Genomic DNA, 113,118 nt, shown 5'->3' with positions numbered 1-113,118 from the left:
CGCTCGCCGAGGTGGAACTCGCGCAGCCGTGCGTCGTACGACGCCCACGACGGCTCGCGGCCCAGCTCGCGCAGCACCGGCGCGACGGTGGCCCGGGCACGGGCCAGGTCGGAGCACCACACGACGTCCGGGCGCAGCGCGGCCACGACGGGCGCGGTGCGCGCCGCCTGCTCGCGGCCGGTGTCGTCGAGGTCGACGTCGAGCTGGCCCTGGATCCGCCGCTCGCGGTTGGAGGCGGTCTGGCCGTGCCGGAGCAGGACCAGGGTGCGGCTCACGCCGGGTCGCGGGGAGCGCTGGGACCCGTGGCGTCGGCCGGCAGCTCGATGACCGGGCAGTCGCGCCACAGCCGCTCGAGGGCGTAGAACTCGCGCTCCTCCTCGTGCTGGACGTGCACCACGATCTCGCCGTAGTCGATGAGGACCCAGCGCCCGTCGCGCTCGCCCTCCCGGCGGATCGGCTTGGCGCCGATCTCGCGCAGCTTGTCCTCGACCTCGTCGACGATCGCCTTGACCTGGCGGTCGTTGGAGGCGGAGACGAGGAGGAAGGCGTCGGTGATGGCCAGCTGCTCGCTGACGTCGTAGGCGAGGAGGTCCTGGCCGAGCTTGTCGCCGGCGGCGCGCGCCGCGGCGTGCACGAGCTCGATCGCGTGGTCGGTGGCGGTCATGAGTCTCCGAGGTGGGTCGTGGCGGCGCCGGGGGCGCCTGGGTAGAGGTCGTGCTTGGCGATGTACTGGACGACGCCGTCGGGCACGAGGTACCACACCGGCTCGCCACGCTGCGTGCGCGCACGGCAGTCCGTGGACGAGATGGCCAGTGCGGGGATCTCCACCATCGTGACACGGTCGGCCGGGATCGACCGCAACGTCTCCTCGTCCATCTCGTAGCCGGGCCGGGTGCAGCCCACGAACTGGGCGAGCTCGAAGAGCTCGTCGGCGTCGCGCCAGGTGAAGATCTCGGCCAGCGCGTCGGCGCCGGTGATGAAGTAGAGGTCGGCGTCGGGCAGCCGCTCACGCAGGTCGCGCAGGGTGTCGATGGTGTACGTCCGCCCGCTGCGGTCGATGTCGACGCGGCTGACGTTGAAGCGCGGGTTGGCCGCGGTCGCGATCACCGTCATCAGGTAGCGGTGCTCGGCCTCGGTGACCTGCCGGTCGGCCTTCTGCCAGGGGTCGCCGGTGGGGACGAAGACGACCTCGTCGAGGTCGAACCACGCCTGGACCTCCGAGGCCGCCACGAGGTGCCCGTGGTGGATGGGGTCGAAGGTGCCGCCCATGACGCCGACCCGGCGTCGACGCGTCACGAGCCGAGGCTCAGCTGTGCTCGCGGCCGTTGCCGAACCCGAGCAGCGCGGCGAGCAGGCCCAGCATGATCACCAGGACCAGCAGCCCGACGCCGTAGGACACCAGGTGGTCGACCTCGTGCTCGGCCTCGGAGGCGAGGACGACGGTGCTCTGCAGGATCTGGGCCGCGGTCATGGCCACAGACTACCGCCCGGGCCGCCCCCGCCCGGCACCGCCTCAGCGCACGTGCCCCTCGCCCGTGACGACGTACTTGGTCGAGGTCATCTCGGGCAGCCCCATCGGGCCGCGGGCGTGCAGCTTCTGGGTGCTGATCCCGATCTCGGCACCGAAGCCCAGCTCTCCCCCGTCGGTGAAGCGGGTGCTGGCGTTGACCAGCACCGCCGCCGAGTCGACCGAGGCCACGAAGCGGCGCGCGGCCGACTGGTCCTCGGTGAGGATGGCCTCGCTGTGGGCGCTCGAGTGGCGGCGCACGTGGGCGATCGCGGCGTCGATCGAGTCGACGACGGCCACGGCCAGGTCCAGGGAGAGGTACTCGGTGTCCCAGTCGTCGTCGGTGGCCGGGACGACGCCGGGCAGCGCCGCGGTCGCGGCGTCGCCGTGCACGGTCACCCCGGCCTCCTGCAGCGCGGAGACGACGCGGGGCAGGAAGGTCTCGGCGAGGTCGGCGTGCACGAGCAGCGTCTCGGCGGCGTTGCAGACGCTGGGGCGGTGGGTCTTGGCGTTGAGCACCACCGCCAGCGCCTTGTCGAGATCGGCGGCGCGGTCGACGTACACGTGGCAGTTGCCGACCCCGGTCTCGATGACCGGCACCGTCGAGCCCTCCACCACGCTGCGGATCAGCCCCGCTCCCCCGCGCGGGATCAGCACGTCGACGCGCCCGCGGGCGCGCATCAGGGTGGTGACGCTCTCGCGGGAGTCGGCGGGCACCAGCTGCACGACATCGGGCTCGAGGCCGGCCCCGGCCGCCGCTCCGCGCAGCACCTCGACGATCGCGGCGTTGCTGGCCGCGGCGCTCGAGGAGCCGCGCAGCAGGACCGCGTTGCCCGACTTCACGCAGATCCCGGCGGCGTCGGCCGTCACGTTGGGCCGGGCCTCGTAGATCATCGCGACCACGCCGAAGGGCACCCGCACCTGGCGCATCTCGAGGCCGTTGGCCAGGGTGCTGCCGCGCACCACCTCCCCCACCGGGTCGGGCAGGCCCGCGACGTCGCGCAGCCCCTGGGCCATCGCCTCGACCCGCTCGTGGGTCAGGCGCAGCCGGTCGACGATGCCCGCGGGCGTGCCCGCCTCCTCCGCCCGGCGCACGTCGTCGGCGTTGGCGCCCAGCACCGTGCCGGCGGCCGCGACGAGCGCGTCGGCCATCGCGTGCAGCGCCGCGTCCTTGGTGGCGCGCGTGGCCTGGGCGAGGCCGTGGCTGGCCTCGCGGGCACGGTCGGCCAGGACGAGCACGGGGTCGGTGGGGGCGTCGCTCATGACGCGATCGTAGAGGCCGCGCCGGGTCCGGCCCCGAGGCCTCCTAGGCTGCGGACATGCGCATCGTGCTGCTCGGCGACAGCCACCTCGACCGGGTCCGCCGCGACCTGCACCGGCTGGCCCCCGAGCCCGGGGTCGAGGTCGTCAACGCCGCCGTGGGCGGCTCGTTCGCCTTCGAGCTGCGCGGGCAGGCCGACGGGGTGCACCTGCGCCCCGAGGACGCCGTGGTCGTCTCGGTCGGCACCAACGACGCCGCCCCCTGGAAGGCGGTGCCGCCCTACGACTTCGAGACCAACCTGCGCGAGCTGCTCGACCACCTGGCCGACCTCGGCACCACCCGCCTGGGCCGCCTGGTCTACGTCACCCCGCCCGGGGTCGACGAGGCCCGGCTCGGCGGCCCCGGCGACCGCACCAGCGCCGTCGTGGCGTCGTACGCCGCCATCGGCGCCCGGCTCACCACCGAGGCCGGCGGCCGCGTCGTCGACGCCCTGGCCCTGCTCGCCCCGCTCGGCGCGGCGGCGTACCTCGACGACGGCGTGCACCTCACCGGTGCCGCCTACGACCTCCTGCTGCCCGCCGTCGCCGACGCCCTGCGCTGAGACCGGGTCGTGGCCTGGGTCGTGGGCCGGGTCGTGGCCTGGGTCGTGGCCTGGGTCGTGGCTCGGGTCGTGGCCTGTGGCCGCGCCATGGCGCGTCCTCGACCACACGACCGGGACCACGACCCGGACCACGACCCGGACGCGGACGCCGAAGGGCCCCGACCACGTCGTGGTCGGGGCCCTCGGTGAGGTGAGCCGGGGGCTCAGCCCTTGCGCTGGTTGATCTTCTCGGTGGCGGCCGGGAGCACGTTGTGCAGGTCGCCGACGACGCCGAAGTCCACGAGCTCGAAGATCGGGGCCTCCTCGTCCTTGTTGACCGCGACGATCGTCTTCGAGGTCTGCATGCCGGCGCGGTGCTGGATCGCACCGGAGATGCCGTTGGCCACGTAGAGCTGCGGCGAGACGACCTTGCCGGTCTGGCCGACCTGGAAGCTGTGCGGCATCCAGCCGGAGTCGACGGCGGCACGCGAGGCACCGACCGCGGCGCCGAGCGCGTCGGCCAGGCCCTCGATCGGGGCGAAGTCGCCACCGGTGCCACGACCGCCCGAGACCACGATCGCGGCCTCGGTCAGCTCGGGGCGGCCCGAGGCCTTGCGCGGCTGGGCGGCCACGATCTGGGCCTTCTTGGCCGAGTCGGAGATCGTCGCGGCGAACTGCTCGACGGTGCCGGCACCGGCGGTCTCCTCGGGCGCGGCCGAGTTGGGCTTGACCGTGATGATCGGGGTGCCGTGGGTGACCTTCGCCTTGACGGTGTAGCTGCCGGCGAAGACCGACTGGGTGGTCACGCCGCCCTCCTCGACGTCGACGGCGTCGGTGATCAGGCCCGAGCCGGTCTTGATCGCCAGGCGGGCCGCCACCTCCTTGCCCTCGTAGCCGGAGACCAGGAGCACCGCGGCGGGGCTGGTCTTCTCGACCAGCTGCTGCAGGGCCTCGGCCTTGGGGGCCACCAGGTAGCCCTTGATCTCCGCGTCGTCGACGACGTAGATCTTCTCGGCCCCGAAGGCCGTGAGCTTCTCGGCCGCGGCCGAGGCCGCCTCCGAGCCGCCGAAGACGACGGCGCTGGGCTCGCCGAGGCGCTTGGCCAGGGCGAGGAGCTCGAACGTGGGCTTCTTGACTGCGCCGTCGACGTGGTCGACGACAACCAGGACTTCAGACATCTCGGACGCTCCTCAGATGAACTTCTTGGAGGCGAGGAAGCCGGTGAGCGCCTCGGCGCCCGACCCGTCCTCGTCGGTGACGATCTCGCCGGCGGTGCGCGGCGGGCGGGCGGCGGTCTCCTCGACCTGCGACCACGCCACGGACAGACCGACCTGGTCGGCCTCGACGCCGATGTCGGCCAGCGACCAGGTCTCCATCGGCTTCTTCTTGGCCGCCATGATCCCCTTGAAGGAGGGGTAGCGGGCCTCGCCGGTCTGGTCGGTGACCGAGAGCACCAGCGGCATCGTCGCGCCGATGACCTCGGTGGCGGTGTCGCCGTCGCGCTTGATCCGCACCTGGTCGCCCTGGGCCTCGATGACCGAGGCGAAGGTGACCTGGGGCAGGTCGAGACGCTCGGCCAGCATGGCCGGGACGACCGAGCCGGAGGCGTCGGTCGAGGCCATGCCGCACAAGACGAGGTCGACGGGCTTCTCGGCGCCGGCCTTCTCGACGGCCTTGGCCAGCACCAGCGACGTGGCGATGTAGTCGGAGCCGGCGATGGCCTCGTCGGAGACGTGGATGCCCTTGTCGGCACCCATCTGCAGTGCCTTGCGCACGGCGTCGACGGCCTTCTCGGGGCCCACGCACAGCGCGGTCACCTCGGTGTCGTCGCCGGCCTTCTCCTTGAGCTGCAGCGCCTGCTCGACGGCGTACTCGTCGAGCTCGGACAGCAGGCCGTCGACGCCCACGCGGTCGACGGTGTTGTCCGACTCGAACTGGCGGTCGGCGGTGGCATCGGGCACGTACTTCACACAGACAACAATGTTCATGGGATCTGGCCCGGTCAGGGCCCCTCCTGTGCACTCGGTGGTCTCGGCGAGGTTACCCGCGAGTCGGGGTCCGCGGTACAGCGTCCGCGGTTGGGTATCTCACATGTGTGACAGCGGCGCTGTCACGGTCGGGCCGGCTGCTGGGCCGGTGGGTCAGGGCTTGACGACGCGCTCCACGAGGCGGCCGACGACCAGGTAGGCCACCGCCCCGAGGCCCCAGTTGAACAGCGCGTTCTTGGTCTCGGCGTTGGAGCCGTCGAACTCGCGGATGCCGTTCTCGCGGGAGAAGACGCCCAGGTCGACGCCGTCGGCGAGGTCGAGCACGAAGGAGACCAGGCCGTTGTCGCGGTTGGCGTCGATCGCGATCAGCAGTGCCCCCACGGCCAGCACCATCGCGAGCAGCACGAAGACCGCCCACAGGGCGGTGGCCACCTTGGCGCGCACCACCGCGGTGCTCGTGCCCCCGCGTCCGCGCTTGGCGGGCGCGGCCGCCGCGGTCGTGGTGTCCTGCTCGGCCACCTCGACGCTCTTCTTCGATCTCTTCAGTGCCACGCGGCGCTCCTTGGAGGTCCGACCCTGACGCTCAGCTCCCGGTGAACTGAGCCTTGCCCGGTCCGTTCTCGACGAAGGATGACATACCGACGGTCCGGTCCCGGGTGGCGAACAGCGACGCGAACTGCATCCGCTCGATCTCGAGGCCCGTCTCGAGGTCGACCTCGAGGCCGCGGTCGATGCACTCCTTGGCCGCGCGCACGGCGTACGACGCCGCGCCGGCGAACTGGCGCGCCCAGGCGGTCGCCTCCTCCAGGACGCTCTCGTCGGGCACCACCTTGTCGACCAGGCCGATGGCCAGCGCCTCGTCGGCCTTCACGAAGCGGCCGGTGAAGATGATGTCCTTGGCCTTGCTGGGCCCGACCAGGCGCGAGAGCCGCTGGGTGCCGCCGGCGCCGGGGATGATGCCGAGCAGCACCTCGGGCTGGCCCATCACGGTGCGCTCCCCCGCGACCCGGACGTCGGCGGCCAGCGCGAGCTCGCAGCCGCCGCCGAGGGCGTAGCCGTTGACGGCCGCGACGACCGGCTTGGGGATGCGCGCCACCGCGGTGACCGCGGCCTGCAGCGGCCCGGAGCGCTTGACCATGTCGGTGTGCGACATGCCGGCCATCTCCTTGACGTCGTTGCCGGCCGCGAAGACCCGCTCGCCGCCGGTCAGCACGACGGCCTTGACGTCGTCGCGCTCGACGACCTCGGCCACCACCGCGGTGAGCTCCTGCTGCACCTGGATGGAGATGGCGTTCATCTTCGGGCGGTCCAGGCGGATGGTGGCGACACCGTCGGCCACCTCGAGACGCACGAACTCGGCTTGATCGGCCACGGGCACAACCTCTCTGGTCGGTGAGGATCGATGCTGTGCGCGGTGCGCACCCGGGCATCGTGCCACTGGCGCGACCGGTGCTGGGAGACTGGTGCGTGTGACTCCTTCGACGTGGACCCACCTCGGCCAGACATCCCAGGTCTGGCCCGGGCGCAACTGGCCCCTGGGGGCGACCTGGTCGGCGGAGTCGACCAACTTCGCGGTCTACGCACCGGCGGCCACCGAGGTGTGGCTGTGCGTCTTCGAGGAGGCGCCCGACGGCGGCGAGGTCGAGGTCCGCCACCAGCTGACCGAGCAGTCCCTGGGCATCTGGCACGGCGCGCTGCCCGGGGTCCGCCCCGGCACGGCGTACGGCTACCGCGTCGACGGGCCGTGGAAGCCGGCCGAGGGCCTGCGCTTCAACCCCGCCAAGCTGCTGCTCGACCCCTACGCGCAGGCCACGACCGGTGACCTGGTGCCCGAGCAGCCCGCCTTCGCCTACGTGCTGGGCAGCCCCGAGGTGCGCGACGACCACGACTCGGCCGGCCACGTGCCGCGCGGCGTGGTCGTCGACCCGTCCTTCGACTGGCAGGGCGACGTCCCGATGCGTCGCCGCTGGCGCGACACCGTGATCTACGAGGCGCACGTCAAGGGGCTCACCGCCCTGCACGACCGGGTGCCCGAGCACCTGCGCGGCACGTACGCCGGGCTGGCGCAGCCGGCCGTGACCGACTACCTGCGCGACCTCGGGGTGACGGCCGTCGAGCTGCTGCCGGTCCACCAGTTCGTCTCGGAGCCGTCGCTGACCGAGCGCGGCGCCACCAACTACTGGGGCTACAACTCCATCGGCTACTTCGCCCCGCACGCGGCGTACTCCTCCTCCGGCGAGCGCGGTGAGCAGGTCACCGAGTTCAAGGAGATGGTGCGCGCGCTGCACCGCGCCGGCATCGAGGTGATCCTCGACGTGGTCTACAACCACACCGCCGAGGCCGGCCCGCTGGGCCCGACGCTGAGCTTCCGCGGCCTCGACGACCGCGGCTTCTACAAGCGGGTGGCCCCGGTGCCCGACCCCAAGACCGGCGCGGTGACCTTCGACGACACCTACTGGGACGTCACCGGCTGCGGCAACACCGTCGACTCCAACAACCCGCTGGCGCTGCGGATGATCCTCGACTCGCTGCGCTACTGGGTCACCGAGATGCACGTCGACGGCTTCCGCTTCGACCTGATGTCGGCGCTGACGCGCACCGGCTACGACATCGACATGAACTCCGACCTGCTCGTCGCGATCGGCCAGGACCCGGTGCTGCGCCACGTCAAGCTCATCGCCGAGCCGTGGGACGCCTCCATGGACGGCTACCTGGTCGGCGGCATGCCGCCGCCGTGGGTGGAGTGGAACGACCAGTACCGCGACGCGATCCGGGACTTCTGGCGCAACCACAACCACGGCACCCACGCGGTCGCGACCCGGCTGGCCGGCTCCTCCGACCTCTACGCCGACGACGGGCGCTCGGCGTACGCCTCGATCAACTTCGTCACCGCCCACGACGGGTTCACGGTGCGCGACCTGGTCAGCTACGAGCACAAGCACAACGAGGCCAACGGCGAGGACAACCGCGACGGCACCGACAACAACCGCTCGTGGAACCACGGCGTCGAGGGCGAGACCGACGACCCGGCGCTGCTCGCGGTGCGCCGACGCCAGGCCGCCAACATCATGGCCACGCTGTGCCTGTCGAACGGCGTCCCGATGATCACCGCCGGCGACGAGCGCGGGCGCACCCAGCGCGGCAACAACAACGCCTACTGCCAGGACAACGAGCTGTCGTACGTCGACTGGCGCCCCGACGACGCCTGGCTCGACGTCTACGAGGTGACCCGGGCCGCGCTCCGGCTGCGCCGCGAGCACCCGGCGCTGCGCCAGCGGCACTGGTTCGAGGGCCGGCCCACGATCCGCGGCGGCCCGAAGGACCTGGCCTGGCTGCACCCGAGCGGGCGCGAGATGACCCCCGACGACTGGCACGACCCCGAGCTGCGCACCGTGGGGATGTTCGTCTCGGGCTCGCCGCTGCGCGCGCCCGGCCCGCGCGGCGAGCAGCAGGTCGACGCCTCGTTCATGGTGTGGTTCGGCTCCGGCTGGCTGCCCCAGCGGGTCTCGCTGCCCGAGAACGACTGGGTGCAGCGCGGCGAGGTGGTGCTCTCCACCGACGCGCGGCTGGCCGTGGGCACCGTGGTCGAGGCCGGCGGCGAGCTGACCGTCGGGCGGCGCAGCGTCGTGGTGCTGCGCAGCACCGCCCCCTGACGGCGGGTCGTGCCCCCGGGCGTGGTCCGGCGACCACGCCCGGGGGCACGACTCGTCAGAGCGGCAGCGCGACGACGCCGAGCTCGGCGTCGGAGGCCAGCAGCGGGTGCTGCGGCAGCACCCGCACGGTGTAGCCGAACGCCCCGGCGTGGGCCAGCGACACGTCGCCGTCGAAGCGGAAGCGCCCGCCGCCGTAGGTCTCGGCGAGCGCGAGCTCCTCGCGCTCGGCGTCGAGGATCGCGTCCTCGGCGTCGGCGCGGCCGTGCACCAGCTGCACGGTGACGTCGTCCGGGTCCAGCTCGCCCAGCGAGACGAAGGCCCGCGCCGAGAGCACCGAGCCGACCTCGGGCGAGTCGCCCACCCCGCTGCTCTCGACGTGCTCGACGCGCACCGAGGGCCAGGCGGCCAGCACCCGGCGCTTCCAGGCCGCCAGCTCGACGGCACCCGCGTAGTCGCTGTTGAGCGCGCGGGCGTGACCGGTCGCGGGCGCGTAGAGCTCGCGCACGTAGTCGCGCACCATCCGGGTCGCGAGCACCTTGGGGCCCAGCGACCTCAGCGTGTGGCGCAGCATCTCGACCCAGCCGGTCGGCACGCCCGCCTCGTCGACGTCGTAGAAGCGCGGTGCGACCTGGTTCTCCAGCAGGTCGTAGAGCGCCGAGGCCTCGAGGTCGTCGCGGCGGTCGGCGTCGTCGAGCCCGTCGGCCGACGGGATCGCCCAGCCGTTGCCGCCGTCGTACCACTCGTCCCACCAGCCGTCGAGGATGGAGAGGTTGAGGCCGCCGTTGAGCGCGGCCTTCATTCCCGAGGTGCCGCAGGCCTCGTAGGGCCGCAGCGGGTTGTTGAGCCACACGTCGCAGCCGGGGTAGAGCGGCTGGGCCATCGCGATGTCGTAGTTGGGCAGGAAGACGATGCGGTGACGCACCTCGGGGTCGTCTGCGAAGCGCACCATCTCCTGGATCAGCCGCTTGCCGCCGTCGTCGGCGGGGTGCGACTTGCCGGCGATGACCAGCTGCACCGGCCGCTCGGGGTCGAGCAGCAGCCGCTTGAGGCGCGCGGGGTCGCGCAGCATCAGCGTGAGGCGCTTGTACGACGGCACCCGGCGCGCGAAGCCGATGGTCAGCACGTCGGGGTCGAGCGCGGAGTCGATCCAGCCGAGCTCGGCCGGGGCCGCGCCCCGCTCGACCCACGAGCGGGCCAGGCGGGCCCGGGCGTCCTGCACCAGGCGCAGGCGCAGCTCGCGCTTGACCGCCCACATGCGCCCGGCGTCGACGGTGTCGGCGGCGGCGAAGAACGCACCGGTGTCGTCGGAGTCGGGGTCGGCCCCGTCGGCCAGCCCGAAGACCTCGCGCGCCACCCAGGTCGGGGCGTGCACCCCGTTGGTGATCGAGGTGATCGGCACCTCGGCCTCGTCGAAGGCCGGCCACAGGCCCTGGAACATGCCGCGCGAGACCTGCCCGTGCAGCAGCGAGACGCCGTTGGCCCGCTGGGCCAGCCGGAAGCCCATCACGGCCATGTTGAAGACGCCGCTGTCGCCGCCGGCGTAGTCCTCGGCGCCCAGCGCCAGGATCCGCTCGAGCGGGACGCCCGGGGTGGCGCCGGCCTCGCTGAAGTACTGCTCGACCAGGGTGCGGTCGAAGCGGTCGATGCCGGCGGGCACCGGGGTGTGGGTGGTGAAGACGGTGGAGGCCCGGCCGACCTCGAGGGCGGTGTCGAAGTCGAGCCCGGGCCCGTCGGCCGCAGCGGTCAGCTCGCGGATCCGCTCCAGGCCCAGGAAGCCCGCGTGGCCCTCGTTGGTGTGGAAGACCTCCGGCTCGGGGTGCCCGGTCAGCCGCGAGAAGACCCGCAGCGCACGCACGCCGCCGACGCCGAGCAGCAGCTCCTGGCGCAGGCGGTGCTCGGAGGTGCCGCCGTACAGGCGGTCGGTGACGTCGACGTAGTGCTCGGGGTTGCCCTCGACGTCGGTGTCGAGCATCAGCAGCGGCACCCGGCCCACCGAGGCGACCCAGATGCGCGCGACGAGGTCGGGCCCGCCGGGCATCGCGATCGAGATGGTGGCCGCGGCGCCGTTCTCCTCGCGCAGCAGCGAGATCGGCAGCTCGTCGGGGTCCAGGACGGGGTAGGTCTCCTGCTGCCAGCCCTCGCGCGAGAGCGACTGGCGGAAGTAGCCGTGGCGGTAGAGCAGCCCGACACCGATGATCGGCACGCCCAGGTCGCTGGCGGCCTTGAGGTGGTCGCCGGCCAGGATGCCGAGGCCGCCGGAGTACTGCGGCAGCACCGCGGTGATGCCGAACTCCGGGGAGAAGTAGCCGATCGCGCGGGGCGCGGCCCCGCCGGTGGGCCCGGTCAGGGTGCCGGCGGCGACGCGCTTCTGGTACCACCGCTCCCCCTCGACGTACGCCGCCAGGTCGGCACGCGCCGCCTCGAGCCGCGCCACGAACGACGCGTCGGCGGCCAGCTCGTCGAGCCGCTCGGCGCCGACCGAGGCCAGCAGGCGCACCGGGTCGTGCCCGGTCGACTCCCACAGCTCGGCGTCGACGGCGGCGAAGACGTCCTGGGTCGGCGGGTGCCAGGACCAGCGCAGGTTGCCGGCCAGCTCGCTGAGGGCGCCCAGGCGGGCGGGGAGGACGGGGTGGACGGTGAATCGTCGGATCGCGCGCACCCGCTGACGCTAGCGCCTCGTGGAACGATCCAAAAAGTCTCTGCGCCGTATTTCTTCCCGGTCACGAACCTGTCACGGCGTCAGGTTCGTGGGCCACCACGCATAACCGCCGGCACGCGGTGGCGTTGAGAGGGCCATGACCACGAACCCCGTGCGCAGACGCCGCCGCAGGACGGCGGCGTTGGCCCTGGCGACCGCCACCTTGGTGCCCGGCCTCGCGCAGCTCCCCGCCCTCGCCACCAGCGGCCCTGCCGCCCCGAGCACCTTCTCCCTCGACGACGTCGTGACCATCGGCGACTCCGTGCCCGGTCTCTCCGACCTCGACGCGCGCGGCACCGCCCTGCCCACCCTGGCCCAGCGCCGGGTCGCCGACGCCCTGGGCGCCGTCAGCGTGCGGTGGAACGACTTCGGGACGCCCGCCTCGATCCTGCCCGCCGACGGTGTGCTGGCCCGCGCTGCCTTCCCGGGCGCCGGCGCTGCGAACGCCGAGAAGTCGGCGCGCGCCTGGCTCGAGGCCAACGCCGCCGTCTTCGGGATGGACGCCACCCAGATGCGCGGCCTCGAGCTGGTCAACGCCCAGGAGCTCGCCGTCTACGACGACGCCCCGCACCCCGGGTACGCCGTGCTGCTGCGCCAGCGCTTCGGGGACCTCACCCCCGCCCTCGGCTCGATGGTGACCGTCGGGGTCGCGCGCGGCGAGATCGCCTACGTCTCCTCCTCGCTGGTGCGCTCCGGCACCGAGCTCGACGCCTCCGCGACGAAGCTCAGCCCCCAGCAGGGCTGGCTGGCCGCCGCCCGCAACGTGGGCCGCGACCTGACCGCCTCGGCCGTGGCCGACATCGTCCGCGACGTCACCGAGGACTGGACCGTGCTGACGGTGCCCGGCTTCGCCCAGCCGCAGCAGGTCCGCCTGCGCGCCCTGGCCAAGGCCGACGGCACCGTGCGCCCGGTGCTGGAGGCCAACGTCGTCGACAGCGACGCGGGCGACGCGTTCGCCTACACGCTGATGGTCGACGCCGTGACCGGCGAGGTGCTGCACCGCGAGAACAAGGTCGAGCACGACCAGGTCAACGACGTCTTCACCGGCGCCTTCACCGGCGACCAGTGCGGCCCCGTGCACGACTTCGAGCTGGCCGACGACAAGACCCGCACCATCAACGCGCTCGGCCTGAGCACCCCCGCCGACGACATCACCGTCAAGATCTTCGGCCCCGGCAAGGAGCTGCTCTTCACCCAGGACCTGCTCACCAGCCCCGAGCTGGCGACGTACTCCTCGGACAAGCTGAAGGCCGGCATCTACGGCGTGCAGGTCTGCCCCTTCGACTCCGCCTCCGCGGTGAGCGGCACCTACTCGCTGCTGCTCTCCACCAGCGACCAGAGCGCCCCGTCGACCGGCGGTCAGCTCTTCTCGCCGGCGTGGCGCTACTTCGCCGCCAACCCGGCGATGAGCTCGGTCAACAACGACTCGACGCCCACGAACTCGGTCATCGGCTGCTGGATCGCCGGTCCCGAGTGCACGCTGCCCAGCGGCCCCTTCAAGAACGTGGCCGCCACCTACCCGTGGGACGCGCTGGACGCCACCGGCACGACGACCGCGACCACCGTCGGCAACAACGCCAACACCCACGAGGCGTGGGCCAGCCCGCTGACCCCCGGCGGCCTGCTGCAGGCCCCGGTCTCCCCCACGCGCCAGTACACCGGCGAGTTCACCGACGCCTGGAACAACTCCGGGTGCAGCCCCAGCGAGCTGGTGCCCGGCGGCAACGACATCGAGTTCTCGACGCAGAACCTCTTCGTCTCCCACAACCGGATGCACGACTACAGCTACTACCTGGGCTTCACCGAGGCCAACTACAACCTGCAGCTCGAGAACTTCGGGCGCGGCGGTGTCGAGGGCGACCAGGAGATCGGCAACGTGCAGGCCGGCGCCCTCAGCGGCGGCCAGCCGACGTACCTGGGCCGTGACAACGCCAACCAGATCACCCTGCAGGACGGCGTGCCCGGCATCACCAACCAGTACCTCTTCCAGCCGATCGCGGGTGCGTTCTACGCCCCCTGCACCGACGGCGGGCTCGACATGGGCATCGTGGGCCACGAGTACACCCACGCCATCTCCAACCGCATGGTCGCCGGGCCCGACGAGGGCCTGACCTCCGCGCAGGGTGGCGCGATGGGCGAGTCGTGGGGCGACCTGGTCGCCGCGGAGTACCACTTCAGCCACGGCTACAAGAACGGCGGCAACGTCTGGGCCGTCGGCGTCTACGCCACCGGCAACAAGCGCACCGCGATCCGCGACTACGCCATCAACAAGAACCCGCTGAACTACAGCAACGTCGGCTTCGACACCACCGGCCAGCAGGTCCACGCCGACGGCGAGATCTGGAGCGGCACCCAGTGGTCGGTGCGCCAGGCCCTGGTGAAGAAGCACAACCGGCAGTTCCCCTACAAGGACAAGGCGCTGCAGCTGCGGTGCGCCCAGGCCACCGAGGACGCCAGCCCGCTGGCGCCCCAGTTCTGCCCCGGCAACCGCCGCTGGGTGCAGCTGATGTTCGACGCCTTCCTGCTCCAGCAGGGCGCCACCTCGATGCTCGACGCACGTGACGCGATGCTGGCCGCCGACCGGATGCGCTTCGGCGGCGAGGACACCAAGGTGATGTGGAAGGCCTTCGCGCAGCGCGGCATGGGCAAGGACGCCTCGACGCCCGACGCCGACTCCGAGCACGTCAAGGGCGGCTTCGCCTCCCCGAAGCAGCGCAACGGCACGGTCACCTTCAAGGCCTCGCGCGGCGCCGGCAAGATCTACGTGGGCGACTACCAGGCCCGGGTCACCCCCGTCGCCGACACCTCGCCGAAGTCGAAGCTCGACGCCACCGTCTCGATGGTGCCCGGCACCTACCGGATGCTCTACACCTCCGGCAAGGGCGGCTTCAAGCGGTTCACGCTGCGGGTCAAGGCCGGCGAGCGCAAGACCGTGCGGCTGACCAAGCAGAAGAACCTGGCCGCGGCCGCGAACGGCGCGAAGGTCATCGACGCGACCCCCGGCTCGCTCAACACCGCCCACCTGATCGACGGCAAGGAGTCGACCAACTGGGGTGCGGTCACCGAGACCAACGTCGACGAGTCGAAGCCCTTCGTCTCCGTCGACCTGGCCAAGGGCACGCACACGATCCGTCGCGTGCAGGTCAGCGCCCTGCTGACCCCCGCGCCGGCCTCGGGCGACACGATCCCGCTGGCCACCGACGAGGACCCGGCCTCCGGCTCGCGCTTCACCGCGCTGCGCCGCTTCGCCATCGAGGTCTGCACCAGCGGTTGCGACTCGGACAAGGCCACCTGGAAGCGCGTCTTCACCTCGAAGGCCGACGCCTTCCCGGCCGGGCGCCCCCGCCCGGTCGCGCCCGACCAGACGATGCGCTCGTTCAAGATCGGGAAGACCCGGGCCGCCGCGGTGCGCCTGGTGACCCTGGAGAACCAGTGCACCGGCACCCCGGGCTACTCCGGTGAGCAGGACAACGACCCGCTCAACGACACCGACTGCGCCACGGCCTCCGACCGCGGCACGATCGTGCACGCCTCGGAGCTGCAGGTCTTCTCCCGCTGACCCGACGCTCCACCGCACCACCGCCGAGCCGGCTCGTTCGAACGAGCCGGCTCGGCGCATTTCGTACGTCGAGCAGCAAGGACCCCACCGTCGGTCGAGCAGCGAGGGCACCGCCGTTGGTCGAGCAGCGAGGGCCGGAGGCTCGAGCGTCGCCGAGACCCCTTGAGTCACGGCACGTCCTCAGCCAGGGGACGCCGACACCGGCCCCGCGCGAGCGCGGGCAGGTCGTCGTACCGTCCGTCGATCAGGGCGATCCGCTTCGCCCGGCTCCATCCCTGGATCCGCTTCTCATAGGCGTAGGCCTCGTCCCTCCGCTGGAACTGAACCGCCCAGACCAGCCGCACCGGACGACGTCGACTGGGTGTGGTGTACTCAGCTCCCTCTCCGCGGTCGTGCTGGCTGATGCGGCGCTCGAGGTCGGTGGTGCTGCCGACGTAGAACGAGCCGTCGGCGCACTCGAGGATGTAGGTCCAGGCCATGGCATGGACGCTGTCCTGATCCACGGCTGGGCGCTCCAGGTGGCGGCGAGGCTCAGGACAGCGCTGCGGCTCAGCGGGGCTGTGCAGGACAGGTGGGCCGGTCACCGGGTCTCGGCGACGCTCCTCGCTGACGCTCCTGTCCGTCGGTCGAGCAGCGAGGGCCGAAGGCTCGAGCGTCGCCGAGACCCCCTCAGCCCCATGGCGTACGACGAGTGGGCACGTCACCGGGTCTCGGCGACGTTCGTCGCTGGCGCTCCTCACTGCTCGACCAACGGCGGGAGTCCTCGTCGTACGACGAGCGGGCACGTCACCGGGCCTCGACGGGCACGCGTCGCTCGCGCTCCCCCCGTAGGTCGAGCAGCGAGGGCCGAAGGCTCGAGCGTCGCCGAGACCCCCGCCACCACACGGCGTACGGCGGGCGCGCCACTCACCGGGTCTCGGCGACGCTCCTCGCTGGCGCTCCTCACTGCTCGACCAACGCAGTCTTCGTCGTCGGTCGAGCAGCGAGGGCCGAAGGCTCGAGCGTCGCCGAGACCCCGCAACCACACGGCGTACGGCGGGTGCGCCACTCACCGGGTCTCGACGACGTTCGTCGCTGGCGCTCCTCACTGCTCGACCAACGACATCGGTACGGCCCGCGGGCACGTGACCGGGTCTCGGCGACGTTCGTCGCCGGCGCTCCTCACTGCTCGACCAACGGTGGCACTGCCGGGGCTCGGGGGTGCTGCCGGGTGGTGCTCGTCACTGCTGGATGCGTGGGTCGTGGGTCTCTCACCCTGGTGGCGGCTTGCAGGTGGGGGCGTGGGCCGGAAGGGTGGAGGCATGGTCGGACGCATCCCTGTCATGGACGTCACGCCGCTGGTCGACCTCGGTCGACAGCCGGCGAAGGCGACCGTCGGTGAACCCTTTCCCGTCGCCGCCACCGTGTTCCGCGAGGGGCACGACAAGCTGTCGGCGGAGGTGGTGCTGACCGGGCCCGACGGGCGCCGCGCCGCACCGGTGCGGATGCGCAAGCTGGCCGATCCGCCCGACCGCTACCTCGCCTGGGTGACCCCCGACGCGGAGGGCGCCTGGACCTTCGAGGTGCAGGCCTGGTCGGACCCGCTGGCCACCTGGCAGCACGCGGCGGGCCTCAAGATCCCTGCCGGCGTCGACGTGGAGCTGATGTTCACCGAGGGCCGCCTGCTGCTCGAGAAGGTGCTGGCCGAACTGCCGAGGGTCGACCCCGCCCGCGAGGTGCTGGGCGCCGCGGTCGCAGCCGCCCAGGACACCTCGCGGCCCGCCGAGGCCCGGCTCGCCGCGCTCCAGGACCCCGCCCTGCTGGCGGTGCTCGAGGAGCACCCCATCCGCGAGCTGATCAGCGTCGAGGGCCCCTTCCCGGCGTACGCCGACCGCGAGCGCGCGCTCTTCGGCTCCTGGTACGAGTTCTTCCCGCGCTCCGAGGGCGCCACCCGCGACGAGAAGACCGGCAAGGTCACCAGCGGCACGCTGCGCACCGCGGCGAAGCGGCTCGACGCGGTCGCCGAGATGGGCTTCGACGTCATCTACCTGCCGCCGATCCACCCGATCGGCGAGGTCAACCGCAAGGGCCCCAACAACACCCTGACCCCGGGCCCCGACGACACCGGCTCGCCGTGGGCGATCGGGTCGAAGGACGGCGGGCACGACGCGATCCACCCCGACCTGGGCGACTTCGACGACTTCGACGCCTTCGTGGCGCGGGCTCGTGGGCTCGGCCTCGAGGTCGCGCTCGACCTCGCGCTCCAGGCCGCGCCCGACCACCCGTGGGTCACCGAGCACCCCGAGTTCTTCACCACCCGCGCCGACGGCTCCATCGCCTACGCCGAGAACCCGCCGAAGAAGTACCAGGACATCTACCCGGTCAACTTCGACAACGACCCGGAGGGCATCCGCCGCGAGGTGCTGCGGATCGTGAAGCTGTGGATGTCGCACGGCGTGCGGATCTTCCGCGTCGACAACCCGCACACCAAGCCGGTGGCCTTCTGGGAGTGGCTGCTGGAGGAGGTGCGCCGCACCGACCCCGACGTGATCTTCCTGGCCGAGGCCTTCACCCGCCCGGCGATGATGCGCGGGCTCGGCGCGGTGGGCTTCCAGCAGAGCTACACCTACTTCACCTGGCGCACCGCGAAGTGGGAGATCGAGGAGTACCTCACCGAGCTCGCCACCGAGACCGACCACCTGATGCGGCCCAACTTCTTCGTCAACACCCCCGACATCCTGCACGCGTTCCTGCAGTACGGCGGCCCGGCGGCGTTCAAGATCCGCGCGGTCCTGGCCGCCACCGGCTCCCCGACCTGGGGCGTGTACGCCGGCTACGAGCTGTACGAGCACGTGGCCGTCAAGCCCGGCAGCGAGGAGTACCTGGACTCGGAGAAGTACCAGATCCGCATCCGCGACTGGGAGGGCGCCGAGGCCGAGGGCCGCACCCTCGCGCCGTACCTGACCCGGCTCAACCAGCTGCGCCGCCAGCACCGGGCGCTGCAGCTGCTGCGCACCGTGGTCGTCCACGGCAGCGACGACGAGAACGTGCTGGTGTTCAGCAAGCAGGCCGTGGCCGGCGACCCCACCAGCGACACCGTGATCGTGGTGGTCAACCTCGACCCGCACGCCACCCGCGAGACCACGGTGCACATCGACCTGCCGAGCCTGGGCATGGACTGGGGCGACTCCTACGTCGTCCACGACGAGATCACCGGCGAGGCCTGGAGCTGGAGCCAGCACAACTACGTGCGCCTCGACCCCCACCACGAACCCGCTCACGTGCTGAGCGTCAGGAGGACCGCGTGAACGACCCCCACCCCACCTCGCAGGACCACGGGGCGCAGGTCACCCACGCCGACGGGCCGCCGCTGGGCGACGACCCGGTCGTCGACGGCCACACCGACTCCGGTGTCGACGTCGGCCACGCCGCGCACGCGACGCCCGACTGGTTCAAGTCGGCGGTCTTCTACGAGGTCCTGGTCCGCTCCTTCCGCGACTCCAACGGCGACGGCACCGGCGACTTCCGCGGCCTGGTGGAGAAGCTCGACTACCTGGAGTGGCTCGGCGTCGACTGCCTGTGGGTGCCGCCGTTCTTCCCCAGCCCGCTGCGCGACGGCGGGTACGACGTGGCCGACTACACCGGGGTGCTCCCGGCGATCGGCACGATGGAGGACTTCCACTACTTCCTCGACGCCGCCCACGAGCGCGGCATCCGCGTGATCATCGACTTCGTCATGAACCACACCAGCGACCAGCACCCGTGGTTCCAGGCCAGCCGCTCGGACCCCGACGGGCCGTACGGCGACTTCTACGTCTGGTCCGACACCGACGAGCTCTACCAGGACGCGCGGATCATCTTCGTCGACACCGAGCCGTCGAACTGGACCTGGGACCCGGTGCGCCAGCAGTACTACTGGCACCGGTTCTTCCACCACCAGCCCGACCTGAACTTCGACAACCCCGCCGTGCACGACGCGATGATCGAGGCGATGAAGGTCTGGCTCGACATGGGCCTGGACGGGTTCCGCCTCGACGCGGTGCCCTACCTCTACGAGCGCCCCGGCACCGACGGGGAGAACCTGCCCGAGACCCACGAGTTCCTCAAGAAGGTGCGCCGCATCGTCGACGAGGAGTACCCCGGCCGGGTGCTGCTGTGCGAGGCCAACCAGTGGCCCCAGGACGTCGTGGAGTACTTCGGCGACTTCGAGTCCGGCGGCGACGAGTGCCACATGGCCTTCCACTTCCCGGTGATGCCGCGCATCTTCATGGCGGTGCGCCGGGAGTCGCGCTACCCGATCTCGGAGATCCTCGAGCAGACCCCCGCGATCCCGCACAACTGCCAGTGGGGCATCTTCCTGCGCAACCACGACGAGCTGACCCTCGAGATGGTCACCGACGAGGACCGCGACTACATGTGGTCGGAGTACGCCAAGGACCCGCGGATGAAGGCCAACATCGGCATCCGCCGGCGCCTGGCCCCGCTGCTCGACAACGACACCAACCAGATCGAGCTGTTCAACGCGCTGCTGCTGAGCCTGCCCGGCTCCCCCGTCCTCTACTACGGCGACGAGATCGGGATGGGCGACAACATCTGGCTCGGCGACCGCGACGGCGTGCGCACCCCGATGCAGTGGACCTCCGACCGCAACGCCGGCTTCTCCTCGGCCAACCCCGGCCGCCTGGACCTGCCGGTGGTCCAGGACGCCATCTACGGCTACGAGTCGGTCAACGTCGAGGCGCAGATGGAGAACCCCTCCTCGCTGCTGCACTGGACCCGCCGGATGCTCCAGGCCCGCCGCCACCACCCGGCGTTCGGCCTCGGCGAGTTCCACGACCTCGGCGGCTCGAACTCCACCGTGCTGTCCTACGTGCGCGAGCACACCGACGAGGACGGCCACGAGGACGTGATCCTCTGCGTCAACAACCTCTCGCGCTTCCCCCAGCCGGTCGAGCTCGACCTGCGCCGCTTCGAGGGCCGCCGCCCGATCGAGATCATCGGCGGCGTGCCGTTCCCCGAGATCGGCGAGCTGCCCTACCTGCTCACGCTCGCCGGCTACGGCTTCTACTGGTTCCGGCTCACCACGCCGGAGCACCACGAGGAGGGTCAGCTGCTGTGAGCGACCAGACGAGCACCCCCACGAGCGGCGACGGCCTGCCCGCCGCCCCCGACCCGCAGGTCTTCGTCGAGTACCTGGCCCGCACCCGCTGGTTCGGCGGCAAGGGCCGCCCGCTGGCCGTCACCGGCGTACGCCGCGTGGGCACGGTGCCCGGGGCGGTGCCGGGCGGGCCGCTGGTCCTGCTGTGCCTGGCCGAGGTGACCTACGACGACGTGGGGCCCGAGGCCCCCGACAAGGTGGAGCACTACCAGGTGCCGATCGCCCTGTACGGCGAGGCGCAGGAGCGGCTCGAGCACGCCCACATCGCCACCTGGGAGGACCCCGCGCGCGGCCGGCTGCACGGCTACGACGCCCTGCACGACCGCGAGGCGATGGCCTGCTGGCTGCGCTCCTTCGACCGGGCCGCGACCGAGCCCGGCGGCAACCTGGTCGACGACGACAGCTCGTTGGCCTTCCACCGGCTGCCCGGCCACGACCTCGACCTCGAGACCCACTCGACGCTCTTCTCCGGTGAGCAGTCGAACTCCTCGGTGGCCTTCGGCGAGGACGCGCTGATGAAGGTCTTCCGCAAGGTCACGCCGGGGGTCAACCCCGACGTGCAGGTGCACGAGGTGCTGAGCCGGGTCGGCTCCCCCGACGTCGCCGCCCTCTACGGCTGGCTCGACTGGGTCGACCCCGAGCAGCGCGGCGGCGACGACCACACCGACGACCCCGGCTCGGGCGGGGTGATGCAGCTGGCGATGCTCCAGCAGTTCCTGCGCACCGCCTCCGACGGCTGGGACCTGGCGCTCTCGAGCGTGCGCGACCTCTTCCGCCAGCCCGAGCTGCACGCCTCCGAGGCCGGCGGCGACTTCGCCGGCGAGGCCACCCGGCTGGGCCGCACGCTGCGCGAGGTGCACGCCCTGATGGCCGAGCACTTCCCGACCTCGACGGTGCCCGGCGCCGACGTGGCGGCGACCATGGCCGGCCGGCTGCCGCCGGCGCTGGCCGCGGCCCCCGGACTCGAGCAGCACCGCGCCGGGCTGGAGGCGCTCTTCGCCCGGGTCGGCGACCTGGGCGAGGTCCCGGTGCACCGGGTGCACGGCGACCTGCACCTGGGCCAGACCCTGCGCACCGCGCTGGGCTGGAAGATCGTCGACTTCGAGGGCGAGCCGGCCAAGCCGCTGCACGAGCGGCTGCTGCCCGACTCCCCCTGGCGCGACGTCGCCGGGATGCTGCGCTCCTTCGACTACGCCCCGCGCGTGGTCGAGCGCACCTGGGCCGAGGACGACCCCGAGGGCTCGGAGGTGCGCGCCGCCAAGGCCGCCGAGTGGGCCAACCGCAGCAAGAACCACTTCCTCTACGCCTACGCCGAGGGCGACATCAGCGACCAGCAGCGGACCCTGCTCGACGCCTACGTCGCCGACAAGGCCGTCTACGAGACCGTCTACGAGACCCGCAACCGGCCGACCTGGGTGGACATCCCGCTCCAGGCCGTCGCCGAGATCGGAGCACCATGACCCCGCAGCAGCCCGTGAGCACCACCGCCAAGCCCGTCAGCCACGACGAGCTCGACCAGCTCGTGCGCGGCGAGCACGGCCACCCCCACGCCGTCCTCGGCCCGCACCCCCACGAGGGTGCGGTCACGGTGCGCGTGCTGCGGCCGCTGGCCTCCTCGGTCACGGTGTGCGGCGAGTGGGGCGAGACCCCGCTCGACCACGAGCACCACGGCGTCTGGGTGGGGGTGCTGCCGGTCGCCGAGGTGCCGGCGTACACGCTCTCGGTCAGCTACGAGGGCGAGCCGTGGGACTCCGACGACCCCTACCGGTTCCTGCCCACCCTGGGCGAGATGGACCTGCACCTGATCAACGAGGGCCGCCACGAGCAGCTGTGGACCGTGCTCGGCGCGCACGTGCACCACTACGACGCCCCCGGCACCCCCGGCGGCAGCGTCACCGGCACCTCCTTCGCCGTCTGGGCGCCCGCCGCGCGCGGCGTGCGGGTCAAGGCCGACTTCAACTCCTGGGACGGCCGCGAGCACCCGATGCGCCAGCTCGGCACCTCGGGCGTCTGGGAGCTGTTCGTGCCCGACGTCGGCAGCGGTACGTCGTACAAGTTCGCGGTGCTGGGCCCCGACGGCCAGTGGCGCGACAAGGCCGACCCGATGGCGGCCTGGGCCGAGAAGCCCGCGAGCACCGCCTCGCGCGTCTTCGAGTCCTCCTACACCTGGGGCGACGACGCCTGGATGACCGCGCGCGCCGAGAAGGCCGCGGTCGAGGCCCCGATGAGCGTCTACGAGGTGCACCTGGCCTCGTGGAAGAAGAACTACGACCAGTCGATGTGGTCGTGGGAGCAGATGGCCGACGACCTGGTCGCCTACGTCTCCGACCTCGGCTTCACCCACGTCGAGATGATGCCGGTGATGCAGCACCCCTTCGGCGGCTCGTGGGGCTACCACGTCACGTCGTACTTCGCCCCCGACGCCCGCTTCGGCGACCCCGACGGCTTCCGGCTGCTGGTCGACCGGCTGCACCAGGCCGGCGTCGGCGTGATCCTCGACTGGGTGCCGGGCCACTTCGCCACCGACGAGTGGGCGCTGGCCCGCTTCGACGGCACCCCCCTCTACGAGGACCCCAACCCCCAGCGCGGCTGGCACAAGGAGTGGGGCAGCCACATCTTCAACTTCGGGCGGCGCGAGGTGCGCAACTTCCTCTACGCCAACGCCGTCTACTGGTGCGAGGAGTTCCACGCCGACGGCCTGCGCGTCGACGGCGTGGCCTCGATGCTCTACCTCGACTACTCCCGCGAGGAGGGCGAGTGGAGCCCCAACATCCACGGCGGGCGCGAGAACCTCGAGGCCGTGCAGTTCCTGCAGGAGATGAACGCGACCGTCTACCGCCGGGTGCCCGGCGTGGTGACGATCGCCGAGGAGTCGACCTCGTGGCCGGGCGTGACCCGCCCCACCGAGCACGACGGCCTGGGCTTCGGCTTCAAGTGGAACATGGGCTGGATGAACGACTCGCTGGCCTACATGGCCAACGACCCGGTGCACCGCGCCTACCACCACGGCGAGATGACCTTCTCGCTCGTCTACGCCTTCTCCGAGAACTACGTGCTGCCGATCAGCCACGACGAGGTCGTGCACGGCAAGGGCTCGATGCTGCGCAAGATGCCCGGCGACCGCTGGCAGCAGCTGGCCAACCTGCGCGCCTACCTGGGCTACATGTGGGCCCACCCCGGCAAGCAGCTGCTCTTCATGGGCACCGAGATGGGCCAGGAGTCGGAGTGGGCCGAGGCCCGCGAGCTCGACTGGTGGCTGCTCGAGCACCCCGAGCACCGCGGCGTGCAGAGCCTGGTGCGCGACCTCAACCGCACGTACGCCGACACGGCGGCGCTGTGGGCGCGCGACCACTCCCCCGAGGGCTTCATGTGGCTCGACGGCAACGACGCCGGGCGCAACACCTTCTCGTTCGTGCGCCGGGCCCCGGGCGAGCCCGACCTCGTGTGCGTCTCGAACTTCTCGGCCGTGCCGCACCACGGCTACCGGCTGGCGCTGCCGTCGGTCGGTGAGTGGGACGAGGTGCTCAACACCGACGCCGAGGGCTACACCGGCTCGGGCGTGGGCAACTACGGCGCCGTCACCGCGGTCGAGGGCGAGCACCACGGGCAGCCGGCGCACGCCGAGATCTCGGTGCCGCCGCTGGCGACCGTGTGGCTGCGGGCGCGCGCCTGAGCGCCCGCGGCTGCGGCGCGAGGTGCCTGGCTAGGGTGGCGGCGTGACCCACGAGCACCCCACCCTCACCGACGGCACGGTCACCCTGCGGCCCTCGGCGCCGACCGACCACCCGATGGCCGTCGACAAGGACGCGGCGCTGGCCTTCACGGTCGTCGTCGACGACGAGAGCGTCGGCAGCCTGGTGGTGGTCCGCAAGGACGCCACGACGGTGTGGCTCGAGGGCGGCCTCGACGACGCCCACCGGGGCCGCGGCTACGCGACCCGGGCGCTGCGGGTGCTGGTCGACTGGTCGCTGACCGCCGAGCACGAGGGCGGCCTGGGCGTCTCCCGGGTCGAGTCGCGCATCCCCGTCGACGCCGAGGGCGCCCTGCGGGTGGCCACCCGCGCCGGCCTGCGCCGCGAGGGCGTCGAGCGGGTGGTGCCCGGCGAGAGCACCACCGAGGGGTACGTCGTGCTGGCCCGGCTGGCCACCGACCCGCCGCTGAGCGAGCCCGGGGCCTTCCGCGCGCTGCTCAACTCGTTCCTGCCCCGCAAGCGCGCGATCAGCCAGATGCTGGTGCGCGACCACGACGGGCGGGTGCTGATGTGCCAGCTGACCTACAAGCAGGACTGGGACCTGCCCGGCGGCGTCGTCGAGGTCGGCGAGTCGCCCCAGGTCGCGGTGGCCCGCGAGGTCACCGAGGAGCTGGCCCTCGAGATCCCCGCCGGCCGCCTGCTGCTCACCGACTGGCTGCCCACCTGGGGCGGCTGGGACGACGCCATCTGCCTGGTCTTCGACGGCGGCGAGCACGACGCCTCGATCACCGAGCAGATCGTCGAGCAGGTCCGCGAGATCCGCAGCGCCCGGTTCTGCACCCTCGCCGAGGTCCACGAGCACGCCGCCGAGTTCACCGCACGCCGCATCGAGGCGGCGCTGGCCAGCGCGGCGGGCTCGCCCGGCGCGGCGGCGTACACCGAGAGCGGGCGCAGCCACCCCGACCCGGCGCATACTTCACGCTGACCCGGCGCAGACTTCACGCTGACCCGGCGCATACTTCGCGCTGACCCGGCGCAGATCTCACGCCGACCCGGCGCGGAGCACCTCGGCGAGCACGTCGGTGTCGGCACGGGCGGCGTCGACGACCACCACGCCGGCACGCGGCGTGAGCTCGTCGTAGAGGCGGGCCATGGCCTCCAGCACCACGAGCGGCTGGTCGCCCGGCTTGCGTACGGCGGCCGCCCGGGCCTCGACGCGCAGCAGCACCGCCACGTCGGGGCGGGGGAAGCCGCGGCGCAGCAGCCACTCGGCCACCCGGTGGCGGCCGTAGCGCAGGCGCAGGTCGACGAGCGCGTCGAGCAGCCACCGGTCGCAGACCACGTGCACGCCCGAGCGCCGCAGGTGGCCCGCGTGCCGGGCCGCGCGCACGCTGGACAGCGCGACCGCCAGCACCCACACCCCGTCGAGGAGCCCGCCGCGGCGCTCGACGGCCGCTCCCGCAGCCCCGCTCGCCTGCCCGCTCGGCGCCTCGGCGCTCCCGCCCTGCGGGTCCTCGACGGCCACCGACACCCAGCGGTCGCGGCGCAGCAGCCGCCGCGCGACCCGGCCGACGTGCACGAGCAGCCCGAGGTCGGCCCCCACCCGCGTCCAGTGGACCAGGGCGGCCTCGTCGAGCCGCTCGAAGTGGTCGAGCAGGGCCAGCGACGCCGTGGACTTGCCGGCGCCGTCCATGCCGCTGAGGGCGATCATCCGCGGACGCGCGACCGGGGGCGTCGCGGGCCTCGTGACGGGCTCACCGACCAGCCGGGTGCGGGCGGCGCGGCGGGCGCGCGCCGAGCCGGCCAGCGCCCGGGCCACCTCCTGGGCGCCCAGGTGCTCCGCCGTCGCCGGGTCACCCGACCACGCCAGCCCCGCGATCCGGCCCAGGGCCGGGTCGACCGCCCGCGCGGCGGCCAGGACCTCGGCCGCCTCCCCGGAGGCCTCGAGCACCGAGCGCACCCGGGTCGCGCAGCGCGACCACGGGCGTCCCGCCACCGCCTCCGCAGCGTGCACCAGCACCCGGTCGACCGGGGCCGCCACGAGCAGGCCCAGCGTCCCCGGCGCCGCGCGTCGTCGTACGTCGGGCAGCGGCGGGTACATCGCCGGCCACGCGTGGTCGGCCAGCACGTCCACGACCACGTCGAGGTCGGGCAGTCGGCGCCACAGCACCCGGCCGGGGTCCTGGGGCGCCGGGACCAGGCCGGCCGCGCGCAGCGCCCGGGCCACCGGGGCACCGCCGCCGGGCAGGACGACCACGTCGAGGTCGTTGCCGGTCAGGTCCTCGCCGCGCCACAGCAGCAGGTGCGTCCCCACGTCGCGAGTGATCCCCGCGAGCACGAGCTCGACCGCTGCCGGGTCCATGTCAGTGCTCGGCCTCGGAGCGCCGGTCGCGCCACCGCATCGTGGCGCGCAGCGCGAGCGCCGGGGCGAGTGCCACGCGACCGCGCAGCGGCACGACCAGCGTGTCGAGCTGCCGGCGGTCGGGGTAGAGCATCGTCGAGGGGCTGGCGGGGTCCTCGACCGAGCCCGAGTCGATCCACCCGAGCGCGGGGTCGTCGTGGAAGGCCTCGAGCACCGCGACCTCGAGCTGCAGCCCGGGCGAGGTCGAGGCGAAGGCCTCGTCGAAGGCGGTCTTGACGTGGAAGGCACCGTCACCGCCGACCAGCACGCACAGCGCCGCCACGACCGTGTCGCCGCCGCGCAGCTCCCACAGCTGGGCCCTGCCGCGGGCCGCGGCCTCGACGAAGGTCTCGGTGAAGGCGGCCCCGCGAGCCGGGTCGGCGGCCAGCGCGGTGCCCGACTCGCCCTTCCAGCCGGCGGCCTCCAGGGCCAGGAAGCGCGCGACGGCGGCCTCGGGGTCCTCGGCGGACCGCTCCTCCAGCCCGACCGGGGCGCCGAGCTCGCGCTCGAGGCGCCGTCCCCAGCGCCCGAGCCGGCGCCGGCGCGACGAGCTCAACCGCCCGTCGAGGTACGTCGGCTCGGCGCGGCGGTGCACCACCGGCCGGTCGGTGCAGGCCAGCTCCACCGGCGCCGCGCGTGAGGCGAGGGCGCCCTCGAGCGCCGTACGCACCGGGCCGTCGCCGGGCAGCTGCTCGAAGGACAGCCAGCCGCTCGCACCGGTGGCGAGCCGGGCGAGGGCGCTGCGCCAGGTGGCCTCGGGGTCGGGGCTGTCGAGCAGCGGGGTCTCGAGGAAGCAGTCGTCGTGGCCCCAGGCCCGGTAGGTCGGCACGGGGACCCGACGGTAGGAGCGCGAGCGGAGCACCGGCAGCGCCAGCTCGAGCGTGCCGCCCCGCTCGACCACGAGCAGCTCGGCGTCGGCGCCGGCGGGCAGGTGCCGGGCGGCCGCGAGCACCGGGCCGGGCTCGACGTAGGGGTTGGGCTCGACGGCTCGACCGGCCAGGTCGTGCCAGGCGTCGCGCAGCGCGGTGTCGACGTCGCGCAGCGGCACCAGGCGGGCGCGTCGACCAGGTCCGTCAGCCATCGCGCCACCTGTTCCGGAGCACCGCCAGCACCGGCCCCGGGTCGCGCAGCCGGGCGTGCGGGTGCACCGAGCCCGGCGCCTGCGCCAGCGTCGACAGCACGTCGCGGGCCAGGCCCCCACGGCGCTCGACCCGCGCCCGTGACAGGTCCTCGAAGAACGACTGGAAGCGCACCCCCACCCGGCCGGGCCCGGCCGGGGTGACGTCGTCGCCGAGCGCGGCCCGCGCCCACAGGTCGGGCAGGGCGACACCGCTGCCGACGGCCAGCGCGAGGCTGCCGTAGAAGCGGCCGTTGAGGTCGATGAGCTGGGGCTCCCCGCCGGGCGCCGTCATGAACTGCAGGTTCGCCAACCCCCACCAGCCCAGCTCCGCGAGCAGCCGTCGTACGCCGGCGAGCAGGTCGGGGTCGACGGGGACGGTCACGGCCCGCGAGCTGGTGAGCCGCCCCGAGAGCCGCGGGCTCCACTGCTGCACCGCCCCGAGCAGGCGCCCCTGTCGGTCGACGACGACGCTCAGCGCCGAGAGCCGACCGTCGACGACCTCCTGGAGCAGCGGCTCGCCGCCGGCGGCGCTCATCAGCCGCGCCACCTGCTGCGCCTCCTCACGACCGACGCACACCCGGGCCATCAGGTGGCGCGCGCTGCCACCGGCGGTGGGGTCCCAGTGCAGCCGGGCCTTGACCACGACCGGGCCGTCGACCGTCTCCAGCGCCTCGGCGGTCGCGGTCACGGTGCGCGGCGCCGAGAGCCCGACGCGCTGGGCCGCCTCGACCAGGGCCAGCTTGTCGACCGCGGCCACGACGTCGGCGTGCTCGCCGTAGGGCACCACGCACCCGATCTCGTCGCGGCGGGCCGAGACCAGCAGCACCTCGATGTCGTCGGCGCCGAAGACGACGTCGTAGCCGTGCTCGGCCACCAGCCGCGCCAGCGCGGCGACGAAGGCGTCGGGGTCGGCCTCGGGGGGAGGCACCTCGTGGTCGTGGCGCACCGCGCGCGAGTACGTCGGCCGCCCGTGCGAGGCGGCCACCCCGACCTCCCAGCCGGCTGCGCTCAGCGAGCGCGCCGCGGCCAGCACGTGCACCCCGCCGCTGTGGACGATGAGGGCACGGCGAACGTCCGGACCGGACGCCCCGGTCCGACCTGAGGAAGGGAGCACGGCGACATCCTTCCAGAACTCCCACCACCCCGGCGCGATCGAGCGCGCTGAGGCCGGGTCGGTGCGACTTCGGGCCGGGTCAGCGCGACATTTGCGACGGGTCAGCGGGAGGTTTGCGACGGGTCAGCGCGAGGTTTGCGCCGGGTCAGCGCGAGGTTTGCGCCGGGTCAGCGCGAGGTTTGCGCCGGGTCAGCGGGAGATATGGGACGGGTGAGGAGGTCGCGGGCCAGGACGGTGGCGCCGACGACGGCGGCGGGCATCACCGCCACCGCGCCGAGCGGCACCAGGAAGCACGCCTGGGTGGCCATCCCGAAACCCAGCACCCGCGCCCGGTGCCCGCGCAGCAGGTCGCGGCGCTGCACCCGGTCCATGCCCCGGGCCTCCAGGGGGCGGGCCAGCAGCTCCCCGGCCAGCAGCCAGCCGGAGACCGCGAGGCCGGCCACGGCGCCGACGACCGCGCCGACGACCGGCAGCAGCCCCACGAGCAGCACGCCCAGGGCGGTCGCCAGCCCGAGCGCGACCAGCACCAGGGAGTCGGCGATCGAGCGCCAGGCCGAGAGCCCCGAGGTCGGCACCGGTCCGCCGAGCCAGGCCTCGGTCTCGCGCCAGATCCGGGCGTAGAAGGGGTCCCCGACCGTCAGCGTGGCGGCGGTGAAGGTGACCGAGGTGAGCACCAGGAAGCCGACCAGCACCAGCAGCCCGAGCCCCAGGCGCAGCAGCCCGCGCAGCGCCTCGGCCCACCCGTCGGCGAACGGCGTGGCCCAGGCGACGAGGTCGCCGAGGTTGACCAGGAGCGCGACCAGCGCCGCCAGGACCACCAGCAGCACCAGCAGCGCGGGCACCGCGCCGAGCAGCATCAGCCCGGGCCGGCGCCGCCAGGTCGCCAGCCCGCGCCCGACGTACGCCGCCCCGGCGACGCCGTCGAGCAGGGCCATGACCTCGGGCCTGCTCAGAAGAGGGCGTTGGCCAGGTTGCCGCGCCCGCGCAGCACCCGCTCGTCGTCGTTGCCGACGGCGGCGAAGAGACCCAGGAGGTGCTCGCGGGCCTTGGTGCGGTCGTCGCCGCTGGTGCGGCGCACGAGGTCGACCAGGCGGTTGAAGGCGTCCTCGACGTGGCCGCCGGCCAGGTCGAGGTCGGCGCAGAGCGTCTGCGCCTCGACGTCGTCGGGGTTCGCCGCCGCCGCGGCCCGCGCGGCGTGCAGGTCGACGCCCTGGGTGCGCTGCATGACCTTGGCGATCGCCAGGCCGGCGACGGCCTCGGCGTCGGCGGGGTTGGCGTCGACGAGCTTCTGGTACTCCGCGACCGCGAGGTCGATGTCGCCCGAGCCCAGCGCGTCCTGGGCGGCGGCGTAGCGGGGGTCGACCTGCTCGGCCTCGCCCTCGTCGCCGGCCGGGGCGCCCGCACGCGGCTGGTGGCGCCCGGTCATCCCCTGCGCGGTGAGCTGCTGCACGACCTGGGTCAGCGCGCCCCGCAGCTCCTCGAGCGGCACGACGTCCTGCAGCAGCGGCGCCGGGCGGCCCTCGAGCACGGCCACCACGTAGGGCAGCGACTGGACCTGCACGGCCTGGGCGATCTGCGGGGAGGTGTCGACGTCGACGAGGCCGACCAGGAAGCGGCCGTCGAACTCGTCGGCCAGCGTCGCGAGGTCGTCGGCCATCTGGCCGCTCTCGGGCAGCTGGGTGCGCGAGTAGAAGGCCAGCAGCACCGGGGCGGTCATCGACGACTCGATGGTGGTCTGGAAGTTCTGCTCGTCGACCTGCACGGCGTAGGCCCCCGCACCACCGGCACCACCGGCGCTGCTGGCGCCTGCGCCGGCACCGGGGGCGCCGGGGGCGCCGGGGGCGCCGGGCTGGGCGGGCGGCGCCTGGGCGGGGCGCTTGAGGGCGGAGAGGTCGATCGCACCGGGACGGGAGAACGGCTGCTGCGTCATGTCCCCCATGCTAGGGATCCTGTGGCGGCGCGCGCGGACCGGTCCGGGCCCAGGCTCGACGCGGCGGCGTGGGAGGCGCAGTCTCGTAGGCATGCTCCGCGTGCGGGTCCTGGGAGAGCGCAGCGCCGTCGACGACGAGACCGGCGAGGTGCTGACCCGTTCGTCGCGCACGATCGCGCTGATCGCCTACCTCGCGCTGCACCCGGGCAGCCCCCAGCCGCGCTCCCGGATCGCCGAGGCCTTCTGGCCCGACTCCGCCCAGCAGCAGGCCCTGACCAACCTGCGGCGCGAGCTGCACCAGCTGCGCCGGCTCCCCGGCGCCGACGCCTCGGTGGTCGTCACCGCCACCGACCTGACCTGGGTCGGGACCGGGGAGGTCGCGGTCGACCTGGTCGAGCACCTCGCCGGCCGGGCCCGCGCCCTCGACGGCACCCACGACGACCCCGACACGCTGCTCGCCGAGGGCCAGCGCGCCCTCGCGGCGTACGGCGGCGACCTGCTGCCCGGCCTGTACGACGAGTGGGTGCTGACCCAGCGCGCCGGCCTGGTCGACGGGGCCCGCGAGCTGTGCGGCGCGCTGGCCGTGGCCGCCGGCGCGGCGCGACGCTGGGACCTGGCGGTGCGGGCCGCCCGGCGGCGCATCACGCTCGACCCGCTCGACGAGACCGCCTACCGCGACCTGATGCGGCTGCAGGCCGAGCAGGGCGACCGGGCCGGGGCGCTGGCTACCTTCCACCGCTGCGCCGACGTGCTGGAGGAGCAGCTGGGCGTGCGGCCCGACCCGGCCACCTGCGAGCTGCGCGACCGGCTGGTGGCCGACCGGGCCGCCGCCGAGCCGAAGCCCCCGGAGCCCACCTCGGTGGGCCTGGTGGGGCGCGCCGACGAGCTGGCGTGGCTCGAGCGGGCGCTGGAGGACGCGGCGCGCGGCTCGGTGCGCACCGTGCTGGTCACCGGCGAGCCCGGCGTCGGCAAGACGCGTCTCGTCGACGAGCTGGTGCAGCGTGCCGCGGCGGCGGGGGCCTGCGTGGCCGGCGCCCACTGCTACGCCCACGCGGCCCCGCTCCCGCTGGCCCCGGTGGCGCAGTGGCTCGCCGAGCCGGCGCTCGAGCCGTGGCTGGCGGCCCTGCCCGCCCCGTGGCGCGAGGAGGTCGACCGCCTGCTGCCCGGCGGCGGGGGCAGCGCCGACGGCGGCGGCGGCCGCGGTGTCGTGGACGCCTGGCGACGCCACCGGTTCTCCCGCGGCCTCGCCGAGGCGCTGCGCCCGCCCGGGCGCGTGGTCGTGCTGGTCCTCGAGAACGCGCAGTGGTGCGACCTCGAGACCCTCGAGCTGCTCGGCCTGCTGCGCAGCGACGACCCGCGCCGCCCGCTGCTGCTGGTGCTGACCGCCCGCAGCGGCGACCTGGGCGCCGGTCCCGGCCTCGACGGCTGGGTACGCCGTGCGCGCGCGGCAGCCCCGGTGCGGGAGCTGGCCCTGCGGCCGCTGGGCCCCTCGGCGAGCGCCGCCCTGCTGCGGCGCCTGTGCCCCGGGGCCTCGACCGAGCAGGCTCGGCTCCTGCACGCCGCGACGGGGGGCTTCCCGCTGCACCTGGTCGAGGCGGTGCGGCGCGACCCGGGGCTGGTGGACCTCGACGTGGCCTCCCCGGACCTCGGCGAGCTGCTGCGGAGCCGCTTCGACGACCTCGACGCCGAGTGCCGGGACGTCGTCGACCTGGCGGCCGCGGTCGGGCGCGACGTGGCGCTCGACCTGCTCGTGGCCGCCTCCGACCTCTCCCCCGAGGCGGTGGTGCGTGCCGTCGACGAGCTGTGGCGCCGGCGGATCCTGACGGTGCACCGCGAGCGCTACGACTTCTCCCACGACCTGCTGCGCCGCGCGGCGTACGACCAGCTGACGCCGGCGACCCGCTGGCTGCTGCACCGCCGGGTGGCGGCGGGGCTCGAGGAGCTGCATGCCGGCGACCTCGACCCGGTCGCCGACCAGCTGGCCGAGCAGTACGCCCGGGCGGGAGCCACCCGTCGTGCCTGCGAGCTCTTCCAGCGCGCGGCGCAGCTGGCCGACTCGGTCTACGCCCACGCCGACGCGGCCCGGCTGCACCGGCGCACGGCCCGCCTGGTCGCCGACCTGCCGGCGGGCCCGGGCCGCGACCGGCGCGAGCTGCGCGCCCTCTCCGGTCTGGCGCGCTCGCTGAACGCCTCCCGCGGCTACTCCGACCCCGAGCTCGCCGCCACCCTGACCCGGGCGGTCGAGCTGGCCGAGCACGCGGGCCTGCTCGACGCCACCGTCGACGGCCTGGTGGGCCTGTGGGCCGCGCGGTTCGTGCAGGGCGACATCCCCCGCGCGCACGGGTTGGCCGAGCGGGCCCTCGCCCTCGTCGAGCCGGGCCGGCCGGGCGACCCGGACAGCGACCTGCTTCGCTCGCAGGCGCACTTCGCCTGCGCCGGCTCGCTGCTCTCGCTCGGCGCGCCGGGCGAGTCGCTGGTCCACTTCGAGCAGGCCACCACCCTGGGGGCCGACGAGGCGTCGCTCAGCATCGGCAGCCACCCCGCCGTGCACGCCCACGCCTGGTCCGCCCACGCCCACTGGCTGCTCGGCGACGCCTCGTCGGCCGGGCGGCGGGCCGAGGAGGCGGTGGCCCGGGCCCGCGCCCTCGCGCACCCCTACAGCCTGACCATCGCGCTCGGCTACGCCGCCCTGACCCAGCAGCTGCTCGGCGACACCGACGGGCTGCTGGCCTGCACCGACGAGCTGGCCGAGCTGTCCGGCCGCCACGGCTTCGCCTACTACGCCGACTGGGGCGAGCTGCTCGCCGGGTGGGCCGCCGACGACGGGGCCGGCACCGCCCGGATGGAGGCGGCCCTCGCCCGGCTGCGCCGCATCGGGGCCTTCACCCGGATGCCCTACTGGCTCGACCTGGTGGCCCAGCGCACCGGCGACCCGCACCGGGCGCTGGCCCTGCTCGACGCCGCCACCGTCAGCGCGCGCACCCACTCCGACGTGTGGTGGCTGCCCGAGGTGCTGCGCCGGCGCGCCGGGCTGCTGGCGCCGGAGCAGGCGACTCCGCTGCTCGAGCAGGCCGCCGCCCTGGCCGCCGAGCACGGCAGCGCCGCGCTGCTCGAACGCTGCCGCGACTCTCTCGCCGCGACGCGAACGCTGGCTGAACGCCCCGCTCCCTAGCGTCGGCCCCGACGGGCACCGGCCCGTCCCGACGACGTACCAGGAGACCCGAGATGACCACGACCGCACCCACCAGCCCCGGCACGCGCGCCGACCGTCCTCCCTGGGAGGAGCTGACGGCCCTGCTGCGCGGCCCGCTCGTGCTGCCCGACGACGACGCCTACGACGAGGTCCGCGCCGTCTACAACGGCATGATCGACCGCCGGCCGGCGGCACTCGCGCGCTGCCGCGACACCGTCGACGTGGTCGCCGCGGTGGGCTTCGCCCGCGAGCACGGCCTCGACCTCGCCATCCGCGGCGGCGGCCACAACGCCGGCGGGCTGGGGGTCTGGGACGACGCCCTGGTCGTCGACCTGTCGCTGATGCGCTCGGTGCGCGTCGACCCGACCACGGCCACGGTGCGCGTCGACGGCGGCTGCACCTGGCAGGACGTCGACCACGCCACGGTCGGCTTCGGCCTGGCCACCCCCACCGGCTTCCTCAGCTCGACCGGCGTCGGCGGCCTGACCCTGGGCGGCGGGGTCGGCTACCTGAGCCGCCGCTACGGGCTGACGGTGGACAACCTGCTCTCGGCCGACGTGGTGCTCGCCGACGGCCGGCTCGTCACGGCCGACGCCGAGCACCACCCCGACCTGTTCTGGGCGCTGCGCGGCGGCGGCGGCAACTTCGGCGTCGTCACCTCCTTCGAGTTCCGCTGCCACCCGGTCGGCGAGGGCGGCGTGATCATCGGCGGCCCGGTGCTCTACGACATCGGTGACACCGCCGAGGTGCTGCGGTGGTACCGCGAGCTGCTGCCCTCGCTGCCCGAGGAGCTCAGCGGCTGGTTCGGGGTGATGACCATCCCGCCGGCCGCGCCCTTCCCCGAGGAGCTGTGGGGCCGCAAGGCCTGCGGCATCGTCTGGTGCTACACCGGCCCGCACGACCGCGCCGACGAGCTGCTCGACCCGGTGCGCTCCTTCGGCGAGCCCCTCGTGGTGGGCATGCACGAGATGCCCTTCAACGTGCTCCAGTCGGCCTTCAACGCCCTCTACCCCGCCGGGCTGCAGTGGTACTGGCGCGCCGACATGTACGAGTCCATCAGCGACGAGGCCGTCGACGTCCACAGCAGGTACGGCGAGGCGCTGCCGACCGGGCACTCCACGATGCACCTCTACCCCATCGACGGGGCTGCGGCGCGGGTGCCGCAGGACGCCACGGCGTTCGCCTACCGCTCGGGCGGCTGGGCGGGGGTGATGGTCGGGGTCAGCCCCGACCCGGCGGACAACGCCGCGATGACCGAGTGGGCCAGGAGCTACTGGTCCGAGCTGCACCCGACCTCGGCCGGCGGCGCCTACGTCAACTTCATGATGGACGAGGGCGAGGACCGGGTCCGGGCGGCCTACCGCGGCAACTACGCGCGCCTGGTGCAAGTGAAGACGGCCTACGACCCGACCAACTTCTTCCACGTCAACCAGAACATCCGCCCGGCCGGGGCCTGACCGGGCGGCGGGCCGCGCCGGGCACCCGGGCCGCCGCTCAGGCGGCGCCCAGGCCCCGGTGGGTCCAGCCGGCGGCCCGCCAGGCGACCGGGTCGAGGGCGCCGCGGGCGTCGACGACCGCGCGGCGCTCGACCACCGCGCCGAGCCGGGCCGGGTCGAGCCCGCGGAACTGGTCCCACTCGGTCAGCAGCGCGACCACGTGGGCGCCCGCCGCGGCCTCGAGGGCCGAGTCGGCGTACTCCAGCTCGGGGTGGGTGCGCCGGGCGTTGTCGAGGGCCTGCGGGTCGACCACCACCACCCGCGCACCCTCCTCGTGCAGCCGACGGGCCACGTCGAGGGCGGGCGCGTCACGCACGTCGTCGGAGTGCGGCTTGAAGGCGGCCCCGAGCACGCACACGCGCACCCCGCGCAGGTCGCCGCCGGCGGCCTCGCGCACCAGCTCGACGGTGCGCCCGCGCCGGCGCTGGTTGATGTCGTCGACCTCGCGCAGGAACCGCACGCTGTGACCGGTGCCGAGCTCCTCGGCCCGGTGGATGAAGGCCCGGATGTCCTTGGGCAGGCAGCCGCCGCCGAAGCCCAGGCCGGGCTTGAGGAACCGGCCCCCGATCCGGTCGTCGAGGGAGAGCGCGGCCGCGAGCTGGTGCACGTCGGCGCCGGACGCCTCGCACACCTCGGCCATGGCGTTGATGAAGGAGATCTTGGTGGCCAGGAACGAGTTGGCGGCCACCTTGACCAGCTCGGCGGTCGCGAGGTCGGTGACCACGCACGGCACCCCGGCGGCCAGCAGCGGCGCGAACGCCGCCTCCAGCCGCTCGCGGGCGTCGTCGGAGGTGACGCCCAGGACGAGCCGCGAGGGACGCAGGGTGTCCTCGATCGCGTGGCCCTCGCGCAGGAACTCGGGGTTCCAGGCCAGCCCGGCCGCCTCGCCCGCCGGGGCCAGGGCGGCCAGCGTCGCGGCCAACCGCTCGGCCGTGCCCACCGGCACCGTCGACTTGCCCACCACCAGGCAGGGGCGCTCGAGGTGGGGCGCGAGCGCGGTGACCGCGCCCTCGACCTGCGAGAGGTCCGCGCCCATCGAGCCGGGCAGCTGGGGGGTGCCGGTGCAGACGAAGTGCACGTCGCCGAAGGCCGCCACCTCCGCGACGTCGTCGGTGAAGCGCAGCCGCCCCGAGTCCAGGGCCTTGCGCAGCATCTCGGGCAGGCCGGGCTCGTGGAAGGGGACCCGTCCGCCGGCGAGGGCCTCGAGCCGGTCGAGGTCGCGGTCGAGGGCGAGCACCTCGTGCCCGAGGACCGCCATGCAGATGGCGTGGGTCGCGCCGAGGTAGCCGGTGCCGATCACGGTGAGTCGCATGGACCCCACGGTGGGCACCGGTGCCGACGTCTGCGGAGCGGTCTCGTGGAGGGCCGGTGAACGGGCGCCGAACGCTTGCGGCGCCGGGTCGCCCGGCGTTGCCGCAGCGTTCACCGAGGTGTGCGCCACCGGCCCCCGGGCGCCCCTAGCGTCGGGCCGTGCCCGCCACCACGACCCCTCGTGCGGTCTCCTCCCTCACCACCCTGCGCCTGGGCGTCGTCGGCTCGGTGCTCGTGCTCCTCGGCGGTCTCGTGATCAGCGCCGTCCCCCGCAGCTCCTGGGTCGCCGACCTCGCCTGGCGGCACTCGATGCCCGGGCGGATGAGCGGTCTCGTGGTGGTGGTCGGCGGCCTCGGGCTGCTCAGCGCCGCCTGGGTCCGGCTGTGGCGGGCCGCCGGGCACGGGCACGCCGACCTGCACGCCGTGCGCCGCGCCACCGTGCTGTTCGTCCTGCCGCTGCTGGTGGCCCCTCCCCTGTTCAGCCGCGACGGCTGGAGCTACGCGGCCCAGGGCGAGCTGACCCGGCTGGGGCTCTCCCCCTACACCTGGGGCCCCGGCGTGCTCTCCGGGCCGGTCGTCGAGGCCGTCGACCCGCGCTGGCTGGCCACCCCGACGCCGTACGGCCCGCTGCCGCTGCTGTGGGGCTCGGGCACCGCGCGGCTCGTCGACTCCCCCTGGGCGATGGTCGTCGGGCACCGGCTGCTGGCCCTGGTGGGCCTGGCGCTGCTGGCCTGGGCGCTGCCGCGGCTGGCGGCCTGGACCCGCCACGACCCCGCCTTCGTCTCCGCGCTGGTGCTGCCGAGCCCGCTGGTGCTCGCCCACGGGGTCGGCGGCCTGCACAACGACCTGCTGATGGTGGGCCTGGGCGCCGCAGCCCTGGTGGTCGCGGCCGAGCGGGGGTGGGTGCTGGGAGCGGCCACCGGCGGCCTGGCCGCCGCGGTGAAGCTGCCCGGCGGGCTGGTCTGCCTCGGGGTGGTGCTGGTGACCCTGCACGCCGGGGCCGGCCTGCGCGAGCGTCTGGGCCGGGTGGCCCAGGTGGGGCTGGTCAGCGTGGCGGTGCTGGTCGGGGTCGGCGTCGTGGCCGGGACCGGGAGCGGCTGGGTGCACGCGCTCGGGGTCCCCGGCACCGTGCACACGCCGCTGGCCCTCAGCGCGACCGTCGAGCTGCTGCTGCCCGGCACCCGGCTGCTCGCCCAGGTCGTGGCGGTCGGCCTCGTCGTGCTGCTGGCGCTGGGCGCGCCCACCGGCGACGGCGCGGCGGCGCTGCGCACCACGGCCCTCGCCCTGACGGCGACGGTCCTGCTGAGCCCCGTCGTGCACCCCTGGTACGCCCTGTGGTGCCTGCCGCTGGCGGCGGCCTGCCACCTGCGGGGGCGGGCGCTGGCGCTGCTGCTGTGGTTCTCCTTCGCCCTGGGGATCACCGCCCCGCTCGACTCCGAGCTGCGCGGCCTGCACGTGGCGATCGCGCTGACCCTGACCATGGTGGTGGGTCTGGCGATCGCGCTGACCTGGGCGGTCAGGCCGTCCGGCCTGCCGGCTCCCCGGCGGCCGGCACGTCCCTCGCTGCCGGCCTGAGGCCGGCGTGCACGGCGAGCATGTCGTGCACGGTCCGGTCCCAGCCGAAGACCTCGGCCCGGGCCCGGGCGGCGCTGCGCACCACGTGCTCGGGCCGGGCGGCGAGCGCCAGCACCGCGTCGGCCAGGTCACCCGCGCCCGGGCGGCCCCAGGCGCCGCACACGTCGTCGACGAGCTCGCGCGCGCCGCCGTACGACGCCGTGACCACGGGGGTGCCGCAGGCCAGGGCCTCGAGGACCGCCAGCCCGAAGGTCTCGCCGGGGCAGACCGAGAGCGCGACGTCGGCGCGGCCGAGCCGCTCGGCGAGCGCGCGGCGGCCCGCGACGTGGCCGTGGAAGGTCACCGGGGCCTCGGCGGCCAGGGCGACCAGCTCGTCGCGGTGCGGCCCGGTGCCGTAGACGTCGAGGCGCACCGGCACGCCGCGCCGGTGCAGCTCGACCGCGGCACCGACCGCGAGGTGCGGGCTCTTCTCCCGCGAGAGCCGGCCGGCGTGCACCAGCCGCAGCACCGCTCCGCGCCCGGCGCGGTCGTCGGGCGGCGTGAAGGTCTCGAGGTCGACGCCGAGCGCGACGCGGTGCAGCGTCGTGCCGGCGGCGCCGGCCACCTGCTGCAGCTCGCGGCGGGCGAAGTCGGAGGTCACCACGATCTCGTCGAAGCTGCGCGCCAGCACCCGGTTGAGCACCGAGACCGGGGCGGTGATGCCGGGGCCGCCGACCTCGCGGCCGGTGCGCAGGGAGAGCATCGCGTCGAGGCGCTCGTGGGAGAACAGCACCGAGCGCACGCCGCGCCGGCGGGCCCAGTGCGCGACCGGCCACAGGGTCGCCTTGTCGGAGACCTCCACCGAGGTCGGCGCGAACTGCTCGAGGACCTCGCCGACCCGCCACGGCTCGACGATCAGCCGGTAGCCGCCGCCGACCCTCGGGGCGCGCAGCTGCACCACGTCGCCGTGCTCGGTGGCGGTGCGCCGGTCGCGCGGGCCCGGCACCACGAGCAGGCGTGGCACGCCGGCCGCGGCGTAGCCGGCGCCGAGGGTCTGCACGGCGGTCTTCATGCCCCCGGAGGCGGGCCCGACGAAGTTGGCCAGCTGGGCGATCCGCACCCTCAGGCCGCCGATCGGTGCGCGGCGGGGCGCAGCACGGCTCGGTAGTGCTCCTCGACGAGCTGGCCCACGACGGCCGCCCAGCTGCGCTGGGCCACCTCGCCGGCGGCCCGGGCGGCCAGGTCGGCGCGCAGGGCGGGGTCGGCGACGAGCCGCGCGACCTGCTGCTCCAGGCCACCCGCGCGGCGCGGGTCGTAGAGCAGCCCGGTGCGGTCGTGCTCGACCAGGTCGAGCGGTCCTCCCGCGGCCACGGCCACCACCGGCACCCCGCTGGCCTGGGCCTCCTGCACGGTCTGGCAGAAGGTCTCCGACTCGCCGGGGTGGACGAAGACGTCGAGGCTGGCGAAGGCGCGGGCCAGGTCGGCGCCACCGAGCATGCCGGTGAAGACCGCCCCGGGCATCCGGCGCTCCAGCGCCTCGCGCTCGGGGCCGTCGCCGACGACCACGACCCTCACCCCGGGCAGGCGCGAGACCTCCACCAGGCGACGCACCTGCTTCTCGGGGGCCAGGCGGCCGACGTAGCCCACGACGCACTCGCCGTCCGGCGCCCACCGGGCGTGCAGCTCCTCGCTGCGGCGGGCGGGGTCGAAGAGGTCGAGCGAGACCCCGCGGCGCCACAGGTGCAGGTCGCCGACACCCATCGCCCGCAGCTGGGCGTACGACGTCGTCGAGGGCACCAGGGTGCGGTCGACGCGGCGGTGCAGCCGGCCCACCCACGCGCTGGCCAGCAGGTCGGCGCGCACCCGGTAGTGCCGCGCGAAGCCGGCGACGTCGGTCTGGTAGACGGCGACCGTGGGCACCCCGAGGCGGCGCGCGGCGCGCAGGCCGACCGCCCCGAGGGCGATCGGCGAGGCCAGGTGCACCACGTCGGGGCGGAAGTCGGCCAGGGCGCGGTGGACGGCAGCGTCGGGCAGCCCGATCGGGAAGGAGCGGTAGGTCGGCAGCCCCACCGAGCGCACCCGCACCACCGGCACCCCGTCGTACGACGACGGGCCGGGGCCGGGCGCGACGATGATCGCCTGGTGGCCGGTGCGGCGCAGGTGGTCGACGACCTGGCGCACGGTGTTGGTGACCCCGTTGACCTGGGGCAGGAACGACTCGGTGACCACGGCGACGCGCATGGCCCCACCCTCGAGCGCCCGGGTTGACGCAGCAGGAGCGGCGCGGGGGCGGGCGGGTGATCAGTCGGTGAACGCGGAGAGCAGGTCGTCGGCAGCGGTGTAGGGGTCGGTGCTGCCCTGCGCCACGGCGGCAGCGAGCTCGTCGAGCCGCTCGCTGCGCCCGACGTCGGCCCAGCGGCGGCGCAGCGTGGTGACGGCGATCGCCTCGACCTCCACGCGCGCGCGGCGGGCCCGGCGGCGGCCCAGGGCCCCGGTGCGCTCGGACCACTCGCGGTGCCGCTCGATCTCGGCGACGACGTCGTCGACGCCCTGGCCGGCCGAGGCCACGGTCTTGACGATCCCCGGGCGCCACGCGTCGTCGGGCCGCTCGCCCAGCGACAGCATCGAGCGCAGGTCGCGGCGCACCCGGTCGGCGCCCTCGCGGTCGGCCTTGTTGACGACGAAGACGTCGCCGATCTCGAGGATCCCCGCCTTGGCGGCCTGGATGCCGTCGCCCATGCCGGGGGCCAGCAGCACGAGGGTGGTGTCGGCGGCCGCAGCCACCTCGACCTCGCTCTGGCCCACGCCGACGGTCTCGACCAGCACCACGTCGAAACCGGAGGCGTCGAGCACCCGCACGGCCTGCGGCGTGCTCCAGGCCAGGCCGCCCAGGTGGCCGCGCGAGGCCATCGAGCGGATGTAGACGCCCGGGTCGGAGGCGTGGTCCTGCATCCGGATCCGGTCGCCGAGCAGCGCGCCGCCCGAGAAGGGCGAGGAGGGGTCGACCGCGAGCACCCCCACCCGCTTGCCGGCGGCGCGCAGCGCGCCGACCAGGGCGTTGGTCGAGGTCGACTTGCCCACGCCGGGCGAGCCGGTGATGCCCACGACCTGGGCCCGCCCGGTGTGCGGGGCCAGGGCGGCCATCACCTCGCGCAGGGCCGGGGACTCGTCCTCGACCAGGGAGATCAGCCGTGCGACGGCCCGGACCTCGCCGGCGCGGGCGCGCTCGACGAGGTCCGGGACGACGTGGTCAGCTCGTCGGGACACGCACGATCAGGGCGTCGCCCTGGCCGCCGCCACCGCAGAGGGCGGCCGCACCGACGCCGCCGCCGCGGCGCTGGAGCTCGAGGGCGAGGTGCAGCACCACGCGGGCGCCGGACATGCCCACCGGGTGGCCCAGCGCGATGGCGCCGCCGTTGACGTTGACCTTGGACTCGTCGAGGCCCAGGCTGCGCGCCGACTCGATGCCGACGGCCGCGAAGGCCTCGTTGAACTCGACCAGGTCGAGGTCGGCGGGCGAGATGCCCTCCTTCTCGCAGGCCTTGGCGGTGGCGTTGGCCGGCTGCATCTGCAGCGTCGAGTCGGGGCCGGCGACCATGCCGTGCGCACCGATCTCGGCGAGCCAGGTCAGGCCGAGCTCCTCGGCCTTGGCCTTGCTCATCACGACCACGGCGCAGGCGCCGTCGGAGATCTGCGAGGCGGACCCGGCGGTGATGGTGCCCTCCTTGGCGAAGGCGGCGCGCAGCTTGCCGAGCGACTCGGGGGTCGTCTCCCCGCGCACGCCCTCGTCCTGCGCGACGACGACCGGGTCGCCCTTGCGCTGCGGGATCTCGACCGGCACGACCTCGTCGTCGAAGACGCCGTTCTTCCACGCCTCGGCGGCGCGCTGGTGGGAGCGGGCCGAGAACTCGTCCTGCTCCTCCCGGGTCAGCTTGGTGCCCTGGGCGTTGCACTGCTCGGTCAGCCCACCCATCGCCTGCTGGGTGGCCTGGTCGAAGAGGGCGTCGTAGGCCATCGAGTCGACCAGCGGGACGTCGCCGTACTTGAAGCCCTCGCGGGACTTGGGCAGCAGGTGCGGCGCGTTGGTCATCGACTCCATGCCGCCGGCCACGATCACGTCGGCCTCGCCGGCGCGGATCATCTGGTCGGCGGTCGCGATCGCGTTGAGCCCCGAGAGGCAGACCTTGTTGATCGTGATCGAGGGGACCGAGGCGGGCAGGCCCGCCAGCAGGCCGGCGGTGCGGGCCGGGTTCTGGCCGGCACCGGCGAGGATGACCTGGCCCATGATCAGGTAGTCGACCTGGTCGGCGCCCACGCCGGCCTTCTCGAGCGCACCCTTGATGGCCACGCCGCCGAGGTCGGCGGCGGTCTGGCTCTTCAGTCCGCCGAGCAGGCGGCCGATCGGGGTGCGAGCACCCGCGACGATGACGGTTCCGGACATGTTTCCTCCAAGGACGACGACTGCGGGCGGGTCGGCAGTGGTGCGGACCACGCCTCCCAGCGACGATACCGACGAGTCACTTCGCTGGGTACCGGCCGCCGGCCACCGGTCGTGAGGCACACGTCACAACTGCGCCCGGACCGTTGTCGCGGGGCGGTGCGGCGTACGACCATGCTCGCCATGACCTCCTCCCCTGCCCCGAGCCCCGGCGAGAGCGACGGCCCCCTGGGCGTGCCCGGCCACCTCTTCACCGCCATCGACCACGTCGGCATGGCGGTCCCCGACCTCGACGCGGCGATCGCCTTCTACCGCGACGTCTTCGGGATGCGGCTGGCCCACGAGGAGGTCAACGAGGAGCAGGGCGTGCGCGAGGCGATGATGGCCGTGGGCGACTCCACCTCGTGCGTGCAGCTGCTCGCCCCGCTCTCGCCCGCCTCGACGATCGCGAAGTTCATCGACCGCAACGGGCCCGGCTGCCAGCAGGTGGCCTACCGCGTCACCGACGTCGAGGCCGTCAGCGCGCTGCTGCGCGAGCGCGGCCTGCGAATGCTCTACGACGAGCCGCGCCGCGGCACCTCCGACAGCCGCATCAACTTCGTGCACCCCAAGGACGCCGGCGGCGTGCTCGTCGAGATCGTCGAGCCGGCCGCCGGGCACTGAGCCACCACCGGCCCACGATGAGCCGTGGGTCACACCGGGTCGACCCCGAGGTTACTCGGCAGTAATCTTCGCGACCAGCACCCCGCACCACCACCCGCGACACCCCGCCCCAACCCACCAGGAGCCCACGTGCAGCACATCCTCGACGCGATCATGGCGGGCGACACCGCCCCCGGAGACTTCGCGAACCTCGACCTGCCCGAGTCCTACCGCGCCGTGACCGTGCACGCGGACGAGGTCGACATGTTCGAGGGCGTCGCCACCCGCGACAAGGACCCCCGCAAGTCGCTGCACGTCGAGGACGTGGCGCTGCCCGAGCTCGGCCCGGGCGAGGCGTACGTCGCGGTGATGGCCTCGGCGATCAACTACAACACCGTGTGGACCTCGATCTTCGAGCCGGTCTCGACCTTCGGCTTCCTCAAGCGCTACGGCCGCCTCTCCGAGCTGACCAAGCGCCACGACCTGCCCTACCACGTGGTCGGCTCCGACCTGGCCGGCGTGGTGCTGCAGACCGGCCCGGGCGTGACGAAGTGGCAGCCCGGCACCGAGGTCGTCGCGCACTGCCTCTCGGTCGAGCTCGAGGACGCCGAGGGCCACGACGACTCGATGATGGACCCGCAGCAGCGGATCTGGGGCTTCGAGACCAACTTCGGCGGTCTGGCCCACATCGCGCTGGTCAAGTCCAACCAGCTGATGCCCAAGCCGGCTCACCTGACCTGGGAGGAGGCCGCCTCGCCGGGCCTGGTGAACTCCACCGCCTACCGCCAGCTGGTCTCCCGGAACGCCGGGCAGATGAAGCAGGGCGACAACGTGCTGATCTGGGGCGCCTCGGGCGGCCTCGGCGGCTTCGCCACCCAGTACGCCCTCAACGGCGGTGCCGTGCCGGTCTGCGTGGTCTCCAACGAGGAGAAGGCCCAGATCGCGCGCTCCATGGGCGCCGAGCTGATCATCAACCGCTCGGAGGAGGGCTACAAGTTCTGGAAGGACGAGCACACCCAGGACCCCGCCGAGTGGAAGCGCTTCGGTGCCAAGATCCGTGAGCTGACCGGCGGCGAGGACATCGACATCGTCTTCGAGCACCCGGGTCGCGAGACCTTCGGCGCCTCGGTCTACGTCACCCGCAAGGGCGGCACCATCACCACCTGCGCCTCGACCTCGGGCTACATGCACGAGTACGACAACCGCTACCTGTGGATGAACCTCAAGCGCATCGTGTCCAGCCACTTCGCCAACTACCGCGAGTCGTGGGAGGCCAACCGCCTCATCGCCAAGGGCATGATCCACCCGACCCTGTCGCGCACCTACTCGATGGACGAGGTCGGTCAGGCCTCCCTGGACGTGCACCACAACCTGCACCAGGGCAAGGTCGGCGTGCTGTGCCTGGCCCCCGAGGAGGGCCTGGGCGTGCGCGACACCGAGATGCGCGAGAAGCACATCGACGCGATCAACCGCTTCCGCGGGGTCTGAGCCCCAGCACCACCAGCACCACCAGCCCCGTACGACGCTCGACCAGCGGCCCGCCTGCAGCTCCTGCAGGCGGGCCGCCTGCGTCACGCCAGCGTGAACACCGCGCGGCCTCCGGCACTCACAGCGCCTTCTCAGGCGGATCCGGGGGTGGCGAGGTGTGCTCCGGGGGCGGCATCGGCCAAGATGAGCACCGGGAGCACGCCGACTCGGGCGATGCGTCACCAGTTCCTCCCCCCAGCGCGGCAAGAAGGGTTTTCTCGATGAGCGACCAGGGCCTGTCCATCTTCGACGACGAGCCGGAGCGCCCTGCGGGCGACGCCGACAAGACCCAGGTGATCCCCACCGTCGGCAGCGACGCCAAGAGCGGCGCGAGCGGCGCCGCTCCAGCCCCCCGCAGCACCCCCGCGACCGCGCCCCGCGGGGCCGCCGCGGGCGGCAGCGCCGGCACCGGCAGCAGCGGCGGGGCCGCACGCACCGACACCCCGACCTTCCCGACCGTGCGCCGCGGCGGCTACGACGCCGCGGTCGTCGACACCAAGGTGCGCCAGCTCGTCGGCGAGAAGAGCGGGCTCTCCAGCGCGCTCGCCGAGTCGGAGCGGCGGGTGGCCGAGCTGCAGCGCGAGGTCGCCGCGGCCCGCGAGGAGCTCGCCGAGGCCGAGCGGCCGTCGTACGCCGGGCTGGGCGGGCGGGCCAGCTCGATGCTGCGCCTGGCCGAGGAGGAGGCCGCCGAGATCCGCGACACCGCCGAGCGCGACGCCGAGGAGATCCGCAGCCAGGCCACCCGCGACGCCCAGGCGATCCGGGCCGACGCCTCCCGCGAGGCCGAGGACATGCGGATGGTCCAGCTCAAGGAGCTCGAGGAGCACCGCACCCGCATCCTCGCCGACGCCCAGCAGGAGCTGAGCCTGGCGCGCAGCGAGGCCGCCGACGTGCTCGCGGCGGCGCGCCGCGAGTCCGACCAGCTGCGCCTGGCCGCCGAGCAGGAGTCCACCGAGATGCGCACCTCCGCGCAGCGCGCGGTCGAGCAGGCGCGCGCCGCGGCCGACCGCGAGGTCCAGGAGGCCCGACGCACCCTCGCGGTGGAGAAGGAGCGCCTGGCCCGCGAGGCCACCGACCACCACAACACCGCCATGGCCGAGACCCAGCGCCTGGTCGCCGAGGCCGAGCAGCGCGCGAGCGCCGCCGAGGAGCGCGCCGCGCAGGCCACCGCCCAGGCCACGCAGCACCGTGAGCAGGCCACCAAGGAGTCGGAGGCGATGCTGGGCCGCGCCCGGCGCGAGGCCGAGCAGATCGTGGTCTCGGCCCGCACCCAGTCGGAGTCGATCAGCTCGACCAGCACCGCCGAGGCCGAGCGCGAGCTGGCCAAGGTCCGCGCCGAGGTCGAGCGGCTGCGCAAGCGCCGCGACGGCATCACCGCCCAGCTGGCCTCGCTGGCCGACCTGGTCAACGCCTTCGGCGACGACGAGGAGACGCAGACCGGCTCCACCTCGTGAGCGACGCGGCCGCCGAGGAGGCGACCGTCGAGGAGCAGGGGCACGACGACGAGGCGTCCGACGGCTCGGTCTCCTCGGAGGACCTCGGCACCCCTGGCCCCCCGATCGACCGGCGCGCGCCCTTCTACCTGGGCTTCTTCGGCGGCCTCGGCGCACTGACGGCCTGGTGGCTGGGCACGACCCTGCTCTCGATCAGCAGCACGCTGCTGCTGGTGGTCGTCGCGCTGTTCCTGGCGGCCGGGCTCAACCCCGCCGTCGAGGCGCTGGTGCGGCGCGGGCTCAGCCGGTCGATGGCCGTGCTGGCCGTCATCGTCGCCTTCCTGGTCGTCGTGGCCCTGTTCACCGTGGCGATCGTCCCGGTCATCACCGACCAGGTCGCGGCCATCGGCCAGAACGCGCCCGGCTGGTTCGACCAGCTGCAGAGCAACGAGCGCGTGCAGCAGCTCAACGACGAGTACCAGGTCATCGACAAGGCGCGTGACTACGTCGCCGGCGGCGACTTCGTGGGCACCCTCTTCGGGGGCGCGCTGGGCATCGGGCTCGCGGTGCTGGGGGCGCTGTTCAACGCCTTCATCATCATCGTGCTGACCCTCTACTTCCTGGCCTCGATGAAGGCCACCACCGCCGGGCTCTACCGGCTCGCTCCGGCCTCGCGCCGCGACCGGGTCAGCAAGCTCGGCGACCGCGTGCTCGCCGGCATCGGCGGCTACGTGTCGGGCGCCTTCGTCGTCGCCCTCGCCGCCGGGCTGTCCTCCCTGATCTTCCTGTTCATCGTGGGGCTGGGCGAGTACGCCGTCGCGCTGGCCTTCGTGGTGGCGCTGCTCGACGTCATCCCGATGATCGGCGCCACCATCGGCGCGGTCATCGTGACCGCCATCGGCTTCGCCACGGACCCGACCATCGGCCTGGCCTGCCTGGTCTTCTACGTCGTCTACCAGCAGGTCGAGAACTACGTGATCTACCCGCGGGTGATGTCACGCTCGGTCGACCTGCCCGGCGCGGTCATCGTGATCGCGGCGCTGGTCGGTGCCGCCCTGCTCGGGGTCGTGGGCGCCCTCCTCGCCATCCCGACCGCGGCCGCGATCCTGATGCTGGTGCGCGAGGTCTTCATCCGCCGCCAGGACGCCGCCTAGCCGCGAGCCGGCGCCAGTTCCTCGCCGAGCCGGCGCCAGTTCCTCGCCGACCCGGCGCCAGTTCCTTGCCGAGCCGGCGCCGGCTCCCGGCTCGGGGTCAGGCGCCGGGGTAGATCCGGAAGCCCTGCATGCGCGTGTGGCTGAAGGACTCGTAGAGCCCCGACGCCGAGTCGGTGATCAGGTCCATCCGCAGGGTGCCGGTCGCCTGGAAGACCGCGACCACCAGCAGCCGGGCGATGCCGCGGCCGCGGTGGTCGGGGTGCACCGCCACGAACCCGAGGTGCGACTGCAGGACACCGTCGCCGAGCGCCTGCGCCCAGCCCACCAGCTCGCCGTCCACGTCGGCGACGTACGCCTCGGCACCCGGCGCGGTGCAGACCCGGTGCACGACCCCGGCGTCGGTCAGCGAGGGCCACTGCACGGTCGTGGAAAGCCGAGCGATCGCCTCGGCGTCGCGGCGGTCCTGGTCGCGGTAGGGGCGGATGTCGGCGGTCGCCATACCGAGCACCCTAGGACGATCGCGTCGACGGCCTCAGCGCTGGTCGCGGTTCTCTCCCCAGCCGAAGCGGCTCTCGGCCACGAAGTCGACGAGGTTCGACCGCAACCGCTCCTGCCACTCCTGGGGGGTCGTCTGCGGCGCGATGCCTTGGACGACGAAGTCGCGGAAGATCTCACCCCGCGCATCGAGGTGCAGGACCACCGACCCGTCCAGATCGTCCGAGAGGCTCAGCTCGAGCGAGCAGATCTCGTCTTCCGCGAGGACCGACCGCAACGCCGGCAGCACGACAGTGGTCGACGCCTCGAGGAGTCCCATCACGGGAGCACGCCTGACGACGACGCTGCCTGGCCGGCGCGTGCCCGGTGCCGGTCGACGCGTCCTTGCCAGGTCAGCACCAGTAGCGGCCCGACGACCGGCACCAGGAGCAGGGTGAGGACGCCCACCAGGCCGTGCGGCACCCTCAGCCTGCCTCTCAGCACCTGGAGCACGACGACGAGCAGCAGCAGGGTGTGGGCCACAGTCAGCATGCCGAACACCAGCTCGGACGCGTGGGGCATGAGCGGATTCATCTGCTCCCCTGGCTGGGACATGAGCACTCGCAGACCTGGAAGGGACGATTCGGCCACATGCTAGCCACCGACCTGCTCGACGACTGATCTTCTTTCCAACACTCTTTCACAGTCTCGAACAAATGTTCGACAAAGCGCCTCATGCGTGGGAGAATGATGTGCATGAGGCTGCTCCAGCACCCCACCAGCGACCGGGCCCCCGGCCCGGGTGTCGGGGTGCCCGCCAGCCTTGCTCCAGCCCCTGAGTCGGGTCCTGTCGCGGCGGCGGTCGCGGCCGCGCGTGCTGCGATGGCGGCTGCTCGCGACGGGGATCTGCGTCGGCAGCCGGTCGAGGACCTCGCCGTGCTGGTCCAGGCACTGTCCGCGCTCGAGGCGGAGTCCTCCGCGCTGCTGGGTGAGGTGCTCGGGGAGGCCGAACGACGCCAGGTCGCCGATGCTGAGGCCGCCACCGGCACCGACGCTTGGGCGGCCGCGCTGACCGGCCAGTCCCGTGAGGTCCTCGCCGGTGGTGCCCGGGTGGCGGAGCTGCTCCGCAGCAAGTACCACCACGCCCGTCAGGCGTACGCCACCGGGGCGATCACCACCCGCCAGGTCCGCGTCATCGTCGCCGCCGCCGAGCAGGCACCCCTCGAAACCACTCCCGAGCAGCTCGCCGCCGCCGAGGAGGTCCTGGTCAACAAGGCCACCGGCGTCGGCACCCGCACCGGGCGGCCGATGAACCCCAAACGGCTCCGCCAGGCCGCGAGGCGGATGCTCGACGTCGTCGACCGCGACCTCGCCGACCAGCACGAAGCGATCATGCTCGGCCGCGAGTCACGGCGAGCCAAGCACGAGACCTACCTCGCGCTGCACGACAACGGCGACGGCACCTACTCCGGCAAGTTCACCATCCCCGAGCTCCACGGCTCCCTGCTCCGCACCGCCATCGAGACCCTGTCGGCACCCCGCCGCCTCAACAAAGCGCGCACCGGCCCAGAGGGCGAGAACATCTCCGGCTACGACGAGTCCGCCCCCACCGGCCCCGACCACGGCCTGTCCGGCTGGGAGGTCGCAGGCAACGCCCTGTGCGAGCTCATCGAGCACCTGCCCACCGACGGCTGGAACGGCGCCAACGCCCTCACGCTCCTGGTCACCATGACTGCCGAGGACCTCGCCCGCGACCTCGCCGCCACCGGTGACCTCGACCCCGCCACCTGGCCCGACTGGCACGGACCCCACGAGACCGGCACCGCCAAGCTCGACACCGGCACCCGCACCGCCGCCGGGGACCTGCGCCGCCTGGCCTGCGAAGCCGGCCTCGTCCCCGCCGTCCTCAACTCCCAGTCCGTTCCACTCGACCTCGGCAGGACCAAACGGCTCCACACCCACCACCAACGCAAAGCGCTCTTCCTGCTCTACGACACCTGCGCCATCGGCACCTGCGAGAGACCCTTCGCCTGGACCGAGACACACCACCTCACCCCCTGGGCCCACCACGGCGACACCGACCTCGACGACGCACTCCCCCTCTGCTCCTGGCACCACCACCGAGCCCACGACCCCCGATGGCACCTCACCCAGCACCCACTCCGAGGCTGGGAGCTGAAGGCACGCCGGCGGGTCAGGTGACGACGGGCTCCGGCCGCACGGTGCGCGACTCCCCCAGCTTGACCACGACCACGCCGGCGAGGACCAGCACGCCGCCGACGAGCTGGACGGCGCGCGGGAGCTCGTCGAGCAGCAGCCAGGCGAAGACCACCGCGGCCAGCACCTCGGTCAGCGCCACGAACGACGCCAGCCGCGAGCCCAGGCGCCGCCCGGCGGCGATCCCACTCGTGTAGGACAGCCCGGCGGTCACCAGGCCCAGCAGCAGCACCGGCACCCACCAGGCGACCTCCCCGACGGCGTACGTCGCCGGGGCGGTGCCGGCGGTCATCGGCATCAGCCCGACCAGGCCCAGCGTGCCGAGCACCAGTGAGCCGACGACGAGCCCGCCGGCGGCCAGCGCGAAGGGCGGCAGTCCGTTGTCCTCGTCGGCCGAGATCACGAAGTACGTCGCCGCGCCGACCATCGCCCCGAGGCCCCAGGCGACGCCCGGCAGGCTGATGTCGGCGCCGGAGGCCACGTCGAGCACCAGCACCAGGCCTGCGGCCGCGAGGCCGGCGCCGAGGAGGGTGACCGCCCCCGGGCGCTGGCCGTGGCGCAGCCACAGCCAGACCACCACGGCAGCGGGGGCGGTGTACTCGATCAGGAGCGCCGGCCCGACCTGCATGTACTGCACGGCCGAGAAGTAGCAGAACTGGGCGCCGGCCACGGCCAGCACGCCGTAGGTCACCACCAGCCCGGCGTTGCGGCGCAGCAGCGCCCAGCGCCCGCGCAGGGACAGGAGCCCCAGCGGCAGCACGACCGCTGCCGCGATCGCGACCCTGATGAGCACCGTCGCGCCCGGGCTCCAGCCCGTGTCCAGCAGACCTCGCGCCAGGGCGCCCGAGAGCCCGAAGGACAGGGCGGAGACCAGGGCGAAGGTCAGCCCGGCCCCGAGGCGGGACGTCGCCGCGGCGGGCACCGGCGCGTCATGAGTCAAGGTCGTCATGGGTCATGACGCTAGAGCCTCGTTTGGTAACGTGTCAACGTGGTATTCGCTCATGACACCGAGATGTCCCTGCAGTCCGCCGTGGTCCTGGCCAACACCGCCCTGGAGCCGGACACGCTGACGACGATCGAGGAGCTCGACGACTTCTTCACCTCCTACGAGTACAGCGGCCGCCACGAGCGCACCCTCGAGGAGCTCGAGCAGGTGCGCGCCCTCCGGCCGGTCCTGCGCGCGCTGATGCTGGCCGAGCGCGACGACGCCGTCGAGATGGTCAACACGATGCTCGCCGACGCCGGGGCGGTGCCGCGCCTGGTGCGCCACGAGCCGTACGACTGGCACATCCACGCCTGCGACCCCGACGCCGACCTGGTCACCCGCCTGACCGTCGAGACCGCCATGGCGATGATCGACGTGATCCGCACCGACGAGATGTCGCGCCTGGGCGTGTGCGCCGACGACGACTGCGACGGGATCGTGCTCGACCTCTCCCGCAACCGCTCGCGCCGCTTCTGCTCGACCACCTGCGGCAACCGCAACGCGGTCGCCGCCTACCGCGCCCGGCAGAGCGACACGGCGTGAGCGACACGGCGTAACCGACACCCGCGCACCGCGTTGGAGGGGCGTCCCCACCGAAAGGCTCCTCCATGACGCCCCCGCGCCACCGCCTGCTCGCGCTCACCAGCGCCGCAGTCCTCTCGCTCTCCGTCCTCGGCCCCACCGGCGCCGCGGCCGAGGGCTCCGCCTCCACCACTGCTCGGGCCGCTGGCACCGACGCCGCCGTCGAGCGCCTCGCCGCCACGCGCCCCGGCCTGACCCGGCTCGCCGCCACACCGACCACCACTCGTCGTGAGCGCGCGGTCGTCACGTTCGCGGCCGTGCCCACCACCGCCCAGGTCACGGCGCTGCGCGCGCTCGGCCTGGTCGTCCAGCCGATGCGCGAGCTGCCGCTCGCGCTGGTCGAGGGGCCGCGCACCGCGCTGCTGGCCAGCGTGCTCGAGGGTGTCGGCCTCGACGTCTACCCCGACGAGCAGCTGAGCTACCACGACACCGCCTCCAGCGACGTCGTCTCCTCGAGCCCGGAGGCCGCCGCCGCCCTGCGTCGCAAGGGCCTGACCGGCAAGGGCGTCACCGTCGGCATCGTGGACTCCGGGTGCGACGGCACCCACCCCGACCTGACCCAGCGGATGGCCTACAACACCATCCTGGTCAGCCCCGAGTACGTGAACGCCGGCACCGACCCGATGCTGGTCGTGCCGACCACCGGCTCGCCCTACGACAACACCGACCTCGGCTCCGGGCACGGCACCCACGTCGCCGGCATCGTGGCCGCCGACGGCACCACCGGCGCCGAGCACATCGGCGTGGCACCCGATGCGAAGCTCGCCTGCTTCGCCATCGGCGCGGTCATCACCACCACCGCCGTGGTGACCGCCTACGACCACATGCTCGCCGACGACGACCTCTTCGACATCGACGTCGTCAACAACTCCTGGGGCAACAGCTTCCGCCAGTACGACCCGGCCGACCCCGTCAACGTCGCCACCCGGGCCGTCACCGAGCGCGGTGCGGTCGTCGTCTTCTCGGCCGGCAACTCCGGCAGCGACGACGCCGAGGCCAGCGTCTCCCCGTTCAACCAGGCGCCCTGGGTGATCTCGGTGGCCGCCAGCGACCTCGACCGCAAGCGCGGGGGCTTCTCCTCCAACGGTCTCGAGCACGACAACCTGCGTGCCGTGCCGATCGGTGAGGACGGCCACACCGTCTTCCGTGGCGACCGCTTCGGCTCCACCTCGCCCGACCTGACGGCGCCCGGAGTGTCGATCTCCTCGTCCTGCGACAGCACGGGCAGCGTCATCGGCCCCTGCCCCCAGGGCGGCAACGCCTCGGCGTCGGGCACGTCGATGTCCTCGCCCCACATCGCGGGCGTGGCAGCGGTGCTCGTGCAGGCCAACCCGCGCCTGAGCCCGCTGCAGGTGCAGGACGCCCTCAAGGCCACGGCCACGCCGGTGACCGGCGACGCCGGCCGGGTGCTGTCGTACCAGATCGGCTACGGCCACGTGAACCTCGACAAGGCCGTGCGCCTGGTCCAGGGCAAGAAGGGCAAGCGGCTCACCCGCGCGATCGCCAAGCGGCTGCGCACCGCCGACCGCCGCCTGGCCCGTGAGGACGCCTGGAGCGTGCGCCGCAGCGACGTGTGGCAGGACGACGCCCCCGTCGTCGCCCTGGGCGGCTCCTACTCCGCCACCCGCGAGGTGACGGTCGGACGTCGCACCGACGCCCTCAAGGTCGCGCTCGTCTACCCGACTCCGGGCACCGCCGCCAACCTCGCGCTCTACACCGCTACCGTGCGGGACGCCGACGGCGAGCAGGTCGCCCAGACCACCACCGAGATCGGCTACAGCACCGGCAGCGCCTCCGCGCTCGTCGAGGACCTGGCGCCCGGGCGCTACACCGTCGAGGTGAGCGGCGAGTACTCCGTCTCCGACCCCGACACGATCGACAGCGACTCGCTGAACGGCCGGGTCGTGTTCCTGCAGGTGGCCCAGCTGCGCGCCCGCGGCTGAGACACGGTCGTCGTCGACGGCGAAACGCCACCACCAGCCCGCCCCCGGTGCCACACTTGGCGCCGGAGAAGGGGGACCCGGATGCGCGTGCTCGTCGTCGACGACGACCCGGACCTGTCGATGCTCATGCAGCTGGTGCTCTCGCGCCAGGGTGGGCACGAGGTCGACACGGCCGGCGACGGCATCGAGGCGCTCGCACTGCTGGGTGCGACGCAGTACGACGTCGTGGTGCTCGACTGGAACATGCCACGTCTCGACGGGCTGGGCCTCTGCGCAGCCATCCGCGGCGAGATGCGGCGCCCCGACCTGCCGCTGCTGATGGTCACCGCCCTGCCCGACCACGCCACGGCCCGGGCCGCGGGCATCGACCAGGTGCTGGGCAAGCCCTTCAGCACGTCCGCGCTCCTGGGCGCGGTCGACGGACTGGCGCAGCCCGCCTAGAAGTCGAACAGGTCGCCGAAGCCCTCGCCGATCTCGCCCAGCCCCTCGCCGATCCCCTCACCGAGGCCGCCGAGCGCGTCGAAGCCCCCCAGCCCGCTGAAGAGCAGGCCGGCGAACATCCAGTCCATCGGTGAGAACGCGCCGTAGTAGCCCTGCGCGTAGGGCTGGTAGGCACGCCCGCCCTGCCAGTACGGCACCCGGCGGGTGCCCACCATCACCTGGCGCGCGTCCGGCTCGGCGCCGGCCAGCACGCGCTCGGCGTCGAGGGCGCAGGCGGGCACCTCGCGGCGGGTGCCACCGGCCGGCGTGAAGGCGACGTCGGTCGTCGACAGCCCGTGGCGGGGGTCGAAGAAGCAGGGCGGGCGCCGGGTCGGGAGCGGCAGCCCGTGCACGCGCGCCTGCACGCAGGCCACGGCGTAGCGCCCGTCCTCGATGATCTTGGTGACGTCCTCGACCTGGCTCGGCTCGGTGATGGCGTCCCCGGCCGTCTTCGCGGCCTCGTAGGCGTCCAGCGCGCGCTGGTAGTCGGCGTTGGCCCCCGCGTCGAGGTGGTGGCCCGCCATCTCGGCGTCGAGGTCCTGCAGCTCGGTGCCGAGCGCGGTGACGTCCTCGAAGACGAGCTGGCGCACCGGCGCCAGCTCGGCGGCCCTGGCCTGCTCGGCGCGGCGGCCGCTGAGCCGGACCACCCACCCGAGCAGGCCGACACCGGCGGCGAGGGCCAGCAGGACGAGCAGCAGGTCGATCATGCGCTCATCCTACGGACCCCGCCACCGGCGGACCGGCCCAGCGAACCGGCCCAGTCAGGAGCTGCTCAGCGCACGCTGTAGTCGCGGAACCCGCGCTTGGTCTTGCGGCCCAGGTAGCCCGCGGTCACCAGGTGCTCCAGCAGCGGGGCCGGGGCGAAGCCGGGCTCGCGGAACTCCAGGTAGAGCTCGCGCTGGATGGCCAGCGACACGTCGTTGCCGACCACGTCGAGCAGCTCGAAGGGGCCCATCGGCAGCGCGCAGCCCTGCTTCATCGCGGTGTCGATGTCGTCGGCCGTCGCGTAGTGCGCCTCGAGCATCTTGACCGCGTCGTTGAGGTAGGGGAACAGCAGCGCGTTGACGATGAACCCGGCCCGGTCGGCGCACGAGACGGCGACCTTGCCGATCTTGGCGCACAGCGCACGCGTGGTCTCGGCGACGTCGTCGTCGGTGGCCACCGTGGAGACCACCTCCACCAGCTTCATGATGGTGGCGGGGTTGAAGAAGTGCATGCCGATGACGTCCTGGGGACGCGAGGTGACCCGGGCCATCTCGATGATCGGCAGCGACGAGGTGGTGGTGGCCAGGATCGCGCCGGGGCGGCAGATCTCGTCGAGGTTCTCGAAGAGCGTGGTCTTGATCGCCAGGTCCTCGGCGATCGCCTCCACGACGAGGTCGACCTGCGCGAGGTCGTCGAGGCTGGTGGTGCCGGTGACGCGGGCCAGCACCTCGTTCTTCTGCTCCTCGGTGGCCCGGCCGCGCTGGATCTGCTTGTCGAAGTTCTTGGTGATCATGGCGCGCACCCCCTCGACCTTGGCCTCGGCCCGGCCCACGCAGACCACGTCGTGGCCGGCCTTGGCGAAGACCTCGACGATGCCGGCCGCCATGGTGCCGGTGCCGACGACGCCGACGGTGCGGATGTCGTGCTTGAGCTGCGGGGCCTGGTCGGCCGACGGGGTAGCGGCGTCCGCGACCACGGTCGGGCTGTCGGGCGCCTCGTAGGTGTAGAAGCCGCGCCCGGTCTTGCGGCCCAGCAGGCCGGCGGTGACCATCTGCTTGAGGATCGGGGTCGGCGCGTGCAGCCGGTCGCGGCCCTGGCGGTACATCGTCTCGAGGATCTCGTAGGCGGTGTCGAGACCGATCAGGTCCAGCAGCGCCAGCGGACCCATCGGGTAGCCGCAGCCGAAGCGCATCGCGGCGTCGATGTCCTCGCGGGAGGCGTACTTGCCCTCGAACATGGACGCGGCGTGGTTGAGATAGCCGAAGAGCAGGGTGTTGGCGATGAACCCCGCCTTGTCGCCGCAGACCACCGGGCTCTTGCCCAGCCGCGCCAGCACGTCCTGCACGTCGGCGAGCACGGTGGGGTCGGTGACGACGGTGCGCACGACCTCGACCAGGCGCTGCACCGGCGCGGGGTTGAAGAAGTGGATGCCGACCACGCGACCGGGGTGCGAGGTCGCGGTGGACAGCTCGGTGACCGACAGCGAGGAGGTGTTGGTGGCCAGGATCGTCGTGGGGGCCACGATCGAGTCGAGCTCGCGGAAGATCTGCTGCTTGGTGGCCACCGACTCCACCACGGCCTCGATGACCAGGTCGGCGTCGGTCAGGTCCTTGAGCGAGGTGGTGGTGCGGATGCGTCCGAGCAGGTCGGCGGCCTCCTGCTCGCTGAGCTTGCCGCGCGCCACCGCCCGGCCGGTGGAGGACTCCAGGTGCCGGCGTCCGCGGGCCACGCCCTCGTCGTCGAGCTCGACGCCGACCACGTCGAAGCCGTGGCGGGCGAACACCTCGGCGATCCCGGCGCCCATCGTGCCGAGGCCGACGACCCCGATGGTGGTGAGCTCGCGGGAGGGGGTCTCGGGTGTGGCGCCGGTCTCAGGGGAGGTCGTCATGGGCGGCATCATGGCACGCACTCGGCGTGCGCACCGTGGCGTACTTCACTCGCGAGTAACGTGATGCCGGACATACCGACGGACAGGTGGTCAGCGGCGTCCCAGCGCCAGCTCCATCACGACCCGCTCCCCCGCCTCGTCGAGCCCCAGCGCCCGTTCGCGCTCCCGGAGCTCGGCCAGCACCCCGGTCGGCTCGACCACCTCGAAGCCGAGGCGCGCGTAGAACGGCGCGTTCCAGGGCAGGTCGCGGTAGGTGCACAGGGAGAGCCGGTCGAAGCCGCTCCAGCGCGCCTCCGCCGCCGCCGCCGCGACCAGCCGGGCCCCGGTGCCGCGACGACCGTGCTGCGGCAGCACCGAGAGCTGCTCGAGGTGCGCGCGTACGCCGTGCCCGTCGGGCAGCAGCACCACGTGGGCGAAGCCGACCACCTCGCCGGCCGACGAGGCGACCAGCAGGTGCCCCGGCTGGTCGGCACGCTCGCCGCCGCTCGGGGCCGGGGACGCCGACGCGCCGTCCGCCTCCTCCTCGACCCCCGCCAGGTGGCGCAGGTCGGAGGGGCGGGCGGCGCGGACGGTGATCAGGTGGTGGCTCGCTCGTCGCGGGGCACCTCGGAGATCTCGCCGCTGCGGCGACCCTCGCGCCACTTGACGACCTCCTCCTTGACCTTCGGCAGCAGCAGGTAGCAGCCGAGCAGGTTGAAGATCGCGCAGACGAAGAGCATGCCGTCGGCGAAGCTGAGCACCGAGCCCAGGTTGACGACCGCACCCAGCGCGGTGAAGACGCAGAAGATGATCTTGAAGGCGTTCTCCTTGGCGCGGCTGCGGCCCACGAGCGTGGTCCAGGCCTTGAGCGTGTAGTAGCTCCAGGTGATCAGCGTCGAGAAGGCGAACAGCGCGACGGCCACGGCCAGCACGTTGTCGAAGCCGGGCAGGAAGGAGTCGAAGGAGCGCGAGGTGAGCACGACGCCGGTGTCGCTGGTCACCGACTCGCCGTCGGCGGCGCGGGCCAGCAGGTCGTTGTAGAGCGGGACGTCGGCGATGACGATGGTCAGCGCGGTCGCGGTGCAGACCACGACGGTGTCGATGAAGGGCTCGAGCATCGCGACGAAGCCCTCGGAGACGGGGTGCTTGGTCTTGACCGCGGAGTGCACGATCGGTGCCGAGCCGACGCCGGCCTCGTTGGAGAACGCCGCGCGCTGGAAGCCCACGATGAGCACGCCGAGCGCGCCGCCCGTGACGCCCTCGGGGTTGAAGGCGCTGGAGATGATGGTGCCCACGGCGTCGGGGATCTGCGTGACGTTGCCGAAGATCACCAGCAGGCAGGCGCCGATGTAGAGGATGCCCATCACCGGCACCAGCTTGGAGGTGACCCGGGCGATGGAGCGGACGCCGCCGATGATGACGAGGCCGACCAGCGAGGCCAGGATGATGCCGAAGATCAGGGCAGCGCCGTCGGAGGCCAGCCAGCCGTCCTCGCCGCCGGTGATCTCGACCGCCTGCGCGTAGGTCTGGTTGGACTGGAAGGCGTTGCCGCCGAGGGCGCCGAAGAGGATCAGGGCCACGGCGAAGATGCTGACGCCGATCTTGCTGGCCGCGGCACCGAAGCGCTCGAAGGCCACCGGCAGGTACTTGAACGGCCCGCCCGTGACCGTGCCGTCCTCGTGCACCTCGCGGTAGCGCACGCCGAGGGTGCACTCCACGAACTTGGTGCACATGCCGAGCAGGCCGGCCAGGATCATCCAGAACGTGGCGCCCGGGCCACCGACGGTGACAGCGACCGCGACACCGGCGATGTTGCCGAGCCCGACCGTGCCGGAGACCGCGGAGGACAGTGCCGCGAAGTGGGTGACCTCGCCGGGGTCGCTGGCCCGCGAGTACTTGCCGAGCACGAGGTCCTTGGCGGTCTTCAGCGAGGTGAACTGGATGCCGCGGAAGTAGATCGTGAAGATGGTGGCCGCGGCCACCAGCCAGAACACGATCAGCGGGAAGGAGTAGTCCCCGAGCGGGACGTTCCAGAAGATCACGTCTGTCACGGCGGTCGCGATGGGCTCGAAGGCGTCGTTGATCGCCTTCTCCACACCGCCGAGGAAACCGTCGGACTCCGCTGCGAGCGGGATCAGCATGGTCGTCATAGCCGTTAACTCAACCCGACCAGACCTGTGAGCGCAATCACCCACACCGCCCGGGCCCGGACCGAGGAGCGACCGGCAGGTAGGTTCTGGGTCCGTGAGACTCGTCGTTGCCCGCTGCCAGGTCGACTACGCCGGTCGGCTCACCGCCCACCTCCCGATGGCGACCCGGGTGCTGATGATCAAGGCCGACGGCTCGGTGCTCGTGCACTCCGACGGTGGCTCCTACAAGCCGCTGAACTGGATGTCGCCGCCGTGCACCCTGACCGAGGGGCACGACGAGCACGGCACCGCCGAGTGGGTGGTGACCTCCACGAAGACCGGTGACAGCCTGCGCATCCTGCTCGAGGAGGTGCACAGCGACTCCTCCCACGAGCTCGGCGTCGACCCCGGGCTGGTCAAGGACGGCGTCGAGAAGCACCTGCAGGAGCTGCTGGCCGAGCACCCGGCCACCCTCGGCGAGGGCCTGGTGCTGGTGCGTCGCGAGTTCCCCACCGCCATCGGCCCCGTCGACCTGATGTGCCGCGACTCCGAGGGCCGGTCGGTCGCGGTCGAGATCAAGCGCCGCGGCGAGATCGACGGCGTCGAGCAGCTGACCCGCTACCTCGAGCTGCTCAACCGCGACCCGCTGCTGGCGCCGGTGCGCGGCATCTTCGCGGCCCAGGCCATCAAGCCGCAGGCACGGGTGCTGGCCACCGACCGGGGCATCTCGTGCGCCGTCGTCGACTACGACGCGCTGCGTGGCATGGACGACCCCGAGGCGCGCCTGTTCTAGCGTCCCGGGCCCGACCGGGCCCCGTAGGGTCGCGGGCGTGCTGATCTTCCACATCGCCACGGCCGCCGACTGGGCCGCCGCGCGGGCCGGCGGGGCCTACACCACCTCGACGCGCGGGCGCACCCTCGAGGAGGAGGGCTTCATCCACGCCGCGCGGGCCGAGCAGTGGCGAGGTGTGCACGCGCGCTACTACGCCGACGTCGACGAGCCGCTGGTGCTGCTCGAGATCGACACCGACCGGCTGCGCAGCGACGTGGTGCAGGAGCCGGCCGTCCCCGGGGGCGCCGAGACGTTCCCCCACGTCTACGGCCCGATCGAGCCGTCGGCGGTGCTGCGTGCGGTGCCGGTGCGCGACGCGCTCGCGGCGACGTCCTTCAGCGCGCTGTTCCTGCGCGAGCTGATGCGGGCGGCGCTGCTGGGCCTGCTGGTGGTCGCCCTGGCCGCGGCCGGGGCGCTCCTGCTCGACGGGACCCTCGGGGGCTGGGGCGTGCTGGTGGGTGCCGTCGCCGGCGCCGGGCTGGGTGTCGCGGTGGCCGTGGCCCTCGGTCGGCGCGACGCGAGGGCCCGGCGCGGCTAGATCCGCTCGAGCCGTCCGAAGGTCGGCGGCTGGCAGACCCGGCAGGCCTGCAGGGTGCTGCCGGCGACGTCGGTCAACGGCACCAGGTGCGCCTCCGCACGCGCCTCGGGCAGCGCGCACTCGACGCGGTGGTAGGACTCGCTGCCGGCGACCACGTAGGAGTCCAGGCCCGCGCCCGCGGCACCCGCGTCGGCCCCCTGGCGCTCGACGGCCAGCGCGACCCGCTCGACGGCGGCCTCGAGCCGGGCCATGTCGGTGCGGAAGTTCTGCACCAGGATCATGGCGGCCCCCACGACCACCACCGCGATGCCGACGATGCCGCCCGAGATCAGGTACGGGAACTGGGCCGGCACGTAGTCGGTGCTCGCGGCACCGTTCCAGCCGAAGAAGATGATCAGCAGGCCGAGGAGGGTGAGCAGCACTCCGAGCTGCCCGCCGAGACGACCGAGGTTGTTCTGCATGGTGGCTCCTAAGCTCCGAGGTAGGCCTCTCGGAGGTTGACGTTGCGGATCTGCTCCCCCACGGCGGTGTGGAGCACGGTGCCCTTCTCCATCAGCAGGGCGCGGTCGGCGAAGGGCAGCGCCCCCGCGTTCTGCTCGACCATCAGCACGGTGGTGCCGCCGTCGCGGATGCGCGAGGTGACCTCCCAGACCGTCGTGGCCAGCGCCGGGCTCAGGCCCAGCGACGCCTCGTCGATGAGCAGCAGGCGCGGGCGCGACATGAGCGCCCGGCCCACGGCCAGCATCTGCTGCTCCCCGCCCGAGAGGGTGCCGGCCAGCTGGTCGGCGCGCTCCACGAGGCGGGGGAAGTAGTCGAGCACCAGGTCCTGCTGCTCCCGCACGGCCCGCGGGCTGCGCCGCTGGCTCCACGCCCCCAGGCGCAGGTTCTGGCGCACCGTGAGCCGCGGGAAGACGCGGCGCCCCTCCGGGCACAGCGAGATGCCCTGCTTGACCCGGGCCGAGGGCGAGCGCCGACCCAGCGAGCGACCGTCGAGGCGGACCTCGCCGGCCTGCGGGCGCAGCAGCCCGGCGATCGTGTTGACGGTGGTGGACTTGCCGGCGCCGTTGAGGCCCAGCAGCACGCACACCTCGCCCTCCTCCACGTCGAACTCGACCTGGTGCAGCACCGGGTGCGGGCCGTAGCCGACGACCAGGCCGCGGACCTCGAGCAGGCTCATCGGGGTCCTCCCACCAGGGTCATCGTGTCGGTGTCGGTATCGGTGTCGGGTTGTGGTGCGGGCGCGGGGTCCGGCTCGGGCTCGGTGCCCAGGTAGGCGCGCGCCACCTCGGGGTGGCGGCGTACGTCGTCGGGCTTGCCCTCGGCGAGCACCTCGCCGAAGTTGAGGCAGTAGACGTAGTCGGAGACCCGGGTCACCAGCGGCACGTGGTGGTCGATCATCACGATGCTCAGGCCGAACTGCTGGCGCAGCTCCAGCAGCGTGTCGCCCAGGGCGTGGGCCTCCTCGGGCCCCATCCCCGAGCCCGGCTCGTCGAGCAGCAGCAGGTCGGGGTCGGTGGCCAGCACGGCCGCGATCTCGACCTTCTTCAGCACGCCGTAGGGCAGGTCGGCGACCCGCTCCTCCCCCACGTGCCGCAGGTCGAGCAGCTCGAGGATCAGGTGGCTGCGCTCGCGGATGCGGCGCTCCTCGCCGAAGGTGGTCGGGCCGCCTGCGATGCCGGCCCACGGGTCGTAGGAGACCTGCAGGTGCTGGGCGGTGGCGAGGTTCTCGCGCACCGTGGCGTTCTTGACCAGCCCGACGTTCTGGAAGGTGCGCCCGATCCCGAGCGCGGTCCGCTTGTGCACCGGCAGGCCGGTGATGTCGCGGCCGCGGTAGGCGACCCGGCCGGCGGTCGGGCTGTAGAAGCCGGTGATGCAGTTGAAGAGCGTGGTCTTGCCGGCGCCGTTGGGACCGATGATCCCCACGATCTCCCACTCCCCCGCCCGCAGGCTCACGTCGTTGAGGGCGGTGATGCCGCCGAAGCGGATGGTCAGGTTGCTGATCTCAAGCACGGACATCGGTGACCTCCACGTCGTCGACGCGACCGGCGTGCCGGTCGAAGCGGTGCCCGGTGAGCCAGAGCCGGATCGGCGCGACCTGCTGGCCGATGCCCCCGGGGTAGAGCGTGAGCGTCAGGACCAGCAGGACCGGCCCGACCACCAGCGAGACGAACTCGGTGGGCAGCCCCAGCAGGCCCTCGAAGAACCCCTCGAGGCCGAACATCGCGACCAGGGCACCCTCCTCGAGCAGCGCGAAGAACACCGCACCCAGCACGACCCCGGTGCGGCTGCGCAGCCCGCCGACGACGGTCATCAGCACGAAGAGCAGCGCCAGGCGGAAGTCGAACGAGCTCGGCACGATGACCTCGTCGTGGTGGGCCACCAGCGAGCCGGCCACGCCGGCGAAGAGGCCCGAGACGGCGAAGGCCACCAGGATGTAGGCACGCACGTCGATGCCGTACGACGACGCGACTCGCGGGTTCTCGCGCAGCGCGGCCATGGCGCGGCCGGCCTTCGAGGCCGTCAGGCGCCAGTCGATCCACAGCACCAGCGCCAGGAACGCCAGGCACAGGTAGTAGTAGCGGTAGCCGCTGGTGAAGAAGTCCGGGCGCGGGGCCGGCTTGCCGCCCTCGCCGCCGGTCAGCGAGGTGATCCCGAAGAGGGTCTCCTGCGCGAACGAGCCGTAGGCCAGCGTCACCAGGGCGAAGTAGAGGCCGGTCAGGCGCAGCGAGACCGCGCCGAGCAGCACCGCCTGGACCGCCCCGAAGAGCGCGGCCACCCCGACGGCGAGGAAGAAGCTGAGCTGGAGGTTGGTGACGATGTAGGCGGAGGCGAAGGCCCCGACCCCCACGAAGGCCTGGTGGCCCAGCGAGATCTGGCCGCAGTAGCCGAGCAGCACGTTGAGCGACAGCGCGCCGATGGCGTAGATGACGGCCAGCGAGGCGACGTCGATGTCGGTGACCCCGACCTCGAAGGGCGACAGGACGTTGAGCGGCAGGGCCAGCACGACCCACGCCAGCACCGCCCAGACCAGGCCACGCGCGGTCCAGCCGGCCCGGCTGGGCCGGAAGCGCGGCTCGGGGGCGGCGACGGGCGTCGTCTCGGGCTCGGCCGGGACGGCCGGCAGCACCTGGGTGGAGTCGCTCATGCCGTCGCCGCCGCTCGGGGGACGAAGATGCCGTGCGGCTTGACCAGGAGCACGACCAGAAGGAAGCCGAAGAGGAGCATCGCCCGGGCGCCGGGGACCTCGATCATCACCGAGAGCGTGCCCATCTGCTCGACCACGCCGACGGTCAGGCCGCCGGCCACGGCACCGGGCATCGAGCGCATGCCCGCGAGCACCGCCGCCATGAAGCCCGGCAGCAGCGCCCGTCCGGCGCCGAAGCTGAGGAAGCCGGCGGTGAAGGTCAGGTTGGGGCCGGACAGGATGCCGGCCAGGCCGCCGAGCAGGGCGGCCATCGCCCAGGTCAGCATCGAGACCCGACGCACGCTGATGCCCACGAGCTCGGCCGCGGTCGGCTCCTGCTGCGCGGCCTGGATGGTCAGCCCCGCGGGCGAGCGGAAGAACAGCGCCAGCAGCACCGAGGCCACCACCAGCACCCCCAGGGTGATCAGCTGCTGCACCGTGACCGGGGCACCGATCACCGGCACCAGGAAGAAGGAGTCGACGATGCGCGGCATGGTCATGATCAGCGTCTCGTTGAACTGCCAGAACTGGATGCCGATGGCGGCCAGCGCCACGCCCGCCGTGCCCACCAGGACCGTGACCCGCGAGGCGTTGCGCAGCGGGTGCACCACCAGCCGCTCGGTCAGCAGCCCCATCGCGACCGCGACCCCGAGGCCGAAGGCGATCGCCCAGGTGTAGCTCCACCCCCACAGCGTCAGGGCGGCGTACGCCGCGAAGAGCCCGGTGGTGCCGAACTCGGCCTGCGCGAAGTTGAAGACGCCCGAGGCCCGGAAGACCAGCACGATGCCCAGCGCGACCAGCGCGTAGACGCAGCCCTGGAGGAGGCCGGTGACGATGGCGACGCCGACCTCCTGGCCCAGCCCGCTCATGGCCGCTCGTTGCGCCGGACGGTGACGAACTCGTTCTTGTTGCAGTCGGCCCGCAACAGGTTCATCGCCGTGCCGCCGAACCGGCTCGAGAAGCTGGTCGGCGGGTAGACGCCGGGGTTGAAGTTCTTGGTGCGGGCGATGGTGCCCATGAACGACTCGCGGGTCAGGTCCTTGCCCGTGGCCCGCAGGATCGCGCCCACCATCTCCTCGGCGCCGTAGATCGCGGCGCCGATGTCGTCGGGGGCCGAGCCGTTGCGCTGCTGGTAGGCCTGCACGAACGTCTTGTTCTGGCGCATCACGTCCATGCCCGGGAAGGGCGAGTAGAACAGCGACCCGCTGACGTTGGGGCAGCCGACCGAGGCCACGATGTTCAGACCGTTGGTCAGGCCGGGGCCGATGAAGGTCACCGAGCAGGCCATCGACTTGAGCACGTTGAGGAACGAGCTGGGGCTGGCGTTCCAGAGCACCACCTTGGCGCCGCTCTGGCAGATCGAGGTGCCGACCGCCGGTGCGTCGCTCGTGGTGTTCTTGGGGATCCGGCGCGAGAGCACCAGGTTGCCGCCGGCCACCGACTTCACCGCGCTGTCGGCGCGGGAGTAGAAGTTGTCGAGGCTGTCGTTGTCGGCCACGATCACGCCGACCTTGTCGCCGCCGAACTCGCTCTTGACCAGCTTGGCCAGCAGCGGCACCTGCTGCTCGTAGGTCAGCGACAGCGCGAAGTACGTCGACAGGTTGGCCAGCGGACCGAGGCCGGGGCGGGTCTCGTGGACGCCCGCCGACAGGTAGGGCACCCCCACCGCGGAGGCGTAGCGGGCGCACGCGTCGATCTGGTCGGCGCCGGCGCCCCCGATGAGCAGGAAGACCTCCTCCTGCTCGACCATGGTCTTGCACACCGACCGGGCGCGGTTGGGGTCGAACCCGTCGTCCTCGAAGAGCACCTCGACCTTGCGGCCGTTGATGCCGCCGGCGCGGTTGACGGCGTCGAAGTAGACGCCGACGGCGTTCTCGAAGGAGGCCTGCGGGATCGCGGCCGCACCGGTGACCGGGGCGTGCACGCCGATCTTGATGGTCGAGGAGGTGACGCCGGTGCTGTCGCCGCCGGAGGTGCCGCCGGGCTCACCGGGCAGCGGCGAGCCCTCGTCGCCGGGACCGCCCGAGCCGCCGGTCCCACCGGTGCCGGAGTCCCCCGAGCCGCCGCTGCCGGAGCTGCCACCGGAGCCGCCGGACCCGCCCCCGAAGCCGCCGGACCCGCCGCCCGAGCCGCCGAGGTCGCCCCCGCCGGCACCGGAGAAGTCGCCGCCCTCGCCGCCGGGCGCGCCGAAGGCGTCGCCCGCTGCGCCCTGCTGCACCTGGCCGCCGGCGTAGACCGTGCCCACGCCGGCCTTCTGGCCGCAGCCGGTGGCCGTGAGCGCGAGGACGAAGCCCAGCGCGGCCACGCGGCGCGCGCTCGTGCGCCCGCCCCTCATCGGGCGACCTTGGTCAGGGCGAGGGTGCGGGTCTCGCGCAGCCGGTCGAGCGCACGGCTCACACCGCGCCGGTTGGCCGCGGGGTCGGGCCGACCGGCGGGACCCAGCGCGAGCATCATCAGGTAGGCCAGTCCCAGGACCAGCGGCAGCAGCACCACGGTGCTGCGCGGCAGGCCGGAGTACCAGGCCGGCATCGCGGAGACGGGTGCTGCCGCCGCGTCGAGGTCGCCCTCGACGCTGCCGCCCGCACCGTCCGCGCCGGCACCCGGGTCGGAGGAGCCGGGCGCACCCAGGTCGCCCAGGTCGCCACCACCACCGCCGCCACCGTCGTCGAACCCGCCCAGGCCCTCGGTGCCCGTGGACCCACCGAGGGAGCCGCCACCGCCGTCCGAGGAGCCGGTCGTCCCGCCGCCGTCCGTCGAGCCGCCGTCGGTCCCCTCCCCGCCGGGTACGGCGTCGGGTGCGGTGGTGCGGACCTCGAGGCCCACGCCGTCGGCGCCCGGGCCCGCGAAGGAGACGTCGAAGGTGACCGGGGCGTCGGCCTGCTCCACCAGGACCACGGAGCGCGAGCCGACGAAGTCGGTCTCCAGCCACCCGGCGGCCACCTCGGTCAGGTCGAAGCTCCAGCGCCCGTCCTCGTCGCGCTCACCGACGGCCGAGGCCAGCTCGCAGTCGTGGGCGGGCCGGTTCTTCCACGCGGCGCCCTGCCCGTCGGCCCAGAAGACCTCCGTCACCGGGCAGGCGACCAGGGCAGCCACCTCGGCGCCGAGCGCCGCGGCGGGCTCGCCCGACTCCTGCAGCACCATCTCGAACCGGTCGATGCTCGAGCCGGGCTCGGCCTCGAAGGAGAACTCGATGGCCGAGAGCTTGGCGGTCTCCCCGAGCAGCGCGGCGACCGGCATCGCGCCGGCCGGCGTGTTCGGGGAGGGCGGCTGCGGGGCCGCGACGACGCCGGTGTCCGGCGGCGGCTCGTTGGCGACGTACCACCACCCGGTCTTGACCACGGCGGCACCGCGCAGGGTGCCCGGCTCGAGGCCGGCCTTCTTCGCGCGCTTCTGCTTCTCGGCCGTGCGGTCCCGGCCCGCGCGGCGCGGGGTCGCCTGCTCGGCGTCCTGGGCCGCGGCGCCGGTGGCGGCGGCCGCCTCGGGCAGCGGTGCGGCACCACCGGGGTCGGCTGCGGCGGCCAGGCCGGGCAGGACGGTGATGACAAGGGCCGGCAGCACCGGCAGCACGAGTCGGGAGAGCGACACGGGAGGCTCCTGGCAAGGGGACGGGGGCGGGGCGACGTCGGGGGACGTCGAGGAGATGAACGACGCCACCCGGGCCGGGTAACGCCCGTCACACCCGGAATCGCCGGATACCGGCCCAGGAGCCGTGGTGGTCCAGACCGTCCACCCCCTGAGACGGCTCTCAGTTGACGGGAGCGCCCCGGGTCAGCCGACGAGCGAGGTGACCTCGTCGGCGCAGCCCCAGCTCAGGGTCACCCCGGCCCCACCGTGGCCGTAGCAGTGCACCACGTCGCCCTCGCGCTCCAGGCGGACCGACGGGCGGGCCGGGCGCAGCCCGACCCGGTGCCCCAGCACCCGCGCGCCCGCCAGCTGCGGCACCAGCCGGGTGGCCCGCGCCAGCACCTGCTCGGCGACCAGCGGGTCGGGGGTGCGGCTCCACTCCCCCTCCTCGGCCGTGCCGCCGACGACGACGTCGTGCTCGCGCGGCACGACGTACGTCGGCCCCTCGCCGTCGATCACCCAGCGCGAGATCCCCACCTGCGCCAGGCGCACGACCTGCCCCTGCACCGGCACCACGGTGCGGTCCGAGGCGAGCAGGCGCGAGCCGATCCCGGCGCACGACACCACGACGTCGACGCCGCTCGCGGGACCGGGCTCGGGCAGGGCGGAGAGGTTGAGGCGGGTCACGGTGCCGCCCAGCTCGTCGACCCGGGCCAGCAGCCACCGCAGGTAGACGGGCATCTCGACCACGGGTGCGGCGAAGGACCACCCGTCGGCGTAGCCCGCGGGCGGCGAGGACAGCCTGGTCAGGTCGGGCACCGCGGAGCGCCACCACGGGTCGGGCGCGGGCAGCCGCACCAGCTCGTCGCCCTCCTGGACGCGCACCCCCGTGCCCGGCACGTCGGCCAGGCGGACGAGCTCGTCCAGGCACGTGGCCGACCAGGCGGTCACCCGCTCCTGGGGCAGTGCCCGGTAGGGGTACCAGATCGCCGCCGCCACGGCGCTGGTCGTCTCCAGCGGCAGGTCGCGAGCCACCACGTCGACGCGGTGTCCCGCCTCCAGGAGCCGCACGGCGCAGCTCAGCCCCACGACGCCGGCACCGACCACGACCACCCTGCCCATGGCAGGAGTCTGGCAGGAAGGCGCCGCCCGCGGGGGCGCACAGCGTGACGTCGCACACGTCACATACCGATGGTTTGTGAGCGCGGCTCCTATTGACATACGTTCAACGCCATGAGGCCCACCCTGCGCACCCTGCTCGTCGGACTACTCGTGGGCGCGCTCAGCGGCGCCGTCGTCGGCGCGCTCGCCGGACAGGCCGCCGCCGACGGCACCGGGGGCTCGACGGTGATCTCGCGAGGGGTGGCCTTCGACCTGGTCAACACCAACGACACCCACCTGCTGTGCCTGCCCGACGGCGACGACTACGTCGTCGAGGCCCGCCTGATCGGCCCCCGCGACGAGGTGCTCGGGCGCGCCGGCTCGCGCCGGATCAACGTGCTCGTGCACGACGCGGGCACCGGCGGCTGGTTCTGGGGCATGGACTCCCCCCGGCGCTACGACTACGCCCGCCAGCTGGCCCGCCGCGGCGAGACGTCGCTGGTGCTGACCCGGCTGGGCTACGACGAGAACGGGCTCGGCTCCGGGCGCGACACCTGCCTGGGCGCCCAGGCCACGATGCTGCACCAGGTCGTGCAGCACCTGAAGTCGGGCAGCTACCGCTTCACCGGCGACGTCGGCACGACGACCCCGCACGCGGGTCACGTCGTGGTGCACGGGCACGGCGTCGGCGCCGCCGTGGCGCAGCTCGAGGCCTCGACCTTCGACGACGTCGAGGGCCTGGTGCTGATGTCGTGGACCGACACCCAGTTCACCAGCCGCGCCATCGCCGAGGCCACCCGCCAGGGCACCACCTGCCTCTCCGCCGACTACGCGAGCTTCGGTGAGACCCGCGCCGACTACCGCGACCTGCTCTTCGCCTCCGCGCCCGCACGGGTGCAGCGCCAGGCCGCGCGCCAGCGCAACGACGTGCCCTGCGGCGACGTGCTGAGCCTGGGCGCGATGGTGACGTCGCTGACCCTGGGCACCGGGGACATCGAGGCGCCGGCCCTGCTCCTCTTCGGCGACCAGGACGTCCGCACCCGTGCGGGCGCCGCCGAGCGCCAGGCCGACCGGTTCCGCTCCAGCGAGGCGGTGCGCACCCGCACCTTCAGCGGCGCCGGCAGCGCGCTGCCGCTCGAGCGGTCGGCTCCGCGGGTGCGGCGCGAGGTGCTGTCCTTCCTGGCCACCACCCGCGGCGGGCGCGACTAGGAGCCGGCGGCGCGGGGCGCGGTGGGGTCGTCGATCCCGGCGTCCTGCTCGCGCGCGACGTACTCCTCGATGTCCTCGACGTCGTCGAGGTTGCGTCGCACGACGGCCAGGAGGTCCGACATGGTCGCGATCTCCTCGACCTGCTCCTTGATGAACCACTGGAGGAACTGCTCGGAGGCGAAGTCCTGCTCCTCGCGCGCGGTGCGCACCAGGTCGTAGATCTGCTCGGCGACCTGGCGCTCCTGCTCCAGCGCCAGGGCGACCGGCCCCACGACGTCGTCGAAGGAGCACTGCGGTGCCGGCACGCCGGGGATGACGACGGACGCGTCGGTGTCGAGCAGGTACTGCATCATCATCATGGCGTGGTCGCGCTCCTCCAGCGCCTGGGCGTAGAAGAACGCCGCCATCTGCGGCATCGTCTCGGCGTCGTAGTGCACGGCGCAGGCCAGGTACTGCTGGTGGGCGGCCAGCTCGTGGCCGATCTGGGCGTTGAGCTGGTCGACGAAGCGCGGTGCGGGCACGGGGTTCCTCCGGAGGTCTGGCAGGTGAGGGTGGCGGGTGGCGGGCGACCCCGCAGGTCAGGCCGAGGCGGCCAGCTGCTTCTTGGTCACCTTCGAGCCGTCGAGCCGCACGAGCCGGCGCTTCTTGACGGTGTAGCCGGAGGGAAGGGTGCCCTCCTTGAGCATGCGCAGGGGGCAGCGGCCGCACTTGCTGCGCGACTCGCAGCACTCGGTCTTCGGCAGGCGGACCACGGTCGCGCCCTTGCCCTTGCCGCCCTTCTTGCCCTTGCTCTTGCCCATGCAGGCACGGTAGCACGCAGTTAGGTGAGGCTTACCTGCTCGCTCAGCGGTCGGTCGGCAGGTCGTTGGCCCGGCGGATCACGTCGACGATGCCGCCCATGATCTCGGTCAGGCCGAAGTCCTTGGGCGTGTAGACCGCTGCGACACCCTGCTCGGCGAGCTTGCGGGCGTCGGAGTCGGGGATGATGCCGCCCACGATGACGGGGATGTCACCGGCCCCGGCCTCGCGCAGCCCGGCCAGCACCGCCGGCACCAGCTCCATGTGGGAGCCCGAGAGGATCGAGAGGCCCACGCAGTGCACGTCCTCGGCGACGGCCGCCGAGACGATCTGGGCCGGGGTGAGCCGGATCCCCTGGTAGACGACCTCGAAGCCGGCGTCACGGGCGCGCACCGCCACCTGCTCGGCACCGTTGGAGTGCCCGTCGAGACCGGGCTTGCCGACCAGCAGCCGCAGCCGCCCGCCCAGCTCCTCGCCGGTGGCCCGGACCCGCTCGCGCACGGCGGTGAGCTCGGTGCCCGCCTCCGCCACGCCCACGGCACCGGAGACCCCGGTCGGGGCACGGAACTCGCCGAAGACCTCGCGCAGGGTGCCGGCCCACTCACCGGTCGTGGCGCCGGCGCGGGCCGCGGCCAGCGTCGGGCCCATCAGGTTCTCGCTGCCCTTGGCCGCCGCGGCCAGGGCAGCCAGCGCATCGGCGACCTCCTGCTCGTCGCGCTGGGCCTTCCAGGCGCTCACCGACTCGCGCGCCGACTGCTCGGCGCGGGGGTCGGCGGTCATGATGGCGCCGTCGAGGTCGGAGGTCAGCGGCGAGGGCTCGGTGGTCTCGTACCGGTTGACGCCGACGATGATCTCCTGGCCGTCCTCGATGCGTGCGCGGCGCGCAGCGTGCGCCGAGACCAGCTCCTCCTTCATGTAGCCCGACTCGACGGCCGCGATCGCGCCGCCCATCGCCTGGACCCGGTCGATCTCGGCCTTGGCGCCGGCGACCAGCTCGGCCACCTTGGCCTCGATGACCGTGGAGCCCTCGAAGATGTCGTCGTACTCGAGCAGGTCGGACTCGAAGGCCAGCACCTGCTGCAGGCGCAGCGACCACTGCTGGTCCCAGGGCCGCGGCAGGCCCAGCGCCTCGTTCCACGCCGGCAGCTGCACGGCGCGGGCGCGGGCGTTTTTGGACAGCGTCACCCCGAGCATCTCCAGCACGATGCGCTGCACGTTGTTCTCGGGCTGCGCCTCGGTCAGGCCCAGGGAGTTGACCTGGACGCCGTAGCGGAACCGGCGCATCTTGGGGTCCTGCACGCCGTACCGCTCGCGGGTGATCTCGTCCCACAGCTCGACGAAGGCGCGCATCTTGCACGTCTCCTCGATGAAGCGCACCCCGGCGTTGACGAAGAAGCTGATGCGCCCCACGACCTTCTCGAAGTCCTCGTCGGCCACCTGGCCGGACTCCTTGACCTGGTCGAGCACCGCGATCGCGGTGCACAGCGCGTAGGCCAGCTCCTGGGTCGGGGTCGCCCCGGCCTCCTGCAGGTGGTAGCTGCAGATGTTGATCGGGTTCCACTTCGGGATCTGGTGGACCGTGTAGGCGATCATGTCGCTGATCAGGCGCAGGGAGTGCTCGGGCGGGAACACGTAGGTGCCCCGCGACAGGTACTCCTTGATGATGTCGTTCTGGGTGGTGCCGGCCAGCTGGGCGGCGACCTCCTCGGGCGACAGGTCGGGGTTCTGCTCCTCCGCGACCACCTGGTACATCGCCAGCAGCCACATCGCGGTGGCGTTGATGGTCATCGACGTGTTCATCGACGTCAGCGGGATGTCGGCGAAGAGGTGGCGCATCTCGCCCAGGTGCGGCACCGGCACCCCCACCTTGCCGACCTCGCCGGTCGACATGACCGAGTCGGGGTCGTAGCCGGTCTGGGTCGGCAGGTCGAAGGCCACCGACAGGCCGGTCTGGCCCTTCGAGAGGTTGTTGCGGTACAGCTCGTTCGACGCCTGGGCGGTCGAGTGGCCGGCGTACGTGCGCATCACCCAGGGGCGGTCCTTCTCAGGACGCTCGAGCAGGGGTCGGTCCTTCTCCGTCATGGACAGAGGGTAGAACGGGATCTACGCGCTGGTAACCGCCTCCGGTGTGGCTTATCCGACACCGAGCGCGGGCCGGTCGACGTCGACGACCCGGATCAGGTGGGACAGGTGCAGCAGGCGGCGCACGGCAGGGCCGCACCCGCGCAGGGTCAGGTGGCCGCCGCGCAGGTCGGCGGCCCGGCTGGCCACGGCCAGCACCCGCAGCGCGGTCACGTCGGCCCCCTCGACAGCGCTCAGGTCGACCACGACGTGCTCGTGGTGGGCCAGGTGCTCGTAGACCGCCGTGCGCACTTCGGTCGTGCTGCGCACGTCGAGGTCGCCGACCAGTCTCACGGTCGCTCCGTCGGTGCTGATCTGCATGTGCCCTCCCACCCTGCCGGGCCCGCTCCCCCGATGGAACGGGACTCCGCGAGGTCGTCCTCACCCACCTTGACGCGTCAGCGGCCCGGATGGTTGCACCGAACGGGCACTTTTCTCGCGTGTCGCCCCGACCAGGGCCAGACCAGCGGTGCCCACGGCCAGCAGGGCCATCCCGGCGACGCCCTCGGGGGCGAAGATGTGGCCCACGTGGACCAGCCAGGCGCCGGGCAGCAGCGGCAGCCCCGCCAGCGCCCGCGGCCCCCGTCGCACCACCTGGTCGGACAGCAGCAGCACGACGCAGACCAGCAGCGCCCACGAGCCCACCTCGCCCAGGGGCGTGCCGATGCGGAACATCTGGCTGACCGCGGGCGGGCGGGGCACGCCGGGGCCCAGCTGGTGGGTGACCCAACCGGCGCCGATGCCGCTCACGACGTCGAGCGCGGTGTAGAAGGTCGCGTAGACGTAGGCCGAGACCCGCACCAGCCAGGCCAGCGGGTCGCTGCGCCCACGCACCAGGACCGCCAGCGCCAGCCCCACGAGCGGGAAGACCAGCAGACCCGGCAGGTGCAGGGCGTACCAGCGCCAGGCGGTCTCGTAGGACAGCGAGTGCGGGTGGAAGAGCCCGGCCACGGCCAGGCTCAGGCCCGGCAGGCCCAGCAGCAGCGGCCAGAGGAAGTCACGTCGCACGACGCGAACCTACGCACGGCCCGCTGGCGCCGCGACCACCCGTGGCTACCCTTCAGCCATGGTCAACCTGACGCGCATCTACACCCGCACCGGCGACGCCGGCGAGACCCGGCTCGGCGACATGAGTGTCACGACGAAGACCGACACCCGGCTGCAGGCCTACGCCGACGTCGACGAGGCGAACGCGCACCTGGGCCTCGCGGTCGCGCAGGGCGACCTCGAGGAGGAGGTCGTCGCCGTGCTCGTGCACGTGCAGAACGACCTGTTCGACGTGGGCGCCGACTTCTGCACCCCGGTCGTGCCCGACCCTGAGTACCCGCCGCTGCGGATCACCCAGGACTACGTCGACCGGCTCGAGGGCTGGTGCGACGTCTACAACGAGCCGCTCGAGAAGCTGCGCTCGTTCATCCTGTCCGGCGGCACGGTCGGGGCGGCGCACCTGCACGTCGCCCGCACCGTCGTACGCCGCGCGGAGCGCTCGGCGTGGGCCGCGCACGCCGAGCACGGCGAGAGCATGAACCCGCTCGCGATCACCTACCTCAACCGCCTCTCCGACCTGGTCTTCATCCTGGCCCGGCACGCCAACCGCGAGCGCGGCGATGTGCTGTGGGTGCCCGGCGGAGAGCGCTGAGGAGACGACGATGACCCCCGACCGGTTCTGGCGGCTCATCGACCTGCTCGACGGCACCGCCGACGAGGAGTCGGTGCAGCTGATCGAGGCGGCGCTGGCCCCGGGTGAGGAGGAGACCTTCGCCGACGCCGTGCTCGACCACGTCGACCGGCTGCTGGCGCGCCGCGAGGCCCTCGTCGCGCACGCCTGCGACAGCCCGTACCCGGTCGCGGCGGCGGTCGTGGCGGCCGGGCGCGAGGTCTACGAACGCGAGCTGACGCTCGACGGCCCGCTCGACCCGGCGCAGTGGCAGGCGCACGAGTCGGAGGAGCTGCTGGTGGTGGGGCTCGGTGAGCCGGACCCGTCCCGGCCCCGCGGCAGCGACCAGACCTGGGCCGAGCAGCTGGGGCTGCACCTGCAGTGGCGCTCCACCCAGGTGCCGGAGGGAGTCCTGACGAGCTGGGGCGCGGAGATCGCCGAGCTCGACGGCGTGGTCGGCGACGACCCCTCCTTCGGCCGGATCCCGACCGACGACCCGCAGTGGCACGAGGCGCTGAGCCGGCTCGCCGCCGACCCCGAGTTCCACCGGCGTCGCGAGGCCGTCGCCGACCTCGAGCTGCACGTCGTGGTGCGCGACACCGACGAGGCCACGCTGAGCGCCTACCCCGACGCCGAGGCCGCCGAGCACGTGGTGCTCGTCGTCCCGGTGGGGGCGCTGACCGCCGATGCCGACCGCGCCGAGGCCTACGTCGAGGCCGTGGTCACGATGCTCGTGTCGTTGACCGAGGACTAGGCGCCAGGCCTAGGACCCGACGACGTCGCTGCGCACTCGGGTGGCCCCGACGCTGAGCGCGGCCGGGAGCATGAGCGCGGCGACGACCAGGAGCACCTCCAGGGTGCCGATGCGGTCGGCGAGCCGGCCCAGCAGCGGCGGCCCGGCCAGGAACGCCCCGTAGCCGATCGTCGAGACCACCGAGACCCGCAGCGCCGCCCCCTCCGGGTCGTCGGCGGCGGCGCTCATGCCGACCGGGAAGCCCAGCGAGGCACCCAGGCCCCACACCAGGATGCCCAGCGCGACCAGCACGAGCGTGCCACCCAGCGCGGTCAGCAGCGCGCCCAGGAGCGCCAGCCCGGCACAGCCGAGCAGCACGGGGGCCCGCCCCCACCGGTCCAGGAGCAGGGGGCCCACCAGCCGCCCCACGGTCATCGCCACCACGAAGAGCGTGAAGCCGGCCACCCCGACCCACTGCTCGACGCCGTAGCCGTCGATGAGGGCCAGGGACAGCCAGTCGTTGGCGGTGCCCTCCACCATCGCGAAGCACAGCACCATCACCCCGATCGCGAGCGTGCGCGGCTCGGTCCACGCCGAGCGACGCACGGGACGCACCAGCGGCGAGAGGGGCTCCGCGGCCGGGGGCTGCGCCGGCCAGAAGCGGGATGCACTCCCCCAGGCCAGCACCAGCGCGACGACGCTGACCGCCAGCAGGTGTGCCAGCAGGGGCAGCCCCAGCGCCAGGACCAGCACGCCGACCCCCGCCCCGAGGATCGAGCCCAGGCTCCAGCCGGCGTGGAAGCGCGGCATGATCGTGCGGGCCAACCGCCGCTCGACCTCGGCGGCCTCGACGTTCATGGCGACGTCCCAGACGCCGATGCCGGTGCCGTGCACCAGCAGACCCGCCGCCGTGAGCGGCAGGGAACCGGCGGTGACCCCGACGGCGGCGACCGCCAAGCCGCAGGTGTCGAGGCCGGCGCCCAGGCGCACGGTGGCACCGGCGCCGATGCGGGTGATGACGTGACCGGTGCTCGGCAGCGCCACCAGCGACCCGATCGCCACCGCGAGCAGCAGCAGGCCCAGGGCCCCGTTGCTCAGGGCCAGGCGCTCGCGCACGTCGGGCAACCGCGAGACCAGCGAGGCGAAGACCAGCCCGTTGAGGACGAACGTGAGCGCCACCGCGTCGCGGGCGCGCCGGAGGGTGGGGTCGGTCCCGTCCAGGGCCCGATCAGCGGTGCGGAGCATGCGGCCATGGTGCCAGTTGACCGGTCAACCAGCCAAGCGACGAGCAGTCCCGTCGGCAGCGAGCCCCCCACCGTTGGTTGAGCAGCGAGGGCCCCACCGTTGGTTGAGCAGCGAGGGCCGAAGGCTCGAGCGTCGCCGAAACCCCGTGAGCCCACGGCGTACGGCGAGCACGGCTCTCACCGGGTCTCGACGACGCTCCTCGCTGGCGCTCGTCACTGCTCGACCAACGACGCCGAGCCGGCCCGTTCACACCAGCCGGGTCGGCGAACAGGAAGCGGGGAGCTCAGCGGGAGCCGGGCATCTCCGCTCCCGGGGGGCGGGCCTCCAGCCACGACTGGAACCCGGTCAGCGAGGAGGCGCTCATGGCCAGCTCGACGTCGCCCGCGTCGCTGCGGCACACGATGACCACGTGGTCGGGGAAGAGCGAGGACTGCTCGGGACCCTCGGTCGCGCGCCGGCGCTCGTAGGTGAGGTCGGTGCGCTGCCAGGTGCGCTTGGGGCGGGGCGAGAGGGAGAAGATGCGGAACCACTCCAGCTGCTCGCCGGAGTAGCGCCCGATGCCGAGAAGCCAACCGCGCCCGGCCCTGTCGGACCGGACGCGGTGGCTGAGCTCGAAGGTGCCGCCGTCACGTGCGATGACGCGACGACGCACGACCAGGGCGAGGCCGTAGAGGAGGACGAGCACCAGGAGCACACCGGCTGCGTCGAGCAGCCACTGCCACACCGGCATCCACGTCCCCCTGCCTGAGTCCCGACCGCGTTGAGGACATCACCTTAGCGGCACGGTCGGGACCCTGGCAGGCGGGGTCAGCCCGCCTTCTCGGCTGCCCGGATGCGCGCCTGCGCACGGCGCAGGTGCAGCTCACGCTCGTCGCCGGTGGGCATGCCCTCGGCAGCCTCCAGCGCCGCGTGCGCCTCGTCGATCTTGATCTCCTCGGCCAGCAGGGCGTGCTGGGTCAGGATCGAGACCCGGTCACCGGCGACGGAGAGGAACCCGCCGTCGACGGCCGCGTGCACGACCCCCTCGACCGCGCTGATCTCGACAGCGGCCTCGGTGAGCAGCGACAGCAACGGGGCGTGACCGGGCAGCACGCCCAGGTCACCCTCCGTCGTGCGGGCGATGACCATCGACGCCTCGCCGGACCACACGGTCCGGTCGGCGGCGACGAGCTCGACCTGCAGGCCGGTGCCGACGTCGTCCGCCATCAGAGGTTCTTCTGGATCTCGGCCCACTTCTTCTCGACGTCGTCCAGACCGCCGCACATGAAGAAGGCCTGCTCGGCCACGTGGTCGTACTCGCCCTCGGCGATCTTGTTGAACGCCTCGATCGTGTCGGCGACCGGCACGGTCGAACCCTCGATGCCGGTGAACTGCTTGGCCACGTAGGTGTTCTGCGACAGGAACCGCTGGATGCGGCGGGCGCGGGACACGATGACCTTGTCCTCCTCCGACAGCTCGTCGACACCGAGGATGGCGATGATGTCCTGGAGCTCCTTGTTGCGCTGCAGGATCTGCTTGACGCGGATCGCGCAGTCGTAGTGCTCCTTGCCGATGTACTGCGGGTCGAGGATCCGCGACGTCGAGGTCAGCGGGTCCACGGCCGGGTAGATGCCCAGCGAGGCGATCTCGCGCGACAGCTCGGTCGTCGCGTCGAGGTGCGCGAACGTGGTGGCCGGCGCCGGGTCGGTGTAGTCGTCGGCGGGGACGTAGATCGCCTGCATCGAGGTGATCGAGTTGCCTCGCGTCGAGGTGATCCGCTCCTGCAGCACACCCATCTCGTCAGCCAGGTTGGGCTGGTAGCCCACGGCCGAGGGCATCCGACCCAGCAGGGTCGAGACCTCCGAGCCGGCCTGGGTGAAGCGGAAGATGTTGTCGATGAAGAGCAGCACGTCCTGGTTCTGCACGTCGCGGAAGTACTCCGCCATCGTCAGCGCCGAGAGCGCGACCCGCAGGCGGGTGCCCGGCGGCTCGTCCATCTGGCCGAAGACGAGGGCGGTCTGCCCGAGGACGCCGGCCTCCTCCATCTCGACGATGAGGTCGTTGCCCTCACGGGTGCGCTCGCCGACACCGGCGAACACCGACACACCACCGTGGTTCTTGGCCACACGGGCGATCATCTCCTGGATGAGCACCGTCTTGCCCACGCCGGCGCCGCCGAACAGGCCGATCTTGCCGCCCTGCACGTAGGGGGTCAGCAGGTCGATGACCTTGATGCCGGTCTCGAACATCTGGGTCTTCGACTCGAGCTGGTCGAAGGCCGGAGCCTTGCGGTGGATGCCCCACCGCTCGTGCTCGGCGAGCTGCTCGCCCTCGCTGAGGTTCAGCACGTCGCCGGTCGCGTTGAACACGCGGCCGAGCGTCACGTCGCCCACCGGCACCATGATCGGCTCACCGGTGTCGACGACCTGGCCGCCGCGGACGAGGCCGTCGGTCGGCTTCAGCGAGATCGCGCGGACCATGCCGTCACCGATGTGCTGGGCCACCTCGAGGGGCAGCACCGTGGTCTCACCGTTGAGGACGACCTCGGCGGTGAGCTTGTTGTAGATCTCGGGCATGTTGTCGACGGGGAACTCCACGTCGACGACCGGGCCGATGACGCGGGCGATGCGGCCCACGCTGGCCCCGCCGGCCTGGGTGGTCTCTTCAAGCGTTGCAGTCATGTCTCTCACTCACTCCACTTATTCGGCACCGGCGTTGGCGTCGGCGAGCGCGTTGACGCCACCGACGATCTCGCTGATTTCCTGGGTAATGCCGGCCTGGCGGGCCTGGTTGGCGATCCGCTTGTACTTCTTGATGAGCTCTTCGGCGTTGTCGGTGGCCGACTTCATCGCCTTCTGGCGGGCGGCGAGCTCGGAGGCAGCCGCCTGCAGCAGGCAGAAGAAGATCCGCGACTGCACGTACTGCGGCAGCAGCCCGTCCAGGACGGCCTCGGGCGAGGGCTCGAACTCGTAGAGCGGCAGCAGCTCGGACTCGTCGGGGGCCTCCTCGCCCTCGACGACCTCGAGCGGCAGCAGCCGCACCGCGGTCGGCTCCTGGGTCAGCATCGACACGAAGCGCGTGTAGACCACGTGCACCTCGTCGACGTCACCCTCCTCGCCCTGCTCGCGCAGGAACCGCTCGATGAGCGTCTCGCCGATCTCGGCCGCGACGTCGTACGAGGGCTGGTCGGAGAAGCCGGTCCAGGTCTGCTCGACGGGGCGCTGGCGGAACTTGTAGTACGCCTCGCCCTTGCGGCCCGCGATGAAGGTGTCGATCTCCTTGCCCTCCTCGCGCAGCCGCTCGGCAAGCCTCTCGGCCTCCTTGAGCACGCTCGAGGAGTAGGCCCCGGCCAGGCCACGGTCGCTCGTCACGATCAGGACGGCGGCCCGCTTGGGGTTCTCCTCCTCCTTGGTCAGCGGGTGGTCGACGTCCGAGAACGTCGCCACCGCCGACACCGCACGGGTCAGCTCACGGGCGTACGGCGCTGCCGCCTGTGCCCGCTGCTGCGCCTTGACGATCCGGGACGCAGCAATGAGCTCCATGGCGCGCGTGATCTTCTTCATCGACTCGGTCGACTTGATCCGCGCGCGGTACTCACGCAGCGATACGGCCATGGTCAGCCCCGCTTCTGCTTGACGATCTGCTCCTGGCCGAGCTCGTCGTCCTCCATCGCCTCGGCCTCGGCCTCGTGGCCGACCTTGATCGAGCCGCCGTCGGAGGTCTCGAACTGGTTGAGGAAGGAGTCGTACGCGCTCTCCAGGCCGGCCTCGTCCTCGAACTTCTGCGTCTCGCGGATCGAGGACAGGATGCCCTCGTGCGAGCGGCGCACGTAGTCGATGAACTCCTGCTCGAAGCGGATCACGTCGCCGACGGGCACGCGGTCGAGACGACCGGTGGTGCCCAGCCACATCGAGACCACCATGTCCTCGAGCGGGTACGGCGAGTAGGCCGGCTGCTTGAGCAGCGCCATCAGGCGCTGGCCGCGGTCGAGCTGCTGGCGCGAGGCGGCGTCGAGGTCGGAGGCGAACATCGCGAACGCCTCCATGGCGCGGAACTGCGCCAGGTCGACCTTGAGCGAGCCGGTGACCTTCTTCATGGCCTTGGTCATCGCCGCACCACCCACGCGCGAGACCGAGACACCCACGTCGATGGCGGGGCGCTGGTTGGCGGCGAAGAGGTCCGACTGCAGGAAGATCTGGCCGTCGGTGATCGAGATGACGTTGGTCGGGATGAACGCCGAGACATCGTTGGCCTTGGTCTCGATGATCGGCAGACCGGTCATCGAGCCCGCGCCGAGCTCGTCGGAGAGCTTCGCGCAGCGCTCGAGCAGCCGGCTGTGCAGGTAGAAGACGTCGCCGGGGTAGGCCTCGCGGCCCGGCGGGCGACGCAGCAGCAGCGACACGGCGCGGTAGGCCTCGGCCTGCTTGGTCAGGTCGTCGAAGACGATCAGGACGTGCTTGCCGTCGTACATCCACTGCTGGCCGATGGCCGAGCCGGTGTAGGGGGCGAGGTACTTGAAGCCGGCGGAGTCCGAGGCGGGCGAGGCCACGATGGTGGTGTACTCCAGCGCGCCGGCCTCCTCGAGGGCGCCACGCACCGAGGCGATGGTCGAGCCCTTCTGGCCGATCGCGACGTAGATGCAGCGCACCTGCTTCGTCGGGTCGCCGGAGTCCCAGTTCTGCTTCTGGTTGATGATCGTGTCGATCGCGATCGTGGTCTTGCCGGTCGCGCGGTCGCCGATGATCAGCTGGCGCTGGCCGCGCCCGATCGGGGTCAGCGAGTCGATCGCCTTGATTCCTGTGGCCATCGGCTCGTGCACCGACTTGCGGTCCATGACCGTCGGGGCCTGCAGCTCCAGGGCGCGGCGGCCGGCCGAGGAGATCTCGCCGAGGCCGTCGATGGGGTTGCCGAGCGGGTCGACGACGCGACCCATGAAGCCGTCGCCCACCGGGACCGAGAGGATCTCGCCGGTGCGGCGCACCGTCTGACCCTCCTCGATCTTGTCGAAGTCACCCAGGATGACGACGCCGATCTCGCGGGTGTCGAGGTTCAGGGCCAGGCCCCGGGTGCCGTCCTCGAACTCCAGCAGCTCGTTGGCCATCGCCGACGGCAGGCCGCTGACGCGGGCGATGCCGTCACCGGCGGAGGCGACGTAGCCGACCTCTTCACGGCTCGACGCGTCGGGCTGGTAGTCGGCGACGTACTTGGCGAGCGCGTCACGGATCTCGTCCGGACGGATGGAGAGCTCCGTCATCTTGGTGCCTTCTCTCTTGTGTCTCTACGAAGTCGGGTTGGTGCGGGCGGTCAGCCGACGAGGCGGCGGCGGGCGTCGTCGAGACGGCTGGAGATCGTCCCGTCGATGACGTCGTCGCCGATCTCGACCCGGATGCCACCGATCACGGCGGGGTCGACGACCACGTTGAGGTGGACGGGACGGCCGTACTGGCGCTCGAGGGCGCCGGCGAGCCGGGCGCGCTCGTCCTCGGGCAGGTCGCGAGCGACCCGCACCGTGGCGACGCCCTGCTGCTGGGCGGCGGCGGCGACCTTCTGGTACTCGGCCAGCGCGACCGCCACCGTGCGGTAGGTGCCGGCGAGCGCCTGGGTGACCAGGCTGGTCGTGGCGGGCAGGGCCTTGTCGCCGAGGAGGTCCTCGACGAGGCGGGCCTTGTCCTGGTGCGAGCGGGCGGGGTCGGAGAGGGCGTCACGCAGGGCGGGCGTCGTCTTGACGGCCTGCCCGAACGCGAACATCTCGTCGGCCAGGCGCGAGGCCTCGCCACCGGCCGAGCGCACCAGCGCCACGACGCTGAGGTGCTCGAGAGCGTCGGCGAGGTCGCGAGTGGCCGTCCAGCGACGGCTGACCGCCGAGCGCAGCAGGCCCAAGGCCTGCTCGCTCACCTTGCCGCCGACGACCTGGCCCACCAGGCCCTGACGGGCCTCGGGGGCCACCGAGGCGTCGGTGACGAAACGGCGCAGCGCACCCTCGCCCCGCAGGGTCGTCGCGACCGAGAAGAGGTCGCGACTGACCTGCGCGGCGACCTCCGGCGAGCCGGAGACGGAGGTCTCCAGCTCACCGGTCAGCGTGGCGACGGCGTCGGCCGATGCTCCGCGGAAGTCCGAGGTCATCTCAGTTGACCCCCGGCGTCCCGGTCTCGAGGTCGGCGAGGAAGCGCTCGACGACGCGGCCCTGACGGGCCTCGTCCTCCAGGCTCTCGCCGACGATGCGACCAGCCAGGCCGGTGGCCAGCGATCCGACCTCGGCACGCAGCGAGGCGACGGCCTGCTGGCGCTCCGCCTCGATCTGCGCCTTGCCGGCCTCGACGATGCGGGTCTGCTCGGCCTGCCCCTGCGCACGCAGGTCGCTGACGATCGCAGCGCCCTGCTCGCGTGCCTCCTCACGGATGCGCGCCGCCTCGTGGCGGGCGTCCGCGAGCTGGGCCTCGAGCTCGGCGAGCTTGGCGTCGGCCTCGGCCTGCTTGGTCTCGGCCGCCGCGAGGCCGCCCTCGATGGCGGCGGTGCGGTCGGCGTAGGCCTTCTCGAAGTTCGGGACGACGAACTTCCAGATCAGGCCGAGCAGGATGAGGAACCAGACTGCGCCGAGGATGATCTCGGACAGGTGCGGGATCAGCGGGTTGAGCTCTTCCGCTGCCCGAACGGACTCAGACATGTATCACCTCGTGAGGTAGGGCGCCGAGGCGTAGGTCACTGGATGGCGAAGGCGAGCGCGATGCCGATGATCGCCAGGGCCTCGGCGAGCGCGAAGCCGAGGATCGCGATCGACTGGAGGCGCGACTGGGCCTCGGGCTGGCGGGCGACACCGTTGATGTAGGCAGCGAAGATCAGGCCCACAGCGATCGCGGGACCGATCGTGGCGACGCCGTAGCCGAGCATGTTGAGAGAGCCGGTCACAGCTTTCCTTTCGTCGTGACGCAGGGCGCGTCGTGGAGTCTCATGACTTTGTTGACCATATGAAGTTGTGGGAATCGGGGGTGCGGGGCGGGCCCGCACGGTGCGCCGGGGCGCGTGCGGCTCAGTGCTCCTCGGCGACCGCACCGGCGACGTACATCGCGGTGAGCAGCGTGAAGACGTAGGCCTGCAGGAACATCACCAGCAGCTCGAGGGCGCTGACGAGGAAGAACATCAAGATGGCGCCGACGCCGCCGACGATGTTGAGCACCGAGGGCGAGGCCTCCACCAGCAGGTACTCCCCGCCCAGGGCGAAGAGGATCAGCAGCAGGTGGCCGGCGAACATGTTGGCGAAGAGTCGCAGCGCGAGCGTGACGGGGCGCACGACGATGTTGGAGAGGATCTCCAGGGGCACGATCAGCAGCAGCATCACGCCGCTGACGCCGGCGGGCACCGCGACGTGCTTGAGGTAGCCCAGCGCACCGTGCTTCCAGATGCCGACGCCGTTGTAGAGCAGCCACGACAGCAGCGCGAGGCCGTAGGCGTAGCCCGAGTGCGAGAACGTCGGGAACTGCACGATCGGGATCATGCCGAAGTAGTTGTTCACCAGGACGAAGGTGAACAGCGCGAAGAGGTAGGGCACGAACTTCATGAAGTGCTCGGAGCCGATCGACTCACGAGCGATCGAGTTGCGCACGCCGCCGTAGACGAACTCGCCGGCGAACTGCATTCGCCCGGGGACGACGGCGGCCTTGCGCGACATCGCGTAGAAGAGCGCGAAGATCAGCACCACGGACAGGCTGATCATCACCATCGGCTTGGTGACCTCGCCGACGATCGGCGGCAGGTCGAAGTCAGCCGGCCCGGGTGGCGTGAAGCCTCCCTCGGCCATGATCACCGCAACGGTGTCAAGCATCAACGCCCTGTCTCCTTCGTGTCGCATTCGGTGCAGAAGATCGTGCCGGTGCTGCTGGTCTTGGTGGTGCTGGGGTACGGACCGGGGTTCGTGCCGGAGGTGCTCACGCTTCGTGCTCCGCGGGCTTCTCGGGTGCCCGTCCGAAGCGGACGATCACCACGTAGAAGCCGAGCACCGCGCCGAGCACGAGTCCCACCGGCAGCAGGAACGAGGTTCCCAGCCAGCGGTCCCCCGCCCACCCGAGGCCCCCGTAGAGGAGCACACCGGCGCCCAACGACCCGAACGCGGCCCAGGGGTCCGTCGACGGCTCGCTCGAGCGATCGGGGACGTGGTCGTTCGGCGCCATGGCGATCCGGACGATAGCAGTCGCGCGTCACGTCGCGTCACCCGCGTCCTGCTCGGTGCCGGCCGCCGGGCGGACCGGGGCGCGCAGGTCGTAGACCGGGATGCGCACGCGCACCGCGGCGGTGACCTGCCCGGCCATCCACGCCAGCACCACGGCCAGCAGACCGCCGAAGAGCCAGCGGCGCTCAGCGACCCCCGCGAAGGCCGGCTGCTGGGACAGCGTCACCAGCAGGACCACCACGAGCATCAGCTGGAGCGTGTAGGTCAGCAGCGCCACCATCAGCGAGGCGTGCGGCATCAGGCCGCTGACCACGTCGACGGTGACCGAGCCGAAGAGCAGCACGGCCAGGACGGCCAGGGAGCCGATCAGCGCGGCGCCCGCGGCGTCGCCGCCGGCGAGGACCAGGCCGGCGCCCGCGACCAGGAGGCCGGGCACCAGCGCCGCCGTCGCCACGGCCCCGTGCAGCGCGACCGCGCCGGGGCGGCGGTCCTGCGTGGCGGTCGTCGCGGAGGTCATCGGCGGCCGTTCTCTGGGGGGCAGACGGAGGTCGAGGCGGTGCTCGCGAACCCTGCCGCGGCACCTCGTGAAAACTATCACAAGGTGTCGGTGCCCCGGCAAGTGGAACGATCCAGGCCGGTCCGGGGGGTTGTCAGCGGGGTCCGTCGCGGGTCAGGGCGAGGGGCCGACCGGCACGGCGTGGCCCGGGCGGTGCAGCACCGGCAGCAGGAAGGTCAGGGCCACGGTCAGGGCACCTCCCCCGACCAGGGCGGCCACCACCCAGGGCCCGGAGTAGAGGCTGGCCAGCACCGTGCCGAAGGCGACCAGGGCCGCCCACATCCACATGATCAGCACCGCCCGGCGCTGCGAGTGCCCGATCTCGAGCAGGCGGTGGTGCAGGTGCTGCTTGTCGGGCGCGAACGGCGAGCGGCCGGCGCGGGTGCGGCGCACGACCGCGAGGACCAGGTCGAGCAGTGGCACGACCAGGATCGTCACCGGCAGCAGCAGCGGCAGCAGCGTGGGCGCCAGGCTCGCCTGCGACCCCGCGCCGCCCTGCGAGAGCTCGGAGCCGGCGAACTGGCCGGTCAGGGTGACGGCGCTGGCCGAGAGCACCAGCCCGATCAACATGGATCCCGAGTCGCCCATGAAGAGCCTGGCGGGGTTGAAGTTGTGGGGCAGGAAGCCCACGCACGCTCCCGCCAGCGCCACCGCCAGCAGGGCCGCGGTCGTGGCCCGCGAGGTGTTGTTGAGGCTGGTGAGCTGGTAGCAGAAGACGAAGAAGGCCAGCGCGCCCACGCCGACCACCCCCGCGGCGAGCCCGTCGAGGCCGTCGACGAAGTTGACCGCGTTGATGGTCGCCACCACCAGGAAGCCGGTCAGCAGGGCGCGCTGGGCCGGGTCGAGCGAGAAGACCTGGCCGTCGGGACCGGTGAAGAAGTAGAACTGGACCCCGAAGGCCACCAGGAAGCCGGCCGCCAGCAGCTGCCCGCCGAGCTTGGTCAGCGCGTCGAGCTCGAAGAGGTCGTCGAGCACCCCCACGGCGCAGATCAGCGCACCCGCGATGATCACCACGCCGGCGTCGCGGAAGACGAACGGGCCGCTCAGCGACAGGAACGGCAGCTCCCTGGCCACCAGGTAGGCGGCGACCAGGCCGCCCAGCATCGCCAGCCCGCCCAGGTAGGGGATCGGCTCGGCGTGCACGTCGCGGTCGCGCACGCGGGCCACGGCGCCGGTGCGCAGGGCGATCTCGCGCGCGATCACCGTCAGCAGGTAGGTGACCGCAGCGGCGACCAGGAAGACCAGGATGTACTCGCGCACGCTCGGCCGCTCAGTCCTCGGCGGTCAGGGTCGCGCCGAGGGGCTCCAGGACGGCGTTGAGCTGCTCCAGCGACAGCGCGCCGACCCGCAGGACGCGTCCCTGCGGCCCGGTCACGTCGACGATCGTCGAGGGCTGCGCCCCGTCGTCGCCGCGGGGGCTCGGGCCGGCGTCGACGATCACGTCGACGTGCTCGCCGAGCATCTCCTCGGCGGCGTCGGCGTCGGTGGCGGCCGGGAGTCCCGTGCGGTTGGCCGAGCTCACGGCCAGGGGGCCGGTGCGCTCGAGGAGCTCGCGGGTCACCTCGTGGTCGGGCATCCGCACCGCCACGGTGCCCCGGGTGTCGCCCAGGTCCCACTGCAGCGAGGTCTGCTGGTGGCACACGATCGTGAGCGGACCCGGCCAGAACGCCTCGACCAGCGCCCGCGCGTAGCCGGGCACCCGCACCGTGAGGGCGTCCAGCGTGGTCGCCGCGCTGACCAGCACCGGGGGCGGCATGTCGCGACCGCGCCCCTTCGCCTCCAGCAGGGCCCGCACCGCGGCCGGGTCGAAGGCGTCGGCGCCGATGCCGTAGACCGTGTCGGTCGGCAGCACGACGAGGCCGCCGCGCTGGACCGCCAGGCTGGCGGCGTCGAGCGCCTTCTCGCGCTCCTCGGGTGTCGAGGTCCCGTGGCGTTCCATGGGGCTCATCGTGCCAGCCTGGCCGTCACGAAGCGCGCACGCCCTGCCAGGTCGTGGTGGTCGCGCACGTCGCGCCAGCGTCCCGTGCGGCTGAGCACCTCGGGCGCCGAGGCACCCTGCAGGTCGGCGTGCTCGGCTCCCAGCACTCCCCCGGGCCGCAGCAGCACCGCGGCCCGGCGCTCCAGCACCCGCAGCGCGTCGAGGCCGTCCTGGCCGGAGAAGAGCGCCAGGTGGGGGTCGTGGTCGCGGGCCTCGGGCGAGACCGACTCCCAGGCCTCCAGCGGCACGTAGGGCGGGTTGCAGACGACCACGTCGACCGTGCCGAGCAGCTCGTCGAGCTCGGTGGCCATGTCGCCGAGGCGCAGGTCGACCCCGGTGCCGGCCAGGTTGCGCTCGGCCCAGGCGTGCGCGTCGGGGTCGAGCTCGACGGCGTGCACGTGCGCGTGCGGCACCTCGTGCGCCACCGCCTTGGCGACCGCCCCCGAGCCGGTGCACAGGTCGACGACGACCGGCTCGTCCAGGGCGAGGGCCTGCTCGACGGCCCAGCCGGCCAGCAGCTCGGTCTCGGGCCGGGGCACGAACACGCCCGGCCCCACGGCCAGCTCGACGTGGCGGAACCAGGCGCTGCCGGTGAGGTGCTGCAGCGGCTCGCGGGTCGCGCGCCGCGCCACCAGGGCGTCGTACGACGTCACGGCCCGGGGCTCGACCTCGTCGACCAGCACCAGCCGGCCGCGGTCGGTGCCGAGCACGTGGGCCAGCAGCTCGGCCGCGTCGTGCTCGGGGCTGGCGACCCCGGCGGCGCGCAGCCGCTCGACGGCCGAGGCCAGGACGGCCCGCCGCGCAGGCACTCAGTCCTCCAGCGCCGCGAGGCGCGCGGCCATGTCGGTGTCGATGCACGACTGCAGCACCGGGCCGAGGTCCCCGTCGAGCACCTGGTCGAGGTTGTAGGACTTGTAGCCGGTGCGGTGGTCGGAGATGCGGTTCTCGGGGTAGTTGTAGGTGCGGATCCGCTCGGAGCGGTCCACGGTGCGCACCTGGCTGCGCCGGGCGTCGCTGGCCTCGGCGTCGGCGGCCTCCTGGGCGGCGGCCAGCAGGCGGGCGCGCAGGATGCGCATCGCCTGCTCCTTGTTCTGCAGCTGGCTCTTCTCGTTCTGGCAGCTGGCCACCATGCCCGTCGGCACGTGCGTGATGCGCACCGCCGAGTCGGTGGTGTTGACGCTCTGCCCACCGGGCCCGCTGGAGCGGAAGACGTCGATGCGCAGGTCGTTCTCGTCGATGCTGACGTCGACCTGCTCGGCCTCGGGCAGCACCAGCACCCCCGCGGCGCTGGTGTGCACCCGGCCCTGCGACTCGGTCACCGGCACCCGCTGGACCCGGTGCACCCCGCCCTCGAAGCGCAGCCTCGCGTACGGCGCCTCACCGGGCTCGGGCGTGCCCTTGGCCTTGACCGCCACGGTCACCGACTTGTAGCCGCCCAGGTCGGACTCGGTGGCGTCGAGGATCTCCACGGCCCACCCGTGGCGCTCGGCGTAGCGGGTGTACATCCGCAGCAGGTCGCCGGCGAAGAGGGCCGACTCCTCGCCGCCCTCCCCCGACTTCACCTCGAGCAGGGCGTCCTTGTCGTCGGCCTCGTCGCGCGGCACCAGCAGGCGCCGCAGCCGCTCGGCGGCCTCCTCGCGGCGCGCGTCGAGCTCGACCGCCTCCTCGGCGAACGTCGGGTCCTCCCCCGCCAGCTCGCGGGCCGCACCGGCGTCCTCGCCGAGGCGCTGCCACTCGCGCCAGGTGCGGATCACCGCGGACAGCTCGGAGTAGCGACGGTTGAGCCGCTTGGCCAGGCGCGCGTCGGCGTGCGTCTCCGGCTCGGCCAGCCGCGCCTCGAGCTCGGCGTGCTCCCCGAGCATGCTCTCGACGGCCTCGAACATCGGTGGGCTCCTGTGCGGCTGGCTGGGTGGGCGGGCGTACGACGGCCGGGACAAATGACGAGCGCCGGTCCACCGCTGCTGGGCGGTGGACCGGCGCTCGTCAGGGTGCTACTTCTTCTTGGCGTAGCGGGCCTCGAAGCGGGCCACGCGGCCGCCGGTGTCGAGGATCTTCTGCTTGCCGGTGTAGAACGGGTGGCACTGCGAGCAGACGTCGGCACGCATGGTGCCGGAGGTCGCGGTGCTGCGGGTGGTGAAGGTGCTGCCGCAGGTGCAGGTCACCTGGGTCTCGGTGTACTCCGGGTGGATGTCCTTCTTCATGCTTCCCTCTTTCGTCGGGGCCGCCGGGTCGCCGCCGTGGTGTCCGCGGGTGCGGTGCGGTGACGTGAACCGGAGCCGGTCGTATTGTGCCAACCAACGGCGGCACCTTCCAATTCCGTGCTCGCCGGGGCTACGACGGACCGGTCTGCACCGGGAGGCGCAGCACCACCCGGGTGCCGCGGCCCTCCTCGGAGTCGATGCGCACGTCGCCGCCGTGCTTGTCGACGATGGTCTGCACGATGCGCAGCCCCAGGCCGGTGCCGGCGATCTCGTTGGTCACCGCGTTGGAGGCCCGGAAGAAGCGGCTGCCCAGCCGCTCGAGCTCGGCGGCGGGGATGCCGATGCCCCGGTCGCGCACCGACACGACGGCCATCGCGCCGTCGTCGGACTCCTCGACGAACAGCGACACCGAGACGCGGCCCTGGTCGAGGCTGAACTTCACCGCGTTGCTCAGCACGTTGAGGAAGGCCCGGCCCAGCATCGGACGGTCGGCCAGCACCATCACGGGTGCGGCGCCGAGGTCCTGCTCGAGCGAGATGCCCCGGCCCGAGGCGGTGATGGAGACGTCGGTGACGGCGTCGCGCACCAGCGGGACCAGGTCGACCGATTCCAGCGTGGTCGTCCGGTTCTCGGCCTTCGACAGCGTCAGCAGGTCGTCGATCAACGTCTTGAGCCGCGCCACGTTGCGCCGGCTCGCCTCGAGGATGCGCTCGTGGCGTGGCGTCATGGTGTCCTCGAACTCCTCGGCCACCATCTCGAGGTAGCCGTGGATCGTGGTCAACGGGGTCCGCAGCTCGTGGGAGACGTTGGAGACGAAGTCGTCGCGGGCGGTGTCGAGCACCCGCAGCTCCTCGGTCACCTTCTGCTCCACCGCGCGTGCCCGCGACTGGGCGTCGGCCAGCTCGTTGAGGGCCAGCGCCACCGAGCGCACCTCGCGCGGGCCGTCGAGGCGGGCTCGCGCCGAGGGGTCCTTGGCCATCTGGTGCACCACGGCCTCGAGCGCCACCAGCGGGCGCGACACCTCGGCCAGGAGCCGGCGGCGCGAGCGCCCGACGACCAGCCAGCCCAGCAGCGTGAGCACCGCCACCGAGCCGATGGTGGCCCGCAGCCGCCACGTCGCGTCGGCGCTCGCCTCGCGCACCCGGCTGCCGAAGAGCCCGGAGGTCTCCTGGTGGGCGGTCCGCACCTGCTCGAAGAGGCGCTGGCCGTTGCGGTAGCGAGCCATTCGGAAGGTCTCGGCACCACCCGGGGCCTGGATCCGCGGCTGCGCGTAGTCGTCGAGCCAGCGCTCCGCCGCGGCTCGCTGCTGCTGCACCAGCCCCAGCAGCCGCGCGTCGTCGGCGGCGTACTGCGCCACGACCTGCTGGTGGCCCGGCAGGCGGGCGAGCGCCTGCTGGTAGTCGTCGAGGGCGCCGGGGTCGCCGCTGCGCGCCCACGCTCCGACAGCCGACTCCAGGTCGGTGAGGTCCTGCAGCACCGACTGGTTGGCCACGGAGGCCGGCTGGAGCCCCTCGGTGAGGTCGTCGACCGCGCGCGTGGAGAGCACCACACCCAGGATCGCGATCAGCGCCAGCACCCCGAGCAGGACCGCCAGGCGGTGCAGCGCCGGGGTGACCGTCCGGGCGACGGTGCGCGGGCTCGCGCTCTCGGCGACGACCACCGGGCTCTGGCCGCTCAGACCGACCGCGACAGCAGCGCCTCGACCCGCGCAGCGAGCTCGCGGGGGCTGAAGGGCTTGGTGATGTAGTCGTCGGCACCGGAGTCGAAGCCCGACTCGACGTCGGACTCCTGGGCGCGCGCCGTGAGCAGGATGACCGGCAGGTCGGCCAGCTCCGGGTCGGCACGGATGGCCCGGATCGCCTCGAGCCCCGAGACCCCCGGCATCATCACGTCGAGCACCGCGAGGTCGGGACGCGCCGCCTGGCAGGCCTCGACCGCTGCGGCGCCGTCGGCCACCGCGGTGATCTCGTGGCCCAGGGTGGAGAGCTTGAACTCCACCAGCTCTCGGATGTCGACGTCGTCGTCAGCGACCAGGATGCGTGCCACGGTACGAGGCTTCCTCTCTCTCCGGCTGACCCTCCGGCCTCCCGAGGAGAGCCGCCAGCATGTGGGTGACAGCGTATCCACATCGCTGTCGCGACGACGGGCACACCGCCGATAAAGGTGTCGGCTCCCCGCCCGGGGGCCGCCGGTTCTGCTCAGCCGCGCGCGGCGCGGCGCGGCGCGCGCTGGAAGGCGCTGAGCATCTCGTAGTTGGTCTGGGTGCTCGTCAGCCGCTCGCGCAGCTCGCGCACCGCCTCCACGACCCCCTGGCCGGCCAGCGAGTCGAGCAGCGACTGCACGACCGGCAGCTCGCCCTCCCCCAGCAGCAGCTCGGTGTGGCGGGTGCCCGAGCGGGCCACGTCGACAGCGGGGAAGACCCGCTGCTGGGCCGCCTCGCGCGCCAGCCGCAGCTCCATGTTGGCCGTGCCGGTGAGCTCCTCGAAGATCACCTCGTCGACCTTGGAGCCGCTCTCGACGGTCGCCGTCGCGAGGACCGTCAACGACCCGCCGTTCTCGATGTTGCGCGCGGCACCGAAGAACTGCTTCGGCGGGTGCAGCGCGGTCGAGTCGACCCCGCCCGAGAGCACGCGACCGTTGCCGGTGCCGGCCAGGTGGTAGGCGCGCCCCAGGCGGGTGATGCCGTCGAGGAGCACGACGACGTCGTGGCCGAGCTCGACCAGCCGCTTCGCGCGCTCGATGGCCAGCTCGGCCACCACGGTGTGGTCGGCGGGCTGGCGGTCGAAGGTCGAGGAGATGACCTCGCCCTTGACCGAGCGCTCGTAGTCGGTGACCTCCTCGGGCCGCTCGTCGACCAGCACCACCATCAGGTGGCACTCGGGGTTGTTGGCGCTCAGCGACGCGGCGACGGCCTGCAGCACAGCGGTCTTGCCGGCGTGGGCGGGCGAGCTGATCAGGCCACGCTGGCCCTTGCCGATGGGGGCCACCAGGTCGATGGTGCGCCCGATGAGGTCGTCGGGCCCCTTCTCGAGGCGCAGCCGCTCCGAGGGGTGCAGGGGCGTCATCTTCTCGAACTCGACCCGGGTGCGGGCGGCCTCGGGGTCCGCCCCGTTGACGCTCTCGATGCGCACCATCGGGTTGAACTTCTCCTTGCGCTCGCCCTCCCGGGGCTGGCGCACCTGCCCCACCACGGCGTCACCGCGGCGCAGCCCGAACTTGCGGACCATCGACAGCGACACGTAGACGTCGTCGGCGCCCGGCAGGTAGCCGCTGGTGCGCACGAAGGCGTAGTTGTCGAGGACGTCGAGGATGCCTGCGGCCGGCACCAGGACGTCGTCCTCGAGCACGGTGGTGTCGGGCTCGTTGCGGCCCCCGCCGCCGCCTCCGCCGCCCGTGGTGCGACCCCGGTCGCGGTCGCGCCCACGCCGGCGCCGGCTGCGGCCACGGCCGTCACCGTCGTCGTCGCCCTGGTCCTGCTGGTTCTGGTTCTGCTGGTTCTGGTTCTGGTTCTGCTGCTTGCCCTGGTTCTGCTGCTTGTCCTGCTGGGACTGCTGCTGCTTGTTCTCCTGCTGCTTGTCCTGCTGGGACTGCTGCTTGTTCTCCTGCTGCTTGTCCTGCTGGGACTGCTGCTGCTTGTCCTGCTGCTGGCCGCGACCCTGCTGCTCGCGCGACCTGCCCTGGTCCTTGGGCTGCTGCTCCTTGGGCTGCTGGTCCTTGGGCTGGTCCTGCGGCTGGCGGCGCGGCTGGTCCTGCTGCGGGGCCGACTCCTGCGCGGGCTCCGGGGCTGGCTGCTCGGCGCGCGAGCGGGTGCGCTGCCGCGTGGTCGTGGTGGTGCGGGTCGCCCCGGCCGGGGTCCCGGCCGGCTCCGACGACTCGGTCGAGGACTTGCCCGACGACTGGGCAGCCTTGATGGCCTCGACCAGCTGGGCCTTCTTCATCGAACCGGCGCCCGAGATGCCCAGGCCCCCGGCCAGCGACTTGAGGTCGGCGATGAGCATCCCGTTGAGCCCCCCGGAGCGCTTCTTCGGCGTGCTGGCCTCGGTGGCGGGGACGGAGTCTTGCGTCACGTGGGTCCTATCGACGTCTCACGGAGCCGACCGGCGCGGGCCGGAGGCTGCTGGTCACTGGTCCGCGCACCGCACGGCGGTGAGGGGACGCACCGCACAGATCGCGGGTGCACGCCGGAGGAGCTGGTCGTCGGCGCGGCGCCACAGTAGCACCGGCCAGCGCCGGTGCGGCGGCACCGGTCGCCTCACAGCACCCGTACGCCGTCGGTGTCGACCGCGAGGTACGACGACCACCACCCCGCGGGGCAGCGCTCCAGCAGCGACGCCGTCAGCGCGGTGCCCGGGCCGTCGCAGAAGGCCAGCACCGTGGGCCCGGCCCCGGAGACGACGGCGGCCACGCCGTCCGCGCGCAGCTCGTCGACGAGGGCGAGCGACTCGGGCATGGCCGGGCGGCGGTAGTCCTGGTGCAGGTAGTCACGGGTGGCGCGCAGCAGCTGCTCGGGCTGCCCTGCCAGCGCAGCGACCAGCAGGGCCGCACGCCCGGCGTCGGCGGCCGCGTCGGCGTGCGGCACGCTCGCCGGCAGCAGGCCCCGGGCGGCCTCGGTCGAGACCGGGGTCGGCGGCACCATCACGACCGCACCCACCCGCGGGTCGACCGGGCAGCGCACCGCGTAGAAGCCGCCGTCGTCCTCGCTGCCCGCGACGACGAACCCGCCCAGCTGGGCCGGGGCGACGTTGTCGGGGTGCCCCTCCATGGCTGCGCACAGGTCCAGCACCGCCTCGTCGTCGAGCAGCAGCCCGCCGCCGGCGACCAGGGCGCGCCCCAGGGTGACCCCGGCGACGATCGCGGCCGAGGAGGAGCCGAGCCCGCGGGCGTGCGGGATGACGTTGTGGCAGCGCAGCCTCAGGCCGGCCGGGCGCACCCCCATGGCGTCGAAGGCGGCCTGCATCGCGCGCACCACCAGGTGCGTGGCGTCGCGCGGCACGTCGTCGGCCCCGGCGCCCTCGACGAGCACCTCGACCCCGTCGCCGACGACCTCGGCCTCGAGCTCGTCGCGCAGGTCGAGCGCCAGGCCCATCGAGTCGAAGCCGGGGCCGAGGTTGGCCGAGGTGGCCGGCACGGAGACCCGGACCGGCCCGGTGACGAAGGAGGTCATCGGGTCAGGCGAGACCGGCGGCACGGGCGGCGGCGACCACGTCGTTGTCGATGACGGTGTCGACGATGCCCGGGCGGCCCTGCTCGGCCTGGGCGACCGAGAACGCCTCGAGGGCCGTGGCGGTGTCCTTGAGGCCGTGACCGGTCACGGTGACCACGACGGTCGAGCCGGCGTAGGACTCCCCCGCCTCCAGCTCGGCCAGCAGGCCCGCGACGCCCGCCGCGGAGGCCGGCTCCACGAAGACGCCGTCGTGCTGGGCGAGCAGCCGCTGCGCGGTGAGGATCTGCTCGTCGCTGACCGCGGCGAACCGGCCGCCGGACTCCTCGGCGGCCTCGACCGCCAGCGTCCACGACGCGGGGTTGCCGATGCGGATCGCGGTGGCCTTGGTCTCGGGCTCGGGGAAGGGCTCGCCGGTCACCAGCGGGCTGGCGCCCTCGGCCTGGAAGCCGCGCATGACGGGCCGCTTGGTGGCGCGGCCGAGCTCGGCGAACTGCCGGTAGCCCATCCAGTACGCCGAGATGTTGCCGGCGTTGCCGACCGGCAGCAGGTGGTAGTCGGGGGCGTCGCCGAGGAAGTCGACGATCTCGAAGGCGGCGCTCTTCTGGCCCTGCAGGCGCACCGGGTTGACCGAGTTCACCAGGGCGACCGGGTACTGCTCGGCCAGCTCCTTGGCGATGTGCAGGCAGTCGTCGAAGTTGCCGCGGACCATGATCACCTGGGCGCCGTGCACGATGGCCTGGGCCATCTTGCCGGCGGCGATCTTGCCCTCGGGGACCAGCACGAGCGGGGTCAGGCCCGCCTTGGCGGCGTACGCCGCCATCGAGGCGGAGGTGTTGCCCGTGGAGGCGCAGACCACGGCCCGGGCGCCCTCGTGCTTGGCCACGGAGATGGCGGCGGTCATGCCGCGGTCCTTGAAGGAGCCGGTCGGGTTGTCGCCCTCGACCTTGAGGTGCACCTCGGCGCCTGTGAGGCCCGAGAGCCACTCCGAGTGCACCAGCGGGGTGCCGCCCTCGCGCAGCGTCACCGCGGGGGCGTCCTGGGGGATCTCGAGCAGCTCGCGGTACTCCTCGATGACACCGCGCCACTGGTGGGTGGCGCGGCCGGCCTCGCGGTCGAGCTGGTGGGTGCTCACTCTGCTCCTCCTTCGACGCGCATGACCGAGCTGACCTCGCGCACGCTGTCCATCTGCTGCAGGTGCTCGACCGTCGCGCGCAGCTGCGCGTCGGTGGCCTCGTGGGAGACCACGACCAGCTGGGCGTCGTCGTCGCGACCCTCCTGGCGCACGGTGCGGATCGAGACGCCGTGCTCGGCGAACGCGGTCGCGACCGTGGCCAGCACGCCGGCACGGTCGTCGACGTCGATGGCCACGTGGTAGCGGGTGCGCGCCTCGCCCATCGGCAGCACGGCCCGGTCGGCGTACGCCGACTCGCCGGCACCGGTGACGCCCTCGCGGCGGTTGCGGGCCACGGTGACCAGGTCGCCGAGCACCGCGGAGGCGGTCGGCGAGCCGCCGGCGCCGGGGCCGTAGAACATCAGCTGGCCGGCGGCCTCGGACTCGACGAAGACCGCGTTGTAGGCCTCGCGGACCGAGGCGAGCGGGTGGGTGCGCGGGATCATCGCCGGGTGCACCCGCACCGAGACGGCCTCCTCGCCGCCGGGCTGCTCGCGCAGCTCGCAGATGGCGAGCAGCTTGACCACGCAGCCCATCTCGGTCGCCGAGGCGACGTCGGCGGCGCTGACCTCGGTGATGCCCTCGCGGTGCACGTCAGAGGCGGTGACCCGGGTGTGGAAGGCCAGCGAGGCCAGGATCGCGGCCTTGGCCGCGGCGTCGAAGCCCTCGACGTCGGCGGTCGGGTCGGCCTCGGCGTAGCCGAGCTCCTGGGCCTCCTCGAGCGCGTCGCCGAAGCCGGCGCCGGAGGAGTCCATCTTGTCGAGGATGAAGTTGGTGGTGCCGTTGACGATGCCCAGCACCCGGGTCACCTTGTCGCCGGCCAGCGACTCGCGCAGCGGGCGCAGGATCGGGATCGCGCCGGCCACGGCCGCCTCGTAGTAGAGGTCGCGCCCGGCCTTGGCGGCCGCCTCGAAGAGGGTCGGGCCGTCCTCGGCGAGCAGGGCCTTGTTGGCCGTCACCACCGAGGCGCCGTTCTCGAGCGCCGAGAGGATGAGGCTGCGGGCCGGCTCGATGCCGCCGATCACCTCGACGACGAGGTCGACGTCGTCGCGGGCCACCAGGCCCTCGGCGTCGGTGGTCAGCAGCCCCTCGGGCACCTCCACCTCGCGGGCCGCGTCGAGGCGGCGCACGGCCACCCCCACCAGCTCGACCGGCGCGCCCACGCGGGCGGTCAGGTCGGCGGCCTGCTCCTCGAGCAGGCGCACCACCTGAGAGCCCACCGAGCCACAGCCCAGCACGGCCACCTTGAGCGGCTTGCCACTCTCCGTCACGACTCGATCACCTCGGGGTCATCCACGTCCGTTGCCAACAGGTCCTGCTCAGTCTCACGTCGTACGACGACGCGCGCGACCCCGTCCCGGACAGCGATCACCGGCGGACGGAGCGTGTGGTTGTAGTTCGAGGCCATCGAGCGGCAGTACGCACCGGTGCCGGGGACGGCCACCAGGTCGCCGGGGGCGACGTCGCCGGGCAGGAACTCGTCCTTGACCACGACGTCGCCGGCCTCGCAGTGCTTGCCGACGACCCGCGCCAGCACCGGGGCGGCCGCGGAGGCCCGCCCGGCCAGCGTGCAGGAGTAGTCGGCGTCGTAGAGCGCGGTGCGGATGTTGTCGCTCATCCCGCCGTCGACCGAGACGTAGGTGCGCACGGCACCGCCGTCGAGGCGCACCGGCTTGACGGTGCCGACCTCGTAGACGGTGCACACGGACGGGCCGACGATCGCGCGCCCCGGCTCGATGGACAGGGCGGGGGCCTCGATGCCGAGCCCGCGGCACTCGTGCTCGACGATCGCCGACATCTCCGCGGCCAGCTGCGCGGGCTCGGCCGGGTCGTCCTGGGTGGTGTAGGCGATGCCGAAGCCGCCGCCGAGGTCCATCTCGGGCATCGCGACGCCGAGCTCGTCGGCGACCCGGGCGTGCAGGGCCAGCACCCGGCGCGCGGCGACCTCGAAGCCGGAGGAGTCGAAGATCTGGCTGCCGATGTGGGAGTGCAGGCCCAGCAGCTCGAGCCCGGGCGCCTCGTGGACGCGGCGCACCGCCTCGAGCGCGTCGCCCGAGGTGATGGAGAAGCCGAACTTCTGGTCCTCGTGGGCGGTCGCGATGTACTCGTGGGTGTGCGCCTCGACGCCGGCGGTGACCCGCACCATCACCCGCACCGTGGTCCCCAGCCGCGTGGCGACCTCGGACAGGCGCTCGATCTCGGCGGTGGAGTCGGCGATGACCCGGCCGACGCCCAGCCGCACCGCCCGCTCGATCTCGGCGGGCGACTTGTTGTTGCCGTGGAAGCCGACCCGCTCCATCGGGAAGCCGGCGCGCTCGGCGACGGCCAGCTCGCCGCCGGTGCAGACGTCGAGGCACAGCCCCTCGTCGGCGACCCAGCGGGCGACGGCCGTGCACAGGAACGCCTTGCCGGCGTAGAAGACGTCGTAGTCGGCGAACGCGTCACGGAAGGCCGCGGCGCGCGAGCGGAAGTCGGCCTCGTCGAGGACGTACGCCGGGGAGCCGTGCTCGGCGACCAGGTCGGGCAGGGCCACCCCGCCGACGCTGAGCACCCCGCCGTCCTTGCGCGCCGAGCGCGACCAGAGGTGCTCGACCAGCTCGTTGGGGTCGGCGGGCTGGCGCAGCCAGGCGGGACCCTTGAGGGCCCCGTCGGCGTGCGCCCATCCGGCCTCGTGGGAGACGGGCACTCAGCTCACATCCGTTCCGGCGCCGAGACCCCGAGCAGGCGCAGTCCGTTGGCCAGCACCGTGCGGGTGGCGGCCACCAGCACCAGGCGGGCCCGGTGCAGGTCGTTGGGCTCCTCGTCGCCCATCGGCAGCACGCGGCAGTTGTCGTAGAAGCGGTGGTAGACCCCCGCGGTGTCCTCCAGGTAGCGCGCCACCCGGTGCGGCTCGCGCAGCTCGGCGGCGCTGGCCACGACCCTCGGGAACTCCGCCAGTGCGCGCAGCAGCTCGCCCTCCTTCTCGTGGGAGAGCAGGGCGGGGTCGAAGTCGTCGGAGCCGGGCGCGAAGCCGAGGTCCGCGGCGTTGCGCAGGATCGAGGAGACCCGGGCGTGGGCGTACTGGACGTAGTAGACCGGGTTGTCGCTGTCGGCGCGCGCCCACAGGTCGAGGTCGAGGTCGATGTTGGAGTCGGAGCTGTAGCGCGCCAGCGCGTAGCGCGCGGCGTCGACGCCGATGGCCTCCACCAGGTCGTCGAGGGTCACGACGGTGCCGGCCCGCTTGGACATCCGCACCGGCTGGCCCTCGCGCACGAGGTTGACCATCTGGCCGATGAGGATCTCGAGGTTGGTGCCCGGGGTGTCGCCGAAGGCCGCGCACATGGCGTTCATCCGGCCCACGTAGCCGTGGTGGTCGGCGCCGAGCATGATCAGGCAGCGGTCGAAGCCCCGCTCGCGCTTGTCGAGGTAGTAGGCCAGGTCGCCGGACAGGTAGGCGCCCTGCCCGTCGCTCTTGATGACGACACGGTCCTTGTCGTCGCCGAAGCGCTCGGTGGCCAGCCACACCGCGCCGTCCTGCTCGTAGACCGTGCCGAGCTCGCGCAGCCGGGTGACCGCGCGCTCGACGGCGCCGGACTTGTGCAGCTCGTCCTCGTGGAAGAAGACGTCGAAGTCGACCCCGAAGTCGTGCAGGCTCTGCTTGATCTCCGCGAACATCATGTCGACGCCCACCGCGCGGAACGCCTCCTGCGGGTCGGGCTCGCTCAGGGCGTCGGGACGCACCTCGAGCACGCGGGCGGCGATGTCGTGGATGTACTGGCCGCCGTACCCGTCCTCGGGGGTCGGCTGGCCCTGGGCCGCGGCGAGCAACGAGCCGCTGAAGCGGTCGATCTGCGAGCCGTGGTCGTTGAAGTAGTACTCGCGGGTGACCTCGGCGCCGGTCATCGTGAAGATCCGCCCCAGGGCGTCGCCGACCGCGGCCCAGCGCACGCCACCGATGTGGATCGGTCCCGTGGGGTTCGCGGAGACGAACTCGAGGTTGATCCGCTCGCCGGCGAAGGCGTCGGAGGAGCCGTAGGACTCACCTGCGGCGACGACCTGCGCAGCCACGGCGCCCTGGGCCCCGGCGGACACCGAGATGTTGAGGAAGCCCGGACCGGCGATCTCGACGTCGGCGACCCCCTCGACCGCGCCGAGGCGCTCGCGCACCAGCTCGGCGAAGGCCCGCGGGTTCATCTGGGCCTTCTTGGCCAGCTGCAGGGCCACGTTGGTGGCGTAGTCGCCGTGCCCCTTCTGCCGGGGTCGCTCCACCGTCACGCTCGCAGGGACGCCGTCCGGCAGGGTGATCGCACCCTGGTCGGACAGCGTCGTCAGCACGTCGACGATCGCGGCGGAGAGCTGTTCGGGAGTCACCCGGCCAGCCTATCGGCGCGCACGGTCGTGACCTGCATCGATGTCGGGGCCTGGGACGCCCCGTCACGGCGCCCCACCGGATTCGTCCGCCCGACCCCGTGGTTGTAGGGTGACGCCGTCCCGCAGCCGCGTGCCGTGGGACCTGCCTCCGTAGCTCAGGGGATAGAGCACTGGTTTCCGGTACCAGTGGCCGCAGGTTCGAATCCTGCCGGGGGCACCCATCGGTGAGGCCCGGGTCTACGAACGACAGACCCGGGCCTTCGTCGTCCCGCGGGCCCTTCTCCGGCCCCGCCACCCGTCCTTCCCGGGTCACCACCGGGCCCGACCACCCGTTCGTACTGGTCTGTACCAGCCCGAACGGACTACCTAACCCCACCCCCCTTCCAGCGTTTGACCTGTCGAGGGATCGCGCGACTGGTCCCCGCCGGGAGGGGAGGGTGCTCCACACGCTTCTTCCGGTCCCCCACGTCCCGCAGCGCCGCTGCGCCGATGAAAGTAGGAGAGCGTGAAGAAGTCCTTCAAGAGGGCCGCTGCGGCGTCCGCCGTCTGCGCGGTCAGCCTTGCCGGCACCCTCGCCACGAACCCCACCGCCGTCGCCGGCGAGGCCGCCGAGGCGCGCGCCAGCCAGAAGGCGATCACCGACTTCGGCATGAAGGCCCTCGCCTTCGGCACCAAGGTCTCGGTCGGCGGCATCGACATCAAGAGTCTCAAGGACTCCCTCGACATCCTGGCCTGCACCCGCAGCGCCGGGGTGGAGCGCGTCAAGCCCTCCAAGCTCAGCACCGAGCAGATCACCAGCCTGATCGCCGAGAACGCCCCCGTCGACATCGCGAAGCTGATCAGCATCTCCCCCAGCACCAGCCGCACCTCGACCTACCGCGACGGCGCCGTCACCGGCACCCGGGCGGTCAACACCATCGCCGACATCACCCTCGGCGGCGAGCTGGTGCAGGACCTCAAGATCCCCACCCTGAAGATCCAGGGCCTCAACGCGGTCGCGGACTCCTTCCACGACCCCGCCGACACCGATGGCGACGGCAACCCCTTCGGCACCGACGAGAGCTTCGGCTTCGAGGGCATCTCGCTCGACTACGAGGGCACCGTCGTCGAGGGCACCCCGCTCGCCGACCTGCTCGACATCGTCAACCAGGTCGCCGCCCCGGTGAACGAGATCGTCGACGAGCTCGTCACCCTGCTGCTCGACCAGGTCGGCCAGATCATCGAGATCCCGGGCCTGGGCTCGATCGGTCTCGGCAGCTCCTTCAGCAAGGTCGACGACACCTCGGCCGTCTCGGGCGCCAACGCCCTCAAGATCGAGGTCGACCCCAGCGACGAGGGCAACGACTCCGCGGTCCTGCTCAAGCTCGGCTACGCCCAGTCGCGCATCTCCGACTCCAAGCCCTCGGGCGTCTTCCGCTCCTCCATCATGGGCCTGGACTTCCAGGCGCTGCCGCTGAGCGACGACGTGTCGCTGCTGCACCTCGGCGGCATCGGCACCGAGTCGATCCCCTGCGAGGGCACCGGCAACAAGAAGGTCGTCAAGAGCATCGAGGGCGACCGGGCCATCCCGCTCAACATCCCGGGCCTGGGCGGCGTGGCCGTGCTGAACGGCCTGGAGTACTCCTACAAGGCCAAGCAGATGTCGCGCGGTCGCGCCCGCTCGATGGCCAAGAGCTCGCTCGGCTCCTTCTCGATCCCGGCGCTCGACCTCGAGATCACCGGCATCAGCTCCAAGCTCAACCTCCTCAGCCGTGAGGGCGAGCGCGTGCGCGGCTCCAAGAACCCCAAGTTCAAGGTCGCCGACATCCTCTACAAGGGCGAGAGCCTGATCCCCGACAACGGTCTGAAGATCGGCCAGAGCGTCGAGTTCGCCATCGACGAGCTGCAGCAGAAGGGCTTCATCACCTTCGGGCCCCGCTTCTCGCGCAACTACTACGGCGCGAAGCTCTCGGCGATGAGCGTCGACATCCCGGGCATCGTGACCCTCGACCTCGGCTGGCTCGAGTCGCAGATCTACCCGCGCTGACCCCGCTGACCGGCTAGCCCGGCCCCGCACGCGCACCCCGACCGGGGCGGCCCACCAGGGCCGCCCCGGTCGTCCGCGTCCAGGGGTGGTGCCGGGCTCAGCAGCCGCGCGGCAGGGTGGCGTCGCCCCGTGCCGCCGCACCCAGGCGCCTGGCCTGGGTCAGGTTGGGCCGCACCACGCTCATGCCGCGGATGGTGGCCACCGAGCCCCCGACGACGCAGGTGGTGATCCGCGAGGCGTCGACGCGCGCCACGGCCCGGGCCAGCCGGAAGAGCTCGCCGGGACCCAGGTCGGTGGACATGTGCTGCACGACGCTGAGCACCCCCCGCTCGACGAAGCCGGGCCGGTCGGCCTTGGCCCGGATCTCCGCCCCGATGCCACGCAGCACCCGCTGCTGGTTGGCCGAGCGCGCGAAGTCCCCGCCGGCCAGGGTCTTGCGGATGCGCGCGAAGGCCATCGCGCCGTAGCCGTTGAGGCGGATCCGGCCCTGGGCGAAGCCCTCGGGCTTGAGCGAGCTGTCGGAGAAGCGGCGCGGGTTGGTGACGGTGATGCCGCCGATGTCGTCGACGAGGTCCTCGAAGAAGGGGAACCTGGTGACCATCACGTAGTCGGGCTGGACGCCGACCATGCCGGCGACCGTGCGCCCGAGCAGCTCGGGCCCGCCGAGCACCATGGCGGCGTTGACCCGGTTGGCGGAGTGGCCCGGGATCGCCACGAACGAGTCGCGGGGGATGCCGATCGCCGACGCGGCGCCGGTGCGGGAGTCGATGCCCACCATCTGCAGGGCGTCGCCGCGCGAGCGGGTCATCGACTGCCCGGGGCGCGCGTCGGAGCCCACGGCGAGGATCCACACGACGTCGGGCGTCAGGTCGACCGCGCCCGAGCGCTGCGCGCGCACCAGCGCCACGTCGTCGGGGGCCACCTCCGGCGCCGGCACCACGACTGCGGTGGTGGCCAGGACCGCGCCCAGCAGGCCGGTGCGGAGGGCCTTCACGACGTCCCCCCGGCCCGGGGGCCGGTGACCGGCTTCGGTCCCTGCAGGACGTCGTACCCGAAGACCTTCCAGCCCTCCCGGTAGAGCATGAACAGGCGGGCGCTGACCCGCACCTGCCGGTTCACCTCGCCGCGGGTGCGGTAGTCGAGGGTGGTGCGGGCGGTGACGGCCCGGGCGGTCTCGCGGGTGGCGAGGATGTCGACGACCACGCGGCGGCGCACCGGCACCAGCGCGTCGATCCGCTCCCCGAGCCGGTGGCTGGTCATCCGGTCGAGGTCGCGGCGCGCGGCGCGCGCCGCGCCCGGGGTGAAGCCCGGGAACACGTCGCGGTAGCGGCGGCGGGGGTAGGCGGCGTCCACGAACGCAGCGTCCCACCACCGGTCGACCGCCCGGCCGACACCGGTGGCGACCCGGCGGCGCTTCAGGGGGCCAAGGCCGCCGACGACCTCGCCCACCTCGACGTTGGTGCGCACCGTGCGCGGCGCCGCACCCGCCTCCGCGGAGCGGTCCCCGCCCCCTCGTCCGGGGCGTTGCGTGCCCGGTCCGTCGTCGGTGCAGGCGACCAGGACGGGGGTGGCGGCCAGAGCCGCCACCAGGCCGGTCGCCACGGCCCGTCGGGCCCGGCCGGGGGGTGCCGAAGTCATGGTGTGGTCCTCCAGGGGTGTTAGTCCGACAACACCCTGTCCGAAAGGAGCCCCAACCTCGGCATTTGCTGGCACGGGGGTCTAGCCTTGACCACCGACTCCACCCATCCACGCGCGCTCATCGGAAGAGGCGAAGCAAGCCGTGCCGCAGTCCCCCAGCAGTTCCCCCTCCACCTCCCCCGAGGTCTCTGACGACTTCGGGGCCAACGAGTGGCTCGTGGAGGAGATGTACGAGCGCTTCAGCAAGGATCCGAGCAGCGTGGAACCGAGCTGGGCGGAGTACTTCAAGGCCAACGACAACGGCGCGACGACGGCGCCGACGGCCCAGAAGAAGCCCGAGCAGAAGACCGAGCAGAAGGCCCAGAAGTCGGAGCCGAAGCAGGCTCCCGCCGAGAAGACCCAGAAGACCCAGCAGACCGCCCAGCAGAAGCCGCAGGCCACGGGGTCCGACGCCCCGGCCCCGGTCGCGAAGCCGCGCCCGGAGTCCAAGGCCGCCGAACCCTCGAAGGGGACCTCGACCCCGATGGCCAAGGAGTCCAAGCCGCCCGCGCCCGCCGAGGTCAGCGACGAGCCGACCTACAAGGTGCTGCGCGGCGCCCCGGCCCGCACCGCGGCCAACATGGACGTCTCGCTGACCGTGCCGACCGCCACCTCGGTGCGCTCGGTCCCGGTCAAGCTGCTGTGGGACAACCGCACCGTCATCAACAACCACCTCGCCCGCGCACGCGGCGGCAAGGTGTCCTTCACCCACCTGATCGGCTACGCGCTGGTCAAGGCGCTGAAGTCGATGCCGGAGATGAACAACTCCTACGCCGAGGTCGACGGCAAGCCCAACCTGGTCACCCCGGCCCACGTGAACCTGGGCCTGGCCATCGACCAGAAGAAGTCCGACGGCACCCGCCAGCTGCTCGTGCCGAGCATCAAGGGCTGCGAGTCGATGGACTTCGCCGGTTTCTGGACCGCCTACGAGGACATGGTCAGCAAGGCCCGCGACAACAAGCTGGGCGTGCCCGACTTCCAGGGCACCACGATCAGCCTGACCAACGTCGGCGGCCTGGGCACCAACCACTCGGTGCCGCGCCTGATGACCGGCCAGGCCGCCATCATCGGCGTGGGCGCGATGGAGTACCCGCCCGAGTGGCAGGGCGCCTCGGAGGAGGCCATCGCCCGCAACGCCATCTCGAAGGTCATGACGCTGACCTCGACCTACGACCACCGCGTGATCCAGGGCGCGCAGTCGGGCGAGTTCCTCAAGCGGGTCCACCAGCTGCTGCTGGGCCAGGACGGCTTCTACGACGAGATCTTCCGCTCGCTGCGCATCCCCTACGAGCCGATCCGCTGGGGCCACGACATCGCGACGTCGCACGACGACGAGATCAGCAAGCAGGCCCGCATCCTCGAGCTGATCCACGCCTACCGCGTGCGTGGGCACATGATGGCCGACACCGACCCGCTGGAGTACCGCCAGCGCACCCACCCCGACCTCGAGATCGAGTCGCACGGGCTGACCCTGTGGGACCTCGACCGCGAGTTCGCCACCGGCTCCTTCGGCGGCACCGGGCGCCGCTTCATGCGCCTGCGCGACATCCTCGGCATCCTGCGCGACTCCTACTGCCGCACCACCGGCATCGAGTACATGCACATCATGGACCCCGAGCAGCGCCGCTGGATCCAGGAGCGCGTCGAGCAGCCGCACACCAAGCCGCCCCGCGAGGAGCAGCTGCGGATCCTGCTCAAGCTCAACCAGGCCGAGGCCTTCGAGACGTTCCTGCAGACCAAGTTCGTGGGTCAGAAGCGCTTCTCCCTCGAGGGCGGCGAGACCACGATCCCGGTCATCGACGAGCTGTGCGAGGCCGCGGCCGAGTCGGGCCTCGACGAGGTCACCATCGGCATGGCCCACCGCGGTCGCCTCAACGTGCTGGCCAACATCGTCGGCAAGAACTACTCGCAGATCTTCCGCGAGTTCGAGGGCAACATCGACCCGCGCACCGTGCAGGGCTCCGGCGACGTGAAGTACCACCTCGGCGCCGAGGGCGAGTTCGAGGCCGAGAGCGGCGAGACCGTCAAGGTCTCGGTCGCGGCCAACCCCTCGCACCTCGAGGCCGTCGACCCGGTGCTCGAGGGCATCGCGCGCGCCAAGCAGGACGTGCTGGACCAGGGCAGCGCCTACCCCGTGCTGCCGCTGCTGGTCCACGGCGACGCCGCGTTCGCCGGCCAGGGCGTGGTCGCGGAGACGCTCAACCTCTCCCAGCTGCGCGGCTACCGCACCGGCGGCACCGTGCACGTGGTGGTCAACAACCAGGTCGGCTTCACCACCTCGCCGGGCTCCTCGCGCTCCTCGCTCTACTGCACCGACGTGGCCCGGATGGTCCAGGCGCCGATCTTCCACGTCAACGGCGACGACCCCGAGGCCTGCATCCGCGTGGCCCGCCTGGCCTTCGAGTACCGCCAGGCCTTCAACAAGGACGTCGTCATCGACCTGGTGTGCTACCGCCGTCGCGGGCACAACGAGGGCGACGACCCGTCGTACACGCAGCCGCTGATGTACGACCTGATCGAGCAGAAGCGCTCGGTGCGCAAGCTCTACACCGAGTCCCTCATCGGTCGTGGCGACATCACGATCGAGGAGGCCGAGCAGGTCCTCAAGAACTACCAGCAGCAGCTCGAGCGCGTCTTCACCGAGGTGCGCGAGGCCACCGGCCAGCCCTCGGAGTGGACCACGGTCCCCGACTACCCCGAGAAGCCGACCGGCGAGGCCGACACGTCGGTGCCGCTGGAGTACCTCAAGCGGGTCGCCGACGCCTACGTCACCCCGCCCGAGGGCTTCACCGTGCACCCCAAGGTGATGCCGCAGCTGCAGCGTCGCGCCAAGGCGATCACCGAGGGCCCCATCGACTGGGGCACCGGCGAGGTGCTGGCCTTCGGCGCCCTGCTGATGGAGGGCCGTCCGGTCCGCCTGGCCGGCCAGGACTCGCGCCGCGGCACGTTCGTCTCGCGCTTCGGCACGATCATCGACCGCGTCAACGCCGACGAGTGGACGCCGCTGTCCTCGCTCACCGAGGACCAGGCCAAGCTCTACCTCTACGACTCGCTGCTCTCCGAGTACGCCGCGCTCGGCTTCGAGTACGGCTACTCCGTGGCCCGTCCCGAGGCGCTGGTGCTGTGGGAGGCGCAGTTCGGCGACTTCGTCAACGGCGCCCAGACGGTCATCGACGAGTTCATCTCCGCCGGTGAGACCAAGTGGCGCCAGCAGTCGGGCGTCGTGCTGCTGCTGCCGCACGGCTACGAGGGCCAGGGCCCCGACCACTCCTCGGCGCGCATCGAGCGCTTCCTGACCATGGCCGCCGACGAGGCTTTCGTGGTCGCGCAGCCCTCGACCCCCGCGTCGTACTTCCACCTGCTGCGCCAGCACTCGCTGGGCGAGGCGCACCGGCCGCTGATCGTCTTCACCCCGAAGTCGATGCTCAAGCGCAAGGAGGCCGCCTCGCAGCCCGAGGACTTCACCTCGGGCACGTTCCGGCCCTTCATCGGCGACGCCGAGGCGGACGCCTCGAAGGTCGACACGCTGCTCATCTGCTCGGGTCGAGTGACCTGGGACCTGATGGTCGAGCGGGCCAAGCGGGAGGGCTCGGAGCGCTTCGCCATCGCGCGCATCGAGCAGCTCTACCCGCGCCCGATCGACGACATCAAGGCCGAGATCGCGCGCTACCCGCACCTGAAGACGGTGCGCTTCGTGCAGGACGAGCCGCGCAACATGGGCCCGTGGCCGCACTACCAGCTCAACGTGTGGCCCGAGGTCGACGCCCAGGTGGAGCCGGTCACCCGGGAGGAGTCCTCCTCCCCGTCGGTCGGCACTGCGAAGCGCCACCAGGCCGAGCAGAAGGACCTGCTCGACCGGGCCTTCGCCTGAGCGGCACCCGTCATGTACTTCACGGACCGGGGCATCGAGGAGCTCGAGCGGCGCCGGGGTGACGAGGAGGTCACCCTGGCGTGGCTGGCCGAGCAGCTGCAGGCCTTCACCGACACCCACCCCGAGCACGAGAGCGCGGTGGAGCGGCTGGCGACCTGGCTGGCCCGGCTGGACGATCCGGAAGACTGACCTGTCAGATTCGGCGTGCGGGGGCGGGAGCGTGGCTAGAATCCGGCCATGAGCACGGACTCCCCCTCCTCCCCCGCACCCGACAGCCCCGCCGCGGCGTACCCGCCGGCGCCCTGGCGGATGGTGGGCCAGATGTGGGTCTCCGTCTTCCGGGTCGCCGACGACGTCGACGCCGCCCACCCGCGGGGCATCTACGGGGCCGCCTTCGTCTCCTACGAGGAGGGCAGCCCGCTGACCTACTCCGAGCTGCTCGTCGCGCGCGTGCTGCGCACCCCGGCGGGCGACCGCCGGGTCAGCATCACCGACATCTGGGTCGACTCCCCCGCGTCGGTGGCCGGCGGCCGCGGGCTGTGGGCGATCCCCAAGGGGCTGGGTGACTTCGAGTCCTCCACCTCACGGCGCGGGCCGCTCGAGCGGGCCCGGTGGTCGATGAGCACCGACGGCGCGCCCGTCGCCAGCGCCCGCTTCAGCGACCTCTCCGCCATCGCGCCCCGACTGCCGGCCCGGGGCGGGGTCTGGCAGGCGCCCATCGACGCCCACACCGTGCCGGTCGAGACCGACATGGTCGGGCGCTCCAGGCTGGCGCCCTGCACCAGCAGCTGGACCTTCGACACCGCCGGCCCGCTGGGCTGGCTGGCCGGACGCCGCTCCCTGGCCTCGTTCCGCCAGCGCGACTTCACGCTCTCCTTCGGTTGACCGCGAGCCGGCCGGTTCGAACCGGCCGGCTCGCGCTCAGTCCTCGGCGTGCCGGTGGGCGCGGCGCGCGGCCTCGCGGATCTCGAAGACCTCGGTGGCCAGGCCGCCGAGCGCGCCCGCCACGCCCCGGACCGCACCGGTGATGATGGTCGCGACCTCGCCCACGGTGCTGGCGGTGGCCTCGATGGCGCTCTGGGCGGCGTCCTTGCCGATCTCGGCGCGGCTGAGCCGCTCCTCGCCGCGCTGCTCGGGGGTCTGGCTCATGGGCCCAGTCTCACCGTGATCGGTCGCGTTGACCAGGTGGGCTGGCTCACGCCGCCGCCGGCTGGGCCGGCGCGGCCGGCTGCTGCTCGCGACCACGGTCCGGCAGGGCCAGGCGGCAGATCTTGCGGGCCACACTGACGAGCTGCCTGCCCAGGGGGCCGGTGTTGTAGGGCAGGCCGTAGCGCTCGCAGATCTCCTTGACCTCCCCGGAGATCTCCGGGTAGCGGCGCGCCGGCAGGTCGGGGAAGAGGTGGTGCTCGACCTGGAAGGACAGGTTGCCGGTCATCAGGTGGAACAGCCGGCCGCCGTCGATGTTGGCCGAGCCGAGCAGCTGGCGGTAGTACCAGTGCCCGCGCGACTCGTCGCGGCACTCCTCCTCCGAGAAGGTCGCCACCCCGGCCGGGAAGTGGCCGCAGAAGATGATGTTGAACGCCCACACGTTGCGCACCAGGTTGGCGGTCGCGTTGCCGGCCAGCGTCAGCGGGAACAACGGCCCGGTCAGCGCCGGGAACAGCAGGTAGTCCTTGAGGGCCTGGCGCCGGACCTTGCGCATGATGCCCGCGTGCAGGGCCTTGTTGTCGGCCAGGGTGCGCCGGCCCGCGACGATGTTCTCGACCTCGAGGTCGTGCATCGCCACGCCCCACTCGAAGAAGACCATCAGCAGCAGCGCGTAGACGGGGTTGCCGAGGTAGTAGGGGTGCCAGGGCTGGTCCTCGTCCATGCGCAGGATGCCGTAGCCGATGTCGCGGTCCTTGCCGAGCACGTTGGTGAACGTGTGGTGGATGTAGTTGTGGGAGTACTTCCACTGCTCGGAGGGGCACACGTTGTCCCACTCGTACATCCGCGAGCTCAGACCGGGCTCGCCCATCCAGTCGTACTGCCCGTGCATCACGTTGTGGCCGATCTCCATGTTGTCGAGGATCTTCGACACGCTCAGGGCCGCGACGGCCAGCGGCCACGCCGGCGGCAGGTAGAACAAGGCTCGACCCGCCACCTCGAGCCGGCGCTGCAGGCGCACGACGCCGTGGATGTAGTCGGCGTCCGCCTCGCCGAGGTCGGCCAGGACGCGTTGGCGGATCGCATCCATCTCGGCGCCGAGGGCGTCGAGCTGGTCCGGGGTGAGGCGGGTGCTGGTGCTGGTGCTGGTGGTCATGGGGTGTTCCTCTCGGGGGTGGAGGGTTCAGAGGTCGACGGAGCAGTCGCCGACCGGTGCGGAGACGCAGATGCGCACGTCCTCGTCGGGCCGTGAGGACTCCTCGCCGGTGACGACGTCGCGCACGGTGCCGCTGGTCTTGCGGCTGGTGCAGGTGAAGCAGATGCCCATCCGACAGCCGGTCTCGGGTCGCAGCCCGAGCGCCTCGGCCTGCGCCAGGAGGGTCTCGCCGGTGTTGGTCGCGCCCAGCCCGCTGCGGGTGAAGCTGGTCTCGCCCTGCGCAGGCCCCGCGCCGGCGGCGGTCGCAGGCGCCTTGAAGTGCTCGACGCGCAGCCGCGCACTGCCGTCGTACGCCGCCGCCACGGCCTCGACGAGTCCCGTGGGGCCGCAGACCCAGGTGTCGGTGTCGCGGAAGCCGGGGACCAGGCGGGCCAGCGCGGCCGGGCTGAAGCGGGCGCCGCCCCGAGCGGTGTGCACCAGGTGCACGTCGACGTGGTTGTCGAAGCGCGCCACGGCGGCCAGCTCCTCGGCGTAGATCTGCTCCTGGGGGCTGCGGGCGTAGTGCAGGAAGGTGACGGGACGGTTGGCCCGCCCGTCGTAGCCGTCGCGCAGCAGCGTGCGCAGCATCGACATCACCGGGGTGATGCCGGAGCCGCCGCTGACCAGCAGCAGCGGGTGCGGGGTCGGGGTGGCGGGGCTGGCGTGCATGGTGAAGTCGCCGCCCGCCTGGCTGAGGTGGAGCAGGTCGCCGGGCCGGGCCCGGGTCGCCAGGTGGCGCGAGAGCGAGGTGCGCTCGTCGGTGTCGTCGTGGGCGCGCACGGTGAGGGTGAAGCGCTCGCCCGGGGCGGAGGCGGCCGAGGAGAGGGAGAAGCAGCGCGTGGCGCGTCGGGCCCCGGGCAGGTCGACCCCCACCTGCACGTGCTGGCCGGCCCGGTGCCCGCGCCAGGTCGACGTCGGCTGCACCGTCAGCGTGGTGACCGGGTGCACACCTGTCGTCTCGGGACGGACCTCCACGACCCGGCCACGGACCTCGTGGGCCGCCCAGAGCGGGTTGACCTGCTCGAGGTAGCGGTCCACGCCGTGCGGGGACGCGAGGGCCGCGACGGCTCGGGACCGCAGGACGGTGCTGACGAGGCTCAAGGCCACCTCCGGAAGTTCGGTGAACGGGCGTACACCGAAATGGCACCATCCCGCGGCAGTGGCGTCAACGTCCGTCCCCGGTGATCCCCACCACCCGCCCCGTCGCCCGCCCCGTCACCAGCGCGGTGGGCCACGACGACCGGGCGCCGCGCCCGGCGATAGCATCGACCCGTGACCGAGACCCGTGTCGAGCGCAAGGAGCGCACCCGACGAGCCATCCTCGACGCGGCCCTCGAGCTGTGCGAGGACAGCAGCCTCGTGGCGCTCTCGCTGCGCCAGGTCGCCAAGGAGGTGGGCATCGTGCCCACCGGCTTCTACCGCCACTTCGACTCCATCGAGTCGCTGGGCCTGAGCCTTGTCGACGAGTCGTTCGCCTCCCTGCGCGCGCTGCTGCGCGACGTGCGCCGCGACGACACCTCGACCACCGACATCGTCGACGGCTCGGTCTCGATCCTCGTCGACCACGTGCACCGCCAGCGCTCGCACTTCGCCTTCATCGCGCGCGAGCGCACCGCCGGCCAGCCGGCGGTGCGCGAGGCGATCCGGCACGAGATCGAGCTCTGCGAGCGGGAGCTGGCCACGGACCTGGCGCGGCTGCCCGGCACCACCGCGTGGTCGCCGGAGGACCTGCGCATCCTCTCGGCGCTGATCGTCTCGGCGATGGTCGCCGTCGCCGAGGAGATCCTGGCCGCCGCGGGGCGGCCGGAGGCCGAGGAGCAGATCGTGCACGAGGCCCGCACCCAGCTGCGGATGGTGCTCGTCGGCGCCCTCAACTGGCGCTCGCGCACGTGAGCAGCCGTCGCTCCCAGCTCGCCGGCGCCCTGCTCGACCCCGCTTCCCGGGCGTGGTGGCGTGCGGCCGGCCGCCGCGTGGACCTCGAGGGCGAGCACGCCTGGCTCCAGGCGCCCACCAGCAGCGCCTCGCTGGTGGGCGACACCTGGCTGACCCAGGAGGCGGACCGGCTCGGCGGGCGGGTCACCGAGGGCCGCGCCGACGCCGGGCTCATGGCCGACATGGCCGCCCTCGACGGCCCCGGCTTCGCCGCGAGCGACCTGCGGGCGGAGGTGCGTGACTTCTACGAGCACACCGCGTCGTGGCGGATGGAGGTGTGGACCGGCTGGCAGCCGCTCTTCTGGCCCGGGGGCGAGCTCGTCTCCCGGCTCTTCGGGCGCCGGGTGGGCCAGCTGGCCCTGCCGATGCGGCCGCTCGACGTCGCCCGTGGGATGGACAGCCGGGTCTCGGTCATCACCGACCGGCACGGCGCCCAGCAGGCCGCCGGGTGGCTGCGCACCCTGCGCTCGACCGGCGAGTACGTGTACTCCGGCTGCTACTCCCTGCGCCGCCTGCCCGGCTCCGACCGGCCCAGCGTGCACGTCGCGTTCCCCCTGGAGCACGGCAACGTACAGGTCTTCCTGCGCCCGGAGGTGGGCCCCGGCGGGTCGCTGGTGCTCCGCTCCCCGTCGCGGACCTTCGGCGGCGACGGCTGCTACGTCACCGTGCGCCACCGCGGGCGCACCTTCGCCGCGCGGGCACCGGTGCATGAGCGCTTCCACGTCCACGTCGACGACGAGGGCGTGCTGCGCACCGACCACCACCTCTCGCTGTGGTCGGCCCGGGCGGTCTCCCTGCACTACCGCCTGGAACGGCTGGCGCCGCCCCGGGCTACCCCCGGGGCCGCACCGTCAGGTCGCTGAGCACCGCGTCGTCCGGCAGGTCGAGGGCGTGCAGCACCGCGCCGACCACGGTCGCGGGGTCGATCCACTGCGACGGGTCGTAGTCCTTGCCCTCCTGGGCGTGCACCTTCTCCTGCATCGCGGTGGCGGTGCGTCCGGGGTAGACGGAGGTCACCCGCACCCCGTGGGCCGCCTCCTCGGCGCGCAGCGAGTCGGCCAGCGCCTTGAGCCCGTGCTTGCTGGCGGCGTACGCCGACCACTGCGGGTGGGCGAAGAGCCCGGCACCCGAGTTGACCAGCACCACGGTGCCGCGCGCCGCGCGCAGGGCGGGCAGGGCCAGCCTCGTCAGCACGGCCGGCGCCACGAGGTTGACCGTCACCTGCTCCACCCAGGCAGCGGTGGACAGCTCGGCGACCGGGCCGAGCTCGACCACCCCGCCGGCGTGGACCAGGGAGTCGAGGCGCGCGGGCAGCCGGCCCTCGAGCGCGTCGACGGCACCGGGGTCGGCCAGGTCGGCGACGACCGTGCGCGCCCCGGGGTGCGCCGCCTCGAGCTCGGCGGCGCGCTCCTCGGAGCGGGCCAGCAGCCAGGTCTCGTCCCCGCGCTCACGCAGCCGCTGGGCGAGCACCTCCCCGATGCCGGAGCCGGCGCCGGTGAGCAGGTGGGTGCGGGGGCTCATCGCTGGCGCCTCCTCAGCGGGTCAGCACGATCTTGCCGAAGACGTCGCCGTCGATCATGGCGGCGAAGCCCTCGGGTGCCCGGTCCATCGGCAGGGTGCGGTCGACCAGGGGGCGCGCACCGGTGGCGTCGAGCATCGAGACCAGCGAAGCCAGCTCGTCGCGCGTGCCCATGGTGGAGCCGACCACCGAGAGCTGGAGGAAGAAGATGCGGGTCAGCTCGGCGTCGTCGAGCTGGGGACCCGAGGTGGTGCCGCTGATGACCAGGCGACCGCCGGGCTTGAGCGAGCGCACCGAGTGCGACCAGGTGGCGCGACCGACGGTCTCCATGACGGCGTCGACCTTGACCGGCAGCCGGGCGCCGGACTCGAAGACCTCGTGGGCGCCGATCTCGAGCGCCCGGGCGCGCTTGGCCTCGTCGCGGCTGGTGGCCAGCAC

Annotated in this window: 104 protein-coding genes and 1 tRNA gene (2 of these 105 running past the window's edge); 31 read left to right on the top strand and 74 right to left on the bottom strand. The window is 72.9% G+C overall.

The genetic code is table 11. From position 1 onward, the window contains the following. The 5 genes in view from OCU29_RS12660 to OCU29_RS12640 are tightly spaced (at most 42 nt apart) and all read right to left on the bottom strand, a layout consistent with a single transcriptional unit that may run on beyond the window. Positions 1-275 carry the 5' portion of a histidine phosphatase family protein gene (locus OCU29_RS12660; protein ID WP_261820204.1) on the bottom strand. 346 nt of this gene lie to the left of the window's left edge, so the window shows 275 of its 621 coding nt (coding positions 1-275); its start codon is at positions 273-275; the stop codon falls past the left edge of the window. Beyond that, positions 272-664 carry a ribosome silencing factor gene (gene rsfS, locus OCU29_RS12655; protein WP_179617002.1) on the bottom strand — a complete coding sequence of 131 codons (393 nt, stop codon included), beginning with the start codon at positions 662-664 and terminating at the stop codon, positions 272-274. The genes OCU29_RS12660 and rsfS overlap by 4 nt, the downstream gene beginning before the upstream one ends. Continuing rightward, positions 661-1,296 (bottom strand): nicotinate-nucleotide adenylyltransferase, encoded by a 636-nt coding sequence (gene nadD / locus OCU29_RS12650; protein ID WP_261820203.1) that lies wholly within the window; start codon positions 1,294-1,296, stop codon positions 661-663. The genes rsfS and nadD overlap by 4 nt, the downstream gene beginning before the upstream one ends. A gap of 10 nt (positions 1,297-1,306) precedes the next feature. Beyond that, complete coding sequence (locus tag OCU29_RS12645) at positions 1,307-1,471, bottom strand: hypothetical protein (protein WP_179617003.1); 165 nt, start codon at positions 1,469-1,471, stop codon at positions 1,307-1,309. Positions 1,472-1,513: 42 nt separating this feature from the next. Next, entirely contained in the window at positions 1,514-2,770 is a 1,257-nt protein-coding gene (locus tag OCU29_RS12640) for a glutamate-5-semialdehyde dehydrogenase (protein WP_261820202.1), read from the bottom strand. 56 nt (positions 2,771-2,826) lie between these two features. Here OCU29_RS12640 and OCU29_RS12635 point away from each other — a divergent pair, with 56 nt between their 5' ends. After that, complete coding sequence (locus OCU29_RS12635) at positions 2,827-3,369, top strand: SGNH/GDSL hydrolase family protein (RefSeq protein ID WP_179617005.1); 543 nt, start codon at positions 2,827-2,829, stop codon at positions 3,367-3,369. A 203-nt stretch (positions 3,370-3,572) separates the two neighbouring features. On the opposite strand, the gene OCU29_RS12630 is transcribed toward OCU29_RS12635, so the two are convergent. From OCU29_RS12630 to OCU29_RS12615, 4 genes are all read right to left on the bottom strand, one after another. Further along, entirely contained in the window at positions 3,573-4,526 is a 954-nt protein-coding gene (locus OCU29_RS12630; protein WP_179617006.1) for an electron transfer flavoprotein subunit alpha/FixB family protein, read from the bottom strand. A 12-nt stretch (positions 4,527-4,538) separates the two neighbouring features. Beyond that, a complete protein-coding gene (locus tag OCU29_RS12625) occupies positions 4,539-5,336 on the bottom strand; it encodes an electron transfer flavoprotein subunit beta/FixA family protein (RefSeq protein WP_306799021.1) in 798 nt (265 codons plus the stop codon). Positions 5,337-5,489: 153 nt separating this feature from the next. Continuing rightward, positions 5,490-5,888 carry a hypothetical protein gene (locus OCU29_RS12620; protein ID WP_261820200.1) on the bottom strand — a complete coding sequence of 133 codons (399 nt, stop codon included), beginning with the start codon at positions 5,886-5,888 and terminating at the stop codon, positions 5,490-5,492. A gap of 31 nt (positions 5,889-5,919) precedes the next feature. Then, positions 5,920-6,708, bottom strand: coding sequence for an enoyl-CoA hydratase/isomerase family protein (locus tag OCU29_RS12615; RefSeq protein ID WP_261820199.1), 789 nt, complete (start codon positions 6,706-6,708; stop codon positions 5,920-5,922). A 97-nt stretch (positions 6,709-6,805) separates the two neighbouring features. Between OCU29_RS12615 and glgX the strand changes: the two genes are divergently transcribed. After that, positions 6,806-8,989: a glycogen debranching protein GlgX gene (gene glgX / locus OCU29_RS12610; protein ID WP_258017039.1), complete on the top strand. Its 2,184-nt coding sequence runs from the start codon at positions 6,806-6,808 to the stop codon at positions 8,987-8,989. Positions 8,990-9,044: 55 nt separating this feature from the next. On the opposite strand, the gene glgP is transcribed toward glgX, so the two are convergent. Next, entirely contained in the window at positions 9,045-11,648 is a 2,604-nt protein-coding gene (gene glgP, locus OCU29_RS12605) for an alpha-glucan family phosphorylase (RefSeq protein WP_261820198.1), read from the bottom strand. Between the two features lie 136 nt (positions 11,649-11,784). Between glgP and OCU29_RS12600 the strand changes: the two genes are divergently transcribed. Then, a complete protein-coding gene (locus tag OCU29_RS12600) occupies positions 11,785-15,246 on the top strand; it encodes a M36 family metallopeptidase (RefSeq protein ID WP_261820197.1) in 3,462 nt (1,153 codons plus the stop codon). A 167-nt stretch (positions 15,247-15,413) separates the two neighbouring features. Here OCU29_RS12600 and OCU29_RS12595 read toward each other — a convergent pair whose 3' ends face one another. Beyond that, positions 15,414-15,725, bottom strand: coding sequence for a GIY-YIG nuclease family protein (locus tag OCU29_RS12595; RefSeq protein WP_261820196.1), 312 nt, complete (start codon positions 15,723-15,725; stop codon positions 15,414-15,416). An 822-nt stretch (positions 15,726-16,547) separates the two neighbouring features. On the opposite strand from OCU29_RS12595, the gene OCU29_RS12590 reads away from it, so the two are divergent. From OCU29_RS12590 to OCU29_RS12570, 5 genes are all read left to right on the top strand, one after another. Further along, a complete protein-coding gene (locus OCU29_RS12590; protein WP_261820195.1) occupies positions 16,548-18,533 on the top strand; it encodes an alpha-1,4-glucan--maltose-1-phosphate maltosyltransferase in 1,986 nt (661 codons plus the stop codon). 62 nt (positions 18,534-18,595) lie between these two features. Then, positions 18,596-20,344 carry a maltose alpha-D-glucosyltransferase gene (treS, locus tag OCU29_RS12585; RefSeq protein ID WP_179617588.1) on the top strand — a complete coding sequence of 583 codons (1,749 nt, stop codon included), beginning with the start codon at positions 18,596-18,598 and terminating at the stop codon, positions 20,342-20,344. Then, positions 20,341-21,843: a hypothetical protein gene (locus OCU29_RS12580; protein WP_261820194.1), complete on the top strand. Its 1,503-nt coding sequence runs from the start codon at positions 20,341-20,343 to the stop codon at positions 21,841-21,843. The genes treS and OCU29_RS12580 overlap by 4 nt, the downstream gene beginning before the upstream one ends. 329 nt (positions 21,844-22,172) lie before the next feature. Next, positions 22,173-24,056 (top strand): 1,4-alpha-glucan branching protein GlgB, encoded by a 1,884-nt coding sequence (glgB, locus tag OCU29_RS12575; RefSeq protein ID WP_370463672.1) that lies wholly within the window; start codon positions 22,173-22,175, stop codon positions 24,054-24,056. A 43-nt stretch (positions 24,057-24,099) separates the two neighbouring features. Next, the gene (locus OCU29_RS12570) at positions 24,100-25,059 is read left to right on the top strand and encodes an NUDIX hydrolase (RefSeq protein ID WP_261820192.1); all 960 of its coding nucleotides are present in this window, start codon (positions 24,100-24,102) and stop codon (positions 25,057-25,059) included. A gap of 57 nt (positions 25,060-25,116) precedes the next feature. Here OCU29_RS12570 and OCU29_RS12565 read toward each other — a convergent pair whose 3' ends face one another. The 5 genes from OCU29_RS12565 to OCU29_RS12545 all read right to left on the bottom strand — a co-directional run bounded on the left by OCU29_RS12565 (position 25,117) and on the right by OCU29_RS12545 (position 30,639). Beyond that, the gene (locus OCU29_RS12565) at positions 25,117-26,436 is read right to left on the bottom strand and encodes a hypothetical protein (RefSeq protein WP_261820191.1); all 1,320 of its coding nucleotides are present in this window, start codon (positions 26,434-26,436) and stop codon (positions 25,117-25,119) included. Between the two features lies 1 nt (position 26,437). Then, entirely contained in the window at positions 26,438-27,556 is a 1,119-nt protein-coding gene (locus tag OCU29_RS12560) for a GNAT family N-acetyltransferase (RefSeq protein ID WP_261820190.1), read from the bottom strand. Then, a complete protein-coding gene (locus OCU29_RS12555) occupies positions 27,549-28,709 on the bottom strand; it encodes an ATP-grasp domain-containing protein (RefSeq protein WP_261820189.1) in 1,161 nt (386 codons plus the stop codon). The genes OCU29_RS12560 and OCU29_RS12555 overlap by 8 nt, the downstream gene beginning before the upstream one ends. Before the next feature lie 167 nt (positions 28,710-28,876). Then, the gene (locus OCU29_RS12550) at positions 28,877-29,644 is read right to left on the bottom strand and encodes an EI24 domain-containing protein (protein WP_261820188.1); all 768 of its coding nucleotides are present in this window, start codon (positions 29,642-29,644) and stop codon (positions 28,877-28,879) included. 14 nt (positions 29,645-29,658) lie between these two features. Continuing rightward, positions 29,659-30,639 carry a co-chaperone YbbN gene (locus OCU29_RS12545; protein ID WP_261820187.1) on the bottom strand — a complete coding sequence of 327 codons (981 nt, stop codon included), beginning with the start codon at positions 30,637-30,639 and terminating at the stop codon, positions 29,659-29,661. 91 nt (positions 30,640-30,730) lie between these two features. On the opposite strand from OCU29_RS12545, the gene OCU29_RS12540 reads away from it, so the two are divergent. After that, positions 30,731-33,811 (top strand): AAA family ATPase, encoded by a 3,081-nt coding sequence (locus OCU29_RS12540; protein WP_261820186.1) that lies wholly within the window; start codon positions 30,731-30,733, stop codon positions 33,809-33,811. A 53-nt stretch (positions 33,812-33,864) separates the two neighbouring features. Next, positions 33,865-35,289: an FAD-binding oxidoreductase gene (locus tag OCU29_RS12535; protein WP_261820185.1), complete on the top strand. Its 1,425-nt coding sequence runs from the start codon at positions 33,865-33,867 to the stop codon at positions 35,287-35,289. Between the two features lie 37 nt (positions 35,290-35,326). Here the strand turns inward: OCU29_RS12535 and OCU29_RS12530 are convergent, their stop codons facing one another. Further along, a complete protein-coding gene (locus OCU29_RS12530; RefSeq protein ID WP_261820184.1) occupies positions 35,327-36,640 on the bottom strand; it encodes a UDP-glucose/GDP-mannose dehydrogenase family protein in 1,314 nt (437 codons plus the stop codon). Between the two features lie 158 nt (positions 36,641-36,798). Between OCU29_RS12530 and mptB the strand changes: the two genes are divergently transcribed. Further along, positions 36,799-38,214: a polyprenol phosphomannose-dependent alpha 1,6 mannosyltransferase MptB gene (gene mptB / locus OCU29_RS12525; RefSeq protein WP_261820183.1), complete on the top strand. Its 1,416-nt coding sequence runs from the start codon at positions 36,799-36,801 to the stop codon at positions 38,212-38,214. On the opposite strand, the gene OCU29_RS12520 is transcribed toward mptB, so the two are convergent. The 4 genes from OCU29_RS12520 to OCU29_RS12505 are packed head-to-tail and all read right to left on the bottom strand — an operon-like array spanning position 38,156 to position 42,634. Then, the gene (locus OCU29_RS12520) at positions 38,156-39,313 is read right to left on the bottom strand and encodes a glycosyltransferase (RefSeq protein WP_261820182.1); all 1,158 of its coding nucleotides are present in this window, start codon (positions 39,311-39,313) and stop codon (positions 38,156-38,158) included. The two genes, mptB and OCU29_RS12520, sit on opposite strands and share 59 nt — an antisense overlap. A 2-nt stretch (positions 39,314-39,315) precedes the next feature. After that, entirely contained in the window at positions 39,316-40,434 is a 1,119-nt protein-coding gene (locus OCU29_RS12515; RefSeq protein ID WP_261820181.1) for a glycosyltransferase family 1 protein, read from the bottom strand. 60 nt (positions 40,435-40,494) lie between these two features. Further along, positions 40,495-41,460, bottom strand: a complete 966-nt coding sequence (gene meaB / locus OCU29_RS12510) for a methylmalonyl Co-A mutase-associated GTPase MeaB (protein ID WP_261820180.1) — start codon at positions 41,458-41,460, stop codon at positions 40,495-40,497. Then, positions 41,444-42,634: an acetyl-CoA C-acetyltransferase gene (locus OCU29_RS12505; RefSeq protein WP_179617025.1), complete on the bottom strand. Its 1,191-nt coding sequence runs from the start codon at positions 42,632-42,634 to the stop codon at positions 41,444-41,446. The genes meaB and OCU29_RS12505 overlap by 17 nt, the downstream gene beginning before the upstream one ends. A 180-nt stretch (positions 42,635-42,814) precedes the next feature. Here OCU29_RS12505 and mce point away from each other — a divergent pair, with 180 nt between their 5' ends. The 4 genes from mce to OCU29_RS12485 all read left to right on the top strand — a co-directional run bounded on the left by mce (position 42,815) and on the right by OCU29_RS12485 (position 47,387). Further along, on the top strand, positions 42,815-43,294 hold the full coding sequence (mce, locus tag OCU29_RS12500; RefSeq protein WP_261820179.1) for a methylmalonyl-CoA epimerase: 480 nt from the start codon (positions 42,815-42,817) through the stop codon (positions 43,292-43,294). 129 nt (positions 43,295-43,423) lie between these two features. Beyond that, positions 43,424-44,761: a crotonyl-CoA carboxylase/reductase gene (gene ccrA / locus OCU29_RS12495; RefSeq protein WP_179617027.1), complete on the top strand. Its 1,338-nt coding sequence runs from the start codon at positions 43,424-43,426 to the stop codon at positions 44,759-44,761. A 260-nt stretch (positions 44,762-45,021) separates the two neighbouring features. After that, positions 45,022-46,254 carry a hypothetical protein gene (locus OCU29_RS12490; RefSeq protein WP_179617028.1) on the top strand — a complete coding sequence of 411 codons (1,233 nt, stop codon included), beginning with the start codon at positions 45,022-45,024 and terminating at the stop codon, positions 46,252-46,254. Next, positions 46,251-47,387, top strand: coding sequence for an AI-2E family transporter (locus OCU29_RS12485; protein WP_261820178.1), 1,137 nt, complete (start codon positions 46,251-46,253; stop codon positions 47,385-47,387). Before OCU29_RS12490 ends, OCU29_RS12485 begins: the two co-directional genes overlap by 4 nt. A 97-nt stretch (positions 47,388-47,484) precedes the next feature. On the opposite strand, the gene OCU29_RS12480 is transcribed toward OCU29_RS12485, so the two are convergent. The 3 genes from OCU29_RS12480 to OCU29_RS12470 are packed head-to-tail and all read right to left on the bottom strand — an operon-like array spanning position 47,485 to position 48,443. Next, positions 47,485-47,886: a GNAT family N-acetyltransferase gene (locus OCU29_RS12480; RefSeq protein ID WP_261820177.1), complete on the bottom strand. Its 402-nt coding sequence runs from the start codon at positions 47,884-47,886 to the stop codon at positions 47,485-47,487. 33 nt (positions 47,887-47,919) lie between these two features. Then, a complete protein-coding gene (locus OCU29_RS12475; protein ID WP_261820176.1) occupies positions 47,920-48,204 on the bottom strand; it encodes a hypothetical protein in 285 nt (94 codons plus the stop codon). Next, the gene (locus tag OCU29_RS12470) at positions 48,201-48,443 is read right to left on the bottom strand and encodes a hypothetical protein (RefSeq protein WP_261820175.1); all 243 of its coding nucleotides are present in this window, start codon (positions 48,441-48,443) and stop codon (positions 48,201-48,203) included. Before OCU29_RS12470 ends, OCU29_RS12475 begins: the two co-directional genes overlap by 4 nt. Before the next feature lie 174 nt (positions 48,444-48,617). Between OCU29_RS12470 and OCU29_RS12465 the strand changes: the two genes are divergently transcribed. Then, positions 48,618-50,063 carry an HNH endonuclease signature motif containing protein gene (locus OCU29_RS12465; protein ID WP_261820174.1) on the top strand — a complete coding sequence of 482 codons (1,446 nt, stop codon included), beginning with the start codon at positions 48,618-48,620 and terminating at the stop codon, positions 50,061-50,063. Here the strand turns inward: OCU29_RS12465 and OCU29_RS12460 are convergent. Next, positions 50,056-51,027: a DMT family transporter gene (locus tag OCU29_RS12460; RefSeq protein WP_261820173.1), complete on the bottom strand. Its 972-nt coding sequence runs from the start codon at positions 51,025-51,027 to the stop codon at positions 50,056-50,058. The two genes, OCU29_RS12465 and OCU29_RS12460, sit on opposite strands and share 8 nt — an antisense overlap. Before the next feature lie 63 nt (positions 51,028-51,090). On the opposite strand from OCU29_RS12460, the gene OCU29_RS12455 reads away from it, so the two are divergent. The 3 genes from OCU29_RS12455 (at position 51,091) to OCU29_RS12445 (ending at position 54,029) form a co-directional block, all read left to right on the top strand. Then, positions 51,091-51,606 carry a CGNR zinc finger domain-containing protein gene (locus tag OCU29_RS12455; protein WP_218876396.1) on the top strand — a complete coding sequence of 172 codons (516 nt, stop codon included), beginning with the start codon at positions 51,091-51,093 and terminating at the stop codon, positions 51,604-51,606. Between the two features lie 65 nt (positions 51,607-51,671). After that, on the top strand, positions 51,672-53,588 hold the full coding sequence (locus OCU29_RS12450) for a S8 family serine peptidase (protein WP_261820172.1): 1,917 nt from the start codon (positions 51,672-51,674) through the stop codon (positions 53,586-53,588). 81 nt (positions 53,589-53,669) lie between these two features. Continuing rightward, positions 53,670-54,029 (top strand): response regulator transcription factor, encoded by a 360-nt coding sequence (locus OCU29_RS12445; RefSeq protein ID WP_179617037.1) that lies wholly within the window; start codon positions 53,670-53,672, stop codon positions 54,027-54,029. Here the strand turns inward: OCU29_RS12445 and OCU29_RS12440 are convergent. From OCU29_RS12440 to OCU29_RS12425, 4 genes are all read right to left on the bottom strand, one after another. Beyond that, the gene (locus OCU29_RS12440) at positions 54,026-54,775 is read right to left on the bottom strand and encodes a hypothetical protein (RefSeq protein ID WP_261820171.1); all 750 of its coding nucleotides are present in this window, start codon (positions 54,773-54,775) and stop codon (positions 54,026-54,028) included. The two genes, OCU29_RS12445 and OCU29_RS12440, sit on opposite strands and share 4 nt — an antisense overlap. Positions 54,776-54,840: 65 nt before the next feature. Further along, on the bottom strand, positions 54,841-56,661 hold the full coding sequence (locus OCU29_RS12435; RefSeq protein WP_246305188.1) for a 3-hydroxyacyl-CoA dehydrogenase family protein: 1,821 nt from the start codon (positions 56,659-56,661) through the stop codon (positions 54,841-54,843). A 90-nt stretch (positions 56,662-56,751) separates the two neighbouring features. Next, on the bottom strand, positions 56,752-57,303 hold the full coding sequence (locus OCU29_RS12430) for a GNAT family N-acetyltransferase (protein WP_261820170.1): 552 nt from the start codon (positions 57,301-57,303) through the stop codon (positions 56,752-56,754). Then, a complete protein-coding gene (locus OCU29_RS12425; RefSeq protein ID WP_179617039.1) occupies positions 57,237-58,790 on the bottom strand; it encodes a sodium:alanine symporter family protein in 1,554 nt (517 codons plus the stop codon). Before OCU29_RS12425 ends, OCU29_RS12430 begins: the two co-directional genes overlap by 67 nt. Before the next feature lie 94 nt (positions 58,791-58,884). Here OCU29_RS12425 and nucS point away from each other — a divergent pair, with 94 nt between their 5' ends. Both nucS and OCU29_RS12415 read left to right on the top strand, forming a co-directional pair. After that, on the top strand, positions 58,885-59,562 hold the full coding sequence (nucS, locus tag OCU29_RS12420) for an endonuclease NucS (RefSeq protein WP_261820169.1): 678 nt from the start codon (positions 58,885-58,887) through the stop codon (positions 59,560-59,562). A 37-nt stretch (positions 59,563-59,599) separates the two neighbouring features. Then, positions 59,600-60,139: a DUF952 domain-containing protein gene (locus OCU29_RS12415; protein ID WP_261820168.1), complete on the top strand. Its 540-nt coding sequence runs from the start codon at positions 59,600-59,602 to the stop codon at positions 60,137-60,139. Here the strand turns inward: OCU29_RS12415 and OCU29_RS12410 are convergent. The 8 genes from OCU29_RS12410 to OCU29_RS12375 all read right to left on the bottom strand — a co-directional run bounded on the left by OCU29_RS12410 (position 60,136) and on the right by OCU29_RS12375 (position 68,009). Next, a complete protein-coding gene (locus tag OCU29_RS12410; protein WP_179617041.1) occupies positions 60,136-60,600 on the bottom strand; it encodes a hypothetical protein in 465 nt (154 codons plus the stop codon). The genes OCU29_RS12415 and OCU29_RS12410 overlap by 4 nt on opposite strands. Before the next feature lie 8 nt (positions 60,601-60,608). Next, positions 60,609-61,316 (bottom strand): ABC transporter ATP-binding protein, encoded by a 708-nt coding sequence (locus OCU29_RS12405; protein WP_179617042.1) that lies wholly within the window; start codon positions 61,314-61,316, stop codon positions 60,609-60,611. After that, entirely contained in the window at positions 61,313-62,155 is an 843-nt protein-coding gene (locus tag OCU29_RS12400; RefSeq protein WP_261820167.1) for an ABC transporter ATP-binding protein, read from the bottom strand. The genes OCU29_RS12405 and OCU29_RS12400 overlap by 4 nt, the downstream gene beginning before the upstream one ends. Further along, entirely contained in the window at positions 62,142-63,284 is a 1,143-nt protein-coding gene (locus OCU29_RS12395) for a branched-chain amino acid ABC transporter permease (protein WP_179617044.1), read from the bottom strand. The genes OCU29_RS12400 and OCU29_RS12395 overlap by 14 nt, the downstream gene beginning before the upstream one ends. Next, complete coding sequence (locus tag OCU29_RS12390; protein WP_179617045.1) at positions 63,281-64,192, bottom strand: branched-chain amino acid ABC transporter permease; 912 nt, start codon at positions 64,190-64,192, stop codon at positions 63,281-63,283. Before OCU29_RS12390 ends, OCU29_RS12395 begins: the two co-directional genes overlap by 4 nt. Next, positions 64,189-65,658, bottom strand: coding sequence for an ABC transporter substrate-binding protein (locus OCU29_RS12385; protein WP_261820166.1), 1,470 nt, complete (start codon positions 65,656-65,658; stop codon positions 64,189-64,191). The genes OCU29_RS12390 and OCU29_RS12385 overlap by 4 nt, the downstream gene beginning before the upstream one ends. Further along, complete coding sequence (locus OCU29_RS12380; RefSeq protein WP_261820165.1) at positions 65,655-66,908, bottom strand: hypothetical protein; 1,254 nt, start codon at positions 66,906-66,908, stop codon at positions 65,655-65,657. Before OCU29_RS12380 ends, OCU29_RS12385 begins: the two co-directional genes overlap by 4 nt. 183 nt (positions 66,909-67,091) lie before the next feature. Next, on the bottom strand, positions 67,092-68,009 hold the full coding sequence (locus OCU29_RS12375; protein WP_179617048.1) for an FAD-dependent oxidoreductase: 918 nt from the start codon (positions 68,007-68,009) through the stop codon (positions 67,092-67,094). A gap of 111 nt (positions 68,010-68,120) precedes the next feature. Here OCU29_RS12375 and OCU29_RS12370 point away from each other — a divergent pair, with 111 nt between their 5' ends. After that, positions 68,121-69,197 (top strand): alpha/beta fold hydrolase, encoded by a 1,077-nt coding sequence (locus tag OCU29_RS12370; RefSeq protein WP_261820164.1) that lies wholly within the window; start codon positions 68,121-68,123, stop codon positions 69,195-69,197. Here the strand turns inward: OCU29_RS12370 and OCU29_RS12365 are convergent. Genes OCU29_RS12365 through OCU29_RS12345 form a run of 5 tightly spaced genes read right to left on the bottom strand, consistent with a single transcriptional unit; the run spans position 69,194 to position 73,124 of the window. Beyond that, positions 69,194-69,718, bottom strand: a complete 525-nt coding sequence (locus OCU29_RS12365) for a ferritin (protein ID WP_179617050.1) — start codon at positions 69,716-69,718, stop codon at positions 69,194-69,196. The two genes, OCU29_RS12370 and OCU29_RS12365, sit on opposite strands and share 4 nt — an antisense overlap. 57 nt (positions 69,719-69,775) lie before the next feature. Next, positions 69,776-69,997 carry a hypothetical protein gene (locus OCU29_RS12360; protein ID WP_261820163.1) on the bottom strand — a complete coding sequence of 74 codons (222 nt, stop codon included), beginning with the start codon at positions 69,995-69,997 and terminating at the stop codon, positions 69,776-69,778. Positions 69,998-70,040: 43 nt separating this feature from the next. Further along, positions 70,041-72,077 (bottom strand): protein meaA, encoded by a 2,037-nt coding sequence (locus OCU29_RS12355; RefSeq protein ID WP_179617052.1) that lies wholly within the window; start codon positions 72,075-72,077, stop codon positions 70,041-70,043. A 51-nt stretch (positions 72,078-72,128) separates the two neighbouring features. Continuing rightward, entirely contained in the window at positions 72,129-72,437 is a 309-nt protein-coding gene (locus tag OCU29_RS12350; RefSeq protein WP_179617053.1) for an STAS domain-containing protein, read from the bottom strand. Between the two features lie 60 nt (positions 72,438-72,497). After that, positions 72,498-73,124, bottom strand: coding sequence for a hypothetical protein (locus OCU29_RS12345; protein ID WP_261820162.1), 627 nt, complete (start codon positions 73,122-73,124; stop codon positions 72,498-72,500). A 58-nt stretch (positions 73,125-73,182) separates the two neighbouring features. On the opposite strand from OCU29_RS12345, the gene OCU29_RS12340 reads away from it, so the two are divergent. Beyond that, complete coding sequence (locus OCU29_RS12340) at positions 73,183-73,755, top strand: cob(I)yrinic acid a,c-diamide adenosyltransferase (RefSeq protein ID WP_179617055.1); 573 nt, start codon at positions 73,183-73,185, stop codon at positions 73,753-73,755. Between the two features lie 10 nt (positions 73,756-73,765). Then, positions 73,766-74,527: a hypothetical protein gene (locus OCU29_RS12335; protein WP_261820161.1), complete on the top strand. Its 762-nt coding sequence runs from the start codon at positions 73,766-73,768 to the stop codon at positions 74,525-74,527. A gap of 9 nt (positions 74,528-74,536) precedes the next feature. Here OCU29_RS12335 and OCU29_RS12330 read toward each other — a convergent pair whose 3' ends face one another. From OCU29_RS12330 to argS, 25 genes are all read right to left on the bottom strand, one after another. Continuing rightward, on the bottom strand, positions 74,537-75,751 hold the full coding sequence (locus OCU29_RS12330; RefSeq protein WP_261820160.1) for an MFS transporter: 1,215 nt from the start codon (positions 75,749-75,751) through the stop codon (positions 74,537-74,539). A gap of 283 nt (positions 75,752-76,034) precedes the next feature. Continuing rightward, on the bottom strand, positions 76,035-76,481 hold the full coding sequence (locus OCU29_RS12325; protein WP_179617058.1) for a DUF2550 domain-containing protein: 447 nt from the start codon (positions 76,479-76,481) through the stop codon (positions 76,035-76,037). 77 nt (positions 76,482-76,558) lie between these two features. Then, on the bottom strand, positions 76,559-76,957 hold the full coding sequence (locus OCU29_RS12320; RefSeq protein ID WP_179617059.1) for a F0F1 ATP synthase subunit epsilon: 399 nt from the start codon (positions 76,955-76,957) through the stop codon (positions 76,559-76,561). Continuing rightward, a complete protein-coding gene (gene atpD / locus OCU29_RS12315) occupies positions 76,957-78,411 on the bottom strand; it encodes a F0F1 ATP synthase subunit beta (RefSeq protein WP_179617060.1) in 1,455 nt (484 codons plus the stop codon). The genes OCU29_RS12320 and atpD overlap by 1 nt, the downstream gene beginning before the upstream one ends. A gap of 18 nt (positions 78,412-78,429) precedes the next feature. Next, entirely contained in the window at positions 78,430-79,344 is a 915-nt protein-coding gene (locus tag OCU29_RS12310; protein ID WP_179617061.1) for a F0F1 ATP synthase subunit gamma, read from the bottom strand. A gap of 2 nt (positions 79,345-79,346) precedes the next feature. Continuing rightward, positions 79,347-80,984, bottom strand: coding sequence for a F0F1 ATP synthase subunit alpha (gene atpA, locus OCU29_RS12305; protein ID WP_179617062.1), 1,638 nt, complete (start codon positions 80,982-80,984; stop codon positions 79,347-79,349). A gap of 50 nt (positions 80,985-81,034) precedes the next feature. Next, complete coding sequence (locus OCU29_RS12300) at positions 81,035-81,853, bottom strand: F0F1 ATP synthase subunit delta (protein ID WP_261820159.1); 819 nt, start codon at positions 81,851-81,853, stop codon at positions 81,035-81,037. Position 81,854: 1 nt separating this feature from the next. Further along, complete coding sequence (locus OCU29_RS12295) at positions 81,855-82,394, bottom strand: F0F1 ATP synthase subunit B (RefSeq protein WP_179617064.1); 540 nt, start codon at positions 82,392-82,394, stop codon at positions 81,855-81,857. Between the two features lie 35 nt (positions 82,395-82,429). Continuing rightward, on the bottom strand, positions 82,430-82,636 hold the full coding sequence (locus tag OCU29_RS12290; RefSeq protein WP_219633601.1) for a F0F1 ATP synthase subunit C: 207 nt from the start codon (positions 82,634-82,636) through the stop codon (positions 82,430-82,432). Positions 82,637-82,757: 121 nt separating this feature from the next. Then, complete coding sequence (gene atpB / locus OCU29_RS12285; RefSeq protein ID WP_218876399.1) at positions 82,758-83,549, bottom strand: F0F1 ATP synthase subunit A; 792 nt, start codon at positions 83,547-83,549, stop codon at positions 82,758-82,760. A gap of 103 nt (positions 83,550-83,652) precedes the next feature. Next, positions 83,653-83,895 carry an AtpZ/AtpI family protein gene (locus tag OCU29_RS12280; protein WP_261820158.1) on the bottom strand — a complete coding sequence of 81 codons (243 nt, stop codon included), beginning with the start codon at positions 83,893-83,895 and terminating at the stop codon, positions 83,653-83,655. Positions 83,896-83,922: 27 nt separating this feature from the next. After that, on the bottom strand, positions 83,923-84,411 hold the full coding sequence (locus OCU29_RS12275) for a hypothetical protein (RefSeq protein ID WP_261820157.1): 489 nt from the start codon (positions 84,409-84,411) through the stop codon (positions 83,923-83,925). 153 nt (positions 84,412-84,564) lie between these two features. Continuing rightward, positions 84,565-85,710 carry a glycosyltransferase family 4 protein gene (locus OCU29_RS12270; RefSeq protein WP_179617066.1) on the bottom strand — a complete coding sequence of 382 codons (1,146 nt, stop codon included), beginning with the start codon at positions 85,708-85,710 and terminating at the stop codon, positions 84,565-84,567. Between the two features lie 10 nt (positions 85,711-85,720). Continuing rightward, complete coding sequence (locus OCU29_RS12265; RefSeq protein WP_261820156.1) at positions 85,721-86,398, bottom strand: L-threonylcarbamoyladenylate synthase; 678 nt, start codon at positions 86,396-86,398, stop codon at positions 85,721-85,723. Continuing rightward, positions 86,395-87,237 (bottom strand): peptide chain release factor N(5)-glutamine methyltransferase, encoded by an 843-nt coding sequence (prmC, locus tag OCU29_RS12260; RefSeq protein ID WP_261820155.1) that lies wholly within the window; start codon positions 87,235-87,237, stop codon positions 86,395-86,397. The genes OCU29_RS12265 and prmC overlap by 4 nt, the downstream gene beginning before the upstream one ends. After that, positions 87,238-88,311, bottom strand: a complete 1,074-nt coding sequence (prfA, locus tag OCU29_RS12255) for a peptide chain release factor 1 (protein WP_261820154.1) — start codon at positions 88,309-88,311, stop codon at positions 87,238-87,240. Positions 88,312-88,419: 108 nt separating this feature from the next. Beyond that, positions 88,420-88,629 (bottom strand): 50S ribosomal protein L31, encoded by a 210-nt coding sequence (gene rpmE, locus OCU29_RS12250; RefSeq protein ID WP_179617069.1) that lies wholly within the window; start codon positions 88,627-88,629, stop codon positions 88,420-88,422. 130 nt (positions 88,630-88,759) lie between these two features. Further along, complete coding sequence (locus tag OCU29_RS12245; RefSeq protein WP_261820153.1) at positions 88,760-90,289, bottom strand: ATP-binding protein; 1,530 nt, start codon at positions 90,287-90,289, stop codon at positions 88,760-88,762. A 14-nt stretch (positions 90,290-90,303) separates the two neighbouring features. Next, positions 90,304-90,675, bottom strand: coding sequence for a response regulator transcription factor (locus OCU29_RS12240; protein ID WP_261820152.1), 372 nt, complete (start codon positions 90,673-90,675; stop codon positions 90,304-90,306). Between the two features lie 152 nt (positions 90,676-90,827). Then, complete coding sequence (rho, locus tag OCU29_RS12235; protein WP_306799020.1) at positions 90,828-92,696, bottom strand: transcription termination factor Rho; 1,869 nt, start codon at positions 92,694-92,696, stop codon at positions 90,828-90,830. 185 nt (positions 92,697-92,881) lie between these two features. Beyond that, positions 92,882-93,793 carry a homoserine kinase gene (thrB, locus tag OCU29_RS12230; protein WP_179617072.1) on the bottom strand — a complete coding sequence of 304 codons (912 nt, stop codon included), beginning with the start codon at positions 93,791-93,793 and terminating at the stop codon, positions 92,882-92,884. Between the two features lie 4 nt (positions 93,794-93,797). Further along, complete coding sequence (thrC, locus tag OCU29_RS12225) at positions 93,798-94,925, bottom strand: threonine synthase (protein WP_261820151.1); 1,128 nt, start codon at positions 94,923-94,925, stop codon at positions 93,798-93,800. Continuing rightward, positions 94,922-96,235 (bottom strand): homoserine dehydrogenase, encoded by a 1,314-nt coding sequence (locus tag OCU29_RS12220; RefSeq protein WP_179617074.1) that lies wholly within the window; start codon positions 96,233-96,235, stop codon positions 94,922-94,924. The genes thrC and OCU29_RS12220 overlap by 4 nt, the downstream gene beginning before the upstream one ends. Beyond that, complete coding sequence (gene lysA / locus OCU29_RS12215; protein WP_261820150.1) at positions 96,232-97,650, bottom strand: diaminopimelate decarboxylase; 1,419 nt, start codon at positions 97,648-97,650, stop codon at positions 96,232-96,234. Before lysA ends, OCU29_RS12220 begins: the two co-directional genes overlap by 4 nt. Before the next feature lie 5 nt (positions 97,651-97,655). Beyond that, positions 97,656-99,314 carry an arginine--tRNA ligase gene (gene argS / locus OCU29_RS12210; protein ID WP_261820149.1) on the bottom strand — a complete coding sequence of 553 codons (1,659 nt, stop codon included), beginning with the start codon at positions 99,312-99,314 and terminating at the stop codon, positions 97,656-97,658. A gap of 144 nt (positions 99,315-99,458) precedes the next feature. Here argS and OCU29_RS12205 point away from each other — a divergent pair. After that, a tRNA-Arg gene (locus OCU29_RS12205) sits at positions 99,459-99,531 on the top strand. 288 nt (positions 99,532-99,819) lie between these two features. Next, the gene (locus OCU29_RS12200) at positions 99,820-101,340 is read left to right on the top strand and encodes a hypothetical protein (RefSeq protein ID WP_261820148.1); all 1,521 of its coding nucleotides are present in this window, start codon (positions 99,820-99,822) and stop codon (positions 101,338-101,340) included. A gap of 97 nt (positions 101,341-101,437) precedes the next feature. Here the strand turns inward: OCU29_RS12200 and OCU29_RS12195 are convergent, their stop codons facing one another. Both OCU29_RS12195 and OCU29_RS12190 read right to left on the bottom strand, forming a co-directional pair. Beyond that, entirely contained in the window at positions 101,438-102,334 is an 897-nt protein-coding gene (locus tag OCU29_RS12195) for an LCP family protein (RefSeq protein WP_261820147.1), read from the bottom strand. Next, positions 102,331-102,978: a hypothetical protein gene (locus OCU29_RS12190; RefSeq protein WP_261820146.1), complete on the bottom strand. Its 648-nt coding sequence runs from the start codon at positions 102,976-102,978 to the stop codon at positions 102,331-102,333. The genes OCU29_RS12195 and OCU29_RS12190 overlap by 4 nt, the downstream gene beginning before the upstream one ends. 142 nt (positions 102,979-103,120) lie before the next feature. Here OCU29_RS12190 and OCU29_RS12185 point away from each other — a divergent pair, with 142 nt between their 5' ends. From OCU29_RS12185 to OCU29_RS12175, 3 genes are read left to right on the top strand one after another with little or no spacing between them, the layout of a single operon-like run. Then, a complete protein-coding gene (locus OCU29_RS12185) occupies positions 103,121-106,888 on the top strand; it encodes a multifunctional oxoglutarate decarboxylase/oxoglutarate dehydrogenase thiamine pyrophosphate-binding subunit/dihydrolipoyllysine-residue succinyltransferase subunit (RefSeq protein WP_261820145.1) in 3,768 nt (1,255 codons plus the stop codon). Positions 106,889-106,900: 12 nt separating this feature from the next. After that, positions 106,901-107,077, top strand: a complete 177-nt coding sequence (locus tag OCU29_RS12180) for a DUF6104 family protein (RefSeq protein ID WP_179617081.1) — start codon at positions 106,901-106,903, stop codon at positions 107,075-107,077. 48 nt (positions 107,078-107,125) lie between these two features. Continuing rightward, entirely contained in the window at positions 107,126-107,773 is a 648-nt protein-coding gene (locus tag OCU29_RS12175) for an acetoacetate decarboxylase family protein (RefSeq protein WP_261820144.1), read from the top strand. 36 nt (positions 107,774-107,809) lie between these two features. Here the strand turns inward: OCU29_RS12175 and OCU29_RS12170 are convergent, their stop codons facing one another. Genes OCU29_RS12170 through OCU29_RS12160 form a run of 3 tightly spaced genes read right to left on the bottom strand, consistent with a single transcriptional unit; the run spans position 107,810 to position 110,336 of the window. Further along, complete coding sequence (locus tag OCU29_RS12170; RefSeq protein ID WP_179617083.1) at positions 107,810-108,037, bottom strand: hypothetical protein; 228 nt, start codon at positions 108,035-108,037, stop codon at positions 107,810-107,812. A 46-nt stretch (positions 108,038-108,083) separates the two neighbouring features. Then, entirely contained in the window at positions 108,084-109,190 is a 1,107-nt protein-coding gene (locus tag OCU29_RS12165; protein ID WP_261820143.1) for an acyl-CoA desaturase, read from the bottom strand. Between the two features lie 27 nt (positions 109,191-109,217). Further along, positions 109,218-110,336 (bottom strand): ferredoxin reductase, encoded by a 1,119-nt coding sequence (locus OCU29_RS12160; protein WP_261820142.1) that lies wholly within the window; start codon positions 110,334-110,336, stop codon positions 109,218-109,220. Between the two features lie 165 nt (positions 110,337-110,501). On the opposite strand from OCU29_RS12160, the gene OCU29_RS12155 reads away from it, so the two are divergent. Beyond that, entirely contained in the window at positions 110,502-111,122 is a 621-nt protein-coding gene (locus tag OCU29_RS12155; protein WP_179617086.1) for a TetR family transcriptional regulator, read from the top strand. Further along, positions 111,119-112,024: a hypothetical protein gene (locus OCU29_RS12150; RefSeq protein ID WP_261820141.1), complete on the top strand. Its 906-nt coding sequence runs from the start codon at positions 111,119-111,121 to the stop codon at positions 112,022-112,024. Before OCU29_RS12155 ends, OCU29_RS12150 begins: the two co-directional genes overlap by 4 nt. On the opposite strand, the gene OCU29_RS12145 is transcribed toward OCU29_RS12150, so the two are convergent. Beyond that, positions 111,993-112,682: an SDR family oxidoreductase gene (locus OCU29_RS12145; protein WP_179617087.1), complete on the bottom strand. Its 690-nt coding sequence runs from the start codon at positions 112,680-112,682 to the stop codon at positions 111,993-111,995. The genes OCU29_RS12150 and OCU29_RS12145 overlap by 32 nt on opposite strands. 13 nt (positions 112,683-112,695) lie before the next feature. Then, a protein-coding gene (locus OCU29_RS12140) for a zinc-binding dehydrogenase (protein WP_261820289.1) crosses the window boundary here: on the bottom strand, positions 112,696-113,118 show its 3' portion. Its footprint extends 546 nt past the window's final position; only the last 423 of its 969 coding nucleotides appear in the window; its start codon lies beyond the right edge, outside the window — the gene reads right to left on this strand; it ends in the stop codon at positions 112,696-112,698.

It is taken from the genome of Nocardioides sp. OK12 (assembly GCF_024341885.1).
GTDB lineage: Bacteria > Actinomycetota > Actinomycetes > Propionibacteriales > Nocardioidaceae > Nocardioides > Nocardioides marinisabuli.
This window is presented reverse-complemented; position numbering and strand designations above follow the sequence as displayed.

Bases quoted from the DNA above. Each gene is read 5' to 3' on its own strand.
- OCU29_RS12465 (WP_261820174.1), top strand. From the start codon at position 48,618: ATGAGGCTGCTCCAGCACCCCACCAGCGACCGGGCCCCCGGCCCGGGT.
- OCU29_RS12390 (WP_179617045.1), bottom strand. From the start codon at position 64,192: ATGAGCGGGCTGGGCCAGGAGGTCGGCGTCGCCATCGTCACCGGCCTC.
- OCU29_RS12170 (WP_179617083.1), bottom strand. From the start codon at position 108,037: ATGAGCCAGACCCCCGAGCAGCGCGGCGAGGAGCGGCTCAGCCGCGCC.
- OCU29_RS12470 (WP_261820175.1), bottom strand. From the start codon at position 48,443: ATGCCCCACGCGTCCGAGCTGGTGTTCGGCATGCTGACTGTGGCCCAC.
- OCU29_RS12635 (WP_179617005.1), top strand. From the start codon at position 2,827: ATGCGCATCGTGCTGCTCGGCGACAGCCACCTCGACCGGGTCCGCCGC.
- OCU29_RS12355 (WP_179617052.1), bottom strand. From the start codon at position 72,077: ATGACGGAGAAGGACCGACCCCTGCTCGAGCGTCCTGAGAAGGACCGC.
- OCU29_RS12395 (WP_179617044.1), bottom strand. From the start codon at position 63,284: ATGAGCGACTCCACCCAGGTGCTGCCGGCCGTCCCGGCCGAGCCCGAG.
- atpD (WP_179617060.1), bottom strand. From the start codon at position 78,411: ATGACTGCAACGCTTGAAGAGACCACCCAGGCCGGCGGGGCCAGCGTG.
- OCU29_RS12340 (WP_179617055.1), top strand. From the start codon at position 73,183: ATGGTCAACCTGACGCGCATCTACACCCGCACCGGCGACGCCGGCGAG.
- prfA (WP_261820154.1), bottom strand. From the start codon at position 88,311: ATGTTCGAGGCCGTCGAGAGCATGCTCGGGGAGCACGCCGAGCTCGAG.
- OCU29_RS12295 (WP_179617064.1), bottom strand. From the start codon at position 82,394: ATGTCTGAGTCCGTTCGGGCAGCGGAAGAGCTCAACCCGCTGATCCCG.
- OCU29_RS12370 (WP_261820164.1), top strand. From the start codon at position 68,121: ATGAGGCCCACCCTGCGCACCCTGCTCGTCGGACTACTCGTGGGCGCG.
- OCU29_RS12530 (WP_261820184.1), bottom strand. From the start codon at position 36,640: ATGCGACTCACCGTGATCGGCACCGGCTACCTCGGCGCGACCCACGCC.
- OCU29_RS12590 (WP_261820195.1), top strand. From the start codon at position 16,548: ATGGTCGGACGCATCCCTGTCATGGACGTCACGCCGCTGGTCGACCTC.
- OCU29_RS12455 (WP_218876396.1), top strand. From the start codon at position 51,091: ATGTCCCTGCAGTCCGCCGTGGTCCTGGCCAACACCGCCCTGGAGCCG.
- OCU29_RS12460 (WP_261820173.1), bottom strand. From the start codon at position 51,027: ATGACGACCTTGACTCATGACGCGCCGGTGCCCGCCGCGGCGACGTCC.
- OCU29_RS12535 (WP_261820185.1), top strand. From the start codon at position 33,865: ATGACCACGACCGCACCCACCAGCCCCGGCACGCGCGCCGACCGTCCT.
- OCU29_RS12450 (WP_261820172.1), top strand. From the start codon at position 51,672: ATGACGCCCCCGCGCCACCGCCTGCTCGCGCTCACCAGCGCCGCAGTC.
- OCU29_RS12550 (WP_261820188.1), bottom strand. From the start codon at position 29,644: ATGGCCCTGCTCGACGGCGTCGCCGGGGCGGCGTACGTCGGGCGCGGG.
- OCU29_RS12545 (WP_261820187.1), bottom strand. From the start codon at position 30,639: ATGACGCAGCAGCCGTTCTCCCGTCCCGGTGCGATCGACCTCTCCGCC.
- OCU29_RS12630 (WP_179617006.1), bottom strand. From the start codon at position 4,526: ATGTCTGAAGTCCTGGTTGTCGTCGACCACGTCGACGGCGCAGTCAAG.
- OCU29_RS12335 (WP_261820161.1), top strand. From the start codon at position 73,766: ATGACCCCCGACCGGTTCTGGCGGCTCATCGACCTGCTCGACGGCACC.
- OCU29_RS12645 (WP_179617003.1), bottom strand. From the start codon at position 1,471: ATGACCGCGGCCCAGATCCTGCAGAGCACCGTCGTCCTCGCCTCCGAG.
- OCU29_RS12145 (WP_179617087.1), bottom strand. From the start codon at position 112,682: ATGAGCCCCCGCACCCACCTGCTCACCGGCGCCGGCTCCGGCATCGGG.
- OCU29_RS12175 (WP_261820144.1), top strand. From the start codon at position 107,126: ATGAGCACGGACTCCCCCTCCTCCCCCGCACCCGACAGCCCCGCCGCG.
- OCU29_RS12360 (WP_261820163.1), bottom strand. From the start codon at position 69,997: ATGGGCAAGAGCAAGGGCAAGAAGGGCGGCAAGGGCAAGGGCGCGACC.
- glgB (WP_370463672.1), top strand. From the start codon at position 22,173: ATGGACCTGCACCTGATCAACGAGGGCCGCCACGAGCAGCTGTGGACC.
- OCU29_RS12490 (WP_179617028.1), top strand. From the start codon at position 45,022: ATGAGCGACCAGGGCCTGTCCATCTTCGACGACGAGCCGGAGCGCCCT.
- OCU29_RS12375 (WP_179617048.1), bottom strand. From the start codon at position 68,009: ATGGGCAGGGTGGTCGTGGTCGGTGCCGGCGTCGTGGGGCTGAGCTGC.
- OCU29_RS12440 (WP_261820171.1), bottom strand. From the start codon at position 54,775: ATGATCGACCTGCTGCTCGTCCTGCTGGCCCTCGCCGCCGGTGTCGGC.
- rsfS (WP_179617002.1), bottom strand. From the start codon at position 664: ATGACCGCCACCGACCACGCGATCGAGCTCGTGCACGCCGCGGCGCGC.
- OCU29_RS12400 (WP_261820167.1), bottom strand. From the start codon at position 62,155: ATGTCCGTGCTTGAGATCAGCAACCTGACCATCCGCTTCGGCGGCATC.
- OCU29_RS12280 (WP_261820158.1), bottom strand. From the start codon at position 83,895: ATGGCGCCGAACGACCACGTCCCCGATCGCTCGAGCGAGCCGTCGACG.
- rpmE (WP_179617069.1), bottom strand. From the start codon at position 88,629: ATGAAGAAGGACATCCACCCGGAGTACACCGAGACCCAGGTGACCTGC.
- OCU29_RS12275 (WP_261820157.1), bottom strand. From the start codon at position 84,411: ATGACCTCCGCGACGACCGCCACGCAGGACCGCCGCCCCGGCGCGGTC.
- OCU29_RS12310 (WP_179617061.1), bottom strand. From the start codon at position 79,344: ATGGCCGTATCGCTGCGTGAGTACCGCGCGCGGATCAAGTCGACCGAG.
- OCU29_RS12330 (WP_261820160.1), bottom strand. From the start codon at position 75,751: ATGCTCCGCACCGCTGATCGGGCCCTGGACGGGACCGACCCCACCCTC.
- OCU29_RS12505 (WP_179617025.1), bottom strand. From the start codon at position 42,634: ATGTCCGGAACCGTCATCGTCGCGGGTGCTCGCACCCCGATCGGCCGC.
- OCU29_RS12180 (WP_179617081.1), top strand. From the start codon at position 106,901: ATGTACTTCACGGACCGGGGCATCGAGGAGCTCGAGCGGCGCCGGGGT.
- OCU29_RS12540 (WP_261820186.1), top strand. From the start codon at position 30,731: ATGCTCCGCGTGCGGGTCCTGGGAGAGCGCAGCGCCGTCGACGACGAG.
- OCU29_RS12165 (WP_261820143.1), bottom strand. From the start codon at position 109,190: ATGACCACCAGCACCAGCACCAGCACCCGCCTCACCCCGGACCAGCTC.
- OCU29_RS12640 (WP_261820202.1), bottom strand. From the start codon at position 2,770: ATGAGCGACGCCCCCACCGACCCCGTGCTCGTCCTGGCCGACCGTGCC.
- OCU29_RS12405 (WP_179617042.1), bottom strand. From the start codon at position 61,316: ATGAGCCTGCTCGAGGTCCGCGGCCTGGTCGTCGGCTACGGCCCGCAC.
- OCU29_RS12385 (WP_261820166.1), bottom strand. From the start codon at position 65,658: ATGAGGGGCGGGCGCACGAGCGCGCGCCGCGTGGCCGCGCTGGGCTTC.
- OCU29_RS12515 (WP_261820181.1), bottom strand. From the start codon at position 40,434: ATGCGCGTCGCCGTGGTCACCGAGTCGTTCCTGCCCCAGGTCAACGGG.
- OCU29_RS12300 (WP_261820159.1), bottom strand. From the start codon at position 81,853: ATGACCTCGGACTTCCGCGGAGCATCGGCCGACGCCGTCGCCACGCTG.
- OCU29_RS12480 (WP_261820177.1), bottom strand. From the start codon at position 47,886: ATGGCGACCGCCGACATCCGCCCCTACCGCGACCAGGACCGCCGCGAC.
- OCU29_RS12325 (WP_179617058.1), bottom strand. From the start codon at position 76,481: ATGCCGGTGTGGCAGTGGCTGCTCGACGCAGCCGGTGTGCTCCTGGTG.
- OCU29_RS12560 (WP_261820190.1), bottom strand. From the start codon at position 27,556: ATGGCTGACGGACCTGGTCGACGCGCCCGCCTGGTGCCGCTGCGCGAC.
- OCU29_RS12350 (WP_179617053.1), bottom strand. From the start codon at position 72,437: ATGCAGATCAGCACCGACGGAGCGACCGTGAGACTGGTCGGCGACCTC.
- OCU29_RS12565 (WP_261820191.1), bottom strand. From the start codon at position 26,436: ATGGACCCGGCAGCGGTCGAGCTCGTGCTCGCGGGGATCACTCGCGAC.
- OCU29_RS12625 (WP_306799021.1), bottom strand. From the start codon at position 5,336: ATGAACATTGTTGTCTGTGTGAAGTACGTGCCCGATGCCACCGCCGAC.
- OCU29_RS12190 (WP_261820146.1), bottom strand. From the start codon at position 102,978: ATGACTTCGGCACCCCCCGGCCGGGCCCGACGGGCCGTGGCGACCGGC.
- OCU29_RS12410 (WP_179617041.1), bottom strand. From the start codon at position 60,600: ATGCAGAACAACCTCGGTCGTCTCGGCGGGCAGCTCGGAGTGCTGCTC.
- OCU29_RS12435 (WP_246305188.1), bottom strand. From the start codon at position 56,661: ATGACGACCTCCCCTGAGACCGGCGCCACACCCGAGACCCCCTCCCGC.
- OCU29_RS12320 (WP_179617059.1), bottom strand. From the start codon at position 76,957: ATGGCGGACGACGTCGGCACCGGCCTGCAGGTCGAGCTCGTCGCCGCC.
- OCU29_RS12445 (WP_179617037.1), top strand. From the start codon at position 53,670: ATGCGCGTGCTCGTCGTCGACGACGACCCGGACCTGTCGATGCTCATG.
- atpB (WP_218876399.1), bottom strand. From the start codon at position 83,549: ATGCTTGACACCGTTGCGGTGATCATGGCCGAGGGAGGCTTCACGCCA.
- thrB (WP_179617072.1), bottom strand. From the start codon at position 93,793: ATGACCTCCTTCGTCACCGGGCCGGTCCGGGTCTCCGTGCCGGCCACC.
- OCU29_RS12425 (WP_179617039.1), bottom strand. From the start codon at position 58,790: ATGACGACCATGCTGATCCCGCTCGCAGCGGAGTCCGACGGTTTCCTC.
- mce (WP_261820179.1), top strand. From the start codon at position 42,815: ATGACCTCCTCCCCTGCCCCGAGCCCCGGCGAGAGCGACGGCCCCCTG.
- atpA (WP_179617062.1), bottom strand. From the start codon at position 80,984: ATGACGGAGCTCTCCATCCGTCCGGACGAGATCCGTGACGCGCTCGCC.
- OCU29_RS12265 (WP_261820156.1), bottom strand. From the start codon at position 86,398: ATGAGCCCCATGGAACGCCACGGGACCTCGACACCCGAGGAGCGCGAG.
- OCU29_RS12600 (WP_261820197.1), top strand. From the start codon at position 11,785: ATGACCACGAACCCCGTGCGCAGACGCCGCCGCAGGACGGCGGCGTTG.
- OCU29_RS12595 (WP_261820196.1), bottom strand. From the start codon at position 15,725: ATGGCCTGGACCTACATCCTCGAGTGCGCCGACGGCTCGTTCTACGTC.